This window comes from Streptomyces anthophorae (assembly GCF_049310305.1).
In the GTDB taxonomy this organism is placed as follows: domain Bacteria; phylum Actinomycetota; class Actinomycetes; order Streptomycetales; family Streptomycetaceae; genus Streptomyces.
Genome location: NZ_JBLWQQ010000001.1, coordinates 1,249,593 through 1,362,304, shown reverse-complemented (window position 1 = coordinate 1,362,304; position 112,712 = coordinate 1,249,593). Strand labels below are relative to the sequence as shown.

Here is a 112,712-nt window from a genome sequence, read left to right as displayed (position 1 = left end):
CTGCTCGCAGTCCTGGTCGAGTTCACCGCTCACACGCAGCACCGCGCAGTGCTCGCAGCGCGTCAGTTCGGTGATGGACAGGCGGCTGGTCTGCGTGGACATCGCGGCTCCCTTCGGACGTGAGGTCACGGTGCGTGAGGGGGTGGCCGCACGGCGGCCTCGCACGGCTTCCCTTTCCGGTTGCCCCGGCGGTTTCCTCGTATGCGCGCCGGAGTGCGCCAACGGGCGGAATTCCGCGACAAGTTGGCGGCAGTCGGGGAGTGACGGCTGAGCCTTGCCGATGGGAGCGTCGGCGGGGCCGGGGTGCGATGCATGTTACGGAGCGTCAAGTTTCCGGTGTGCAAGTGAGGATTGCGGGTATGGGTCGTGCACGCCGCACTCCCGACGGGGGAGTGCCTCGGGATTGAGGAGTGACGATGATGCCCCAGGCCATCAGCCATCCGGCACCGCGGTCCGATACACCTGGGCGACATATGACCGGCCCTGGCAGTGCCGCTCCGCCGGCCGGTGTCCCGGGCCCTCCGTCACTCTCCGCCACCGGCGCACTCGCGCCCGCGGACATCCGTGACCTGTCGAAGTCGCTGTTCGCCCGGCTCGATGAGTTCGAGGAGGGCACCCACGAGCACGCCTACGCACGCAACACGCTCGTCGAGCTCAACCTCAACCTCGTGCACTACGCCGCACGGCGCCTGCGCGCTCACGGCGAATCCTACGAAGACGTCGTGCAGGTCGGCACGATCGGTCTGATCAAGGCGATCGACCGCTTCGATCTGCACCGGGGCGCGGAGTTCACGAGCTTCGCCCTGCCCACGGTCATGGGCGAGATCAAGCGCTTCTTCCGCGACACGACGTGGGCCGTCCACGTCCCCCGGCGCCTGAAGGAGCTCAGCCTGCACCTCGACCGGGCGAGCACCCGCCTGGAGCAGGCGTGCGGTCACCCGCCCACCGTCGCCGAACTCGCCGCCCACCTCGGCCTCGACGAGGACGAGGTCGTCGAAGGCCTGAAGGCGACCAACGGCTGCACCGCCGCCTCGCTCGACCGGACGGCCGATCTGGACGAGCCCGACGACACCCTGGCCGCCCACATCGGCTGCCATGACCACGAGTTGGCCAAGGCGGAGAACCTTCAGGCCCTCAAGCCGCTGATCGCCGCCCTCGCGCCCCGGGACCGCAAGCTCCTCGCGCTGCGGTTCGTCGACGAGCTGACGCAGTCCGAGATCGGAGACGTCCTCGGCATCTCGCAGATGCAGGTCTCCCGCCGCCTCGCCCGGGTGCTGGACCGGCTCCGGGCGCAGCTCAGCGCATAGGACGCGGCCCGGCCGGTTATCGGGGTCGGTGGTCCTCGGGAGGACAGGGGCCCGTGGAGGCCCGGGGAGGCGGAGTGACTCCGCCTCCCCGGGCCTCCATGCGGCTACTCGCACACGCGGGCGCTGCCTCGGGGCAAGGTCGCGTGGATCGTCTTGCCGCCTGGACCCGTGCTCACCGTGACCGAACGGGACAGATGGCGGACCATGGGCCAGCCGAAGCCGCCGGTGCCGTTCGTCATGTCGGGGGATCGTTCGCGGGGCGGTCGCCGATCGGCGTCGCTCACCGCGATCACGATGCTGTCAGCCCGGGCCCGCAGCCGCAGCGAGCAGCGGCTGCCGCGCGCGTGGCGGACGGTGTTGGTGACGAGTTCGGAGACGACGAGCTCGACACTGGCGGCGTCCTGCTCGCCCACGGCGGGCCGCAGTCGGTCCAGGAAGCGGCGTGCCGTCAGCCGGGCGTCGGCGACGGCCTCCGGCCGCTTGCGCAGCGCCGTCCGTTCGTGCATGTCGCCGTCCGTGCGTACCTGCTGCGTGCGCACTCTTGGACCCTCCTTGTGTGTGGGGGACGAGGGTTCAGCGGATGAGGGTGGCCTCCCGGGGCCCGGCCATCTGCGCCCCGACGGGTTGCAGGACGTGGTCGCAGGTGTCGAGCAGCGACTGGTGCCGGCGCAGGGCGGTGACCCGCAACCAGGCCAGTGCCTCGCCGACCGGACAGTCCTCGCGCGCGGCGATGCAGCCGGCGGCCCGGTGAACGCGTTCCCAGCGCGCCGCGCGGGTGTCGGTGGCCCACACCGGCTCGGGACCCGTGGCGTCGGCGTGCACGGGCCTCCAGCGCAGGATTTCCTCGCGGGCGAGCGCGGTGGCCTGTTCGGCCTCCTCGATGTGTGCGGGGGCGGGCGGATCGGAGCGGGTGTAGTACAGGCAGAGCACGCCGAGCCGCTGGCGCTGCCGGTGCAGCGGCAGCGCCAGAACGTGCCGGAGCGCGGGGAGTTCGTCGGTCCAGCACCGCAGCCGCGCACGACGGGCCCGACCGTGGACGTCGGGGACGAGGACGGTCCGTGTCCCCAGCGCGGCATCGACCGAGGGCCCTTCCGCATGGGCGAACTGGGCCGCCTCGGCGCGCAGCGCGTATTCGTCACTGGCGTACAGCAACTGCCACTGCTCAAAGCTCGGGAGCAGGGACATGGTCACGTGCTGCGCCCCCAGCGATTCGGCGAACGCCGTGCACAGTCTCCTCGGCAGGGCCCGGCGCCCCACGGCCGCCGCGAGCGACACATCATGAACGATCGACCGGTCTTCCTCCAGCATGGGCCTCACACTTCCTTTCCGGACAGGGTTTCGCCCGTCCAGCGCTTGCGCCTGGGACCCGGCAACGTGTCTGCCGCTCCGCGGGCATGGAAGTCCGTCTACCACCCGCACCCCGGTCTCACGCGTCCCAAAACGTGGCTCGCACTCGCGTACGACGGCACGGTGACGTGCCACTCCATCGGGGGAGTGTCCCGGATGCGAGGACGGGCAACCGAGCGTGATGAGAGTGGTAGACGACGTGGAACGAACGATGGAACGCTGGACGAGTGCCCTGTGGGGGCTGCTCCTGCCACCTCGGCGCAAGCAGGGCGAGGTGGTGTCGATACTGCGCAGGCGGTGCGACGAACAGGCGCTGATCCTGGGCCGGCAACGGGTGCTGGTCCCCAACCGCTTCGTCGTCGAACTGCCTCCACCGGTCCACCGACAACTCACCGAACACGGCGGCGAGTTGGGCCGTCACCTCGCCGTCCAGGTGCGCCGCCACGCCGCGGAGTCGGGCTACACCTTCGCCGGCCCCGTGGCGGTCCACCTGGAGTCCTCCGCGAGCAGCGCCGTCGGCCGCTTCCGCGTCCACGGCCGCATCGCACCTCTCGCCGCGCAACGCCGGGGCGAGTGAGCGGGGCCCGTAGTTGGCCCCCAGGGGGTATTTCCCCCCTCAAGTCCCGAACGTACAACGGAGGTTGGCGTCCGCCGGACGAGATCACGCTCGGCGTTTGTGCATCGGATCGTCGGGAAGGCGAGTCAGCCACACCGTCAATGGGCGCACGCGCCGAAGGAGAACACTGTCTATGCCGCAGCGCGAACCGGTCACCAGGAACCCGGACAAGGGCTATGTAGCGCTTCTTGGCTGGAGCCTCAACGCAGTGGAAGCCCTCGACCGGTTCGATCGCAGATACGTCGTCGTGGCCCCGGAGTGGGCCGAGGAGTACTGCGTCGAGCACGACATCCCCTACGTGCCATGGAACTTCGAACGGCTCAACGACCGCTCGATGGAGATCGCCGAGACGCTTCAGAGCGAGGGCGTCGACGTCGCGATCCCGCTGTACGAGGAAACGGTCGAATGGGCGGGCGCGATCAACTCCGTCCTCCTCGGCAACCCGCGTCTGTACGGTCAGGCCATGCTGCTGCGGGACAAGGCGCTGATGAAGCGCCGCGCGCAGCTCGGCGGCATCCGGGTCGGGATCTTCGAGGAGGCCCACGACAGGGACGACGTGATCCGCTTCCTCAAGCGCGTCAACCAGACCCTGCTCAAGCTGGACGGGGACCCGAACGACCCGATCCACCTCAAGGCGTTCGACAAGGCGGGATGCCTCGGGCACCGCGTCATCCGCACCCCGGACGAGATCGACTCGATCCCGGACGAGGAGTTCCCCGTTCTCATGGAGTCCCACCTCGACGGCTGGGAGTTCGCGGTCGAGGCATGGGTGCACAACGGGAAGATCAAGTTCCTCAACATCTCCGAGTACGTCACGCTGGGGTACTCGGTGTTCGTACCCGCGACCCCGGAACTGGAGCGCTACCGCCCGCAGATCACGGCCCAGATCGAGAAGCTCATCAAGACGTTCGACATCGAGTTCGGCTTCGTGCACCCGGAGTACTTCGTCACCAGTGACGGCGAGATGTACTTCGGTGAGGTCGCCTACCGGCCCCCGGGCTTCAAGGTGTTCGAGCTCCTTGAGCGGGCATACGGCTTCAACGCCTACCAGGCCCTGGTCCTGGCGTTCGACCCGAAGACGACCGAGGAGGAGATCGACGCCTTCTTCCCGCGCGAGGTCGTCGACGCGTCCGGGGTCGCCGGCTGCTTCGGCGTCTATCCGCGCCGCCGTGTCGTCAGCGAACTGGAGATCCCCGAGGAGACCGAGGACGACGACTACTACGAGTCGCACGACCTCTCGACACCGCTCGAGGAGACCGTCACCAAGAGGACCGCGTTCGGCACCCACTGGGGTCTGGTGTACTTCTTCGGTGACGACCCCTACCGAATGCGCGACCTGTTGAAGAAGCAGGAAGAGCTCGACTTCTACGTCTGACGACCACGTGAACGTAGGAGGCCAACCCGAGGGAAACTCTGTGAAACCGACCGTCGACGTCAACGGTGAGGCCACGACGCTGGACAAGCGCGTGACCTCACTCGACGAGGCCATCCAGGCCATGGCCGAAACCCGCGACTTCGGCAAGCACACGAAGCTGCGGCGGCTCCTGGAAGCACTGCGGCGGGTGCTCAAGCAGCCCGGCGGCGCCGCGGCCATCCAGGACAGGGCGCAGGCCATCGAGGACGCCGGGCTCTTCCAGGGGACGGACTGGGCGTCACCGGAGATCCTCATTCCGGCGCTGGCCGGTCCGGGCCTGCACAGCGCGGACCCGGACACCGTCGTCATGGAGGCGACCAGCGAGCTGCGGATGCTCGCGGTCGCCCGCGGCGAATTCGTGCATCCGACGCTGTCGGCCGAGGACGCCCGCCAGTTCCTCTCCCAGGTACTGGCGACCAACCTGGAGCTGCTGTTCAGCGCGCCCAGCGAGGCGGAGCGGGCCCAGCAGGGCCGGACCGCCCAGCTCATCCGGGACCTGTTCCGCCACCTCGCCGAGGAGATCGGCTACGACAGCGTCCTGGACAACCTGGTCGACGAGATCTGGCGGATCCTGCGCCAGCGCCCGATCCAGGTCGAGGCCGTGCAGGCGCTGATCACCAGGATCGCGGTCTACCGCAACGACCCGGACGTCGATCTCGGTGTGTCGTCGGGGCAGGGCATCGACCGCCTCATCACGAGCCTGTTCGGAACCACCGAGGCGTGCCGCGACGACCCGGGCATGGAGGTCTTCCGCTCCCGCCTCGAGGCGATGGACGCGGGCGGCCTCCAGTACGAGGCGTCGGGGTTCGCGCGGGCGATGCACGACACCGGCCTGGTGTCGCCGTACCACGCGGAACTGCTCCGGTTCCTGCTGCGCGAGAGCGACTACCTGCTCGGTGAGGCGCTCGGCCTCTCCGACACCGGCCGCAACTGCCTGCTGCGCTACAGCCAACTGGTGCACCGGCTGATCGAGGTGGCCGTGCACCCGCAGACCGCGCAGAGCATCTACGGTCTCGCGCTGCTGCTCGACCGCGGCATCCTCTACGAGCCGCCGCTGGTGCCCGCGCTGTGGCGCCAGCTGTCGCTCGAACTCGCCCCGGCCGCGCGGGAGCGCCTCACGGCGGTCTTCGGCGAGGAAGTGGAGCCGCGGGCGCGGCTGACCGCCGGGGTGCTCTCGATGCTGGGTCAGCCGCTCGGCGTCGGTCAGGGCGACAACCCCACCTGCCAGTCGGCCCGCGCGCTGTCGATGTGGTCCTACAACGACCCGGACTACCTGCTGCAAATGGTGGTCTGGGCTGCCCGCGACGACGAGGTGCTCATGCACTTCGAGGGTCAGCCGATCTCGTCGAAGGACAGCGGGGCCGGCGTGGCGACCACGCTGCCGATGGACCTGGACCCCGTATCGCTGATCGTGGTGCCGCACCTGGACCGGATCTACGCCGAGATGGGGCGGCACTGCGTCGAACGGCCGGGGGACCCGCACCGGTGGGTCAACCCCGAGTTCCACGGCTGGTGGACGCCCCGCGGGTTCCACATCAACGTCGATGTCGCGACCGGGAACCTGGTCGACCTCGATGAGTTCCTGCGCCAGTTCCACGCCTGCTACCACCCCTCCTACAACGGCGGGCAGCCGCTGATCCACCCGCAGCCGGCCGGTGTCGCCGTCACCGACAGCGCGGCCCGCTACGTCGGCTGGCACGCGATCACGATCCTGCGGGTGGCGCCGGACCCGCAGGACGTCATGCGGGTGTACTTCTTCAACCCGAACAACGACAGCGGCCAGGACTGGGGCGACGGCGTCGTCGTCTCCACCGCGGGCAACGGCGAGCGGTTCGGCGAGGCCTCACTGCCGTTCGACCAGTTCGCCTCGCGGCTCTACATCTTCCACGCGGACCCGCTCGAGCACGGCGAACCGGAGCGGGTGCCCGCCGAGGACGTCGCGGGGATCATCGGTTACATCGAGCGCAGCTGGGGCAACGACAGGCTGCCGGCGGGGATGCTGCAAGCACTGGAAGGACCGGCGAGCCTGGGAACTTAGCGCGTGGCGACGGGCAGAGGCGGCGGGCGCAAGCGCCGACAGGGAGAACGGACTTGAGTCTCCCGTAGGGGGAGGCGCGAAGGTGCAGGCATGGACGGCGACACGCTTTTCACCATCGGGGACCTGGCCCGGCGGACCGGGCTGACGGTCAAGACCATTCGGTTCTACTCCGATGCCGGAATCGTGCCACCGACCGACCGAAGCCCGGCGGGCTACCGGCTCTACGACATCGGCGCACTGGCGCGATTGGATCTGGTACGCACCCTCCGCGACCTGGGGCTCGACCTCGCTGTCATCCGACAGGTGCTGGACCGGGAGGTCTCGGTGCCCGAGGTCGCGGCCGCCCACGCCGACGCCCTGGACGTGCAGATCCGCACGCTGCGACTGCGGCGCGCGGTGCTGCGAGCGGTGGCCAAACGGGGCTCCACCTCCGAGGAAATGGACCTCATGCACAAGCTTGCCAAGCTCTCCGACGCCGAACGCCGGCGCCTCGTCACCGACTTCATCGACGACACCTTCGGCGGGTTCGACGCAAACGCCGAGTTCGTCGACATGATGCGCGCGGCCATGCCCGAACTCCCCGACGACCCCGAACCCGAGCAGGTCGACGCCTGGGTGGAACTCGCCGAACTCACCCGGGACCCCGACTTCCGCTCGGCCGTCCGCCGCATGGCGCGGTACCAGGCGGCCGAACGAGCCCAAGGCGACAACACCGGCCTGCACCACGACCTCACCGAGACCGTCCGCGACGGCGTCGGCCGCGCGCTCGCCGCCGGCATCGCCCCTGCCTCGGCCGAGGCCGCAACAATCGTCGACACCCTGACCGCCCGCTACGCGCAGACCTTCAGCCGCACCGACGACGCCGACCTGCGCCTGTGGCTGCTGACCCGCCTGGAGATCGCAGGCGACGCCCGCGCGGAACGCTACTGGCACCTGCTGGCCGTCATCAACGGGTGGCCCGTCCCGCCCAGCCTGACACCGGTGTTCACGTGGTTCACCGAGGCCCTGCGCGCTCACACCTGAGCAGCTGTCAAGAGTTGCGGCCTGCGTGACGGAGGGGCCGGTCATCCCTCGTCGAAACAGAGGCAGAAGGGGTGGCCGGCTGGGTCGAGGAGCACGCGGACGTTCTCTTGCGGCTGCTCCTCGACCATCGTGGCGCCCAGGGCTACGGCCTCTGCGACCGCTGAGTCGGGGAGGTGGCGACGGTGGCGGTGCCGGGTTCCTCGTGTCCGATGTGCCAGCCGAGGAGTTCGGCGTAGAACTTCGCCAAGCCGCTGGGATCCGGCGCCTCGATCGTCGTTCCCCACCACATACCATCAGGTCGAGATTTCATCCCGGCAGCCTGCCTCACGATCCCGGCCCTGTCGCGCTCGACCAGTTTGAACACCATCGCCAGGGCTGCTGCGGGCATGGTGGATTTCGTGCTGGTTGCAGGTGCGCGGCTCGGGGCGTGGGCGTGGGACGAGGTGGTGCCGTATCTGCGTGTGGCCGGCCACGGCGTCTACCCGTTGACGCTGTCCGGTCTCGCTGACAAGCGGGGTGTGCCGGCGAGGGCCTCACCGATGAGCAGATCGCACGTCTCGTGGGTGGCTCGACGCCGCACCCGGGCGCCACGTTGACCGAGCCCGCCCTGCTCGCGGGGCCGCTGGGTGGGCTTCCGGCGACGTACATTCAATGTCTGTTCGGCGGCGACGAGCTCGACGACGACGTGGCCGAGCTGCTGAACAGCGAGCACTGGCGGTTGGCCACGATGGACACCGGCCACTGGCCGATGTTCTCGCAGCCGCGTGAACTGGCGGAGATCTTGCTTGACGCGGCCCGGGAGTAGCTCTCGGTCCATGGTCGCGCGCGTTGTTCGGGCATGTTTCCCATGCAGTCGCATCCCTCCGCCAGGTGTGAACTACTGCCAGGAGATGCCCCGTTGGCCGTGCGCGCCGCGACCGCCCGGTCTCTAATGGGCAGCACGGCGCAGTCGATTCGGCGAAGGTGTGTTGTGCATGGGGGACAGGGGCATCGAGGAGGTGCTCGACGATCGCTATGAGGTGAAGGCGGTCGCCGGTGAGGGCGGGATGGGGCGCGTGCTGCGCGTTCTGCACCGGCAGTGGGGGATCGACCTGGCGGTCAAGACGCCCAAGCCCGAGGCGTTCGCGACCGATGAGCAGCGCGAGCGGTTCGTCGGCGAGGCGGAGGCATGGGTGGCGCTCGGGCTGCACCCGAACATCTGCGGGTGCCACTACGTGCGCGCCGTCGACGGCGTCCCCTGCATCTTCTCCGAGTACGTGGGTGGCGGCAGCCTGCACGACTGGATCGCCGATCGCCGCCTGTACGAGGGCGGCCCGGCGGCGGCCGTGGTGCGCATCGTGGACCTGGCCGTCCAGATGGCCTGGGGTGTGGGGCATGCGCACGCCGCGGGCCTGGTGCACCGGGACGTCAAGCCCGCCAACGTGCTGATCGACATGCAGGGCGGCGATCTCGTCGCCAAGGTCACCGACTTCGGGCTGGCGCGCGCCCGGCCCATCGTCGTCGAGGACGACGGGCGGCCTTCGCCCGACGGCAGCGTGCCGGTCTCGGCGGGAGGGCGGACACCCGCGTACGCCTCGCCCGAGCAGCTGTCGAACCGGCCCGTCGGGAAGCGTACGGACGTCTTCAGCCTTGGTGTCACGGTCCTCGAGATGTTCACGGGCGGCCCGCGGTGGGGCCGCGGGCCGTTCGCGAACGACACGATCAGGGAGCGGCACGGCATCGAGTCGTACGGGCCCGGCCTGCCGCCCCTGCCGCCGGACCTGGCCGAGTTGCTGGAGCGCTGCCTCGCCCCGGACCCCAAGACGCGGCCGGGCTCGATGGCGGCCGTCGCCGAGGAACTAACCGCGATCCACCGGGAGTTCACCGGGAAGCGGTACCGGCGCCTGGAGCCGAAGGCCGCCGACCTGCGCGCCGACGAGCTCAACAACCGGGCGCTGTCCCTGCTCGACCTCGACCGCGACGAGGAGGTCGCCGCCGCCTTCACCGCGGCGCTCGAGGCCGACCCGCAGCACGCCGAGGCGACCCTGAACTGCGGACTGTGGCGCTGGCGCGGCGGCGAGATCACCGACGAAGAGCTGGTCGCCGACCTCGACGCCGTCCGTGTCGACACCGACGACGCCTGGCCGGCGCGGCACGCGCTCGGCCTCGTCCACCTCGAACGGGGCGATCTAGCCACCGCCGGACCGCTGCTCGAACGCGTCGACCGCGAGCAGCCCGGGATGCGGGACGTGCGCGAGGCGCTGGACGCGCTCGGATCCGGGACCGTGCCGGACTCCGGCTGCGTCGGCAGCACCGAGGTCCGCTGGAACACGCGCTCCGACGACGAGTCCTCTTCGACGCTCGGCATCGATGTGTCCGCGGACGCGAGGACCGCCGTCACCGGTGGCATCGACGAGCATGTCCGTGTGTGGGACGTGCGCACGGGCCGCTGCCTGCGCACGCTGCGCGGCCACACGGCGAAGCTCCGGTCGGTCCGCATCAGCCCCGACGGCAGGTACTGCGCCTCGGTCGAGTACGACGCGGTCCTGCGCATCTGGGACCTGTCCGACGGCAGCTGCCTGCGGACCATCAGGGCGGCGAGGGCCTTCGACTGGGCGGCCGTCAGCCCGCGGGAGGGCCTCGCCGTCGCCACGGAAGCCGTCTGGAAGGACGGTGTCAGCGGCGTCGACCTCGTGGTGTGGGATCTGCGCCGGCGCCAGGTCCGCCGGCGGCTGCACGGCCCGCTGGCACAGTTCTCGAAAGCCGAGCTGAGCCCCGACGGCCGTTGGGTCCTCGTGGCCGGGTACGCGGACTGCGTCGCCCGCCTCTGGGACCTGCGCACCGGGCAGTGCGCGCAGGTCCTGGCCGGGCAAGGCATCAATCAGCACGCCGTGTGCTTCGACACCGGGAACGGCGTCGCGGCGATCGCCAACCACGACCAGTCCATCGACATCTGGGATCTGCGAGCCGGGCGACGGGTTCGGACCGTGCACTCGCCCGGAGGGGCGCTCGCGCTCAGCGCCGACGCCACGAAACTCCTCGTCGGCGGCGCCCGCGACGGCGCGGTCCGGCTGTGGGACCTGGAAACCGGCCGGTGCCTGCGGACGTTCCGCGGCCATCACGGCGCGGTGCGGCACGTCCGCTGGGGAGCGGGCGACCGGTTCGCGCTGTCCGCGTCGCAGGACAACACCGTACGGCTGTGGCGGATGCCCGACTCTCCGGCCGTTCCGCTCCAGGTGAGTTGGCCCCGCCGGCACGGCGTACTCAACCTGCTGGAGGAGAAGGTGAAGGGGCTGCTGGAGACCGCGGCGGCCCGGGAGACGGCAGGCGACCCCGCCTCCGCGCTCGACGCGCTCAGGGAGGCACGCGCGGTGCCCGGGTACGAGCGCGCCTCCGATGTGATGGCCGCCTGGCGAGGACTCAGCCGGTCACTGGACCGCACCGGCATTCGTGCGGTCTGGCTCGCCCGCGGGTTCGCGGCGCACCGCTCGGGCATCGATTCGCTCGACATCAGCGCCAACGGGGAGGTCATGGCCACCAGCGGAGCCACCGAGATCCGGCTCTGGGATCCGGGGACGGGCGCGCTCCTGCGGACCGTTCCCGTCCCCGAGGACAGCGTGCGCCGCGGTCCCGTCGACGGCGTCGACAGGGTGCAACTCAGCCCCGACGGCGGCACCGTGATGGCCTGGGGCCGCAACGGATGGGCCAAGGCCTGGTCGACCGCGACGGGTGCGGTACGCCACTCGATGTCCGACGACCGGCTCATCGGCACCGACATGACCGACTCGCTCCGGTGGATGATCCCCGTTGCCATGAGTCCCGACGCGGCCCGGTTCACCGCCGACGGACGTCGCGTACTCATCGGCGGCGACGGCCACGACCGGCGGCTGCGGCTGTGGGACCTGGAGACCGGCACCCTCCTGCGCGAGCTCGAAGGACACACGGGAATGCCCCGGACGGTGTGGATCGGTCCCGGCGACCGGATCGCCGCCACCGGCGCGAGCGACGGCACGGTCCGCCTGTGGGACCTCGGCACCGGCCGCTGCGATGCCGTGCTGCGCGGCCACACGAGTTGGGTCATGGCCGTGACGATGAGCGCCGACGGACGCCAGGTGGCCTCCGCGGGCGGCTACGACGACCTGTCGATCCGCGTGTGGGACACCGCGACCGGTGCCTGCACCGCGGTACTCGAAGGCCGGAGCGGCAACGCGCTCAGGGTGCGCTTCACCCCGGACGGCCGCTTCCTGCTCTCGAGCCACGAAGGCGAGGAGCTGCGGCTGTGGGACCTGGCGACCGGCACCTGCCTGCGCACCGTGGAGGCACAGCCCGGGCAACTGGGGCAGCTCGCCCTGACGGCCGACGGCGCGTACGCGGTGTCGGGAGGAAGCGACGGTCGCGTACGTTTTTGGACGCTCGACTGGGAGCTGGCGAAGGGGCATGTGCATGCGTGAGTTCTTCATGGTTGACGGTCGGAGACTGTCGTATCTGGACTTCGGCGGTCCCGGTGCTCCGCTTCTGGCCCTGCACGGTCACTACAACGAGGCGTCGGCGTTCGCGTCCTTGGCCGAGGCGTTGACGCCGCAGTGGAGGGTGATCGCGCTCGATCAGCGTGGCCACGGCGAGTCCGACCGTGCTCGCAGCTATGAGCGGGACGACTACGTCGCGGACCTCGCGGCCTTTCACCGACACCTGGACACCGGCCCAGCGGCCGTACTGGGCCACTCGCTGGGCGGGGTGAACGCGTACCAGTACGCGGCCCGGCATGCGGACCGGGTCTCCGCGCTGGTCGTCGAGGACATCGGCGCGGTCGTGGACAGCGACCGGTCGTTCACCACGCGCCTGCCCCGCCACGCACCGTCGCGCCAGGCGCTGATCGCGGCGCTGGGCCCAACGGCCCCCTATCTGGAATGCTCCATGCGCCGTTCGGAAGAGGGCTGGGGCTTCTCGTTCGACATCGAGCACACCGTGGCGTCCCAGAAGGCCCTCAGCGGGGACCACTGGCAGGACTGGACGGCGGTGACCTGCCCCACCCTGTTGATTCGGGGAACGCGCAGCGACGAGCTGACGTTGTCGCACGCGCACGAGATGATCGCCCGCCGGGCCGGCAAGGCCCGTCTGGTCGAGCTGACTGCCGGTCACGTCGTGCATCATGACGCTCCGGGTCAATTCGCCGCCGCGGTAAGGGACTTTCTGTCCGATCCGGGCTGACCCGGCCCCGGCGGTGCCGTGTCCCGCGAAGCGAACAGACCCCGGCGCCGCCTCGTGCCCGACTGCCCGGCCGGCTCAGAGCCCCCAGCGCTCGCGGTACCGGTGCGCGAATTCCTCCGCGTACTGGTGCGGGCGCGCACTCTGGGTGTCCGTGACCTCCAGGACCTCGTCGTCGGCGACGAAGAAGATCCCGCGGCCGATCCTCAACTCGCCCTTGGGGACCGGCGCGAAGACCTGCCAGCCGCAGTCCACGCGTTCGGCCACGAGGTCGGCGATCCGGTAGTCGGGACTGTCCATGTCGTGGGCGCGCATATAGCGGGCCACGGTCGCGATCGCCTGGTGGCGGGGCAACCGCGGCAGATCGGTGCGGCGTGTGACGCCTGCCATCACCAGCTGGTGGTACGCGCCGTCGATGTCGACGCCCTCGCCGGTCCCGAAGACCTCGGCCAGCATGCCGCGCTCGGCGAACCCCCCTTCGGCGGCGGTGACCAGACGCAGCGCGGCCGTCTCGGTGTCCCCCGTCGTGTGCGGGATCAGGTTCGACATGATGCCGGCGACCGTCGTGCCGGTCCAGACACCGGGTATCGCGGTGTCGAACTCGTCGGACGTCGGTGACTCGCCCCGCAGCCAGCGCCCGCTCTCCCACCAATAGCAGAAGGTCAGTTGGCCCACCTCGGCCCGGCGGTCGAGGAGCGGATCGGCCACCCATGCCGGTGCCCCCGCGAACAGCTCGGGGTGCGGTGCGTCGCCGCGACAGGCATCGGCCAGGGTGGACGCGTTCCAGACGCCGCCGGAGAGGACGGCGCGGTCGCCGGAGAGCATCCACAGGGTCGAGCCGCTGCGCGTCGCCCCCTCGAACCGCGCGCGGGACGGCTGCATCCGCGGCCCCCATTCGGACTCCACCGCGACGAACGCCGCCGACAGGAGGGCCCAGCGCGCCCATGTCTCGGAGAGGCCGGGCATGTCGTCCGGCGAGACACCTCGCGCGGACCGGGCCCCGTGTGTGTCGGCCGGTGCCGCGGCCTTGCGCGGGCTGCGCAGCTGTCTGCCGCCGTGGCCGACGTACGCGGACAACCAGGTGGGCAGCTTCTCCGCCGACCAGTCGAAGGCTTCGAGGTCGGCCCGGTAGTCCTCGGGAGCGAACAGGTGCTCGTCGGGGAACGGCTCGTCGCCGTGGTCGAAGTCGACTTCGAGGCCGCCGTCCACGTACACGTCGAGCGTCATGCGCCACCAGGGCCCGCGCGGCAGCCGTGCGGTGGTCCGGCGCAGCTCGCGGGCGAGGCGGAGGGCGTCGGGGCCCGGCACGGCGTCGCCGGCGGCCCCGTCGGTCGAGTGGCGGACGCGCGAGGCCTCGGACCGCAGCGTCAGCGCGAACACCGCGCTGATCCGCTGCCAGCCGGAGGGAGCTTCACCGATGAGACACTCGGCGAGACGCCGGGTCTGGACGTTCGCACGGTCGACGACCTCCGGATCGGCATCGGACCCGGGTACGAGTACGTGGCTCTCGTCGACGTCGCGTTCCGGAAACGCTTCGCCAAAGGCATCCGAGAATGAGGCGTCATCCGTGAACGAGGCGTCGTCCGTCATAGCGGCCAAGCCCTCCGCAGTTTGTCGATCAGTGTGTCGGGGCCGAGGGCCCGCCGGAGCTGGAACAGGTAACCGACGGGCGACTCCTGCGTGAGCTCGCGGCGCTTTCGACGCCACTGGAGCGGTGCGCCGACGACGCAGCCGGCGACCACGGCGGGCACGGTCACGGCCGGGGTGACACCGACCGCCTCCGCCGCGAGGGCGGCCAGCGGTGGCAGGGTCACCGACCTGACATTGGCCAGGGCCCGAGCGGTTTCGAGGCCGGCGCCACGCATGCGCTCGTCCAGGTCGTCGAGCCGCGTGCGGACCTCGCGGTCGACCTCGGTGTGCAGGTACTCCTGGTAGAGCCGCGCGTCCCGTACGTCCTCGATGGCGCCGAGCTCCTGGACCCGCTCGGCCGTGAACTCCCGGAACGCGTCGAGCTCGGAGCCGAATTCGGAGCGGATGTCGAGGATCTTCTCGATCGGTACGTTCCGCAGGTCCGCGGGGATCACCGTCGCGAACGCCAGGAACGCGAACGCCTCCTCGGGCGAGGGTCGCGCCGCGGCATCCTCCGCCGGGAGGTCGTCGAGGAGCGCCGCCGCGAGCCGCTCGACGGTCCAGCCGGACATGACGGCGTGCGGCAGCACCTGATCGGTGATCGGGTGCAGGCAGTTCTCGGCGGCCAGTTGCTCGGCCAGCGCGAGCGAATGGACGGCGGCCAGCTCGGGGTGCATCGCCACCCAGTTCCCGCCCCGGCCGCGACGGACGACCGCGAGCCCCTGGTCGACGGCCGAGTCGATCAGCTGCCCGCTGACGCGGCTGGTGTGGACGTACCCGAATCGCGGGTTGAGCCAGGTCGGGTCGCCCTCGTCGCTCTCCGGGCTGCCTGCCGAGAACATGCCCGCATTGCCGAACGCGGCGTCGGCGGCCGGCATGCCCCAGGTCTCGAGCTGGTCGATCCCGCAGCGGTCCCGGAGGGCGGCGCCGTGTTCGTGGAGCAGTTCCAGGAACGGCTCGGCGACCTCGTCGGCCGCCCAGGCGGGCGGTTCGAGGTCGAACAGCCAGCGCGCGGCGTGGAGTTCCTGCGCGGCGGGGGAGTCCTGGAGCGGGTAGCCGGGCGGCCGGATCCGGGCCATCTTGGGCCAGTACAGGGCGGCATACTTGAGCCAGTCGTCGTCGCGGACGTGGATGTGCGGGTAGTAGAGAGCGAACCGGTCCATTACGCATTCCCTCCGCGCCGCGCCTCGTCCAGATGCCGGAGCGCATGGGCTGCCTGCTCCTCGTTGCCCGCCGAGCGGAAGAGCCGCGCGGCTTCGGTCGCGTACGGGACGGCCCTCCGGTACTGGCGCAGATGGTCGACCAGGATGCAGGAGATGCTCAGCACGGCCAGGGACCTGAACACGGTCTTGTCCGCGCTCCTGGTGGAATTCGACGCGCTCTCCGCGACGGTTTCGAAGACCTGGATCGCACTCTCGAACGCGTTGAGCTGCCACTCGCAGACGCCCATGAGGAAGCGGCACTGCAACTCCGCTTCCTCGTCACCGAGTTCGGCGAACATCGCTGCCGCCCGTCGGTCGACGCGCAGCGCGTCGACGAAGCCATGCCGCTCACCGAGTCCCATACCGAGCCGCAGCAGGGCGGTCGCCGCCGCCCTGCTCTGCGGCGCGGTCGCACCGAGAGCGGCGGCCCTCAGCAACGGTTCGACCGCGTCGTGGAAGCGGCCCCTGTCGGTCATGGAGGCACCCAGGTCGAGCGCCGCTTCGTACTCGGATCCGTTCTGCGCTGCCACGGCCCTCCACGGTGATCGGAACCAGGTTCATGACACTGCCACATATGGGCGGCAGTTGGGGGTCGAACCGTCCTCGGAGGCAACTTTGCGGGGTACGTAAAACAGGCACGAGACGCTTCGCTGATGAGTCGCTGGGGAGTCGTGATCGGCGCGAGCGGCAACGCGTGGTCCCGAATGTCAGAGGGCAGGCATAGGCTTCCAGCCGTGGCATCGACTCCGAACCCGACACATCCGCCGGTGCGGTTCGAGACGGCTGAGCGTGTCTGGCGTCTCGTCGTCGACGAGGCCGACCGCGGGCGCGCCGGGCCGGAGCAGGTGCGGCTGGCGTGTGTTCTCACGCTGGCCCGGGCGACCGGCGGGCGGGCGCGGGTGGGGGAGTTGCAGCAGATCACCGTCGACGACGTCGATCCGGGGGCGGGCACGGTCGGGGTGTGGCACGCTCGGCCGGGGCCTGCGGCCGGCTCCCGCTACCTGCGTACGTACCCGTTGGACGATGCCTCGTTGACGGTGCTCGGCTGGTGGCTTCAGGCCCGGGAGCGGGTGATGCACGGGCCCATCGAGGGCGACCGGGTACGGGCGCTGTTCGTGACGGTGCGGGCCGCGCACAAACCGGACGGCACGCTGTACCACGTCGGGATGCCGATTCACCCGCGCGGCATGCAGCAGTCGTGGGACCGGCTGGTCGGGCGGTTGAACGCCCGTCATGTCGGGGAGGACGGGTTCCCGTTGCCGCGCCGGTTCGAGCAGATGCGGCGGGCGTGGCGGTAGCGGGCCGAACCCTCGGAGCGGCAGCTCACCGCATGTACTGGGTCACGGATGGAGCCGCCACCGGCCTTCGGAGATGACGTCCACCTTGCCGTCCCTGACGCGGACGGCCGTCTCGTCGTCGATGAAGTAGATCGGGAAGTCCGCGCGCGCGGCGATGCGTTCGGCCCAGGCCTCGTCCCGCTCGGGGAAGTCCGGTGAGTTCAGGTGGGGCTTGAGGTACCAGTCGAAGAGGCCGAACGGCGGCTCCAGGGCCGTCGCGCCGAGGGCGTGGAGGTCCGCGGTGTCACCGATGACATCGGCGGACTGGCCGTCGAGGTGGCGGCTGAAGATCATTGATCCGGCGCTGAACCCCACGTAGACCCGGCTCTCCAGCGCCTCCAGGAAGCCGTCGGCCAGGCCGTTGCCGGTGATGCTGCGCGCGAGGTGATAGTGGTTGCCGCCCGCGACGTAGATGACGTCGGCGTGCAGCAGCCGGTCGAGCACCATCCGCTGGGGCAGGCCGTTCAGCTCCAGGAGGTCGAACTCCTGCCAGCCGAGGGCGTGCAGCCGGTTGAGGTCCGCGACGGACCACCCGTGGTCTCCGGACTCGGCGACCGACGCCGTGGGAACGTACACGACGTTCGCCGATCCGAACGGCTTGCCCAGCATGTCCCGCAGTGCTTCCCGCTGCGTCTCGTTGCGCAGGCCGGCCGCCGTCAACAGAAGGTTCATCGGGCGAGCCAAGCACGGCTCACGGGGCCCGCGCAACGAACCCGGGGACCACCGGCACCGTGCGCCCGGAGGTTGCGGAATGGCAGGATGGAATTCCATGAAGATTGCAGCAGGTCAGTTCACCTGTGTTGCGGCCGATGTGGCCGCCAACGTCCGGCAGATGACCGCCCTCGCGGGCCGGGCCCGCGCTCAGGGCGCGGAGCTCGTGGTGTTTCCCGAGCTGGCCTTGACCGGGTACGAGCTCGACACCGTCCTCGCTGACCCCGGTCTGTGGGTGAGGCCGGAAGATCCGCGCCTGGATGCCCTCCGGGGCAGTGGCACTGCCACCGTCGTCAATTGTCTGGCGGCCACCGACGGGGCCCGGCCTGCGATCGAGACGCTGGTCTTCGGGGCCGACGGTGAGCTGCTCACCACGTACCGGAAGCAGCATCTGTTCGAGCATGAGCAGGCGGTCTTCACCGCTGGACAGCGCGATGGTCGATTCGAGTTCGGAGGCATCCGCTTCGCGCTCGCCACGTGCTTCGACAACCATTTTCCCGAGCTGACCGCGCGTGGGGCCGCTGACGGGTGCCAGGTGCACCTGGCCAGCTCGCTCTACGGAACCGGTGGCGGAGTCGAAGAGCTCGCGGCGATCTATCCCGGCATCGCCAAGGACTCCCACATGCATGTCGTGCTGGCGAACCATGTCGGACCGGCCGGGCCGTGGACCGGCTGCGGCCGGTCCTCCGTGTGGGCCCCGGGCGGCGACCTGTTGCCCCAGGCCGACACGCGGACGGCGATGCTCGCCGTGGCCGACGTCGGGTGAGCTTCGAGTGGGGGTCAGCCGGCGCCGGAGTGTCCGGGCTCTGCTCGGTGAGAGCGCGATCGCTCGCGCAGTGGACTCGTTCTTGAGGTGTCCGGCGGTTACTTCGATGACCGGCTGGGCAGCGTGGCCACCACCCACCCGGTCATCGGTTCCCTCGCCGCGGTCGGGTTCGACGCCGACCGGCCGGGTCCAGAGGCTTTGGCAGGGCCAGTGGGCCTCTGGACCACTCCGCGCGCCCAATGGGCCGCTCCGCAGGGGGCGTTGGGCGCGGGGCGCCGGGGGTGGATCAGCCGGTGGTCCAGATGGCGGGCTTGTTGCTGTAGGCGTCGCCCTCGTCGAATTCGGCGCCCGTGACGTCGCCGCTGCGCGACGCGGCGAGCGAGCAGGTCTCGAACGACCCGCCCTTGGCGAACTCGGCGGGCGCGGACTCCTTGTCGCACTTGCCGGGGATGTCGCCGATCAGCGAGACGCCAGTGCCCTGGCCGCTGGCGAGGAGGCCCCGCAGCTGCACGTACGCGCGCGAGAGATCGGTGTCTCCCACGTTCTCCACCTTCATCTTGATGAAGTAGGGCGTCAGGCCCTTCGCCCGCGCGCCGAACTGGGACATGTCGGCCTCGGTGCCCTTGTCGATCGCCGTGACGGTGATGGCGAGGGTGCCCTTCTTCTTGGCGTACTCGAAGGGGAGGACCGCCTTGTCGCCGACCTTGAGCTTGGAGCCCGGCGCGGTGACATCGCCCGCGGGCTGGGCGTCGCCGCCCGCGCTCTCGTCGGCGCTGGGGCTCTGCGTGTCCGGCGCGGGCGCCGCCGCCGTCGGCGACTCCTTCTCCTTCGCTCCGTCGTCGCTGTCGCCGCCGCAGGCCGTGAGCCCGAGGCCGAACGTGGTGACCAGAGCGGCCGTCAGTGCGATACGCGCCTTGCGCATGTGTAAGACCCTCGCTATTTGATGAACTGTCCGCCGATACGGCGATGTCCGGCGCAGTTTGTCAGGCGAGTGTGGGCGTTTGGTGTGCAACAGGTCGCGTAGACATCTCAGTGCGCCCTTCTCGGGGCCCTTGTGGACAGGTGTGCGAACTCCGCTTCCTGTGCGCCGGGTTCGCACTGAGGCGGAGCCGATATTCGGTGTCCTGCCGCCCCATGCGGTCGCAAGATGGGCGCATGACTCTGGCCACGCCCACGCTGCACACCGCTCGCCTGCGACTGCGCCCCTTCACCGGCGCCGACGCGGAGCGCCTTTTCGCGCTGCACAGCAGTGCCCACGTGATGCGTTACTGGGACTCCCCGGCGTGGGACGAACGGGCCCGCGCCGAGCGCTTCATCGCGAAGTGCCGGGAGGTGGCGCAGGAGGGCACCGGGGCGCGGGTGGCCATCGGCCGTGTGTCCGACGGGGCCTTCGTCGGCTGGTGCGGTCTGACCGCATGGAACCCGGTGTACCGCAGCGCGTCCTTGGGCTACTGCCTCGACGCCGCGATGTGGGGGCACGGCTACGCGACCGAGGCCGCGCACGCCCTGCTGCGGTGGGCGTTCGACACGCTGGATCTGAATCGGGTTCAGGCCGAGGCCGATACGCGCAACGCGGGGTCCGCCCGGGTGCTGGAGAAGATCGGGTTCGTGCGTGAAGGGACGCTGCGGGAGGACTGCGTCGTCAACGGTGAGGTCTCCGACTCGTGGGTGTACGGGTTGATCAGGCGGGAGTGGCAGCCGGAGCGGTCGAGCCCTTCGCCCTGACCGGCAGGGCCACGCGGTGCCTCAGGTCGAAGGGCCGCCGCCGCTGGGCGCATGGCTCAGGTCGACCACGCAGAACAGGTTGCCGTCCGGGTCGGCGAGGACGACGAAGTCGGGCTCGGGCGGGTACAGGGGCCAGTCGACCGGCCGCGCCCCGAGTGACACCAGACGCCGGACCTCCGCCTGCTGTTCCTCTCTGGTGTCCGTGAAGAGGTCGAGATGGAGGCGAGGGCGGGGCTCTGCCGGTGTGTCGCTGTGCAGCAGGCCGAGCGCGCGGCCGGAGCCGTCGGCGTGATCGAGCGTGCGCCACGTGTCGCTCCGCCACTCCTCGGTGGCGACGAGGTCCAACGCCTGCGTCCAGAAGGTCACGGCGCGGGGGATGTCCGTGACACCGATGACAGGGATTCCGAGCCTCAACATACGGCTGATCCTAGGGTGTTGGCCCTGTCGCACGAGCTGCGCGCAGGCAGTGGCGCGGCGCCGTCCCGCTCTGCCGGGCGACGGCAGCGTCACTCGTCGCGGGCCTGCTCCTGGGCCTCCTGGTTGGGTGAGAGCGCGTCGCCGCTCTCACCTCGGCGCCGGTCCTTGTCCTTCCTGTGCTGCGGATCCACCTCCGCCTCCTCGAACTCGTCCAGCACGCTCTCCACGGCGGTCTGCGCAGGACGGTCGTGATCGGCCGTCGCGCCCTTGGACGCACGGGTGCCCACGCACCTCACGCGTATCCACGCATGGGCCGTGGAGGTTCGGGTACCGGAATATCCCTGGTGACAGCGCCGGAGAGAGCCGGAGAGAACGAACACGAGGCGATCATGAGCGACGAGAACATGGCGGACGACGCCTACCAGCCCACAGGCAGCAACGAGGAGCAGGAGGACGCCGCACCCCTGGATCTCCAGGACGCGGTGGACGAACGCGACTACGACGAGATGCTCGACGAGGGGTACTCCCCGCCGGAGAAGCCGCTCGGTGTCACCAAGCCCGGCGTCACGGCGGCGGAACAGCACGAGGGCGAGTCCCTGGAGGAGCGGCTGCGCCAGGAAACCCCCGAGGCGGACGAGATGCCGGGCGACCTGCCCGGCGGATCCGGCGAGACCCTCGATCCCGAGACGGGCACGGACCGCGCCGGGCGACTGGTCGCGCCGGACGAGGGCGTCCGTCCGGACACGACGAAGGAGGCGATCGCCTTCGATCAGGGTGTGGACGGCGGTGCGGCCGCTGCCGAGGAGGCCGCCGAGCACGTGGTGCCGCAGGAGCAGCTGCCGCCCGGGGAAGAGGAACAGTGACCGTGGTGCGGGCCGGCCGTGAAGGAGGTCAGCCGATCTGTTCGGACGTGTGAGCCGATGTACGCCACGAACGAAAGGAGCCCGGTATGACGAAGGCGCCTTCGGGTGGCGGCGGTCGGGGTGGCCGGGCGGCGGGCCAGGACGCCGGATACGCACCGGACCCGCAACGGTGGCGGGCCCTGTGGGTCACCTTGGTGGCCGGATTCATGAGCCTGCTCGACGTGACGATCGTGGCGGTGGCACTGCCCACCATCCAGCGTGACCTCGGCGCCTCACCGGCACAGGTGCAGTGGGTGGTCTCCGGCTATGCACTGGCCTTCGCCCTGGCGCTGGTGACCGCCGGCCGCCTCGGCGACGCCCTGGATCGGCGCCGTATTTTCCTGCTCGCGCTCGGGGGCTTCGTGCTGTGCAGCGCCGCCTGCGGGGCCGCACCCACCGTCGGTCTGCTGGTGGCGGCCCGGCTCGCCCAGGGCCTCGCCGCCGGGTTCATGGCCCCGCAGAACTCGGCGTTCATCCAGCAGTTGTTCCGCGGCGCCGAACGCGGACGCGCCTTCGGTCTCTTCGGCGCGACCGTCGGCATCTCCTCGGCCGTCGGCCCCCTCGCCGGCGGCGCGATCCTCGGCCTCGCCTCAGGACCGGACGGCTGGCGCTGGATCTTCTACGTGAATGTGCCCATCGGCCTCGTCGCCGTCCTGCTCGGCCTGCGTCTCCTGCCGCGCGTCCGGCGTTCCGGCCGCGGTCATGTGGACGTCGTCGGCGTCGTGCTCCTCGGGCTCGGCGTCCTCGCGCTGATGTACCCGCTGGTGCAGGCGGACTCGGGCGGCCTCGGCCGGCTGTGGTGGCTGTTCCCGCTCGGTGCCGTGCTGCTGATCGTGTTCACGGCGTGGCAGCGCCGCCTGGTGGCCCGCGGCGTTCAGCCGCTGCTCGATCCACGTCTGTTCACCACCGTGCGCGGCTATGCCGTCGGCGCCGGTGTCGGCACCCTCTACTTCATCGGGTTCAGCGGCGTGTGGCTGGTGTTCGCGCTGTTCTACCAGCACGGGCTCGGCTTCTCTCCGCTGCGCTCCGGTCTCGCCGTGACCCCCTTCGCCCTGGGCTCCGCGAGCGCGGCGGTGGTCGCGGGGCGCCTCGTGGACCGGTTCGGGCGTCTGCTCACGGTATGCGGGCTGACCTGCGTGATCGTCGGCCTCGGCGGCACCGCCCTGCTGCTGCGCCTCGCCCCGCTGGACATCGCGCCCTGGGCGGCCGCGCCGGTCCTCTTCATCGGCGGGGCGGGCAGTGGCTTCGTGGTCTCACCGAACATCACGATGACGCTGCGCGACGTGCCGGTGCGGATGGCGGGCGCGGCGGGCGGAGCCCTTCAGACCGGGCAGCGGCTCGGCGCGGCGGTGGGAACGGCGGCCCTGCCCGGCCTGTTCTACCTGGTGCTCGGTGGGGGAGAGGACTATCGGGGCGCGCTGGCCGTCGCACTGGGGGCCGCCCTGGTCGGCATGACGGCGTCGCTGGTGCTCGCCGCATTCGACTGGCGACGTGACCGGCTCGCCCGCGGCGCCCAGCGCACATGCCCGCAGGAGCTGGAGAACGACCCCGTGCACTCCCGGCAGACCTGACAGGGCCGTCCCGGCCCGCGGGCGGGTGCCGGTGTCTCACACGCCGCTGTGGGTCCTGCGCACACACTCCGCGACCACCTGCCGCAGACTCTCCGTACGCCGGAAGGCCTCGCGTTGCAGGTAGGTGCCGTTGCCGTCGCGCAGCAGCCGGGACACCAGCGCGCGCGCCTCCTCGAAGTCACCGGCATCCTCCAGCGCGGGCCGCACATGTTCGAGGAGCGAGTCCACGGCGGCCCGGGCCGGTACGGGCCGCATCAGCCGGGGGCTCACGAGGTGATCGTCGAGGCCCGAGCGGCTTGCGCGCCAGGCCGCGAGGCGCAGCAGCGCCACGGGGTGGTCGGCGGCGGGCTCGCCGGACCGCCACGCGCGCGCCGCCGTCTCGACCAGACCACGTACCAACATGGCGAGCAGCACGGTCGTGGACGGTTCGAGACACACATCGGCGACGCGCACCTCCACGGTCGGGTGGGCGGCCGACAGCCGGGCGTCGAAGTAGACCATCCCGGCGTCCCGTACGACACCGGTGGCGACCATGGCCTCGACCTGGCGGTGGTACGCGGCGGCGTCCTCGAAGAGCTCCACCGGTCCCGCCGACGGCCACCGCCCCCACACCTGGCTGCGATAGCTGCTGTACCCGGAGTCCTTGCCCTGCCAGAACGGCGAGTTGGCGCTCAGCGCGACGAGCACGGACAGCCAGGGACGGATCCGGTTCAGCACGGCGACGCCCTCTTCGTCCGACTCGACGGACACGTGGACGTGGCAGCCGCAGGTGAGCTGTTCCTGCGTGGTCAGACCGAACTCCTCCGCCAGCCACTGGTGACGTGCGCCGCTACCCACGGTGGGGCTCACCGGGAGCGGGGACGTGGCGAGAGCGGCGGCCGCGCAGCCCAGCCGTTCCGCGTGATCGGCGGCGGCCCTGCGCCACTGGGCGATGTCCTCGGCGAGGTCCGACATCGTCTCGTGCGGACGCGTGGCGAACTCCAGCTGCTCGCGGTGGAGTTCCGCCTCGAAGGCCTCGTCGCCGCTGCGGGCGGCCACCGCCATGACCGCGCTCGACATCGAGCGTGGTTCTCCGCTGTCACGGTCGACGAGCAGCAGTTCCTCTTCCACCCCGACACTGCGCATGGTCACATTCCCTTTCGGTGCACCGGAGCCGCCGCGTACCCACGCTCACCGAAGCGAACCGGCGTGCCGGCCGGCCCGCAGCGACGAGCGAACCGTCAGGCGGCCTGGTGTCCCTCGGTGACACCGTGTGTCGCGCACTCCCTCACCTGCGCGCAGCTGCGGCTGATGAGGCGGGAGACGTGCATCTGGGAGACACCGATCTCCTCGGCGATGTGGGACTGCGTCATGTCCTCGAAGAAGCGCATGTAGAGGATGGAGCGCTCACGTTCCGGGAGGGTCCGCAGGCCTTCCTTGGCGGCTTCCCGGTCGGCGACCAGGTCGTAGTCGGGCTCCTCCTGGCCGAGCGTGTCGGCGAGACTGATTCCGTCCCCTCCGTCCGGGGACGAGCCGAGTTCGGCGTCCAGGGACAGACTGCTGTAGCTCTCCAGCGCCTCCATGCCGTCGCGGACCTCGTCCAGGGTCAGCCCGGCCCGGGCCGCGATGTCCTCCAGGGTGGGTTCGTGGCGGTGGCCGGGCTCGTCGAGCAGTTCGCGGCGCGCGGCACGGACCTTGTTGCGCAGGTCCTGGACGCGCCGCGGGACGCGCACGTCCCAGGTGTGGTCACGGAAGTGGCGGCGCAGTTCGCCGGTGATCGTGGGAACCGCGTACGCCTCGAAGGCCCCGCGTCCAGGTTCGTAGCGTTCGACGGCCTTCACGAGTCCCAGGGCGGCGACCTGGTTCAGGTCGTCGGGGTTCTCGCCCTTGTTGCGGTACCGGCCGGCCAGGCGGTGTGCCATGGGCAGCCAGGCCTCCACCAGCTGCTCGATCAGGGTGTCGCGTTCGCGTCCCTCGGGCGTGTTCGTGAGCCGGAGAAAGTCCTGTTCCGTGTCAGGGGCATCGTCGTGCACGTGACGTGTGGCCATGGTTCGCTCCTCATCGTCGCGGTCAGCAAGATGACCAGGGGCCGATCAACACCCGTTCCGGGTGGCTCGTGCTCCTGGAGCGAGCCTGTTTTCCCAAGCTCATGCTCGTTGTGTCTTCGACTCTACAAAAGACAGGGCGCTGTCGACCACCGGACGGGGAAGCCGCACAGTGTCGGCCGCTCACCTGTCGGCGAGGTGGGAGAGGACGACCAGGGAGTGCGCCTCCAGCCGGATGGTCGCTTCGGCCTTGAATTCGCACTCGTCCGGCACGCCGTCGGCTTCCGCGGTGTCGATGCGTGTCGTCCAGGAGACGCCGTGTGACGGGTCGGGCAACTTGAACTCCATCGCCTCCCAGAAGAAGTTGAACAGGAACAGGAACGAGTCGTCGACGACACGTTCTCCGAGGCTGTCCCGCTCCATCAGGGCGTCGCCGTTGAGGAACACGGCCAGGGCGTGCGCGTCGGGCCGGTTCCAGTCCTCCTCCGTCATCTCCGTCGCGTCGGGGCGGAGCCAGACCAGGTCCGGCAGGCCGTGGTCGTGGCCGGTGGGGGCCTCGCCGCGGAAGAAGCGGCGGCGGCGCAACACCGGGTGTGCGGTGCGCAGTTCGATGAGGTCGCGGGTGAAGGCCAGCAGGGAGGCGCGTTCGTCGTCGAGGTTCCAGTCGACCCAGGTCAGTTCGTTGTCCTGGCAGTAGGCGTTGTTGTTGCCCCGCTGGGTGCGCCCCAGTTCGTCGCCGTGACTCAGCATCGGCACACCCTGGGACAGCACCAGGGTCGCCAGGAGATTGCGTTGTTGCCTGGCACGCAGGGACAGCACGCCGGGGTCGTCGCTCGGCCCCTCCTGCCCGCAGTTCCAGGACCGGTTGTCGCTCTCGCCGTCGTTGTTGTGCTCGCCGTTGGCCTCGTTGTGCTTCTCGTTGTAGGACACGAGATCGCGCAGGGTGAACCCGTCGTGCGCGGTGATGAAGTTGATGCTGGCCCGTGGGCGGCGGCGCTCGTGCTGGTAGAGGTCCGCGGACCCGGTGAGCCGGGAGGCGAACTCCGCGAGGGTACTGTCCCGGGCGCGCCAGGCGTCCCTGACGCAGTCGCGGTACTTGCCGTTCCACTCGGACCACAGCGGCGGGAAGTTGCCCACCTGGTAGCCGCCCTCGCCCAGGTCCCAGGGTTCGGCGATCAGCTTGACGCGGCTGATCACGGGGTCCTGCTGGATGAGGTCGAAGAAGGCCGACAACCGGTCGACCTCATGGAACTGGCGGGCCAGTGTGGCTGCCAGGTCGAAGCGGAAGCCGTCCACGTGGCACTCGGTGACCCAGTACCGCAGCGAATCCATGAGCAATTGCAGCACGTTGGGGTGGCGCATGAGGAGGCTGTTGCCGGTGCCCGTGGTGTCGTAGTACCGGCTGAAGTCGTCGTCGGCGAGGCGGTAGTAGGCCGCGTTGTCGATGCCGCGAAAGGACAGTGTGGGGCCGTTCTCGTTCCCCTCCGCCGTGTGGTTGTAGACCACGTCGAGGATCACCTCGAGGCCGGCCGCGTGGAGCGACTTGACCATGCTCTTGAACTCGGTGACCTGTTCGCCGAGCGTGCCGTGCGCGGCATAGGCATGGTGCGGCGCGAAGAAGCCGATCGTGTTGTAGCCCCAGTAGTTGGACAGTCCGCGGTCACGCAGGAAGCCGTCCTGTACGAACTGGTGGACGGGGAGCAGCTCGACCGCGGTCACTTTCAGACCGGTGAGGTGGTCGAGGACCGCGGGCGTGGCCAGGCCCGCATAGGTGCCCCGCAGATCCTTGGGCACACCGGGATGCCGTGCGGTCAGGCCCCGCACATGTGCTTCGTAGATGACGGAGTCGGCGTAGGCGTGATCCGGCGGGGTGTCTCCCGACCAGTCGAAGGCCGGATCGACGACCACGCCGCACAGGCCCTCCCCGCCGACCCCCGCCGCGTCGGCGCGGGCGTGGACGGCCTTGGCGTAGGGGTCGAGAAGGAACGCCCTGGCGTCGCACCGGTGTCCCGATGCCGGCTCCCACGGGCCGTGGATGCGGTATCCGTACTGCTGGGGAGGCTTGGTGTGGGGCACGTAGCCGTGCCACACGGATCCGTAGACCTCTGGCAGCGGCACCGTGCGTTCGGCGCCGTCGGCGTCCAGCAGCACGAGATCCACCCGGTCGGCCACGGCACTGAACAAGGCGAAGTTCGTGCCGTGGCCGTCGTGGGTCGCTCCGAGTGGATAGGGCCGCCCGCTGCGCACGTGGACCCCGTCCACGGAGTGTGCGGTCACGAAGCGGTGCCGGTGGTGACGGGCGCGGGCCGCGGGGCCGGGTCCGGCGTCGCGGAGCGGGGCAGCTGGAGCGCTTCGCTCGCATCCGGAACCGGCAGCTTGGGGGCCAGAACCTCCCGTACCCCGGTCCTGCTGCGCAGCGAGAACCACACGATGCGCCGAGCCTGCCGCGTGCAGCTGCCCCAACCGTCGCTCAAGGCCGCGATCTGCGCGGAGCAACGCCGGGGGAACTCGCGAGAGGTTCCGGAGGCCGGGTTCTCGTAGGACACGGCGCTGATCAAGTGCTGCCCGGTCCACCACGCCTCGACCTCGATGCGGCCGTCCGGGCGCCCCTCCACCGCCAGTTCCAGCAGGAGGCCGAGACCGCGGGTCGCCGAGGGTGTCAGACGCTCGAGCCCCCAGTAACGGGTGTGCGCGGCCACGATGCGCTGGACCTGGCCGACGCGTTCGGGGGCCGGCTCCACGGCGATGTGGTAGTAGCTGGGCGTTGCCTGGTGCATGGTTCCTGCTCCTCACCGCGTAGCTCACGGCCTTGCCTGGACGGCGGAACGGTGTGTACGGACCGTGAGCAGGAATCGCTTGAGAGTCATCGATCAGCCTGTGCGCTGTACTCCATTCGTGCAACCGGACGTGACCGCGGGGCGACGCTCCGCTCAACAGGACGGATCGCCGACGGCGTCGCAAGATGAGGAAGGAGCAGCGCACGGTAACGGCGTGAACTCTCTCCGCGAACACCCCGAGGGCCCGCCGGGCTCGGCGTCGCGGAGGCCCGGAGGCCAGTCATGGGGACACCGCGTGTCACCGGAGAGGCTGACCGGTGCCTGGCGAGCTACCGCTTCTGGGAACGGCGATTCCTGGCTTCTCCGGACGACTCCGAGGCGCGCGAGAGCTTTGAGCGTGCCGTCGCCGCCTTGTGCCGGGTCACGGGCGAGCGATGCGGCCGGGAGGCCGCCGAAGCGGCGCAGTGCGCGAGCCGCTCGCCTGCAATCGAGAAGGGTGACACCGCATGACGACGCCGTCGAACACCGCTGTGCCCATCCCGATCGAAGACGTGAAGCCGTCCGTCGACGGAGGGCGACGACCGGCCAAGGCCGTCGTGGGGGAGCCCTTCACCGTCACGGCCCTGGTCTTCGTCGAGGGTGACGGGGTCCTCCGCGCCGAAGTGGTCCTGCGGACATCCGACGGGGGCGAGGCGGGCCGGTGGCCGATGACGCCGACGGCCCCGGGAACCGACCGCTGGAGCGCCGAGGTCAGCTCCGACAGGTGCGGGCGACTGAGCTACTGCGTCCGGGCATGGCGCGACCCCGTGGCCACCTGGATCCGGGACGCCACGATCAAGGTACGGGCCGGCGTCGACTGCGAGATCACTCTGGAACAGGGCGCCGTGTACCTGGAAGAAGCCCTGGCCCAAGCCTCGAACAAGGAAACCCGCGAGGTGCTGGGCGCGGCCGTGGACGGGCTGAGCGATGCCGCCCACAGCCCGCTGGACCGGTTGGCCACGGTCTCGGCCCCAGCGGTGCGCGCCGCGCTGAGCAGCGTGCCGCTGCGTGAACGCCTGACCGAGAGCCGCCTTTTCCCGTTGCTGGTGGAGCGGGAGCGGGCTCTGTTCGGGTCCTGGTACGAGTTCTTCCCGCGGTCCGAGGGGGCGGTGGTCGAGCCGGGCAGGCCGCCGGTGAGCGGCACGTTCCGTACGGCGGCGGGGCGGCTGCCGGCGATCGCGGCGATGGGCTTCGACGTGGTGTATCTGCCGCCGGTGCACCCGATCGGCACGACCTTCCGCAAGGGCCCGAACAACTCGCTGTCCCCGGGCCCCTTTGACGTGGGGGTGCCGTGGGCGATCGGTTCGCACGAGGGCGGTCACGACGCGCTCCATCCGGACCTGGGCACCTTCGAGGACTTCGACGCCTTCGTGGGCCGGGCGCGGGAGCTGGGCATGGAGGTGGCCCTCGACTTCGCGCTGCAGTGCTCGCCGGATCATCCGTGGGTGCACAAGCATCCCGACTGGTTCCATCACCGGCCGGACGGCAGCATCGCGTATGCGGAGAACCCGCCGAAGAAGTACCAGGACATCTATCCGATCGCCTTCGACCGGGACATGCCGGGGCTGATCGCGGAGACGACGCGGATCCTGCGGCTGTGGATGGGGCACGGGGTGCGGATCTTCCGGGTCGACAACCCGCACACCAAGCCCGTGGTGTTCTGGGAGAAGGTGATCGCCGACATCAACGGCACCGACCCGGACGTGATCTTCCTGGCGGAGGCGTTCACCCGGCCCGCGATGATGCACGCCCTGGCCGCGGTCGGCTTCCAGCAGTCGTACACGTACTTCACCTGGCGCAATTCGAAGCGCGAACTCACCGAGTACGCCGAGGAGCTGAGCGGCGATGCGGCCGCCTATATGCGGCCGAACTTCTTCGTGAACACCCCCGACATCCTGCACGAGTTCTTGCAGGACGGCGGCCGTGCGGCCTTCGAGCTACGTGCGGTGCTGGCCGCGACGCTCTCGCCCACCTGGGGCGTCTACAGCGGCTACGAACTGTGCGAGAACACCCCGCTGCGCGCGGGAAGCGAGGAGTATCTGAACTCGGAGAAGTACCAACTGAGGCCGCGGGACTGGGAGTCGGCCGAGCGGGACGGCCGCACGATCACCCCGCTGATCACCGCGCTCAACGCGATCCGGCGCCGCAACCCGGCCCTGCGCACGCTGCGGGACGTGCACTTCCACCGGGCCGACAAGGACGCGGTGCTCGTGTACTCCAAAACCACGGCGTCCGCACGGGGATCGAACACGGTATTGGTGGTCGTGAACCTCGACCCGCACCACACCCAGGAAGCCACGGTCCGCCTCGATTGCGAGGCCCTCAAGATTTCGCCGGACGGCACCTTCCGCGTGCGCGACGAGCTGACGGGCCGGACGTACACCTGGGGTGCCACCAACTACGTCCGTCTGACACCGGGCGAGACGCCCGCGCACCTCTTCACCATCGGCTGAGCCAGGAAAGCGCTCTACCGCAATCGGCATGAACGAGCGAGGGAGAGGACCCTCATGACAACCGAAGAATTTATGTTGCCTGAAAGACCGGACACCAAGCCTCGGGACCCGGACTGGTTCAAGCGCGCGGTCTTCTACGAGGTCCTGGTCCGCTCCTTCCAGGACAGCAACGGCGACGGCGTGGGAGACCTCAAGGGCATCACGGCGAGGCTGGACTACCTCCAGTGGCTGGGGGTGGACTGCCTCTGGCTGCCACCGTTCTTCAAGTCACCCTTGCTGGACAACGGTTACGACGTCGCCAACTACATCGTCACCCTGCCCGAGACCGGTGATCTGGCCGATTTCGTGAAGTTCGTGGACGCGGCGCATCAGCGGGGCATGCGCGTGATCATCGACTTCGTGATGAACCACACGAGCGATCAGCACGAGTGGTTCAAGGAGTCCCGCTCGGACCCCGAGGGCCCGTACGGCGACTATTACGTGTGGGCGGACGACGACAAGCAGTACGCGGACGCCCGGATCATCTTCGTGGACACCGAGGCGTCGAACTGGACGTTCGATCCGGTGCGCCAGCAGTACTACTGGCACCGGTTCTTCTCCCACCAGCCGGACCTCAACTACGAGAACCCGGCCGTGCAGGAGGAGATCCTGGCCGCCCTGCGGTTCTGGCTCGACCTGGGCATCGACGGCTTCCGCCTGGACGCGGTCCCCTACCTGTACGCCCAGGAGGGCACCAACTGCGAGAACCTGCCCGCCACCCACGAGATGCTCAAGCGGGTCCGCAAGGAGATCGACGCGCAGTACCCGGACGTGGTGCTGCTGGCGGAGGCCAACCAGTGGCCGGAGGACGTCGTCGACTACTTCGGCGACAGCGCGTCCGGCGGCGACGAGTGCCACATGGCGTTCCACTTCCCGGTGATGCCGAGGATCTTCATGGCGGTGCGCCGCGAGTCGCGCTACCCGGTCTCGGAGATTTTGGCCAAGACCCCGCCGATCCCGGCCGGCTGCCAGTGGGGCATCTTCCTGCGCAACCACGACGAGCTGACCCTGGAGATGGTCACGGACGAAGAGCGCGACTACATGTACGCGGAGTACGCCAAGGATCCGCGGATGCGCGCCAACATCGGCATCCGCCGCCGCCTGGCCCCGCTCCTGGACAACGACCGCAACCAGATCGAGCTGTTCACCGCGCTGCTGCTGTCGCTGCCCGGCACGCCGATCCTCTACTACGGCGACGAGATCGGCATGGGCGACAACATCTGGCTCGGCGACCGCGACGCGGTGCGCACCCCGATGCAGTGGACCCCGGACCGCAACGCCGGCTTCTCCTCCAGTGATCCGGGCCGCCTCTTCCTCCCCACGATCATGGATCCGGTCTACGGGTACCAGGTCACGAACGTGGAGGCGTCGATGTCCTCGCCGTCCTCGCTGCTGCACTGGACCCGCCGGATGATCGAGATCCGCAAGCAGAACCCGGCGTTCGGCCTCGGCTCGTACACCGAACTGCCCTCCTCCAACCCGGCCGTCCTCGCCTTTTTGCGGGAATTCAAGGACGACCTGGTGCTGTGCGTGCACAACTTCTCCCGCTTCGCCCAGCCCACCGAGCTCGACCTCCAGTCGTTCAACGGCCGGCACCCGGTGGAACTGATCGGCGGCGTGCGCTTCCCCGCGATCGGCGAACTCCCCTACCTGCTCACCCTCGCGGGACACAGCTTCTACTGGTTCCGGCTGAGCGAGGACTCAGCGCCGGACGACCGCACCGCGGGGGGCTCCGCAGGATTGGACCGCACGCCATGACCCGCCCCCTGATCGAACTCGGTGACCCGCGTCCCGCGCTTCTCGGCTCCTCGCTCAACGAGCTGCTCGGCCGCTGGCTCCCGAGACAGCGCTGGTATGCGAGCAGCGGCCGCCGGATCACGGAGATCTCGGCAGTGGCCGCGACCGCACTGACACCCGAGTGCTTCCACCTGCTCGTGCGCGTGAAGGAGGCGGGCCAACAGGAGGAAGCGCACTACCAGTTGATCCTGGGCGCGGCCGTCGACCCGCCCCCGCGGCTGTGGCAGCACGCCCTCGGGCAGATGGACGGGCCCGGCGGCGGCACCCTGATGGTCTACGACGCCCTTCACGATCACCGTGTGGCGGTCCTGCTGCTGGACCGTCTGCGCGAGGGCGGAAAGGCCGGGGCGCTCCGCTTCGAATCCTTCCGCCATACGTCGTTGCCGACGGGGCTGGCACCCCGGGTCCTGGACACCGAGCAGTCCAACTCCTCGATCGTCTATGGCGACAGGCTCATCCTCAAGCTGTTCCGCCGCATCCAGCAGGGCATCAACCCCGACCTCGAGGTGACCGCCCGGCTGGGGCGGTGGGGGCACCCCTCGGTACCGGCACCCGAGGCCTGGTTCTTCGTGACCGAACCGTTCTGGGGCACCCTCGGCATGGTCCAGCCCTTCCTGCCCGGGGCCACGGACGGCTGGCGGCTGGCCCTGGACTCGGCCGCCGCGCAAAGCGACTTCGTCAAGCAGGCGTGGGGCCTCGGCCGCACGACGGGCGAGCTGCACGCGGCCCTCGCTCAGGTCTTTCCCACCGCGAAGCCCGAGGAACAGCACCGGTCCCGGCTCGCCGAGGAGATGATGCACCGACTGAAGCACTCGGCCGAGGCGGTTCCGGCCCTGCGCCGTCATGTGCCCGCCGTCCAGCGCATCTTCGCGGACGCGGCGGCGACCCACAGCGAGCCGCCCCTGCAACGGATACACGGCGACCTCCACCTGGGGCAGGTGCTGTGGGCCGACGGGAGTTGGCATGCGGTCGATTTCGAGGGAGAGCCCTCGCGCCCGCTGGCGGAGCGCCGAGCGGACCGTTCGCCGATCCGCGACGTGGTCGGCATGCTCAGGTCCTTCGACTACGCGGCGCACATGAGCCCTGCCCCGTGCCCCCAGTGGGCCGAGCAGTGTCGGACCGCCTTCTGCTCCGGCTACAGCGAAGCCGGGGGCTTCGAGCCGACGGAGGCGCCGGAACTGCTGCGTGCGTACGAGGCCGACCGCGCCGTCTACGAGGTGCTGTACGAGGCGACACACCGTCCCGACTGGATCACCGTCCCCCTGGAGGCCGTGGCCCGTCTCGCCGGTACCCGCTGAAGGTGTCCCCGCGCCGCCCCCACACCTCCCGAAGGAGCCGACCATGACCGTCAACGCCACCGCCGACCCGCTCCAGCACCGACGTGCCGGGCCGGGGCCGGGCGTCGACCCACGCACCCGGACGGCGCTGCTGAGCGGAACCCACCACGACCCGCACGCGGTGCTCGGAGCGCACCCGGCGCCGGGGGGTGTGATCGTACGGTGCCTCCTCCCGTACGCCCTCGATGTGGCGGTGCTGGCAGGTGACACGTCATGGGGGCTGCCGGACACGGGCGACGGTCTCTTCGAGGGCGAACTCCCGAGCGCCACGGTCCACGACTACCGGCTGCGGGTGACCACCGCCGAGAGGGTCTTCGAGGTGGAGGACCCCTATCGATTCCTGCCGACCTTGGGGGAGGTGGACCTGCACCTCATCGGGGAAGGCCGCCACGAGGGACTGTGGACGGCCCTGGGCGCACATGTCATGGAACACCAAGGCGTGCGAGGGACCCGGTTCGCCGTGTGGGCCCCCAACGCACGAGGCGTCCGCATGGTCGGCGACTTCAATTGCTGGAACGGCACATCGACACCCATGCGCTCACTGGGCCGTTCCGGGGTGTGGGAGCTGTTCGTGCCGGACATCGGCGAGGGCGAGCTGTACAAGTTCGAGATCATCGGTCCCGACGGGTCACCCCGACAGCACGCGGACCCCCTGGCACGCCGCAGTGAGAAGCCACCGGCGACCGCGTCCGTCGTCGATGTCACCCACCACGTCTGGGGTGATGAGGACTGGCTGGAGTGGCGGGCCGCGCACCCCGCCCACGCGTCGCCGTTCTCGGTGTACGAGCTGCACCTGCCGTCCTGGCGCCCCGGCCTCACCTACCGCCAGCTCGCCGAGCAACTCCCCGCCTACGTCGCGGATCTGGGGTTCACGCACGTGGAGTTCCTGCCCGTGGCCGAGCACCCCTTCGGCGGCTCCTGGGGCTACCAGGTCACCGGCTTCTACGCGCCCACGGCCCGCCTGGGCAGCCCCGACGACTTCAAGCACCTGATCGACGCCCTGCACCAGGCCGGCATCGGCGTCCTGATGGACTGGGTCCCCGCCCACTTCCCGCGCGACGACTGGGCGCTCGCGGAGTTCGACGGGCGCCCGCTGTACGAGCACGAGGACCCGCTGCGCGCCGCGCACCCCGACTGGGGCACCCTGGAATTCGACTACGGCCGCAAGGAGGTCCGCAACTTCCTGGTGGCCAACGCCCTGTACTGGTGCCAGGAGTTCCACATCGACGGCCTGCGGGTCGACGCGGTCGCCTCGATGCTCTACCTCGACTACTCGCGCGAGGACGGCCAGTGGACCCCGAACCGGTTCGGCGGCCGCGAGAACCTCGACGCCGTCGCCTTCCTCCAAGAGATGAACGCGACCCTGTACCGGCAGGTGCCGGGCGTCGTCACGATCGCCGAGGAGTCGACGGCCTGGGACGGCGTCACCCGCGCCACCCACCACATCGGGCCCGGCGGCTTCGGCGGTCTCGGCTTCGGCCTGAAATGGAACATGGGCTGGATGCACGACTCCCTCGCCTACATGAGCCACGAACCGGTGCACCGAAAGTTCCACCACAACGACATGACGTTCTCGATGGTGTACGCGTACAGCGAGAACTACGTCCTGCCCATCTCCCACGACGAGGTCGTGCACGGCAAACGCTCACTCGTCTCCAAGATGCCCGGCGACTGGTGGCAGCAACGCGCCAACCACCGCGCCTACCTGGGCTTCATGTGGGCCCACCCCGGCAAGCAACTCCTCTTCATGGGCCAGGAGTTCGCCCAGGGCGCCGAATGGTCCGAAGCACACGGCCTGGAGTGGCACCTCATCGAAGAAGGCTCCGCCGGAAGAGAGGATCACCTGGGAGTGCAACGCCTGATCCGGGATCTCAACCGGCGCTACACGGACATCCCCGCGCTGTGGGAGAGGGACTCCGACCCGGCAGGCTTCCGTTGGGTCGTCGCCGACGACGCGGACGACAACGTGCTCGCGTTCCTGCGCCACTCGGCCGACGGCAGCCCTCTGCTGGCCATCTGCAATTTTTCGCCCGTGGTACGGGAGGGCTTCCGGCTCGGTGTCCCACGGACGGCCTCCGGCATGTGGCGGGAAGTCATCAACACCGATGCGAAGCGATACGGCGGCAGCGGGGTCGCCGACGGCGCCCGGCTGACCCAGGAGCCGACTGCCTGCCACGGCCTGCCCGCTTCGCTGGAGGTGTGTCTTCCGCCGCTGTCCACTCTGTGGCTGACGCCGGAGGGCCGCACGGAATGAGTCCGGAGCCGACCACTCGGTGCGCGGATCCGAACAGCAACTCGGTGCTGGGCGCTCCCTGTTGGGTGAGCCTGTCCGCACCCGACCTGAGCGAAGCGGAGGATTTCTACCACGCGGTCCTGGGCTGGGACTGGCGTGTGGGCAGGCTGGGCGAGCAGTACCGGTTCGCGAGCGTGCGTGGGGTGCCGGTGGCAGGGGTCTCCTCCTTGGGGATGGGCCCCATGCCCGGTGTGTGGACGCCCTTCTTCGCCGCGGCAAGCGCCGACGACGTCGTAGCACGCAGCCGTGAACGCGGTGGGACGACCGCGGTGGGACCCCTGGCCTTTCCGCCGGGCAGGGCAGCCGTGCTCGCCGACCGGGACGGGGCCGTCTTCGGCGTGTGGGAGGGCGAGCTGGTGAGCGACTGGGAGACATGGCGCCGTGCGGCACCGGCGTTCGTGGAGTTGCATACGCGCGACGCCTTCGACGCGACGATGTTCTACGCAGAGGTTCTGGGCTGGGCCTCCGAGGAGCCCGAATGCTGTGAAGTCCAGTACGAGGACGAGGAAGTCGTCCTGCGCAGCCACGGTGATGTCGTGGCCCGCATCCACTCGGGCGCGGTGGACTCGGCACCCGACCCCGCGGTCCGCCCGCGGTGGCAGGTCCACTTCTCGGTCGACGACGTGGAGGCCTGCGTGCAGGCGGCACGAGCCCACGGCGGTCAAGCCCTGCGCCTCGGAACGGACTCGGCCGAGGCGGTCCTGACCGACCCGGCCGGAGCCAGATTCGTGGTAGGGGCTTCCCTCCCGTGCCGTCCGTGACGCCGGTGCCGACGGCGACGTACGGATCCGGCCGCGACCGGACTCCGGCTTCGCCGCCCCAAAGGGCGGAGGGCCTCGTCCCTGAGGTGTGGGATCGCATGTCGCAGGACACTCGGTGTTCCGATGAGCAAGCTGGAGAAGGTGGACCTGAAAGGAGCAGCACCCATGGGCGAGACCCCGAAGGACCCGACGACCAAGCACCCGCGTCCGGACTTCGTTCAGCAGGACCAGGAACCGCCGGGCTGGAGCGGGCCCATGGACCCGCCGCCCGACCACGGCGAGGAGTCCTACCGGGGGAGCGGACTGCTGCGGGACCGTGCGGCGGTCGTGACCGGCGGCGACTCCGGCATCGGCCGGGCCGTCGCCGTGGCCTACGCCCGTGAGGGCGCGGACGTGCTGTTCACCTACCTGCCCGAAGAGGCGGAGGACGCCCAGGAGACACTCCGCCTCGTCGAGAAGTCGGGGCGTCGCGGTCTGGCCGTACCGTGCGACATCCGGGAGGAGGAGCAGTGCCGCCGGCTCGTCGAGAGGGCCGTGGCCGAGTTCGGACGCATTGATGTGCTGGTGAACAACGCGGCGTACCAGATGTCGCAGCCCGAGGGCATCGCGGAGATTTCCACGGAGCAGTTCGACCGCGTCGTGCGCACGAACCTGTACGGCATGTTCTGGCTGTGCAAGATGGCCGTCCCGCACATTCCGTCGGGCGGGTCGATCATCAACACCACGTCGGTACAGGCGTACAAGCCGAGCCCTCATCTGCTCGACTACGCGATGACCAAGGGCGCCATCGTCACGTTCACCCAGGGCCTCGCGCAGATGCTGGTCGAGAACGGGATCCGCGTCAATGCCGTCGCACCGGGCCCGGTGTGGACGCCGTTGATCCCGGCCACGCTGCCGGACACGAAGGAGTTCGGGAAGCAGGCGCCGATGGGCCGGCCGGCGCAGCCCGCCGAGATGGCTCCCGCGTACGTGTTCCTGGCTTCGGAGCACGCGAGCTTCATCACCGCGGAGATCATGAACGCCACCGGGGGCACGCCGCTGCCTTGACCCGCGCCCCGCCGATCACGGCGCTGCCGTCTCCGGAAACCTCAGGAAGCCACGGTGCCCTGGTCGGGGCTCGGTTCGGCCCTGCTGATGTCGGCGAGAGTCGAGTCGGGGTCGCGGTGCTCGGTGAGGTCGCCGATGCTGACCATGCCGATCGCCCGGCCGGTGCTGACGACCGGCAGTCGGCGCACCGCGTGCCGGCGCATGAGGGCCGCGGCGTGCTCCGTCCCTTCTTCCGGGCCGATGCATACGGGGTCCGGGGTACACACCGTGCCGACATCGATGATCCGCGGGTCGGCGCCGTCGGCGAGGACGCGCAAAGTGATGTCCCGGTCGGTGACCAGGCCGAGCAGCCGGTCGCCCTCGCAGACCAGCACGTTGCCGATGTCGTGCTCCCGCATCAGTTGCGCGGCCTCCGCCACGGGGGTGTCGGGGGCGACAGCGATCACGCGCGGGGTCATCACGTCATGTACGAGTTGCGGCATGAGGTGTTCTCCATGGTCGGGCTCGACGTCAGTGCGGTGGTTGCGGGGTTCTCACGGTCACAAGTCTTCGCCGGGCTGCCGGGCGCCCCGCCGGCGCTTGAGGTCGGTCTCTTCGACGCGGGTCTGCACGGTGCGGCCGCTTTCCCACGCGTTGGCGCCCGGCGCCACTTCCGGCACGGGGATGTCCGCTCGGTTCCGCCGCTTGCGGGCGGTCGAGACGCCGAGCCGCTCGTCCCTGGCCTGGATCAGCTCCTGCTCGGCCTGCCCGTCCGCGGTGAAGCCCATCATCAGCTGCGGGATCCCGTAGGGGAAGTCGTCGCGATCGTACTGCCACGTGTGGAAGGTCTTCCCGTAAGTGGTCACGAGGTCCTCGAAGTAGGCGTGTTCCGCCATGTCGGGGATCCCGGGGGCGGTGAGGATGCCGGACCGCACCTCGTAGTGGTGGCTGTGCCACAGCCGCTTCTCGTCCTCGGGCAGACCGCGGAAGCGCTCCTCGCTGATGATGTACTCGATGCCGATCAGGCGGGCGTCGGGCGCGTTGCGGTCGAAGATCACGCATTGGTGCAGGTCGTGCTCGAGGTGGATGCAGAAGTGTGTGGCTTCCACCTGCCGGCCCATGTCGTCGGCATACATGTGGAAGCCGTTGAGGTACGTGCTCATCGCGTCGATCGGGTACTTCGGCTGTATCGCCCCGGCGGCCAGGTCCAGCGCGCGGTGCTTGAGCGGGTGCCCCTTGCCGATCTTGCTGATCGTCGCCGCTTTGCGACCGGACAGAAGGCCGAGCGCGGCCGTCGAACCGGCCGCGGCGCCGAGACCGAAGGTCGCGACCGACCCCCGGCTCCGGCGACGCGTCCTGCTTCCCAGAGTGAATGGCATGTGCGGCGAGTGCCCCGCGCCTGGCGGCCCTAACGGGCGGATGATGCGAACCTGCGCGGGAGTCGAGGGACGCGTGAGCCAAGGGAGAAACATGGCGGCCGAATCCTGCTCACCGTGGTCCGCACCCCGCGCTTGCCGGACCTGTCCGGCACCGCGACGCCCAGCCCGGCCGCTGATCCCTCAGATCACGGTTCGCCGCGCCCGCAGACAGCGGCGCATCTCCTCCGCGTACGGCAGGGCCACGCCGGCGCCGATGACCGCGGCCAGGGCGGTGAGGTAACCGGCGGACAGCGGGCGGTCCTTGGGGCGCAGCCGCCAGTCCTCGCGTCCCCGGCCGCCGCGCAGCGTGGTGTGCACCTCGTCGGAGTGCAGGCATGCGGTGAACGCCATCGCCGTCAGCGGGAGCACCTCCAGGAAGCTGTGGATGTGCTGTTCCACGGGGCGGATCTCCCGTTCGCCGGTGGCGAGGGTGACGTCCCACAGGGCGGTCGCCGAGTGGGCGAGCGCCGCGCCGCCCATGACGGTGAGGACCAGTGGGTTGACGCGGGCGAGCAGCCCCATGGTGACGGGGATGCCGGCCTCGGTCATCATCAGGGCGTGCACCGCCGACTCCTTGGCGCCGCTGGTCTCCTCGATCCGCGTCCTGCGGTGCATCGCCCAGTCGGCGACCGCGGGGACCACCCACAGCGGCAGCACGCCGTAGAGCAGGAACCGGCGGTTGGCGTCCTCCGTGTCCGTGGTGCGCAGCGGCACCGGCAGGTCGCGGCCGCGCCGCCAGTGCCGCCACGAGCGGGCGCGGGTGGGGGTGCGCGGTGTCATGTGCTCCTCCGGTCAGACGGTCTGGTGTGCCCGCTCCCGTTGCGGGACCACGGTGTACTTGGGGTCTTCGGCGGATGCGACGCCGGCGGCGAACACCCCGAAGCGGGTGCAGGCCGACCCGCCCAGCAGGGCAAGACCTGAGAGCGTGGCGGCGGCCCGGTGGTGTCCCAGGAGCGCGCCGGTCAGGGCGCCGCAGGCCACCAGGGCGCGCGAGGCGCGCAGCAGGCGTCCCGCCCGGCCGTCGCGCCAGGTCTCCGCGACGATGCCCAGACGCTGTTCCGCCGCCCTCATGAGGTACGCGTCGGCGCCCGCGGCGAGGACGGCCGCGCAGCGCGCCGGGCCGTTCTCGCGCGGCGGCGCGGTCACCAGTGCCATCCCGGCGGCCGCGGCGGTGGCGGACGCCGTGAACAGGTAGGGCAGTTCCCGATGGACGCCGTGCCACGCCGGTACGGCGGTGTCGGCGGCCAGGACGCCGGTGTAGGCGGCGACCGCCGGGCCGAACGCGGCCGCCGTGCAGGTCGCGGCGGTGCCGACGCGGGGAAGCCGGCCGGTGACGGCGCAGGCGGCCGCGACACCCGCGGCCGGACCATAGGCGCTCAGCAGCCACGAACCGACACTCATCGGGGACGTCGGCTTGATCACGCGCAGCATGTTGACGAACCGGGCGGGCCGCCCGAGGTCGTGCACCAGCGCCGCGGCCGACAGAGAGACCGCGGTGAGCGAGGAGACCTTCAACGCGGTCGCCATGCGCCCGCGGCCGGTCACATGGGCGCCGGCCGCGAGCACGGAACCGGCCCCGGCGAGCCCGCCGAGGAAGAAGTATCCGGCGATGTCCCGCGCCGCCCACGACGGGGCCTTGATGACCGGCTTGCCGTAGTAGGAGCTGAACTCCGCCTCGGGGACCATCAGTTGCTCGCCGCGACGCCCGCGCCCGCGCCCGCGGCGGCCCCGGCGTCCGTGCCGCCCGGATTCCGGCTGGTCGGAGCGGTTCGGGTCGGTGTCACTCATGCGCGCCTCCTTCCCGCGGCGGCGAACGAGAGGACGGCGCCGCCGAGCAGCGTCAGCGCGGCGGCTCCCGCGTGCTTCCACATGGCGGGCAGATCGCGGGTGGTGACGACCGGGTCGGGCGGGAGCCCGTAGACCTCGGGGCGGTCGAGCAGCAGGAAGAACGCGCCGTCGCCGCCCACACCGTCGTCCGGGTCATGGCCGTACAACTGGGCCTCGGGCACCCCCGCCTTGTGCAGCTCGTCGACCCGCAGCGCCGCCCGTTCCCGCAGTTCGTCGAGCGGCCCGAACTGGATGGACTCGGTCGGGCAGGCCTTGGCGCACGCGGGCTCCTGACCTGCGCCGAGCCGGTCGTAACAGAGGGTGCACTTGAACACCCGCCCGTCGCTGGGGCGTTGCTCGATCACGCCGTACGGGCAGGCGGGCACGCAGTACCCGCAGCCGTTGCAGATGTCCTCCTGGACGACGACCGTGCCGAACTCGGTCCTGAACAGGGCGCCGGTCGGGCACACATCGAGACATGCGGCGTGGGTGCAGTGCTTGCAGACGTCCGAGGACATGAGCCAGCGCATCTCCGGAGCCCCGTCACTCGCCGGGGCGGCAACCTCGGGGGCGGTGGACTGCCCCTGAGCCAGGGGCAGTTCGGTGCGACCCTCCGGCCGCGGCGGCTCTGCGCCCGGCCGCTGGGCAGGCTCCGGCCTCGGCTGCTCGACGAAGGCGACATGGCGCCACGTCGAGGCGCCCAGGGACTGCGTGTTGTCGTACGACATCCCGGTCAGCGTCAGGCCGTCCTCCGGGATGGCGTTCCACTCCTTGCAGGCCACTTCGCACGCTTTGCAGCCGATGCACACGGATGTGTCGGTGAAGAATCCGACCCGCTCCTCGCTCATGCGCGGTGCTCCGTTCCGGTGGTCTCGGTGATGCCCGCGCGGCGCCGGTACTCGGCGACGAGCCGGGGCAGATCGGCCCCCCGCGGGCGGCGGCCGGGGCGGATGTCGGCGGTGAGCGCCTTGTCCTCCTGGATGTGTGCGTTCGGGTCGAGGGCGATGGCGACGAGTTCGTTGGCGGCGTCCCCGGTGGCCGTCCCGTTCGGGCCCCAGTGGAACGGCAGCCCGATCTGGTGCAGCGTGCGCCCCTGCACGGTCAGGGACCGGATCCGGTCGGTGACCAGGACCCGTGCCTCGATGGCGTTGCGTGCGGTGATGACGGTCGCCCAGCCGCCGTGCTCCAGGCCGCGCTCGGCGGCGAGGCCGGGGGAGACCTCGCAGAACATCTCCGGCTGAAGCTCGGACAGGTAGGAGGACCAGCGGCTCATCCCGCCCGCGGTGAAGTGCTCGGTGAGGCGGTGGGTGGTGACGACGTACGGGTACACGTCCGCGCCCGGTTCGCTGCCGCTGGGGTGGTAGCGGTTGCCCTCGCGCGGCAGCAGCCGGCGTGCGGGCGAGCGCGACGTCGCCGGGTACACGGCGTTGGGGAACGGCGAGTCCTGCGGCTCGTAGTGGGTGGGCAGCGGCCCGTCCTCCAGGCCGGCGGGCGCGTACAGCCAGCCCTTGCCGTCGGCCTGCATGATGAACGGGTCGTCGCCGCGCAGGGCGTCGGGTCCCGTGGCGTCCTCGTCGGGTACGTGTCCTGGGGCGCGGTCCGGGACGAAGTCGGGGTTGTCGTGGCCCGTCCAGCGGCCGGTGTCCTCGTCCCACCACACGTACGCCTTGCGTTCGCTCCAGGGCGTTCCGTCCGGGGCGGCGGAGGCGCGGTTGTAGAGGATGCGCCGGTTGGCGGGCCAGGCCCAGGCCCACTCGGCGGCGACCCAGTCCTGCTCGGACGCGGGCTTCTTGCGGGCGGCCTGGTTGACGCCGTCGGCGTACACGCCGCAGTAGATCCAGCAGCCGCACCGGGTCGAGCCGTCGTCCTTCAGCTCGGTGTACGCGGACAGCGGGGCGCCGTCCGGGCCATGGCCGTTGATCTCCGCGAGGACGGCGTCGGCCACCGGCTCCTGGAGCGGCCCGGCCACCGGGTAGTCCCACGTCAGGTCGAGGATGGCGCGGTCCATCGGATCCGTGGAACCGGCCAGCTTCTCCTTGATGCGACGGCCCAGGTGGTACATGAACCACAGGTCGCTGCGCGCGTCGCCGGACGGCTCGACGGCCGCGTGATGCCACTGCACCCACCGGTTCGTGTTGGTGAACGAGCCCGACTTCTCGGTGTGCGCGGCCGCCGGAAAGAAGAACACCTCCGTGCCGATGTCCTCCGTGCGCAGCTCGCCGCTCTCGATCTCCGGGCCGTCCTGCCACCAGGTCGCGGACTCGATCAGCGAGAAGTCCCGCACGACCAGCCAGTCCAGCTGCGCCATGCCGAGCCGCTGAAGCCGGGTGTTCGCCGAGCCGACGGCGGGGTTCTCGCCCATCAGGAAGTAGCCCTTGCAGGCGCCGTCGAGCTGGGCCAGCACCGTCTCGTACGTGGAGTGGTCGCCGGTCAGGCGCGGGAGGTGGTCGAAACAGAAGTCGTTCTCGGCCGTGGCCGCGTCGCCGTAGTAGGCCTTGAGCAGGCTGACGAAGTAGGACCGCATGTCCGCCCAGAACCCCTTGTCGGTGCGGGAAGCGGTGACGAAGTCGTCGAGGTCCATGTGCTGGTGGGCGTGCGGCATGGGCAGATAGCCGGGCAGCAGGTTGAACAGGGTCGGGATGTCGCTCGACCCCTGGATCGAGGCGTGCCCGCGCAGCGCCTGGATGCCGCCGCCCGGCCGCCCGATGTTGCCGAGCAGCAGCTGGAGGATGCTCGCGCAGCGGATGTACTGCGCGCCCACCGAGTGCTGCGTCCAGCCGACCGCGTACGCGAAGGAACTGGTGCGCTCACGCCCGGAGTTGGAGGTCAGCGCGTCGCAGACCCGGGCGAACGTCGCGGCAGGGACCCCGCACACCTCCTCGACCAGCTCCGGTGTGTAGCGGGCGAAGTGCCGCTTCAGCACCTGGTACACGCACCGGGGGTGGGTCAGCGTCGGATCGGTGGGGGCGTGCGGTGTGCTCTGCGGGCCGCCGGAGCCGTGTGTCTCCGCGCCGCCGGAGGGGTGCACCCGGTCCTCGTACTGCTCGTCGACGTCGCCGATCGGCTGCTGGACCTGCTCGCCCTCGTAGCTCCAACTGTGCTGGTCGTAATGGCCCTTGCTCTCGTCGAGGCCGGAGAAGACGCCGTCGAGGTCCTCCGTGTCGCGGAAGTCCTCGCTCACCAGCGTGGCGGCGTTCGTGTAGTGCAGGACGTACTCGCGGAAGTCCTTCTCCTCGGTCAGGACGTGGTTGATGATGCCGCCGAGGAACGCGATGTCGGTGCCCGCGCGCAGCGGGACGTGCAGGTCGGCGACCGCGCTGGTGCGGGTGAAGCGCGGGTCCACGTGGATGATCGTCGCGCCGCGCGCCTTGGCCTCCATCACCCACTGGAAGCCGACCGGGTGTGCCTCGGCGAAGTTCGAGCCCTGGATGACGATGCAGTCGGAGTGCTGAAGGTCCTGCATGAACGTCGTGGCGCCGCCCCGGCCGAACGAGGTGCCGAGACCGGCCACGGTGGAGCTGTGGCACACCCGGGCCTGGTTCTCCACCTGGACCACGCCGAGGCCGGTCAGCAGCTTCTTGATGAGGTAGTTCTCCTCGTTGTCGAGCGTCGCGCCGCCCAGCGAGGCGATGCCCATGGTGCGTGCGGTGCGCTTGCCGTCCTGCTCCCACTCCCAGGTCTCGCGGCGCGTCGCGATGACCCGCTCCGCGATCGTGTCCATCGCCGTGTCCAGGTCGACGGGCTCCCACTCGGTGGCGTACGGGCGGCGGCGCAGCACCTGGTGGCGGCGGGCGGGACCGGTCGTCAGCTGGAGGGTCGCCGAGCCCTTCGGGCACAGCCGGCCGCGGCTCACCGGGGAGTCGGGGTCGCCCTCGATCTGGACGACCTCGTCGTCCTTCACGTACACCTGCTGACCGCAGCCGACGGCGCAGTAAGGACATACGGACTGTGTCACCCGTTCGGCGGTGTCGGTGCGGGGGCGCAGCTGCCGGGTGCGGCCGGAGGTCACCGCGTCGCCGCGCCCGCTGCGGTCGTGCCCGGCCAGCTGCCGGTACACGGGCCATTTGCGCAGCTCGTCCATCGCGCCCATGAGGGGCTCCTTGAGGTCGATCGTGGCGCCAACCATTCTTGAACGGCCCCCCGCCCGGCGCCAACGCTCCGCCGTCCGAGACGTGAGTACCGCGCCGGGCGCCGGTGAAACGCCCTCAGCCGCCGAGGACGCCGGGCAGCGTCAGCGCGCCCAGGAGCGCCGTGCCCAGGACGAACCAGGCGACGTAGTCCCCGATGTGCCCCGAGTGCAGACGGCGCAGCGGGGCCGTCCAGGCATACGGCTCCGCCGGGGCGCCCCGGCGCAGCGACAGCGCGGCGCACCCGGCCGCGCACACCGTGGACAGCAGCCCGGTCACCACGGAGGCCGCGGTCCAGTGCGGGGCGAGGGCCGCCGGGGCGTCGAACGCCCGGCCGACGGCCGCGGCGAAGGCCGGGACGAGCCCGGCGGCGAGCGCCCCGGCGAGCAGCAGCGCGGGCACGGCCAGCATCGGCAGCGGCACCCGCCGCAGCCGTTCGCGGGTCTCCGGCTCCTCGTCGCCCCCGGTCGTCGTCGCCGCCCCGGCCCGCTCGGGGCGCGGCCCCACGCCCCAGAAGACCCGAGCGGCCACCCGCAGCACGGCGCCGCCGGTGACCGCGGACACGGCGAGGAACAGCGCGGTGCCCGCGGCGCCCGCCGCCTCCTCCGTCGTGCCCTTGCCCAGCGCCGTGCCGAAGGGCGGCAGCCCCGCCAGGACGAGGGCCGCCACGGTGTAGAGCACGGCGACGGGGCGCAGCTCACCGGCGCGGCCGTGCAGCTCGTGCTCGTCGACGCTGCCGTACCGGTCGAGGAGGACACCGGTGCACGCGAACAGCGCCGCCTTGGCCCCGGCATGGCCCAGCACATACAGCGCGACACCCGCCGTCGACTCCGGGCGCAGCAGGCCGATGCCGACGAGGAACAGTCCGGTGTGCGCGATGGTCGAGTAGGCGAGCAGCCGCTTGAGGTGGCGCTGCTGCCAGCACATCAACGCTCCCAGGAGCGCGGTGAGCGCGCCGAGCAGGACGAGGCACCGGGTGAAGTCCTGCGCCGGCAGCCCGCCGGGGCCGCCGAAGACGCGCTCGTGCACGCGCCACACCCCGTACACCCCGAGCTCGACCATGACCCCGGACATCAGCATGCACACCGGCGTCGGCGCGACGGCATGCGCGTCGGGCAGCCAGAAATGGAAGGGGACGGCGGCCGCCTTCACCAACAGGCCCGTCGCGACGAGGACGAAGGCGGCCAGGACCAGGGCGTCGGGCGGCCCGTCGGCATCGAGCGCGGCCCCGATCCGCGCCATGCCCAGCTCCCCGGTCCGCGCGTACAGCAGGGCGATGCCCATCAACGTCGCATACGCGCCAAGGGAGTTGACCAGACCGAAGGTCAGGGCGCCCTGGACGGCCCTGGGTTCCTCGACGCGGTGCCCCGTCAGCGCGTAGGCGGCGACGCTCATCAGCTCGAAGAAGACGAACGCGTTGAACAGGTCCCCGGTCAGCACGAAGCCGCACATGCCCGCCTGGAGCAGCAGCACGAGCGCGGGGAACGAGGCCGCGGTGCCGTGCGGCACCTCGTCGAAGTACCGCCAGGAGTAGGCGAGGACGGCGACGGTCAGCAAGGAGACGAGCGTGGCGAGCCCGGTGCCCGGCGCGTCACCGCTCAGGACGATGCCGACGCCGCGGCCGTGCACCGGCTCCCAGCCGCCCACCCACTCCACGGCGCCCGGCGCCGCGTGCCCCAGCAGGAGGGCTGCCAGCACGGTCGTCGCGACGGCCACGGCGGCGGCGATCGCGTCGGCCGCGACGCGCGGCAGCACCCGGCCCAGCGCGACGAGCAGCGCGGCGCCCAGCAGCGGCAGGACCACGACGAGGGGCAGCAGTCGGCTCATCCGCGCAGCTCGGACAGTTCGTCGGGGTCGGCGGTGCCGTGTCGCTTGGCCACCTGGATCACCAGGGCGAGCAGCAGCGCCGTCACCGTCGCGCCCACCACGACGTCGGTCAGCGCGAGGGCCTGGACCACGGGATCGACCAGCGGGCGGGTGCCCGGCTTCAGGTCGGAGTGCACGGGAGCGGTGCCTCCCGAGCGGTATCCGACGGCGAGCAGCAGCACGTACGTAGCCGACTGACACACCGCCAGGCAGCCGACCGCGTGCACCAGATGCCGGCTGGTGGCAAGCCCGTAACAGCCCACCAGGAAGATCCAGCCGGACACCAGGTACGCGAGGACGCTCATGACCGGGCCCCCTTCGCCCGGCCGCCGCGCGGAGCGTCCGTGATCTCGACGGCCTGGTCCAGGAAGCGGCTCACCAGCACCACGACCGCACAGGCCACCTCGATGCCGACCGCGAAGTTCAGCAGGGGCACGATGCCTCCGGAGGAGAGCGTGTTGAAGGTGCCGTACGGGAGGGTGTTGGCGAGGAACGAGCCGCCGCCGATCAGCCCGGCCACCCCGATGAGCAGATAGGCCGCCTCACCCACCGCGTCCCCGATCTCGTACGGGGTGATGGGCCGGATCCGTTCCAGGGCCCGGTAGTCGGCGCCGATGTAGAGGAGGTGGACCGAGGTGGCCACGACGACGCCGCCCTGGAAGCCGCCGCCGGGGCTCAACTGCCCGCCCGAGACGACGTACAGGCCGACCACCAGTGCGATCGGCAGCAGGACCAGGGCGTACCGCTCGACCCAGGGGTCGACGCGCGCGGGGCGGGGCGGGACGCGGTCCTCGTCGCGGGTCTGCCGGAGCAGGACGACGGTGCCGAGCACCGCGGTGAGCAGGATCGTCTCCTCCCCGAGGGTGTCGAAGGCCCGCTGGTCGAAGTTGACCGCGGCGACGACGTTCGCGGTGTGCCGGGCGAGCGCGGCCTCGGTGGCCCGCTCCCCGTAGGGATGCCACGCGCTCCCGAACTCAGGCAGCGCCAGGAACGCGGCGGTGAGCAGCGCGGCGAGTCCCACGGCGCCGACGCCGAGCACCCACAGGCGCAACCGGACACTCATCGGCCGGCCTCCTTCTCTTCCTCCGCCACCTGTCTGCGGCGCCGGACCTTGCGCACCGACAGCAGGATGAGCAGCGGGGTGAGGACCGAGCCCACGGCGAGCTGGGACAGCGCCACGTCGGGCGCCTGAAGGACCGTGAACAGCGCGGCGAGTGTCAGGCCGAGGACGGCGAGGACCAGGGCCTGCCGGGCTGGGTCGCGCACCAAGACCGCCGCCGTGGCCGCCGCGGCGACCAGCAGCAGCGACACGGCGATCAGCACCTCGTCGTTCAACGACGCCTCACTCCCGACTCGTCCTCGGTGACTCCGGGGTGACTCCGGACTCTCGACTCACTCGTCCGCGTCCGCCTCGTCCACCACCCCCACCGACAGGCTGCGGGACGCGACCACGTTCCCGGCGGCGACCAGCACCCCGATGACGGCCGTCTTGACGGTCGACCGGCCCGGGGTCGCGGCCGCGCACACGGCGACGGTCACGGCGGCGCTCGCGGCCACACACGCGTACGTGACCACGGTGGAACCGCGCGGCGCGCCCGGCTCCAGGTCGTCGGCCAGCAGCCGTACGCACACCAGCGTCCCGGCGGGTCCGAGCAGCGCGAGGACCAGCGCGAGGTCGACGTAGGAGGGGCGGGCGTACCCCTGCGCCATGAGCAGCAGGGCCAGCGCGACCACGGTGCCGCCCGCGTTCTGCGCGAGGATCCTCCGGTCCGTCGAGCCGGCGACCACACCCCACAGGACCAGGGGCGCCCCGATGCCGAGGAGGGCGGCCGCGCACGCGAGCCACCCGTTCACCGGGAGCCCGCCGCACGCCGCGCCGCTGTCGCCGCCCAGGCGCCGGCCGCCGCGCAGCCCACCCCCACGACCGACGTCAGCAGGTCGATGGAGGTGACGAGCACCAGCCACAAGGCGGTGAGCCCGAGCCACCAGGCGGCGAACTCCGCGCCGCGGATCAGGCGCGACACAGGCAGAACGGGTGCCCGGCCGGGTCCGCGTACACCCGGAAACCGCGTCGGCCGTCCTCGTCGTCGAGGTCCAGCGGCATCGCGCCGAGCGCCAGCGCCTCGGACTCCGCCGCGGCCATGTCCGTGACGTCGAAGTCCAGGTGCAGCTGCTGCGAGTTGTCCTCGGCGTGCGGCCAGCGGGGCGGGCGGTGCCCGGGCGCCCGCTGGAAGGCGATGCGGTGGCCGCCGGGGACGTACAGGTCGTACCAGTCCTCGTCGTCGTGCTTGATCTCGCCGCCGAGCAGCGCGGCGTAGAAGCCGGCGAGCGCGGCGGGATCGGGGCAGTCGACGGCGACGAGGCTGTACTCGGCAACGGCCATGGCGTTCTCCTGCTCTCACGGGTCCATGTGGTCGATGGGACGTGCGCAGACGGGTACCTCGGAGCCGGGCGTGCATGCCACGCTCGGCAGCGGGGTGCGAGGGCACCACCGCTGCCCCAATAGACCACTTTCCACCGCTCGAAGCCCGGATCGACATGACCGGCGGGGCGCGGGCGATGGGCACGGCGCCGCGAGCTCGCCTGAATCCACGGACGCGGCGGCCGAAACCGTCCACCGGCAGACGAATGGCTCGGTTTCGCCGACCGCGTTGCTGGTTACGCGGTGCACATCAGTTGATGTCTGCGAGCTGGAGGTCTGTCCGATGGCTGACGCGCAAGGCGTTCCTTCCGCCCGCCCGGACGCGGTCGACGAGCCGGAGCCGCCGTACCGGTTCGAGCGGCAGCCGCGGCCGGGTCTGGAGGCGCGGATGTCGACGCCGCCTCGCTACATGGCTCCGCGCTACCGCGGATCGGACAAGCTGCGCGGCAAGGTTGCGCTGATCACGGGTGGTGACTCGGGCATCGGCAGGGCCGTGGCCGTGCTGTATGCGCGCGAGGGCGCCGATGTGTCGATCGTGTACCTGCCCGAGGAGCAGGAGGACGCCGAGCAGACCCGGAAGGCGGTCGAGGCGGAGGGGCGCCGGTGTCTGCTGATACCGGGTGACCTGTGCGAGCCGGTCTTCTGCCGGAACGCGGTCGACACGACGGTGGACACCCTGGGCGGACTCAACATCCTGGTGAGCAACGCGGCCCGCCTCAACAGCCAGAACTCGCTCGACGACCTGAACTTCGAGGACTTCGATCTGGCTTTCAAGACGAACGTCTACGCGTACTTCCATCTCGTCCAGGCCTCCCTGCCCCATCTGAAGCGCGGTGACGCGATCATCGCGACGGCGTCGGAGGAGGGCCTCAAGGGCAGCGACATGATGATGGACTACGCGGCGTCGAAGGCCGCGCAGATCATGTTCACGAAGTCGATCGCCTCGCATCTGGCCAAGCGGGGAGTGCGGGCCAACGTGGTTGCGCCAGGGCCGACCTGGACGGTCCTCAACCTCGCCGGCCAGCGGTTCCCCGACGACTATCTGAAGGAGAATCTCGCCGCGGCGGACCCGATGGGCCGCGCGGCCCAGCCGGAGGAGCTCGCCCCCGCGTACGTGTACCTCGCGTCGGAACCCGATTCCAGCTACACGATCGGCGAGACGATCGCGGTGACGGGCGGGATGACCGACAGCCGTTGAGACGGTCGTATCGGCCCGCCGTAGACTGCTCGTTCGCGGCTCGGCCCATCCCTCGGGCGGGCGGGATGAGGGAGCGATGAGTGAACGCCGGGCGGGGCACCAGGACGCCGTGGCCGCCATGCTGGAGCAGTGGCAACGTGAGTTCCCCGAGGTGGACGCCACCGCGTTGGGTGTGTTCGGTCGGCTGCACCGCAGCTTCAACCGGTACCAGGCCCAGCTGAACGCGTTCTTCGAGACCTACGACCTCACGGTTCCCGCCTTCGGTGTGCTGGCCGCGCTGCGCCGCGCCGGCGCCCCCTACCGGCGCACCGTCAGCGAACTGGCCGACGCCAACCTGCTGACCAGCGGTGGCATCACACAGCGGGTCGACAAGCTGGAGGCCGCCGGGCTCGCCCTGCGCGTGCGGGACCCGGACGACCGCCGGATCGTGCACATCCAGCTCACCGACCAGGGGCTCGCGCTCGCCGAGGAGATCATCGGCGCCCACTTCGCGCACGAGGCGGACATGCTCGCCGACCTCACGGTCCCGGAACGCGCCCAGCTGGCAGGCCTGTTGGCCCGGTTGGAGCGCTCCCTCGACCGGGCTGCGGCGCGGGGGAGGGGCGAGGCGGGGGCCTGACGGCCCTGACGGCACGACACATGTGAAGCGGTCGCAATCTCTTGGCACGAAGGGGTTGTGGCCGCTTCTTCCGGCCTGCTAGAAACCTTAGCGCTAAATCATTTAGCGCTAAGTCGTATCTGTCAGGGCCGCCAGGCCCCCAGGAGGGCCGAATGAGTACCAGCCTCACGCCCGACGCCGCGCAGCAGGACATCGCGGCGCGCCTCGAACGGCTGCCCATGTCCCGCTGGCAGGTCATGGTGCGCCTCGCCATCGGCGTGGTCACCTTCTTCGAGGCCTTCGACCAGCTGCTGATCGCCTACACGCTGCCCGTCATCACCAAGGAGTGGGACATCTCCGCGGCGGGCACCACGCTCACCCTCACCATCGGCTCCATCGGCATGCTGCTCGGCGCCTACGTATCCGGCTGGGCCGCCGACCGGGTCGGCCGGGTCAAGGTCATCTCGATCTGCGTGGCCCTCACCGCCGCGTGCAGCCTGCTGATGGCCGGCTGCACCTCTCTGCTTCCGTTCCTGGTCCTCCGGTTCGTGCAGGGCTTCGCCATCGGGGGCGAGGTGCCGACCGCCGCCGCGTACATCAGCGAGATCAGCCGGGCGCACCGCCGAGGCCGCTTCGTCCTCTTCTACGAGATCGTCTTCCCGGCCGGACTCGCGGCCGGCGCGCTGCTCGCCGCCTGGGTCATCCCGCACTGGGGCTGGCGCGCGCTCTACCTGTTCGCCGCCGTCCCCGGCCTGGCCGCCGTGCTCCTCCAGCGCCGCATCCCGGAGTCGCCCCGCTGGCTGGCCTCCCGCGGCCGGCACGAGAAGGCGCGGGCGACGATGGACCTCATCGAGGAACGCGTGCGCCGCGCGAGCGGCGCGGAGCTGCCCGAGCCGTCCGCCCCGTTCGTACGGGAAGTCGAACCGGCCGCACCGGCCCCCGCTCCCGCCCGCGGCACGCTGCGGGACCTGTTCACCGGCCGCTACCGCCGCCGCACCCTGGTCATCTGGACGATCTGGTTCGTCGGTTACCTCGCCAACTACGGCATCACGTCCTGGCTGCCCACGATCTACAAGGGCGTCTACGGGATGTCGCTGAGCTCCGCGCTCTGGTACAGCACCATGGCCTCGGTCGCAGGACTCGTGGGCTGCGTCCTCGCCGCGCTGCTGGTGGACCGGGTCGGACGACGCGGCATCGTCGTGGGCGGCCTCGGCGGGACGACCGCGATGCTCGTCGTCCTGGCCGTGCTCGGCGCCGGAGCGCCCTGGCAGCTCGCCGTGTGGTCCTCGCTGGCCGCGATGTTCAACTTCGCGGTCAACATCAGCCTCTACCTCTACACCCCGGAGCTCTACCCGACCCGGGCCCGCGCCCTGGGGTGCAGCATGGGTGGCGTCATGAACCGACTGGGACTGATCGTCGGCCCCCTGCTCGTGGGTCTGGTCTACGGCGGCGGCACCCAGCTGTCTGCGGTCTTCCTCCTGCTCTCCGTCTTCACGCTGGCCGGGGCCGTGGTGGCGGGACTCTTCGCCGAGGAGACCGCCGGCCGCACCCTGGAGGAGGTCTCGCCGTGAACGCTCCGACGCATCGGACGCACAACGAGCGGCCCGCCGCGGACCTGTGCACCTGTGGCGGCGCGGCCCCGCCCACCGAACTCCCGTCCCCCGCCGCCCCGCCCGACGCGGTCCAGGTCACCGGCGACGCGCGGCCGGAGGGCCCGACCGCGCTGAGCGTCGTCCTGCTCGGCACCGGCGCGGGCCCCTACCCGGCGCCCGGCCGGCAGGGCGCCTCCACCGCGGTCGTCGTCGGGGACCGGACATATCTGGTGGACGCCGGTTACGGCGCGCTGCGCAAGTACGCGCAGGCCGGGCTGCGCCTCAGCGACCTGCGCGCGGTCTTCCTCACCCACCTGCACTCCGACCACACCGCCGACCTGTTCAACCTGTTCCTGCTGGGCTGGGGCCCGGCCAACCACGGTGTGAACCAGCCGGTCCACATCGCGGGCCCCGGCCCCGACCGCACCCTGCCCGACCACCCGCAACCCGGCACCGAGGGCCTGCTCACCCATCTCCTCGCCGCGTTCGGCCAGGACGTCGCCGTACGCCTGCGCACCAGCGCCCGCACGCCGCTCGCGGACCTCGTCCGGCCCCACGACCTGGTGTCGCCGCCGGCCGGCCAGGACGTGCTCGTGTACGAGGACGACCGGGTGCGGGTCACCGCCCGCGAGGTCCCGCACCCGCCGCTGCACCAGAGCTTCGGCTACCGCTTCGAGACCGAGGAGGGTGTCGTCGCCTTCTCCGGCGACACCGCGTACAGCGACAGCGTCGGCGAACTCGCCGAGGGCGCCGACCTGTTGGTCCACGAGACCATGGAGCCCGACTTCTACCGCGGCCTCGGCTACTCCGACCGACTCCTCGACTTCCTCACCGCCTCCCACACCGCGCCCGGCGACGTGGGCCGGCTCGCCACGGCGGCGGGGGTGCGCCGCGTCGCCCTCAGCCACATCGGCCCGCCGGACCCGCGCGAGGTCGGTGACGACGACTGGACCCGCAAGGTGGCCGCCACCTACTCCGGCCCGGTCGTCGTCGGCCACGACCTGACCCGACTCGTCCCGGCCCGCTGAACCACCCTTCTGAACCACTCCCTCTGAACCACCCTTCTGAACCACTCCCTCTGAACCACCCCTTCCCTTCCACGAGTTCCACGGAGAACCGCACCATGCACGAGAACAACCAGCAGCACCCCCCGACCCGCGAGTCGCTCACCGTCGGCATCGTGGGCGGCGGCGTCGGCGGGCTCGCGGCCGCGATCGCCCTGCGCCGGGCGGGCCTGGAAGCGGTCGTGTTCGAACAGACGGCACACTTCGGCCGCGTCGGCGCCGACATCAACCTCACGCCCAACGCGGTCAAGGCCCTCGACGGCCTGGGCATCGGCGAGACACTGCGGCGCACGGCCGCCCGCCCCACCCACCGCCTCAGCCGGAACTGGGACACCGGCGAGGAGACCTCCCGCATCGAGATGGGCGACGAGGCCCAGACCCGCTACGGCTTCCCACAACTCACCATGCACCGCGCCGACTTGCTCGCCGCACTGGAGGAGGCGCTGCCGCCCGGCACCGTCCGCTTCGGCAGTCGCCTGACACACACCGCCGAGCACGCCGATGGTGTCACCGCGACGTTCGAGGACGGCACCGAGACGGACGTCGACATCCTGATCGGCGCCGACGGCATCCACTCCGTCGTGCGCACCGACCTGTTCGGCCCGGAGACACCCCGGTTCACCGGTCTCGTCGCCTACCGTGCCGTGGTCCCCGCCGGGCGCCTCGACGTCCCCGGCATGGACGCCTTCACCAAGTGGTGGGGACCCGACCCGGCCACCCAGCTGGTCACCTTCCCCCTCAACCGGGGCCGGGACCTGTTCGTCTTCGCGACCACGGCCCAGGAGAGCTGGCAGCACGAGTCCTGGACCACCCCGGGCGACGCCGCCGAACTCCGCTCCCACTACCGGGACTTCCACCCCGAGGCGCGCGCCGTCCTCGACGCCTGCGACGAGGTCCTCAAGTCCGCCCTGTACGTCCGTGACCCGCTGCCCTCGTGGTCGTCGGCCCGCCGCACCCTGCTCGGCGACGCCTGCCACCCGATGACACCGTTCATGGCCCAGGGTGCCGCCATGGCCATCGAGGACGCCGTCGTCCTCGCCCGCGCCCTGGCCACCGCCGACCCCCGCTGCCCCGAAGCGGCCCTGAAGTCGTACGAGGCCACCCGCCAGGACCGCACCGCCCGCGTCCAGATCGGCTCCCGCGGCAACGACTGGCTGCGCAGCTCGGGCAACGGGGACTGGGTGTACGCGTACGACGCCTGGACGGTGGCCCTGGGCTGAGGACGGTGGTCTGGGCGGGCGGCTCCGGATCAGGCAGGCATAGGCGCAACTCCTCGTGGGCACCCGGTGCCGGGTCGTGAATCCCACCGCCCCGAAGGAGTACTTGTGAGCGAGGACATCTTCGTCATCGGTATGGACGAGGCGAACCTGCCGACCCTGCGCGCGGCCGGCGCGGGCCGCGACTGCCGGTTCCACGGCCTCCTGACCATCGAGGAGTTGCAGGGCGGGGAGGTCTCGGTGCCGGATCTGCTCGACCGGGCCCGCCGCGTGCTCGACGCCTTCGACGGCACGATCGACGCGATCACGGGCTACTGGGACTTCCCGGTCTCCACCATGGTGTCGATCCTCGCCCGCGAGTACGGCACCCGCGCCACCGACCTCGCCTCCGTCGTCAAATGCGAGCACAAGTACTGGAGCCGCCTGGAGCAGCGGGCGGCCGCCCCGGAGGCGGTGCCCGCGTTCGGCCGGGTGGATCTCGACGCGGACGAGCCCGAACTCCCCGACGGACTCTCCTACCCGGTGTGGCTCAAGCCCGCGCTCTCGTACTCCTCCGAACTGGCCTTCGGCGTCAAGCACCGGGACGAGTTCCGCGCCGCCGTGCAGGAGATCCGTGCGGGCATCGGACGCATCGGCCGCCCCTTCGAGTCCGTCATGGAACAGGAGGAACTGTCGCCCGAGATGGCCGAGGTCGGAGGCCTCGTCTGCCTCGCCGAGGAGCGCCTCACCGGGATCCAGGTGGCGGTGGAGGGCTATGTGCACCAGGGCGAGGTGACCGTCTACGGAGTCCTCGACTCCATCAACTACCCGGACAGCTCCTCGTTCCTGCGCCACCAGTACCCCTCGATGCTCCCGCAGCCGGTGATCGACCGTCTGCACGACGTCTCGGCGAAGGTGATGCGCCGCATCGGCATGGAAGGAGCGACCTTCTCGATCGAGTACTTCTACGACCCGGGCACGCAGGACGTCCGCATCCTGGAGATCAACCCGCGCCACTCCCAGTCGCACGCCGAACTGTTCCACTTCGTCGACGGGCTGCCCAACCACCACTGCATGCTCGCCCTGGCCCGCGGCGAGGACCCGCGCATGCCGCACGGCGAGGGCCGCTACGCGATGGCCGCCAAGTGGTACCACCGCTGGTTCACCGACGGCGTGGTGAGCGACGTGCCCAGCCGCGAGCGGCTGGACCGGATCGAACGCGACATACCCGGTGTCCGCGTCGACGTGGCGCCACGCCAGTGTCAGCGCCTGTCGGACCTGTCACAACAGGACAGCTACAGCTACGAGTTGGCGCACATCTTCACCGGGGGCGACAGCGAGGACGAACTGCGCGAGAAGTACGACCGCTGCGTGGCCGCCCTCGACCTCTCGTTCGAGGACACCGCGCCTGCCCCCGACCGACAGCCCGACCCGGCCTGAGCACCCGCACCCCTGCCCCCACGCGAGGAAGGAGGCCAGACCTCCTCTATGCGCACCGTGACCGACCTCCCGCACAAGCTCCGCGAGGAAGCCCACGTCCGCATTCCGATGTCCGACGGCGTGCACCTTTCCGCCCACATCTGGCGCCCCGCCTCGAGCGACGGCGAACCCGTCCCGGCGATCCTGGAGTACATCCCCTACCGCAAACGCGATCTGTCCTCGGTACGCGACTCGATCCACCACCCCTACCTCGCCGGACACGGATACGCGTGCGTCCGCGTCGACCTGCGCGGCACCGGCGACTCCGAGGGCGTCCTGACCGACGAATACCTGGAACGCGAGCAGCGGGACGCCGAAGAGGTCCTCGCCTGGCTCGCCCAGCGCCCCTGGTGCGACGGTGGCACCGGCATGATGGGCATCTCCTGGGGTGCGTTCGCCGCGCTCCAGGTCGCCGCCCGCCGCCCGCCGTCCCTCAAGGCGATCGCCATCGCCTCCTTCACCGACGACCGCTACGCCGACGACATGCACTACATGGGCGGGGCGCTGCTGTCCGACAGCCTGGCCGAGGCCGGCACCATGTTCGCCTACGCGACCTGCCCGCCCGACCCCGAGGTGGTCGGCGGCCGGTGGCGCGACATGTGGCACGAACGCCTGGAGAGCGCGCGGCCCTGGGTGCTGGAGTGGCTGCGCCACCAGCGCCGTGACGACTACTGGCGGCACGCCTCGGTCTGCGAGGACTACGCGGCCGTCCGGTGCCCGGTCCTGGCCTCCAGCGGATGGGCCGACGGCTACTCGAACGCGGTCACCCGCCTCCTCGCCCATCTCGACGTCCCCCGCAAGGGGCTGATCGGCCCGTGGTCGCACAAGTTCCCGCACCTGGGCGAACCCGGGCCCGCCATCGGGTACTTGCAGGAACTCGTGCGCTGGTGGGACCACTGGCTCAAGGGCGCGGACAACGGGGTGATGGACGGGCCCATGCTGCACACCTGGATGCAGGAGAGCGTGCCCCCGTCCACCTCCTACGACGAGCGGCCGGGACGCTGGGTCGCCGAGCCGTCGTGGCCCTCGCCCCACGTACGAGAACGCGTCCACCCGCTCACCCGGCACCGCATAGGCGCACCGGAGACCGACGACGGCGCCCCGCGCGGCGTCCTGACGATCCAATCACCCCTGTCCGTCGGGCAGTTCGCCGGAAAGTGGGCCTCCTACAACGCCCCGCCCGACCTGCCCTACGACCAGCGCGAGGAGGACGGCGGCTCCCTCGTCTTCGAGACGGAACCACTGCCCGAGACACTGGAGATCCTCGGCTCGCCCCGGGTCGACCTGGACGTGTCGGCCGACGAACCCGTCACCATGCTCGCGGCCCGCCTCTCCGACGTGGCCCCCGACGGACGCGCGACCCGCGTCACGTACGGCCTGCTCAACCTGACCCGGCGCAACGGCGGCGACGAACCCGAGCCACTGGAGCCCGGCCGCCCCTACCGCGCCAGTGTGCACCTCAACAGCGTCGCCCAGGCGTTCCCCGCGGGTCACCGCATCCGCCTGTCCCTGTCCACCTCGTACTGGCCGCTCGCCTGGCCGCCGCCCCGGCCGGCACTGCTCGGCGTCCACGAGGGCACGAGCACCCTCGCCCTGCCGGTGCGCCCGCCCCGGCCCCTCGACGACAGGCGCTCCGCGGCGGAACCCTTCGGCCCTCCCGAGGGGACTCCGGCGCTCTCCACCACTCAGCTCGCACCGCCGGAGCAGCGGTGGGAGGTGCGCCGCGAACTGGTCACGTACGGGTGGGCCCTGGAGATCGTCAAGGACACCGGCACGGTCCGCTTCGACGACATCGACCTGGACGTGGGACGCCGTGCGGTCGAGCGCTACGGCGCCGTGGCCGACGACTTCACGTCGGCGACCGGCGAGTCCACCTGGACGATGAACTTCCGCCGGGGCGACTGGGACGCGGAGATCGTCACCCACACGCAACTCACCTGCGACGCGCGGGAGTTCCACATGTCGGCGACGCTCGACGCCTTCGAGGGGCGGCGGCGCGTCTTCTCCCGGACGTGGAACGAGTCCGTCCCGCGCGACCACCTCTGAGCGGGCACCGGGTGTGAGCGGACCCCGCTGTTCCGGTGCCCGGGGCCTCAGTCGCGTCCGAGCGCGCTGCCGTCGAGGTTCCGCAGGAGGTCGGCCGTGTCGGCGTACACCTCCGCGGCCCCCGCGTCCTCCAGTTCGGCGCGGCACACCCCGCCGCTGAGGACGGCGATCGGGAGGACGCCCGCGCGTCGCGCCGCCCGCATGTCCCAGACCGAGTCACCGACGAAGACGCTGCCCCGGGCAGAGGCTCCCACCAACTCCAGGGCATGGTGCACCGGGTCGGGTGCGGGCTTGCCCGCGTCCACGTCGTCGGCGCTCGCGGTGGCGGTGATGGCCTCGTCCGCGTCGATCGCCGCCCTGAGGGCCGTGAGCTCGGGGCCGCTCGCCGAGGTGGCGAGCACGACGGGCCGGCCGTCCGCATGCAGGCGCCGCAGCAGATCGCGGGCCCCGTCGAAGGGGGCGAGGCGCTCGTGCCAGGTGCCGTACAGGGCCTTGTGGCCGGCGCTGATCGCGGAGTCCTCGTCCCGGTCCCGGTCCGCTCCCAGCAGATGCTCCAACAGGTCGGAGGAGCCGAGCCCGATGGCGCCGTGCACGGATGTCATGGGAACGCGGTGACCTGCCTGCCGCAGCGCCTCCCACCAGCACACGGCGTGCAGGTGGTTGGTGTCCACGAGGGTGCCGTCCACGTCGAAGACGGCAGCGTGCGCACTCACGGGGTACCTCCTTGCGGCGGGGTGTCGTCCGGGTCCGGCAGGGGGCGCAACAGCGCGCTCCCGCCCTGCCGCCATCGTGCCAACAGGTGTTCGCCGAGGCGGTCTTCGAGGAATCCGGTGGCGCTCACGCCGAAGGCGACGTCCTCGTCGAGGGAGGGCTCGACGTCCAGCAGGCCTTCGACGACCTCGTGGCGGACCACCTGTTCGTGCACCGCGTCGGCCTCCACGTGCTCGTCGTAGAACCGCTGGGCGGCCGGGCCCGCGTCCAGTCGCCGCAGGGCGTTGGCCAGCCGCCGCGAGCCGGGCGACGACGTGATCTCGACCGTCGCGAAGTGGCCCACCAGGGCGCCGCGCAGGCTTCGGTGCAGGCCGAACAGGGACATGACGTTGACCGTGGCGAGGGCGGACGCGGGGGCGGCATCGAGGTAGTGGCCGTAGGCGGTCTCCAGGCCGAGGTCCTTCATCAGGGCGGCGAACAGGCCGGCGTGAACGTCCTCGGCCCGGCCGGCCCCGAACTCGTCGTACTCGATGGCGGCCATCCCGGCCTTGGCCCGTCCGGTCAGGCGGGGGATGACCCAGGCGTGGGGGTCGGCCTCCTTGAGGTGGTAGAGCGAGCGCAGGGCGGCGTACTCCCTGAACTGCCTGGTGTTTCCGTCGCGTTCGAGATGGTGGCTCACGCTGTCGTCCTGGTGCCCTGCGGGCTCGACCTGTAGCTCGGCCAGTGCCCGGGCGGCGTCCGTCCGGGGCGCCGCGTCGGTGCGCAGCGCGGCGAGGAACCGTTGCTCCAGCAGACGCCGCAGAGCCAGCAGGTCCGGATCCCACTCCAGTTCGGGATCGACCCCGTGAAACCCCTGGTAGTGGAGCTCGTAGAGCACGTACAGGGCGAGTTGGAGATCGTCGCCGTACGGTTCGGCGCCGGCGACTGCGTGTGGCTGCCCCAGGGCGCCGGCGGGGGCGCCGTCGCGCAGCGCGGCGATCACCTGACGGGACAAGTCGCCGCGTGGAGACGGGAGTTCGGGTGATCGGGTACGCGATTCCGGAGGGCGTTGCGGGGGTGTCAGGAGCGTGGGGGTCATGTCTCCTCTCCTTCGCCTTCGGCGCGGTCGCCCCGTCGGGGCGGGGTGGATCCCTGCGTGGCCTTGCGGCGGTGGCTGGTGTCGCACCAGGGAAAGGTGCGGCTGCGGCGGCAGGTGCAGATCGCGACCTGGAAGCGGTGGGACGCGTGCACGGTGCCGTCGCCGTCGGTGACCTCGACGGGCCCCTCCACGAGGAGGGGGCCCTCGCGGTCGACCCTGATGCGGCGCGGACGCTCGGAGGAGTACGGATGCTCCGAGGAGTGCGGCGGCTCAGAGGAGTTCGGCACGGATGACCACCAGTTCTTCCTTCGTCGCTTCTCTGTCGAGCAGACCTTGGGCGCAGAGCCAGCTGTGGTGTGCGCGCACCACCGGGCCGAAGGGCACGAAAGCCCGGTCGATCACCGCCGCTTTCATGCCGAGCCCGTCGAGGCGCTCCAGGCTTTCGTCCTCGCCGCACAGTGTGGAGTGGACCATCAGCAGCGTGCCGCCGGGGCGCAGGGCCCGTGCCGCTGCGACGCAGACGCGGTCGACGACCGTACGGCCGCGGAGCCCGCCGTCCCAGGCCCGCGCGGCACCCCGCGGCGGCAGCGGCCCGGGGGAGGGCACGTAGGGCGGATTGCTCAGCGCCAGATCGAAAGCGCCCGGGTCCGGTACCGCTCCGAGGTCGCCGTGCCGGACAGTGACGGGGGCGTGGCTGAGCAGAGCGTTCAGGCGCGTCGTCCACACCGCCCGCCACGAGATGTCGACCGCCGTCACCCGCGCCCCGTGGCGCGCGGCGGCGAGGGCCAGCGCACCCGATCCGGTGCCGAGGTCCAGCACGGCGGTGCGCGGGGCGACGGCTTCGTGGCCGAGGGCCCGCAGCAGGAGCGCGGTGTCGGCGTCGGGCTTGTACACGCCTCGCGGGGCCAGCAGACGGCGCCGGCGAGGCAGCGGTGCCGCGTCTCCCGCCGTGGGATGTGTCGTCATGCGGTGCTCACCACACTGGCCATCACGGAAATCAGAACCGGACCGTCCTTCCACCTTGCGGCGTCGCGCCACGATCGGCCACTCGAAGCGAGTCGTGACGCTCCGTGCATGCGAGGCGCGGAAACGCGCCGATGAGTAGGAGTGCCCAAGACGGCAGAGCTGAATCGCGGCGAGCGGAGCGCAGGGGACCACTCCAGTCACGGCTCTTACCGAAAACGTGTTACTGCGTCATGATCCACAGAAGCGCAGCGAAGAGAAATCCGAGCAAATGTGCCTGTAGGAGTGATTGATGACGTCTCGTCGCCAGATCCTCGGTGTCCTGGGAGCCGCTCCCGCGATCGCCGCCCTCGGCAGCACCGGCGCGTACGCCGCCGCGGCCGCGCCGGCGGGAGGCTCGACCGGGAGCGGGGGCCGTGTCCGACCCGCCTCGATCATTCCGGTCAGCGGGGACGACACCCCCGAGCAGATCGTCGCCAAGGCCGCCGACGTCGTGCCCAGGAAAGGCCAGTTGGCGTGGCAGCGGCGGGAGATCACGGCGTTCACGCACTTCGGGATGAACACCTTCACCGACCGCGAGTGGGGGTCGGGCGCCGAGGACCCGGCGGCGTTCGCGCCGACCGCCGTCGATGCCGACCAATGGATCCGCACGTACCAGGCCATGGGCGCCGAGCTCGCGATGATCACCGCCAAGCATCACGACGGGTTCACGCTGTTCCCCAGCCGGTACACACCTCATTCGATCCTCGGGAGTCCCGGAAAGCCGAATGTGGTCCGCACGTACGTGGAGGCGGCGCGCGCTCGGGGGATGCGCGTGGGGATCTATCTGTCGCCCTCCGACGGCGGCGAGCTGCCGCACGCATGGCACGCCACCTGGATCGATTCGCTGCGGAAGAAGCAGGCCGAGGGCGGGAAGCTGACCTCGGTGGAGCAGACCGCCGTCGACGACGGCGACCGGGCGCCCGGCGGACTCGGACGGTTCGGCAACGGCAGCGCAGTCAAGGAGCACACCATTCCCACCCTCGTGGAAGGTGACGACCGGGCCGACGCCGTGCGGTCGGGGAAGCTGCCCACGTTCACCGTGCACGTCAACGACTACGACGCGTACTACCTGAACCTGGTCTACGAACTGTTCACCGAGTACGGGCCGTTGGACGAATTCTGGCTGGACGGCGCCAATCCGTGGGCCGACGCCGGGATCACCCAGGAGTACCGCTTCGCGGAGTGGTTCCGGGTGATCGACGCGCTCTCGCCCGACACCGTGGTCTTCGGCGGCCCGGCGGGCGTGCGCTGGGTCGGCAACGAGAGCGGGGTCGCCCGCGAGACCGAGTGGAGCGTGGTGCCGACGACCGCCGACCCGTGGACGTACCACGGCGAATGGCTGCTGCCGCACGGCGCGAGCGTCGACGACATCGGCTCCCGGGCCCGGCTCACCGAGCCCGGGGTGACCCATCTGTCCTGGTTCCCCGCCGAGGCCGATGTCTCCAACCGGCCGGGCTGGTTCCACCACGCGGACCAGAAACCGAAGACGGCGGCGCAGCTCTTCGACCTGTACGAGAAGAGCGTCGGGCGCAACGCGACCCTGCTGCTCAACGTGCCGCCCTCGAAGGCCGGGACCATCGATGCCGCGGATGTCGCCGAGCTGACGGCATTCGGGCAACGCGTCCGGAAGGTGTACGGCGGGCCGGTGGCCGCGAACGCCGACGGGACGACCACCTTCGACCGGGTCGCCGTCCGCGAGGACATCGAGCACGGCCAACGGGTGGAGAGATTCGCCGTCGAGGCCGAGATCGGCGGGACCTGGCGGCAGATCACCACCGGCACCACCATCGGCCATCAGCGGATCCTGCCGCTGGACGCACCCGTCACCGCGCGTCGCGTACGCATCAAGGTGCTCGCCTCCCGCGCGGAGCCCCGCCTCGGCCGGACGACGCTCCACCGGGCGGCCGACTGACCCACGGCCCGCGTCGGTGAGTTCGCCCCGGCCGCGGGTCAGCCCTGCCGGAACGCGTCCAGGATGCGCTCGGCGGCCAGGGTCGCGGTGAGGGTGCCGGCGCGGACCCGGGCCTCGAGGTCCGGAGCCAGGGAACGCACCGCGGGGTCCGCGTGCAGCCGGCGCAGCAGGTCGTCGCGGATCATCGTCCAGGTCCAGTCGACCTGCTGGTCGCGGCGTCGCTCGGCGAGGCGGCCCGATGCGTCGAGGAGCGTGCGGTGCTGCTCCAGGCGGTCCCACACGGTGTCCAGGCCCGTGGACTTCCGGGCGCTGCAACTGAGCACCGGCGGCGTCCAGAAGGCGTCCTTGCCGTGCATCAGCCGCAGCGCGCCCGCCAGTTCGCGCGCGGCGGTCTGCGCGTCGCGGGCGTGCGGGCCGTCGGCCTTGTTGACGCTGATCACGTCGGCCAGTTCCAGGACGCCCTTCTTGATGCCCTGCAACTGGTCGCCGGTGCGGGCCAGGGTCAGCAGGAGGAAGGTGTCGACCATGTTGGCGACGGCGGTCTCCGACTGGCCCACCCCGACGGTCTCCACGAGCACCACGTCGTAGCCCGCCGCCTCCATGACGACGATCGACTCGCGGGTCGCCTGTGCGACCCCGCCGAGCGTCCCGGCCGTGGGGGAGGGGCGCACGAACGCCGCCGGGTCGACGGCCAGGCGCTCCATGCGTGTCTTGTCGCCCAGGATCGAGCCGCCCGTGCGGCTGGAGGACGGATCGACGGCGAGCACCGCCACCCTGTGCCCGAGTCCGGTGAGCATGGTGCCGAACGCGTCGATGAACGTCGACTTGCCGACGCCCGGCACCCCGCTGATCCCGATGCGCCGGGACCGGCCGCTGTGCGGCAGCAGCCGCGTGAGCAACTGCTGTGCCAGTTCCCGGTGTTGGGGCCGGGTCGACTCGACGAGCGTGATCGCGCGGGCGACGGTCGCGCGCTTCCCGTCGAGGACACCCTTGACGTACGTGTCGAGGTCGATGGCCATGGCCCGTGTCACCGGCTCACAGGTCGTCGTGCCCGAGCGTGCCCGCGAGGCGTGCCACGAGGTCGTACGCCGCGTCCGGGATGACGGTGCCGGGCGGGAACACCGCGGCCGCGCCCATCTCCTTGAGCGTCGGGACGTCGGCCGGCGGGATCACGCCGCCCACCACGACCATGATGTCCTCGCGGCCCTCCTCGGCGAGCGCCTCGCGCAGCGCCGGTACGAGGGTGAGATGCCCTGCGGCCAGCGACGACACCCCGACGATGTGCACGTCGGCCTCGACGGCCTGGCGCGCCACTTCCGCGGGGGTCTGGAACAGCGGGCCGACGTCGACGTCGAAACCGAGGTCGGCGAAGGCGGTCGCGATCACCTTCTGGCCCCGGTCGTGACCGTCCTGGCCCATCTTGGCGACGAGGATGCGCGGCCTGCGCCCCTCGGCCTCGGCGAACTCGTCCACCCGGCCGCGGGTGCGGTCCACGTTCGGGGACTCGCCTGCTTCGTTGCGGTACACGCCGGAGATCGTACGGATCTGCCCGGCGTGCCGGCCGTACACCTTCTCCAGCGCGTCGGAGATCTCGCCGACCGTCGCCTTCGCGCGCGCCGCGTTCACGGCGAGTTCGAGGAGATTGCCCTCGCCGCCGGCCGCGCGGGTCAGCGCCGCGAGCGCGTCCTGGCAGGCCGTGTCGTCGCGCTCCTCGCGCAGCCGGCGCAGCTTGTCGATCTGCTGGGCCCGCACCGCGGAGTTGTCGACCTTGAGGACGTCGATCTCCTCGTCGGTGTCCACCCGGTACTTGTTCACCCCGATCACCGGCTGCCGCCCGGAGTCGATACGGGCCTGCGTGCGGGCCGCCGCCTCCTCCACGCGCAGCTTCGGGATGCCGGCGTCGATGGCCTTCGCCATGCCGCCCGCCTCCTCGACCTCCTGGATGTGCTGCCAGGCCCGCCGCGCCAGGTCGTACGTCAGCTTCTCGACGTACGCGCTGCCGCCCCACGGGTCGATGGACCGGGTCGTCCCGGACTCCTGCTGGAGCAGCAGCTGGGTGTTGCGGGCGATGCGTGCCGAGAAGTCGGTGGGCAGCGCGAGCGCCTCGTCGAGGGCGTTGGTGTGCAGCGACTGGGTGTGTCCCTGCGTCGCCGCCATCGCCTCCACACACGTACGTGTCACGTTGTTGAACACGTCCTGCGCGGTCAGCGACCAGCCCGAGGTCTGCGAATGGGTGCGCAGGGACAGGGACTTGGCGTTCTTCGGGTCGAACTGCTTGACCAGCTTCGCCCACAGCAGGCGCGCTGCGCGCAGCTTGGCGACCTCCATGAAGAAGTTCATGCCGATCGCCCAGAAGAAGCTCAGGCGCGGCGCGAACGCGTCGACGTCCAGGCCCGCCTCCCGGCCCGCCCGGAGGTACTCCACGCCGTCGGCGAGGGTGTACGCCAGCTCCAAGTCGGCCGTCGCGCCCGCCTCTTGGATGTGGTACCCGGAGATGGAGATCGAGTTGTAGCGCGGCATCCGCTGCGAGGTGTACGCGAAGATGTCGGAGATGATCCGCATCGACGGCTTCGGCGGATAGATGTAGGTGTTGCGGACCATGAACTCCTTGAGGATGTCGTTCTGGATGGTCCCGGCCAGCTTCTCGGGCGGTACGCCCTGTTCCTCGGCGGCCACGATGTACAGCGCGAGCACCGGGAGCACGGCGCCGTTCATCGTCATCGAGACGCTCATCCGGTCCAGCGGGATGCCGTCGAAGAGCTGGCGCATGTCGTAGATCGAGTCGATGGCGACGCCCGCCATGCCGACGTCACCGGTCACCCGCGGATGGTCGCTGTCGTAGCCGCGGTGCGTGGGCAGGTCGAAGGCGACGGACAGGCCCTTCTGCCCGGCCGCGAGATTGCGCCGGTAGAAGGCGTTGGACTCCTCGGCGGTGGAGAAGCCCGCGTACTGGCGGATCGTCCACGGCTGGTTCACGTACATCGTCGGGTACGGGCCGCGCAGATACGGGGCGACGCCCGGGTAGGTGTCCAGGAAGTCCAGGCCCTCCAGGTCCTGGCCCGTGTACAGCGGCTGCACCGTGATGCCCTCGGGTGTCTCCCACCGCAGGTCGTCGCCGCCCGCCGCCTTCTTCAGCGCCGTACGCCACTCCTCGGCGCTGCCACCGGCCGCGGCCGGGGTCCCCAGGTCGATCGCCGAGAAGTCGGGGATGTTCGGGCTGGGCATCAGGACACTCCCATGCGGTCGAGCGTGGCGGTGAGGACGGCCACGGCGTCGCAGCCGGCGAAGACGTAGGTGTCGACCCCGGCGTACGTACCGGGGCGGCCCGCGAGGAAGACATGGCCTGCGCCCGCCTCGCGCAGCTCGCGCGCGGCGGCCTCGGCCTGCTCCTCGTACACCTGGTCGCTGGAGCACAGGCAGGCCTCGCGCGCCCCGCTCTCCTCGAACGTGCCGTCCGTGACCGCCTCGATGCCGCCCGCCTGGAACAGGTTCGCGGCGAAGGTGAGGCGGGCGGTGTGCGCGGCGACCGGGCCGAGCCCGGCCAGGTGGACGCGGGGGCGGGACCCGGTCGCGGCGAGGTGCGCGTCCGAGCGGGCCCGCAGTGCCTCGAAGGCCTCGTCGCGGCGTACGCGCGGCAGGCCGCCGGACGGCCGCGCCGGAGCGGGCCCCCGGACGACGGCCTTCTCGGCCAGGTCCGGGAACTCGCTGACACCGGTGACCGGTTCACGGCGTGTGGCCAGCTTCTTGCTGCGTGCGGCCCAGGTGGCGGCGAGCCGCTCGCCGAGCAGCCCGGAGCGCAGCGCCGCCGCCTGCCCGCCGGCCGCCTCGATCTCCTGGAAGAACTCCCAGCCCGCGCGGGCGAGTTCGTCGGTCAGACGCTCCACGTACCAGGAGCCGCCGGCCGGGTCGATCACCCGCGCCAGGTGCGACTCCTCGATGAGGATCGTCGAGGTGTTGCGGGCGACGCGCCGGGCGAACGCGTCCGGCAGGCCCAGCGCCTCGTCGAACGGGAGGACCGTCACCGCGTCGGCCCCGCCGACGCCCGCGGCGAAGGCGGCGATCGTGGTCCGCAGCATGTTCACCCACGGGTCCCGGCGCGTCGTCATCACCGACGAGGTCACCGCGTGCTGCCGCTGCGCGCCCTGCTCGGGCGCCCCGCAGACCTCGGCGACCCGCGCCCACAGCCGTCGTGCCGCCCGGAACTTGGCCACCGTCAGGAACTGGTCCGCGGTCGCCGCGTACCGGAACTCGAGCTGCGACAGGGCCTGTTGGGCCGTCAGTCCCGCCGCCGTCAGCGCGCGCAGGTACGCGACGCCGGTCGCCATCGACGCGCCCAGCTCCTGCGCCGCCGAGCCGCCGGCCTCGTGGTGGGGGAGCGCGTCCACGGTCAGCGCGCGGACGCCGGGGTAGTCGGCGAGACACCGCCGGGCCAGCTCCGCCGCCGTCCCGACGTCGTACGAGGTGCCCGTACGGGCCTCGTGTCCCAGGGGGTCGGCGCCGAGGTTGCCCCGTGCGGCGTCGGCGGCGACGCCCGCGCGCTCGTAGGCGAGGAACAGTTGGGCCGCGGCGGCCCCGGTCTCGGCGCCGGCGTCGAGGACGACCGGCGCGAGATCGAGGTAGACGCCGTCGAGCGCGGCGGGCAGCGCGGAGACGGGGAAACCGGCGGTCTCCCCCATGGCCAGCCACAGGGACGTGACGCCGTTCTCCAGGTCGGCGAGCACCGCGGCCGGATCCGCGGCATCGTGGCGCTGGCGCACGTCCCAGCCGCCGGCCACGTTGCCCTCGGCGCGGGCGCCGCGCACGAAGGGGGCGAAGCCCGGCAGCCCGGCCGGGGGAGCCGTGTCGCGGGCGGTGTACAGCGGGCGGGCGCGCAGCCCGTCCTCGAGCGTGGTGGACAGAGCACCTTCCGCTTCGGCTGCCGAGACTTCCTTGCCCGACTTGCGCAGGACACCCGAGACCAGGTGTTGCCATTGCTCGTGTGTCGCGTCAGGGAACTCGGCCGCCAAGGAGAGCCCGTCGTCTGGCAGGACCGTCATGCTCGGATGCTAGGCCAGAGTTAACGCTCGTTGGCAGCTCGCGCCCGTGTGACCTTGTTCTCCTTGCTGTACCGGCCTGTTTCGCCTAGGAGGCGGGGTCCCGGTGGATCAGGCCGGGCCGAGCTCCCCGCGCACGGTCCTTGCCGCGGCCACCAGGTTCTCCAGGGCGGCGCGTGTCTCCGGCCAGCCGCGGGTCTTCAGACCGCAGTCCGGGTTGACCCACAGCCGCTCGGCCGGGATGGCCTCAAGTCCCGTACGCAGCAGGGCGGCGGCCTCCTCCCGGCTCGGGATCCGGGGGGAGTGGATGTCGTAGACACCAGGGCCCGCCTCGCGCGGGTAGCCGTGCCCGGCCAGCTCGCGGGCGATCTGCATGTGCGAGCGGGCGGCCTCCAGGCTGATGACATCGGCGTCGAGGTCGTCGATGGCCTGGACGATGTCACCGAACTCGGCGTAGCACATGTGCGTGTGGATCTGGGTGTCCGGACGTACGCCCGCCGTCGACAGGCGGAACGCCTCGGTCGCCCACCGCAGGTACGCGGCGTGGTCCGCGGCGCGCAACGGCAGGGTCTCGCGCAGTGCCGGCTCGTCGACCTGGATGATCGAAGTGCCGTTCGCCTCCAGGTCGTTGACCTCGTCGCGCAGGGCGAGCGCGACCTGGCGCGCCGTGTCGCCGAGCGGCTGGTCGTCGCGGACGAAGGACCAGGCGAGCATGGTGACCGGGCCGGTCAGCATGCCCTTGACCGGGCGGGCGGACAGCGACTGCGCGTACGACGTCCAGCGCACCGTCATCGGCGTGGGACGGGAGATGTCCCCGGCGAGCACCGGCGGGCGCACGTAGCGGGTGCCGTAGGACTGGACCCAGCCGTGCTGCGTGGCGAGGTATCCGGTGAGCTGCTCGGCGAAGTACTGCACCATGTCGTTGCGTTCGGGCTCGCCGTGCACGAGCACGTCGATGCCGGTCTTCTCCTGGAAGGCGACGACGTCCCGGATCTCGCTCCTGATCCGCTCCTCGTAGCCCTCGGTGTCGATGCGCCCGGCCCTCAAGTCGGCGCGGGCCGTGCGCAGTTCGGCCGTCTGTGGGAACGAGCCGATCGTGGTCGTCGGCAGCAGCGGCAGGCCCAGGTGGGCGCGCTGGGCGGCGGACCGCTCGGCGTAGGACTGGTTGCGCCGGGTGTCCGCGTCGGTGACGGCGGCGGTGCGGGCCCGCACGGCAGGGTCGCGGGTGATGGGGGAGGCGGCGCGCGAGGAGAGGGCGGCGCGGTTCACCGAGAGCTCGGCGGTGATCGCGTCCGTGCCGCGGCTCAGACTCTTGGCCAGGGTGGCGATCTCGGCGGTCTTCTGGCGGGCGAAGGAGAGCCAGCGCCGGATCTGCGGGTCGATGTCGCGCTCCAGGGCGGCGTCCAGCGGGACGTGCAGCAGGGAGCAGGAGGCGGCCACGTCGACGCGGTCGGCGAGGCCGAGGAGGGTGCCGAGTGCGGCGAGGGACTTCTCCAGGTCGTTGACCCAGACGTTGCGGCCATTGACGACACCGGCGACGAGACGCTTGCCGGGCAGGCCGCCGACCGACGCGAGCGCGTCGACGTTGGCGGCCGCCGCCTCGGTGAAGTCGAGGGCGAGGCCGTCGACCGGCGCCTTCGCGAGGACCGGCAGGGCGTCCCCGAGCCGGTCGAAGTAGGACGCGACGAGCAGCTTGGGCCGGTCGCCTGCCGTGCCGAGAGCGCGATAGGCCCGCTCGGCGGCTTCGAGGTCGGCCGCGGTGCGGTCCTGGACCAGGGCGGGCTCGTCCAGCTGCACCCACTCGGCGCCGGCCGCCCGCAGGTCCGCGAGCACCTCCGCGTACACCGGCAGCAGCCGCTCAAGGAGCGTCAGCGGGTCGAAGCCGGCGGGGACGCCCGGTGCGGGCTTCGACAGCAGCAGGTACGTGACCGGGCCCACCAGGACCGGGCGGGCGGCGAGCCCCTCGTCGCGGGCCTCCTTGAACTCGGCGACCTGCTTGGCGGAGTCGGCGGCGAACACCGTGTCGGGGCCCAACTCCGGCACCAGGTAGTGGTAGTTGGTGTCGAACCACTTGGTCATCTCCAGCGGCGCCACGTCCTGGGTGCCGCGGGCCATCGCGAAGTACCCGTCCAGGGCGTCGGCCGCGACGGCCGCACGGTGGCGCTCGGGGATCGCGCCCACCATGACCGTGGTGTCCAGGACGTGGTCGTAGTACGAGAAGTCACCGGTGGGGACCTCGTCGATGCCGGCCGCGACGAGTTCCCGGCGGTTGGTGCGGCGCAGTTCGCAGGCGGTGGCACGCAGCGCGTCGGCGGTGACGCGGCCCTTCCAGTACCCCTCGACGGCCTTCTTGAGCTCCCGGCCGAGGCCCTGGCGCGGGTAGCCGTACACGGTGGCCCGTGCTGTCGCGGCTGCGGTCTTGGTGGTCACGGAGTTCTCCTTCGAGAGACGTATCCCATGGATCCCGAGGACCGGAACGCGTGAAGGAGCGACAGAACCGGCGGTGCGACCTCGCGCGGGCGAGGCGCGGTGGTCCGCCGGATGTGTGCGCCGACCCGCCCTCGAGGTCACCGGGATGTCCGCGCACGCGTCGTACGAGCACGGGCAGATGGCAGGTCTTCGGACTCGCGGGCACGTCCTTCGAACGAACGAGGACACCTACTGGCCGTCGCTTCCCAGGTCCCGTCTGTCGGACCCAGTGCGTGTGACGGCGGTCGTTCCCACTCACCGCTGCGGGGCAGTCCCGGATTCCCACCGGGTTCCCTCTTGCGACGCATCCCGCCTGGCTGACGGGGCGAACCAGCTGCACCGCCCACCCTACGGGCCGGTGCCGGAGGGTGGCCAGGAGACACGGAACCCGGTCGGTGACATGGAACACGGCGTTGCACAATGCAGGGATGGATCACACGGTCATGAAGGTCGTCGCGGCGGCCGTCGTCGAGAACGGACGGCTGCTCGTCGTCAGCAAACAGGCGGCACCGGACGTCTACTTCGTTCCCGGCGGCAAGCCCGAGCCGGGCGAGGAACCGGAGGAGACACTGGTACGGGAGCTGCGCGAGGAACTCGGTGTCGAGCCGGGCCGGCTCGAACCGCTCGCCGTGGTGGAGGAGCGGGCTGCCCTGGAGGGCGTTCCGATGCACCTGACGGTCTTCGCCACGACACTGATCGGCGATCCGGTACCCGCGGCCGAGCTGTCCGCCCTGCGCTGGACCGACGGACGGGATCCGGACCTCAGGCTCGCCCCCGCCGTCGAACACCATCTGCTGCCGCTGCTGCGGGAGTTGGGAAGGATGGAACCGGCCGTCCCGGGCCATGCATGACACGTCGTACGTAGTTCGCCGCCGCGGCCGGTTCAGCTGAGCGGGGTGGAGCGGCGCGGCGGTGGGATCCTCGGGAGCAGCTCCCACAAGGGGCGCGAGCCGGCCGCCCAGGTCGCCAGCGTCGAGCGGTCCGCCAGGTGCATGTGCAGCCGGCGGGCCAGCGGCGCGCAGCGCGTGGAGAAGCGTCCGTTCGTGACGACCAGGACCACGTCCGCGCCGTACAGCTGACGGGCCGTCCCGTTGACCCGTTGCAGATCCGGCGTGCCCACCGCGGAGCCCCGCTCCCCGTTCCGGCGGTGCTTGCACTGGATCACCCACGTGCGGCCCAGCGGGTCGGTGGCGAGGACGTCCGCGCCGTTGTCCCCGGCGCCACCGATCTGTTGCGCGTCCGCGCAGCCGTCCCTGCGCATCAGGTCCCGTACCGCGTACTCGAAGTCGCGGTGGTGCAGCGCGTCCAACTGGGGCAGCCCGTAACGCAGTCCCTGTCGACGGGTCCGCTCCCACAGGGCCCGCTGTCGACGCCGGTACAGCAGGCCCGCGCCCGCGAGCACGGCCACCACGGTGAGCACGACCAGCAGCCACCAGTGCACGAGCAGCCAGTTGACGGCCGCGACGAAGAGCGTCACCGACACGGCCGCACCCGCGAGCAACGCCGTGAGCCGCGCCTGTTGCCGCTGCTGCCGCTTGGTGGGACGCCGCCTCCGCCTCGGCCGCCGGGCCGGCGGGCGCCGCGTCACCGCTCATCCTTGCGTGCGTACGCACTGAACCATGGCATCGCGGCCTCCCCCTGAAGCAGCTCCCCGCCGAACTGCCCATGCTCGCAGCCACCACCGACAAACACTCAGGAAACCCGGCGTGCGGTGATCACGTAAGCGGGGATCAGGCCAGACCGGGTCCTCCCGGGGACGGCCGGGCGGCTTGTCACCCGGCGATGGCACTGAGTGCCTCGCGGTACCCGGTAACATCACCGCCTCTGCAACAGCGTACGGAAAAGTGCTACATGGGGGACAAGATGGTCGTTACCGGGCCCGTATCGGGACGGGAATCCGGTGGGGCGGTCGCCACGGGGGTGACGGGGCTCGCCCTCCTGCTGCGGAGCTGGCGGGTCCGGGCCGGGCAGCGGCGCGGCCTCGGCGGCCCGTTGTCCCAGGTGGAGGTGGCCACCGAGATCGGCATGAGCGAGCGCTGGTACCGGGACCTGGAGCGCGGCACCATCCCGCGCCTGGACGCAGGCGTGCTGTCCCGGCTGGCGGACACCCTCAGCCTCGACGCGGACGAACGCGCGGCGCTGCACTTCCACGCCTTCGGCGGCACCCCGTACGCGAACCGCTCGCACGCCCCGGCGGACCTGACCGCTCTCCAGCAGCTGGTCGACCAGCAGATGCCGCGCCCCACCTACGTGACCGACGCCCGCTGGGACGTCGTCGGATACAACGGCGCCATGGCCGAGTGGTTCCCGTGGGTGCTCGACAGGCCCGCCAACCTCATCCGGTGGGGGCTGACCACGCAGGAGGCCCGCGAGCAGCTGGTCGACTGGCAGCAGCACGCGTACATGTATCTGGCCATGCTCCGCTACTCCATGGCCGAGCGCCCGGACGAGCCGGGGCTCGCGGAGCTGCTCCACGAGGTCCTCCAGGACCCCGTCTGCGGGCGGATGTGGACCGAGCGCACCTGCATCGTCGGCAACCGGGACGGCCACCGCTTCCGGCTGCGCCTTCCGCACATCGCGCCCGCGGAGTTCGAGGTGGAGGCGCAGGTGCTGCTGCCCGCCCGCCACCCGGGACTGCGCTTCGTCGCCCTCGCCGACGTCGCGCCGACCCGGGCCGACGAGAACTGATTACACGTCGCCAAAAGCTCGAAATCAATAGCCGTCGACCGGCAAAGATTTGCCGGTCGGCCCAGATTCGCACCGGCAGATCTTTGCCGGTCGGCAGGCATTGACGGGCGAAGTTGCCTGCCGGTTTTCTTGAGAGGCCGGGGCGGTTCGAGCCATCCGGTTTCAAGAGAATCCGGAGAGCAGTAGTGCGGGCGTTCGCAGAATTCGAGAAGTCATTCCTGGGGCACGGTGTCTGGGACATCGCCCCGCCCCAGGGGCCCGTCGGCAACGCGGCCGAGGAAGCCGATGAAGCCGAGAAGGCGACACGCGCGGTGCGCCCCGCTCTCTCCGGCCACCCCGTCGGCGTGGTCGGTTCGGGCACCATGGGCGGCGGCATCGTCGAGCTCTGTGCCCTGCGCGGTCTGGACGTCCGGCTCGCCGTGTCCCGGGAGTCCTCGCTGGCCTCCGCGCCCCGGCGGCTCGCGAAGTCCCTCGACCGCGCGGTCGCCAAGGGCCGGCTCTCCGGGGCGGAGCGCGACGCCGCGCTGTCCCGGGTCCGCGTCACCACCGACCTGGCGGACCTGGCCGACTGCCGGCTCGTGATCGAGGCCGTTCCGGAGGACGAGGCCCTCAAGCTCGACCTGTTCACCACGCTCGACAAGGTCGTGGAGCCGGACGCGATCCTGGCCTCGACGACCTCGGCGATCACCATCACCCGGCTGGCCCGGGCCACGGCGCACCCCGGCCGCGTGATCGGGATGCACTTCTTCAACCCCGTCGTGTCGATGCCGCTCGTCGAGCTGATCCCGACGCTGCTCACCGCCCCGGGCGTCATCGAGAGCGCGGAGGGCTTCGTCGCCCGGACGCTGGAGAAGGACCCGATCACCGCCGGGGACCGCAGCGGCTTCGTGGTCAACGCGCTGCTCGTCCCGTACCTGCTCGCGGCCGTCCGGATGGTCGAGTCCGGCTTCGCGTCGGCCGAGCACGTCGACCGCGGAATGGAAGGCGGCTGCGCGCACCCCATGGGGCCCCTGCGGCTGTGCGACCTCATCGGCCTCGATGTCGTCGCGGCCACCGCCACCGCCCTGTACGAGGAATTCAAGGAGCCCCTTTACGCTCCGCCGTCACTCCTCTCGCGCATGGTGGAATCCGGCCTCCTCGGCAGGAAATCCGGCCGCGGCTTCTACGCGTACGCGTGACTTCGTGACGTCCCGGGACGCCACTCAATTCATTCCAAGGATTTCAGGAGACTGCGCATGCACGCGTATATGAACATGAAGAAATCGGCGAAGATAAGCCACGACTTCTGGGAGACCACCACCCAGGCCGGCATGTTCGACATCGTCGCGGCCGGCCTCGGCGACGGACACCACCGCTCGCTCGCCGACGGCCACGAGTTCGTCAACATGTCCTCGTACTCCTACCTCGGCCTCGACACCCACCCCAAGCTCGTCCAGGGTGCGATCGACGCCGTACGGGCCGAAGGCGCCCTCAACACCTCGACGTCGCGCATGCGCATCCGTTTCGGCGCGCTGCGGGACGCCGAGGACGCGATGTCGGAACTGTTCGACGTGGAGGCCGTGACCGTGGCCTCCTGCGCCGCGGCGGCCTGGGCGAGCCTGCCCCTGCTCGCCTCCGGCCTCCTCACCGGCGGCGAGCCGCCGCTGATGGTCTTCGACAAGAACGCGCACTTCTGCCTCAACGCCATGAAGCCGAACGTCGCGGACGAGGCCCCGCTCACCACGATCCGGCACAACGACATCGAGGCCCTCGAGGACCTCTGCAAGCAGCATCCCCAGGTCGCCTACATCGCCGACGGCGTGTACAGCACCGGCGGGATGGCGCCCGTCCAGGAACTCCTGCGGTTGCAGGAGAAGTACGGCCTGTTCCTGTTCTTCGACGAGGCCCACGGGGTCTCCACGGTCGGCGAGCGGGGACGCGGAGCCGTCCTGGAGGCCATGGGGCAGATCAACGACCGGACGCTGATCATCACGTCGCTCAACAAGGGCTTCGGCGCCTCGGGCGGCGCGATCTTCCTCGGCCCCAGGGGCTCGCGGGAGCGGCGCGACATCGCCCTGCGCAACGGCGGCCCGCTGATGTGGTCGCAGCGCATCAACACCGCCGGACTCGGCTCCGTCCTCGCCTCGGTCGAGCTGCACCGCTCCGACGAACTCCCCGCGCTCCAGCGCCGCCTCCAGCGGAACGTCGACCTCTTCGACAGCCTCGTCCCGACCGCGCTGAGCGGTGACGGACTGCCGATCCGGTTCGTGGACATCGGCTCCGAGGACACGACCGTCCGCCTCGCGCAGGCCCTGCTCCAGCGCGGCTACTACGCCTCCCCGATCTTCTTCCCCGTCATCGCCCGCGGCAAGGCCGGTCTGCGGCTGATGATCCGCGCGAACATGAGCGCCGCCGAGATCGAGGACTTCTCCCGGCAGCTCAAGGAACTGCGAGACCTGCATGTCTGAGGACCTGAACACTCGCATGTCCCGCCCGACTTCGGCCGGGACACCGCCGAACACACCCGCCTCCGAGCCGGTGCAGAACGGGCCGGTGCATGCCGAGCCGGTGCAGCCCAAGCCGGCGCAGCCCAGGCCCGAGCGGCGCACGATGCTGGTCGGCTGCCTGCTCGTCTTCATGGCGCAGATGGCCACGACCATCTACCTGCCCTCCCTGCCCGCGGTCCAGCACGACCTGGGCGTCTCCCGCAGCTTCGCCGCACTGTCCGTGTCCCTCTTCGTCATCGGCGCGGCCGCGCCCGTGGTGCTGTGGGGACGTGCGGCCGCCCGGTACGGGCGGCGGCCCGCGGTGCTCGCCGCGCTCGCGCTGTTCGTCGCCGCCAGCGCCCTGCTGGCGGTCAACTCCTCCGCCGAGGCGCTGCTGGTGCTGCGCTGCGTGCAGGGCATCGGCGCGGGCGGGGCGGCCATCATCGCCCGTATCTTCGTACGCGACCTCGGCGGCGGCGACGCCCTCGCCCGCCGGCTCTCGGTGCTGTCGATCGCCTTTGTCACCGCCCTCGGCGGCGGCCAGTTCCTCGGCGGTCTGATCGGCACCTACGCCGACTGGCGCGCCGGGTTCGTCGTCCTGGCCGTGCTCGGGGCCCTCGGTGCGCTCGGCGCGGCGACGCTGCCGCTGGAGCCCGGGCAGGGCCGCGCCGAGCCGACCAACATGGTCCGGATCTACTGGGACATCCTGAAGGTCCCGGCCTTCCTGCTGCCCACCGTCGCCGGCGGACTCGGCTTCGCCACGATCGTGCTCCTCCAGGAAGTCGCGCCCTTCGTCTTCCAGGACCACTTCGGCCTGGGCGTGGACGCGTACGGAAACATGGGGCTGCTGTTCGGGCTCGCGTACTTCGCCGGCGCGATGATGGTCAACCGGCTTGTCGCGTCCGCCGGTTCGAGCCGCCTGATGCGCATCGGCGCCGTCATCATGACGGCCTCCGGTGTCCTCATGGTCGGCCTGTGGCTGCTGCCTTCCGTCCCGACGGCCGCCGCGCTCGTGGTGTTCACCGCCCTGTACTGCGCCACCACCTTCGGGCAGTCGGCCCTGTTCCCCAGCAGCATGGCCGTCTCGGTCAGCGCCGTGAAGGACCACGGCGCCTACGCCGTCGCGCTGTGCGGGTTCCTCGCCCAGTCGATCGCCGGTGTGGTGGCGACCTTCGCCACCCTGCTGCACGCCAACCTCGCCTGGGCGGGCGTCGCCGCCGCGCTCAGCGCCCTGGCCTATGTCCTCGTACGCCGTGACAACCTGAACAGAAGCCGATGACGACTCTTCGCTCCCGTATCGACACCTCGTCAGAGGTGTTCCACCGCAACACCCGTGCCTTCGAGGGCAAGCGGCAGATCATCGCCGAGGCGCGGGCCGCCGCCGTCGCCGGCGGGGACGCCCGCGCCCACCGCAGGCACGCCGAACGCGGCAAGCTCACCGCCCGCCGACGCGTCTTCCAACTCCTCGACCCCGGCACCCCGTTCATGGAGATCGGGCAGCTGGTCGCGCACGACGTCTACGACGAGCCGGTGCCCTCGGCCGCGCTGATCACCGGCATCGGTGTGGTCGGCGGCCGACCCTCCATGATCTTCGCCAACGACGCGACGGTGAAGGGCGGCACGTACTTCCCGCTCACCGTGCAAAAGCACCTGCGCGCCCAGAAGATCGCCAAGGAGAACGGCCTGGCCTGCATCTACCTGGTCGACTCCGGCGGCATCTACCTTCCGCTGCAAGAAGACCTGTTCCCCGACGAGTACCACCTGGGGCGCATCTTCCGGAACATCGCCGAACTGTCGGCGCTCGGACTGCCCCAGATCGCCGCCGTCATGGGCTCGTGCACCGCAGGCGGCGCGTACATCCCCGCGATGTGCGACGAGGCCGTCATCGTCCGGGGCAACGGCACCATCTTCCTCGGCGGTCCCCAACTGGTCCGCGCGGCCACCGGCGAGATCGTCGACGCGGAGACCCTCGGCGGAGCGGATCTGCACACCCGTGTCACCGGCGTCGCCGACCACCTGGCCGAGAACGACGAGCACGCCCTTGAGCTGGTCCGGGACATCGTGCAGCGCACCGGCCCCGGCCCCGTGTCTCCGCCGCCACGGGCGCCCCGGCCGCCGCTGTACGACCCGGCAGAGCTGCCCGGCATCCTCAGCGCCGACCTGCGCGAACCGATCCCGGCCCGCGAGATCCTCGCCCGGCTGCTGGACGGCAGCGAGTTCGCCGAGTACCGCGCCCGCTACGGCCCCACCCTCGTGTGCGGCACAGGACACATCGGCGGCTACCCCGTCGGCGTCGTGATCAACGACGGCGTGCTGTTCCCGGAGAGCGCGCAGAAGGGCGCCAACTTCATCGAGTTGTGCGCCCAGCGGAACATCCCGCTGCTCTTCCTGCACAACATCAACGGCTTCATGGTCGGCGCCGCCTACGAGGCCGACGGCATCGCCAAGCACGGTGCGAAGCTCGTCAACGCCGTCTCGTGCGCCAAGGTGCCCAAGTTCAGCCTGGTCGTCGGTGGCAGCTTCGGGGCGGGCAACTTCGCCATGTGCGGCAGGTCCATGGGACCGCGCCTGATGGCCATGTGGCCGAACGCCAAGTCCACCGCCGTCGGCGCCGAGCAGACCGCCACGGTGATGGCGCTGATCCGCAGCGACCAGCTCGCCAAGGAAGGAAAGACCCTCTCCGCCGAGGAGGAGGAGTCCATCAAGCGGCCCATCATCGAGACCTACGAGAAGCAGTCCCACCCGCTGTACTACGCGGCGCGGTTGTGGGTGGACGCCGTGGTGGACCCCGCCGACACCCGTGAGTGGCTGACGCTGTGCCTGGCGACCGCCGCGGACGCACCCGAGCAGGAGACACGTTTCGGCGTGTTCAGGATGTGACGAGGAAATGCTGAAACGTCTCTTGATCGCGAACCGCGGCGAAATCGCCCGGCGCATCGCCCGTACCTGCCGCCGCCTCGACATCGAGTACGTCACCGTGTACTCGGACGCCGACGCCTCGGCGCCGCACCTGGAGGGTGCCGTCGAGTCCGTGCGGATCGGCCCGGCGGCCGCCGCCGACAGCTATCTGCACATCGAGTCGATCGTCGACGCCGCGCTCCGCACCGGCTGTGACGCCGTGCACCCCGGTTACGGATTCCTTTCCGAGAGCCACTTGTTCGCCTCGGCGGTCGCCGACGCCGGTCTGGTCTTCGTCGGCCCGGACGCCGCGACGATCGCGGCCATGGGCGACAAGGCGACCGCGCGCTCCCTCATGGCCGAGGCGGGCGTTCCCGTACTCCCCGGCTCCAGGGAAGCCACCGAATCGGCCGACCTGCTCGTCGAGGACGCCCGCCGCATCGGCTACCCGGTGATCCTCAAGCCCGTCGCGGGCGGCGGCGGCAAGGGCATGCGCGTCGTCGAGGAGGAGGCCGACATGGCCGACGCCGTGGCCGAGGCGGTCCGCCTGGGCCGGGGCAACTTCGGCGACGGCCGGCTCCTCGCCGAGCGCTATGTGCCCCGCCCCCGACACATCGAGGTCCAGGTCTTCGGCGACAGCCACGGCGGCACGGTCCACCTCTTCGAGCGGGAGTGCTCGCTCCAGCGCCGCCACCAGAAGATCATCGAGGAGGCGCCGGCGGCCGGAATCACCCCCGAGGTCCGAACGGCCCTGCTGGAAGCGGCGGTTCGGGGCGCCGAAGCCCTGGGGTACGTGAACGCCGGGACCTTCGAGTTCATCCTCGACGCAAACGGCCGGTTCTCCTTCCTCGAGGTCAACACCCGCCTCCAGGTCGAGCATCCGGTCACCGAGGAGATCACCGGCATCGACCTCGTCGAGTGGCAGCTGCGTGTGGCCTCGGGGGAGCGGCTGCCGCTCGCCCAGCACGAGATCACCGCCACCGGGCACGCGGTGGAGTGCCGCGTGTACGCCGAGGACCCGGACGCGGGGTTCCGGCCGGCCCCCGGGCGGGCGCACGTGGTGCAGTGGCCCGTCGGCGTACCCGACGTACGGGTGGAGGCGGCCTTCGACACGTCCGCCGAGGTCCCCGCCTTCTACGACCCCATGATCGCCAAGCTGATCGCCCGCGGTCCCGACCGGGTCTCGGCGCTGCGGCGGCTGGCCGACGCGACCCGCACCGCGCTGATCGTCGGACTGACCACCAACCTCGGTTTCCTGACCGACCTGTTGGAGGACACGCGCGTGGTCACGGGGCGTGTCGACACCCACCTGGTCGACGCGTTCGTCGCGGACACCCCGCGGCGGGGCGGGGCATCGGCCGTGGCCGCGGCGTGCGCGGCGGCGATGCACGTACCGCCGCTGCCCAGCGGAGCCGCCCCCGCATCGCCGTGGACCGGCACGGTCGGTCCCCTCGACCGCCGGTCCCTGGACGCCGACGCCCCGATGGGCCGCATCGCCCTGTCCGACGAAGGCCAGGACGTGGAGGCCCGGCTGACGGGCGTCCACGGCGGAACGGCGGACGTCACGGTCCACGACAGGCCCTTCCGCGTCTTTGTGGCACACGGCGCGGGCCTGTTCCGGGGAACGGTGGGCGACCGGCGGTGGGCCGGCCTGCGCACCGCGGACCGCTTCGAGCTGGTCATCGACGGCCGCCGCACGGTCCTGACCGCGAGGACCCGGGCCGAGGCCGGCTCCGAGGCCGTCGACAACACCCTGCGCTCACCGATGCCGGGCATGGTCGTCGCGCTGTCCTGCGCGGTCGGCGACCGGGTCGAGGAGGGAGCCGTACTCATGGTCGTAGAAGCCATGAAGATGGAGAACCGCATCCTGGCCCCGCTCGCGGGCGTGGTCGAGGAGATCAGGTGCACCCTGCACGGCTCGGTCTCGACGGACCAGGTCCTCGCGGTCATCACACCCCAGGAACAGCAGGACACCGACTCCTGACGAGCTCGCTCGCCGGGGCTCCGGATCCACCGGAGCCCCGGCGCCGGGCCGGCCGACATCCCCCCCCCAGCTGTCGCGGGCGCCGACACGCGCACGACAGCCCCGCCGAACACCCAGAAACGGACACCTTTCACGTGAGTACGACCTCCGCCGTCCCGCTGCGGACACCGCGGCCGACAGGACGGGTTCTCGCCGACCTGCTGCCCGCCGAGAGCGCGGCACGGGCCCGGCTGCGCGACACCGCGCTGGTCCTCGGCGGCGCCGCCCTGACAGGAATCGCCGCGCAGTTGGCCGTGCCGGTGCCCGGGTCACCGGTCCCGGTGACGGGACAGACCTTCGCCGCCCTGACGGTCGGCATCGCGCTCGGAGCACGGCGCGGGGCGCTCGCGCTGTCCCTCTACGCCGTCGCGGGCGTCTGCGGCATGCCCTGGTTCGCCGAAGGCCTGTCCGGCGCGGCCACGCCGACCCTGGGCTATGTCGTCGGCCTGGTGGTCGCCGCCGCGGTGGTCGGCGGCCTGGCCCGCCGCGGCGGCGACCGCAGCCCGCTCGCGACGGCCGGTGTCATGGCCCTGGGCAGCGTCTGCGTATACGCCGTCGGGGTCCCGTACCTCGCGCTGTCCCTGCACCTCTCCCTGGGCCGTGCACTGGCCCTCGGCGCCGCTCCCTATCTGGTGGGCGACGCCCTGAAGGCGGCCCTGGCGATGGGGGTGCTCCCCGCGGTGTGGCGCAGGGTGGGCAACGCCGGTACCGACGAGCGTCGTTGACGGGCATGTGCGCACTGGAGGAGGCACAGTCGCGCCGCCAGGAGGTACAGGAAATCTACAGCGGTCGCAGTAGACATTGCTGTCTGGGCGCGTTAGTGTCCTCTGTGTAGCCCAGAAGCCGACAGGGCGCGGCAGCGCCGTTTCCTGTCAGTACAAGTGATTGATCGAAAGAGGTAAGGAGCACAGCGCCATCAGGATCGCCCGGGCACGGACTGAGTCCACCCGGGTACCGCAGGCCCCGGATTGGAAGGTGGTCCCCGGTCACGCAGTCGCGATCCCCGCAGTCCCGCCCCCGGGTGGTTCTGTGGAAGAAAAAAGGCCGGTGAAGTTAGCCGGTAGATGGTGTTAAAAGCTCGGGGCCCGGGCGCCATGTGGCGCCCGGGCCCCTCGACGCGTCCCCGAAAGAAGAGGTCTATGCCCGCTCGCAGTACCAGCCCCGCCGACAAGTTCGATGACGACGACTACCCCGCCTACACCATGGGCAGGGCCGCGGAGATGCTCGGGGCCACTCCCGCTTTCCTGCGTGCGCTGGGCGAGCACCGCCTGATCACGCCGTTGCGTTCCGAGGGCGGCCATCGCCGCTACTCCCGCTACCAGCTGCGCATCGCCGGCCGCGCCCGTGAACTCGTCGATGCCGGCACGCCCATCGAGGCCGCCTGCCGCATCATCATTCTCGAGGACCAGCTCGAGGAAGCCCAGCGCATGAACGAAGAGCTCCGCGAGCAAGGCCGGCAGAAGCCTCCGGTCTGAAAAGGACAGCACAAGAACCCGGCCGCACCCGGGAGTACGCTGAAGGTGTAGAGGGCTTCGTCCGCCCGCCCGCCACGGCGCCGCGTTTCGGCGAGTGGGAGACGCGGGCGGCGCGAGCGCCCGGATTGCCGGTCGAGACCATGGACGCCATCGCCACACCCGTCGGCGGAACCCCGCGTGAAGGACACACCTACCGGATGCCGGTGCCCCGGCTGCGGCTGACGCCGGACACCAGCCACGGCCCGCTCGACGGGGCCTGGTGGCCGCGCTGCTCCTCGCTGGAACTGGAACTGCCCGCGCTGCTCGGTTCATTGGAGCCGTCGGACGGCGCCGTCACACATGTCACCGTGGACCCCGACGGCTGGCGCACCGCCCCGCGGAGGGTGATGGCTCCCGGCCACGACCACGTGATCGAGGTGGCCACCGCGCGCCTGCCGGGCAAGGCGCACGTGATCAGCGTGGAGTGCGGCGTGGTGGGGCGCTGGGAGCTCCTGGTCATTCCGCCCGACGAGCCGGCCGAGGCGGCCGACGAACTGCTGGCCGCTGCCGCCGACCCCGAGAACATGCTGAGCGCTCCGCGGATGCTGGCACGGATCGAGGAGTACCTCGCCGAAGAAGCCACATGGGAATCGCAGGGCGGATACACGCCTCGGTTGTGACCTCGCACCATTGCGGGGTGGAGTTGGCCGCCTACGAGATGTCTTGACGGTCGCGTCCGCCGACCGGCCGAAGGCCGCTTGCGCCCCGGGCGCACGGGGTACCAGAGGCGCATGATCAGCAACGCCCCCCAAGCCTCCGACGGCTACGTACCGCCCTCCGTCGACGTACCGGCCCTGACCGCGCTGCTCGACGGCGAGTACGCCGAGATCCGTGATCTGGTGCGGACGAATCTGTCGGCGCACGCCTCCGTCCTCGAAGAGGCCGAAGGGCTCGGCGTCGACGCGTTCCGCGAGCGGGTGCGCGCGCTCGCGGTCGAACTCGCGGCCACGGGCCAGACGGGGATGGGGTTCCCGAAGGAGTACGGCGGGGGCGGTGACATCGGCGCGTCGATCGCCGCGTTCGAGACACTCGCCTACGGCGACCTGTCGCTCCTGGTGAAGGTGGGCGTGCAGTTCGGCCTCTTCGGCGGAGCGATCCTGCACCTCGGCACCGAGCGCCACCACCGGGCCCATCTGCCGGACCTGATCACCGGGAAGCTGATGGGCTGCTTCGCGATGACCGAGACCGGGCACGGCTCCAACGTCCAGGCGCTCGGCACCGTCGCGACGTACGACACCGCGAGCCAGGAGTTCGTGATCACCACGCACGGCGACGCCGCGCGCAAGGACTACATCGGCAACGCCGCCCGCCATGCCGAACTGGCCGTCGTCTTCGCCCAGTTGGAGGTGGACGGCAGGCGGGAAGGGGTGCACGCGTTCGTCGTGCCGATCCGTGTCGACGGCGCGCCCGCACCGGGCGTACGGATCGAGGACGCAGGCCGGAAGATGGGGCTCAACGGAGTCGACAACGGCCGCCTGTGGTTCGACGGCGTGCGAGTGCCGCGCGAGGCGCTGCTCAACCGGTTCGCCGATGTCACGCCCGACGGTGTGTACGAGAGCCCGATCGAGAACCCCGGCCGCCGCTTCTTCACCATGCTCGGAACCCTGGTCCAGGGACGGGTCAGCGTCGGCGGCGGCGCCATCAACGCGGCCAAGGTCGCCTTGGCCGTCGCCACGAAGTACGCCGTGCGCCGCCGCCAGTTCGAGGCGGCGGCGTCGGAGGGCGGCGAGGAACAGTTGCTGCTCGACTACGGGATGCACCAGCGGCGCCTGCTGCCGCTGCTCGCCCGCACGTACGCCCTGCACTTCGCCCAGGACGTGGTGCGCACCCGGTTGCACGAGGTCTTCTCCGCACCCCGGTCGGGTGACCGGGGCGACGACGGGCAGGCCCGGCGGGAGCTGGAGTCACGGGCCGCCGGCACGAAGGCGCTGGGCACCTGGCACGCGACGCGGACCATTCAGGAGTGCCGCGAGGCGTGCGGCGGCGCCGGATACCTCGCCGTCAACCGGTTCGCCGCGCTCAAGGCCGACAGCGACGTCTTCACCACGTTCGAGGGCGACAACCACGTCCTGCTGCAACTCGTGGCCAAGGGGCTCCTCACCAACTACGCGCACGAGTTCGAGGACCTCGACCAGCTCGGCATGGTCCGGTTCGTGACCGGCCAGGCCGTGGAGACGGTCATCGAGAAGACGTCCGTGCACAAGCTGCTGGAACGCGTGCGCGACCTGCTGCCCGGTGGCGACGAGTGGGACCAGGAGGCCGGGCTGCTCGACCCGGACTACCAGCTCGCCATGGTCCGGTTCCGTGAGGAGCACATGCTCGCCTCCCTGGCCCGGCGGCTCAAGCGTGGGGTGGACGAGGGGCGCGATCCGGGTGCCGTCTTCTCGCACGTACAGGATCACGTGATCTCGGTGGCGCGTGCGCACGTCGAGCGGCTGGTGCTCGAGGCGTTCGTGGACAAGCTGCGTTCGCTGCCCGACGACGAGGATGCCGGCAACAAGGCTGCCCTGGGGCTGGTCTGCGACCTGTTCGCCCTGTCCACGATCGAGTCCGACCGGGCGTGGTTCATGGAGCACGGCCGGCTGACCGTGCAGCGCTCCAAGACGATCAGCCGTGAGATCAACAACCTGTGCCGGAAGATCAGGCCGCTCGCGGTCGACCTCGTCGACGCGTGGGGCATTCCGCCGGAGATGCTGCGCTCCCCGGACCTGGTGGGCTGACCCGCGGCCCCCGCGGGCCGTGACGCACCTCACAGGCCTCAACTGTCCCGCGCGTACAACTATTTCGCCGCATCGCCGATCAAGACTGTGCGGCCGCCGCGGCCGTGCGTGATGTGGGTCCGCCCGTTCATGACCCGCGCCCGCCCGTCGACAGTCGATATCGGAGCCTCCTCATGTCCCAGCACTCCCGCAAGAAGTTGACGACCGGCAAGAAGGTGACCCTGGGCGTCGGCGCACTGGCCGCCTCCGGGCTCGCCGTCGGCCTGCTCGTCACGCCGTCCGCGACGGCGGGCGGGACCGGTGCGGCCGAGGCGCTGGAGCAGAGCAAGGCCGCGGCCGCCGACGCGTCGGCGGCGAAGGACGCCGCGCCCAAGGCGAGAACCCTGGCCGCGAGCGCCGCCGACGCCACCGTCGTCTCCGGCATCACCGTCGACGGCGGCAACAGCGCCCGCGTCGGAACGACGAACACGCAGACGATCACCGTGAAGTGGACGATCGACGGCGGGTCGACGCTCTACGGCAGCAACGCGTCGATCTGGCGCGGCACCGACCGCGAAGACGGACTGAAGCAGTTCATCAACTCCGAGGAGTTCTCCGCGGACACCGACCCCTGCGTTCAGTCCGGCGACACCACGTACAGCTGCAAGGCCACCTTCAAGATCGACCCCCAGGGCGACCTGAAGAACGAGGACGCCGGAGCCTGGAAGATCGACCTCTGGGCGGTCACCGACGCGATCACCGACGTGGACACCGACAACGCCAAGACCTGGTACCTCAAGCGCTGGTCCCGGCTGAGCAACAACGCGGCCCCCGAGCCCGTCGCCAAGGGCAAGACGATCACGATCACCGGCAAGCTGGAGCGCGCCAACTGGGACACCCACAAGTACGCGGGCTACACCCAGCAGACCGTCCGCCTCCAGGAGCGTTCGCTGACCGGTTCGTACGCCACCACCAGCAGCCACAGCACCGGCACCGGCAGCCTGGCGGGCGTCGAGAAGCAGACGCGCACCGCCACCACCGACCGCTGCTACCGCTACAAGTTCGAGGGCACCACCACCACCCCGCCGGTCACCGCCACCGGTGACTGCGTGGACGTGCGCTGACCCCGCCGATCCGGCCGACCGCACCGGGCGAGCGTGGCGAAGGACCCACGCTCGTCCGGTGCCTGCCGGTGTACCGGAGGGAGAACGGTGGACCAGCGCGCACTGCCTGAACAGGACTTCTCGGTGTTCGCCGATGCCGTGCCGTTCTCCGGACCGGCGCGGCTGCGGGTGACGGAGGCGATGACGCGCCTGGAGGCCGAACGGCTGCGGGTGGTCCGGGCGATGGAGCGCGGGCAGCCGGTCGCCGCACGTCTCCTCGGGCGAGGCGGGCAGGAGATCAACCGGAATCTCGCCCGCGAACTCCCGGCCTGGCGCACCCTCGACTCAGTCAAGCCGGGCGGTTCCGTGGAGCGACTCGCCGTGAGCCTCCCGAACAACGCGTTCGCGATGAACGCCGGCCTCCGGATGGTCAGCGTGTGGCACCGCGACGCGCTGGGCCCGGACGTGCGGCTCGTGCTGTCCGGCGAGGACCCGGAGGTGTACTTCTTCGGCTACGGGCCACTGGAGATGAAGATCGTCGACGGGGTCGAGGTGCTCCTCGAGGGGCCCACCGTCCGCAACCTGACGACCGTCATCGGCGTCCGGGACGCCGCGTGCATGGCTGCCGCGCGCCACTACTGGGACGCCGTGCGTGCGACGACGTACCCGTGTGCCGCCGAGGAGCCACCCGCCGACGGCCTCACCGAACGCCAGCGCCGCGTCGTCGCGCTCCTGCTCATCTGCTCGTCGGACGAGCAGATCGCCCGCCGGCTCGAACTGAGCGTGCGCACGGTCCGCACGGAGGTCGCCGTGATCCTCGACCTCCTCGACGCCCCGACCCGCTTCGTGGCGGGGTTCCGGCTCAGCGAGCGCCTGAGCCGACTCGCTTCCGGACCGCAACCGTCTTCGGCTGCAGGATGCTGCAATCTTCCGCCGACGGCGCCCGACAGTCTCCTGCCATGCGAAGACACGGAAAACTCATGAGCGGCCTGACGGCCGTCGTCGGCACCGCGTTCGGGACGACCCTGCTGACCGCCGCACCGGCGTCCGCCGCGCAGATCAGGAACAACTGCGAGGGCTCGGCGGTCGTCCGCTGCGCCAACGTCGAGATGCCGTCCACCGGCGTCTTCAACGCGCACGGCCGGGTGACCGACACCGCCGGAGGCACCAACTACGACGTCCAGGTCATCGATGTGCGGCTCGAGTACAACCTGAACGGCAACTGGACACTCCTGCGTGACGAGATGCCGGCCGACGCCTGGGAGCCCGACCAGGACGTCGCGCGCACCGCCACGTACTCGTGCGGCTCGTCGGCACGTAAGAGCGTCCGCGCGAAGGTCTACGTGCAGTGGCGCAACAGCGGCACCGTGACCGGTGACTGGGTCACGACACCCACGGAACCGCCGACGTACATCTGCCCCCGCTGATCGTATGACCGGGCCCCGCATCCGATCGCCGCGGCGACCGCGCTCAGCGGCGGCGCAGCCGGGCGAGCCACGCGCGGGCCTGGGCCTGCTTGCGGGGGTCCGATGCCGTCCTGCGCGCGGTCGCGATCGCCCTCCTGCCCTGCGGGCTGCGGCTGTACCGCTTGATCCGGTCGAGAATGCCGGCCATGACGCCTCCGTGGTGTCCGTCGTTCGACAAGGCTCGCGACTCTGCGTCCTCGCTCTCGCTACAGCTACCCGGGAAGCGGTCCGGAACACGAAGGCGGTGCGGTCGAACGCCGCGTCGACGCGGAAGCCGGGAGCGTACGGATGCCGGGAGGAAGATTCTTCCGCCGCCTCGGCAACCTGATCCGGGTTCGCGCGTCGTGTGGGGGTGAAGGGTGCCGTCCGGCATCCTTCACCCCGACCGTGGAGTGCTCCCGTGAACCACCTTGTTCCCGCTGTACGCAGTGCCGTCGTGGCCACCGGCCTGTTGGCCGCCCTGTCCGCGATCCCCGTCGCCCACGCCACGCCGGTGCCCGCGGCCGCCACCACCGAGAAGCCGAGCCCGGCGCCCTCGGCGTCCGCCAGCAGCGTCCCGACGCCGGCCACGAGCGAGCCCCCATCGGCCGCGCCCGCCGCCCCGGGCGGCGAAGGTGACGCAGCCTCCTCAGCGGTGCCGAGTGCCGCCCCCACTCGGACCGACACACCCTCGCCCGTCCCCACCAAGCCGGGAACCCCCGCGCCCGCCCCCGCCGATGACGAGCTCGCACATACTGGGTCCTCGGACACGGCCACCACCGTCCTGGGCGCCGGGGCCGCCGTGCTCGTCGCAGCCGGCGCGGGCACCCTCTTCGCCGTACGCCGCCGCTCGCACCGCTGACGCAGCAGACCCGAGGAACCCTGTGCACACCCCCGCAGTCACCGAACCCGCCCCGCCACCACGGCCGTTCACCCTCCCTTACGGCCGCGTCCGTCCGGGCTGGCGGGATGTGCTGCGTGGGCTGCTGCGACGCGACCGGTCCACTCTCGAAGGGGCACCCGGCCCGGCCACCGACGCGCCGGGCCGGGCCGCGGCCTCGTTCCCACCCCCGCATCTCGACCGGCCACCCACCGTCGGCGAGCTCTACCACGCGCACCGGCTGCGCATGGTGCGCCTCGCGGTGCTGCTCGTGGACGACCTGGCCACCGCCGAGGACGTCGTGCAGGACGCGTTCACCGCCCTCTACCGCCGCCACGGCGAACACATCACGGAGGTGGACAACGCCCTCGGCTACCTGCGCACTTCGGTCGTCAACACCGCACGGTCCGTGCTGCGTCGCCGCCGTACGGCCCGGGCGTGGACCCCGCCACCGGCCGGTGAAGCCCCGTCGGCGGAGGACTCCGTCGTCCTCGACGAGGCACACCGCGAGGTCCTCGCCGCGCTGACCCGGCTCACGCCGCGCCGCCGCGAAGTCCTCGTCCTGCGCTACTGGGCCGACCTCAGCGAGGCCGAGATAGCCGCCACCCTCGGCATCAGCAAAGGCGCCGTGAAGTCGAACGCCAGCCGCGCCCTGGACGCACTGGAAAAGCTCCTGGAGGGCCGGACATGACTCCCCGCACGCCACCCGCCCGCCCGGTGGACCATGCCGAACGCCCGGTGGAGCAACGGCTGCGCGAGGCACTCGCCGTCCGCGCCGACAGCATCACCGTACGAGCCCTGCGCCCGGCCGGGCCGCCCGGCCCGCACCTGCGCCGACTGCCTCGACTCCGCGGCCTCGGCCGGCGCTTCGCCCTCCCGGCCGCCGGACTCGCCACCGCCGCGGCCCTGGCCGTCGGTTACGTCGCGCTGGCCCCGGACCCGGCCCCGAACCGCACCCCGGTGCCGCCCGCCGCGCCCTCGTCCCCGACCGCCCCCAACCACCGCCCGACGCCCAGCCCTTCGCCGTCGGCACCGTCCAGCTCGGCGGTCCCGACTCCGGCGGCGCCGTCCACCGCGATTCCGTCCGCCTCCACTCCATCCGCCTCGTCCCCGCCCACGTCGTCCCCGTCCACCGAGTCCCCGGCCGCGACGGGCGGCGAGCGTCCCACGGCCCGCCCGAGCACGCCGGAGTGAGAAATTCGGCCACTATGTAAGTGTCGACTGTGCGATGGGTTCCTTACTTGGCACGGGTGCGTAAGAATCCACTCGGCCCAGTGAGTATGACGAGAGCCGTCGATGCGGACCCCACGACAGGAGGGCACATGCTTTCGGACACGGTCAGGACATGGGTGGCCGGCTGGGCGGTGTCACGGCGGACACCGGCACCGGTCGAGCACCCCTGGGGGTACTACATCGAGGTGGCCGACAACCCGGCCGAAGTGGGGCGTCACGTCCTTCCGGAGGCGGAGGAAGCGATGGTGCGCAGCGCCGCCGCCTCGGTGGCCGTCCCGCGGACGTGGATGAAGATGCCCGCCGAGCCCGAGGACGTCGAACCCTGGCTCACTCCCGGGTGGGTGGTGGCCTGGGAGGAGACCGGTCACCTGATGGCGATCGACCTCATGGCCACCGGGCCGCGGCCACCGGAGGGTTACACCGTGTCCGTGGACCACGTCGACGGTGTGCTCTGCGCGCGTGTGGTGGACGCGGCGGGCATGACGGCAGCCCAAGGACAGGCGGCCGTCATCGGAGAGGCCGCGGTGATGGACCGGATCGTGACCAGCGAGTCCCACCGGCGCCGTGGGCTCGCCAGCTTCGTCATGCGCACACTCGCGGATCAGGCGCTGGCCCGGGGAGCGGGCACGGGCGTTCTCGGTGCGACGGACCCCGGACGCGCGCTGTACGAGACGCTCGGTTGGAAGAAGCACTCCACGTTGGCGGAGTGCATCTATCGGCCCTGACGCGCTTGTCGCGGGGCAGGCTGGGCCGCGGCCCTCAGCAGCGGATACCGTGCGGCGAAGTGGTTCGGCCTGCTGGAGGAGCAGAGAAGTGAAGGCGCTGCGTTACCACCGCTTCGGCGGCCCCGTCGCCGTCGAGACGGTTCCCGACCCGCGGGTTCCGGACGACGGCGCCGTCGTGCGCGTCGCGGCCTCCGGCTTGTGCCGCAGCGACTGGCACGCCTGGGCGGGCCACGACGACACGGTGACGCTGCCTCAGATCCCCGGACACGAGTTCGTCGGCCGGATCGAGGCCGTGGGGGCGGACGTACGGGACTGGTCCGTGGGCGACCGGGTGACCGCCCCCTTCGTCAACGGGTGCGGAACCTGCGAGTGGTGCAAGGACGGGAACGCGCAGGTCTGCCCCGACCAGACGCAACCCGGCTTCACCCACCAGGGTTCGCACGCCGAGCTGGTCGCCGTGCGGGCCGCCGACACGAACCTGGTTGCCGTACCGCCGTCCGTCTCGGACGCCGCGGCCGCCAGTCTCGGTTGCCGGTTCGCCACCGCCTATCGGGCCGTGTCCGCGCGCGGTCGGGTGCGGGCCGGGGAGTGGGTGGCCGTCTTCGGGGCCGGGGGAGTCGGGCTCAGCGCCATCATGATCGCCGTCGCGCTCGGCGCGCGGCCGATCGCGATCGACCGTTCCGCCGAGGCACTGGAGCTCGCGGCCAAGGCCGGAGCCGAACACGTACTGAACGTCTCGGACAGCACGGTCGCGGAGATCGTGGAGCTCACCGGAGGCGGAGCCCATGTCGCCGTGGACGCGGTGGGGGCGTCCGAGGTGATCGACATGAGCATCCGGTCGCTGCGCCGGCGGGGACGCCATGTGCAGATCGGTCTCCTGGCGGGGCCGCCCCCTGCGGTTCCGCTGGACCGCGTGCTGGCCTGGGAACTCGATGTCCTGGGCAGCCACGGCATGGCGGCGAGCCACTACCCGGAACTGCTCGACCTGGTCGAGCGTGCGGTGCTGCGGCCTGCCGATCTCGTGACGCGCGCGGTCGGCATGGACGAGGCCGCACGGCTGCTGTTCGCCGAGGACGCCGCCGCCCGAGGCTCGGGAATCACCGTGCTGTGCCCGCAGGGTGAGCATGATGGGTCGCAGCCAACCAGCTGACACACCACGTCTGATGCGGCAGCACCGGGGTGGGCGGCAGCTGTGCTCAGTCGACCGGGTGGCCCGGCGTGATGTCCTCGGCGTCGGAGAGCCTGAACGGCTGCCGGCCGGGCGCGTTGCCGGTGTCCGCGGCCTCCGGGGCGAGGACGAAGCCCACGTGGTCGCCCCCGTCGAGGTGATCCACCACGCGGCCCACGAGCCAGGCCCGGGCCGCCCCGAGCACCACGGTTCCGTGCGGCCCTCGGCTCCAGTCGACGGTCGCGAACTTGTCCACCTGGTCGCCGCTCTCGCCGCCGAACAGCCGCGCCAGTGCGTACTGTTCGTGTCCCAGCAGGTGTACGGCGAGGTGGTCGGCGCGGCGGGCGATCCCGTACGTCCGGTTGGCCTTCGACAGCCACACCACGTAGCGGACGGGGCGGATCGAGCACTGGGAGGCGAAGCCGACCAGGCAGCCCGCCCGCTCGCCGTCCGCCTCGGCGGTGACGACGCACAGTTCCGGGTCCAGATGATCCACGAAGGCATCCGCGACAGGCGGCATGGCGGCAACATCTCCCTCGGGTCGGCAAGCACACCGGTCAATCTTCCGCCGGACTCGACGTGTTCGCCTCCCGGCACCGGGCGAGGAGGTCCTGGGCGGTACGTGTCCAGGGATGGTCCGGGCCGAGCACCCGGAGGCGGCCGGCCACGAGGACCTCGCCCTGCTCGATCGCTTCGGAATGCCGACCCAGGGCTGTCAGGATCCTGCCGAGCGCATGGCGCGAGTTCAGCACCAGGGGGTAGTCCGGGTCGAAGATCCGCTCGTATCCGGCCAGTGCCTTGAGCGCGTGGGGCAGAGCCTCGGTGTGTTGGCTCGCGCAGAAGAGACTTGCGGCGAAATTGAGCTCAGCGGTGAGAGTCAGCGGGTGGTGCTCCCCGAGGGTGCGGTAACAGTCCGCAAGGAGTTCGGGTCCGATGGCGATCATGTCGGCCTGTTCCGGATGGCCGACCATGCCGGGGTTTGCCGCGATCTCCATGTAGGCGGACCGCGCCATCAACGTGAGCGGGTGTTGTCTCCCGAGCGTTTCCTCACGGACCCGGACGACCCGTCGCTGAAGCGGTGGCACCTCCTGGATCCGGCCGAGATTGGCGAGCGGGCCGGCCACCTGGGAGGATGCGTCCAAGGTCTCGGGAGCATCGGGCCCCAGCGCCCTCTCGCACTGCGAACGCAGTTCCTGGTACAGGGCCTCCGACTCCTCGAAGCGGCCGAGGCGGAACAGCGCACGGCCCACGCGCAGGCGGAGCCGGAGCACACTCGCGTCGTCGGCGGGCAGGACCTCGGTGGCGAGGGCGACGGCGTCGGTCGCCAACGTGAGCGCCGACGCGTAGTCGCCCGACCTGTGCACCGCGACGACCAGCCGGTGGGCACAGTCGGCCGCGCTCTCGACCGTGGACGAGCTGGTGCCCCAGCGCGTCACACGCCGCAGCAGCGCCATGACATGGGGAGCGAGCAGGAGCACCGCGGGATCCTGCGCCCCGCGCTCCGGCACCTCCGGAAGCATGGCGAGCAGCAGGCGGGCGGCCGTCGCGGCGAGCTGCTCCCGCTCGTCGTCGGGGGTCGCGTGCGCGACGCTGTCCAGCAGGATTCCGTGTACGCGCAGGCAGCGCACCTGCCCCGGCACGAGCTCGGTGAGCGAGTGGTCGAGGAGCCCGCGCAGGGCGGACTCGACGCGGGAACCGTGCAGTTGGGTGCCGAGTTCGGCGCGGGCGAGGAGCTTGAGCGGGAGGGGATCGCCCGCCCAGCAGGAGAGCAGCCGCAGCAGCGGTGTCGCCTCCGGAAGCCCCTGGGCGGTGAGGGAGTCGAGGGAGAGCTGCCAGGTGCTGTTGAGCAGATACCGGGGGTCGAAGTGGGTCTCGTCGACCGCGCCGAACGAAGCGGCGGGGCCGGTGTCGGGATCCGTATCGCCGTCGAGCCGTCGACGGTAGTCGGCGAGGCTCCAGGGGTCGATGACCTGGTGGGCGAGGAAGCCGCCGGCGAGGGTGAGTGCCAGGGGGAGGTGTCCGAGACGGTCGGCGACCTCCGCGGCGTCGTCGAGCGTACCGGCGTGGGGAGCGATGTCCTGGAGGACGAGGGCGGCGTCCTGGCGCGGCAGAACGCCGAACTGGAGCAGTTCAGCACCCGGCCACCAGTGGGTCGCGGCCTGGCGGGTGGTGACGACGACGATGCCCGCGGGGCTCGTTCGCAGCCACCCTCCGGCGCGCAGGATCGCCGGGGTGTCGGCGTTGTCGAGGACGAGCAGCCAGGGCTCGCTCGAGCGGTCGAGATAGTGCCAGACGAGGTCGGCCGCGGGGCGCAGGCCACCGCGCGCGCCGGTGAGTTCGGCGTCGGTCGCGCCCCGGTCGGCGGCGACGGCGAGCATGCCGGAGCGCAGTGAGGCCGGGTCGGAGGCGTTGACCCAGAGCCCGATGCGGCCGGCCTGCTCGGTGGCGTACCGGAAGAGCGTGTACGCCACGGCGGTCTTGCCGCAGCCGCCCAGGCCGTGCAGGACGTAGACGCCGTTGCCGACGCCCGGCTCGACCGCGGCGCGCAGCCGGTCCATCTCGCCCACGCGGTCCCGGAGTGTGACGGGTGCGCGCCCGACGGCCGGGTGGCGCACGGAGTCGGGACCGGACCACTCGGGGGCGTGATGATGGTGCTCGACGATGTGCTGGTCACCGGAGGCCTGGTAGACGCGGCCGTATCCGTCGGCCCGTGCGTCGTTGGCGCTGCTCATCGGCCGTCGAAGTGCTGGTCGCGGCCCGCCTGGTAGACGCGGGCGTGCCCGGAGGCGGTGGCGTGCTGGGTGACCGACGGGGTGTCAGGTGCGAGGGGGCTCAGCTCCTCGACGAGTGCGCGCAGGGCGTGGGCCTCCTCGGGATGTGCCGCGAGCAGTCGCCGGATCCGCCCCTGCCACTCGGTGCCCAACTCGTCGCGGGACTCGGCGTCGCCGTCGTTCCGCGCGGCCAGCAGGTCCTCCCTGGTCACCTCCAGCTCGGCGGAGATCGCGTCGGCGCGCGCGGGTTCGGCCCGACGCCATAACGCGGTGACACCGTCCCTGGCCCGCTGCCAGGCCTCGGTCGTCAGCAGCCCGACCAGGGTCGTGCCTGCCGTCCCTGCAAGCGCGACTATCTCCGGATCCATGAACTCTCCCCCTGGGAACGAACGTTACTGGTGATCCAGGGTATCCAGAAGTGCCCGCCGGGCCGGGCGGGTGCAGGGCACTGCCTATGTTCCACGCTTCAGGTCGAGAATGCCGCCTGCTGCGGAGTGTGCCGTGGCTAGTCTTGGCCAACTCGACGAGTACGGAGGGGACATGGCCGAGGTGAGCGGCAGACTCGACGGCATGCGCGCGCTGATTCTGGGAGGTGGCGGTGCGGGGATCGGTCGCGCGATCGTCCGCGCCTACGCGGCTGCCGGGGCGCACGTGGTCGTGGCCGACGTGGACGCCGAGCGGGCGGCCGAGGCCGCGGAGGAGGCACGGAAGACCGGGCTCCCGGCCCACGCGATCAGCGGGGACGTCCGCTCGCGTGAGCAGCTCGACGACATGGTCATCGGCGCCGCCGAGCGGCTCGGCGGGCTCGACACCCTGGTCACGGTGGTCGGCGGGCAGGTCGCGTTCGTACCCGCGGTCAAACTCCACGAGATGAGCGACGAGGACTGGGACACCGTCTACGAGGTGAACCTGCGTTACGTGGTGCGGGCCGTGCGGCGCGTGCTCCGCGTGTTCCTGGAGCAGGGCACGGGTGGGAACATCGTCAGCATCGGTTCGGTCGCCGGCTTCATGGCGGCGCCCAAGCAGGCCGGATACGGCGCCGCGAAGGCCGGTCTGCACAGCCTGGCACGCACCGTCGCCGCCGAGTACGCGGCCGACGGCATCCGGATGAACGTCGTCGCCGGCGGAGCCATCAACACCGCGGTCAACCATGCGGAGTCCGCGGGTGACTGGGTCCCGGAGATTCCGGCCGGGCGCTACGGGACCTCGGAGGAGATGGCCGCGTCCGCCGTCTACCTGGCCTCGGACGCGGCACGCTACGTCACCGGGCAACAGCTCGTCCTTGACGGAGGAGTGTCCGTGCGTGGCCCGTTCCCCGAATAGCGCGGTGTTGCCGTGCCGTATCCGCCGATGCCGCACCACCTGGAAACCGCTCGACTGATGTTGCGGCCGTGGACCGAGTCCGATGTCGATGCCCATCGTGCGCTCGTCGCCGAGAGGGGCGACGGCATGCCATCGGTCGAACACAACCGGCGGGTGATCGAGGATCAGCGCACCGCGTCGGCGCTGACAGGGATTGCTCTGTTGGCCGTCGTCCGCCGCGATGTGGGCGACTTCATCGGGTATTGCGGGCTGACCGTCGGTCGGGCTTCCACAGAGGAGCCCGAGATCGCGTACGAGTTGTTCCGGCGCGTGCACGGGCAGGGCTATGCGACCGAGGCGGCCTCCGCCGTGCTCGAGGCCGCGATCGGGACCGGGCGCAGGCGGCTCTGGGCGACGGTGCGTCCTCCACCGACCCGCTGTCCCGTCGCAGTCGACGTCCCGTTACGGCAGGGAACGAAGTACGTTCCCCGACCTGGTGGGTCCCCGCCCGCCGCGGATCATGCGGGGACGGGCTCTTGGGCCCGGGCGTCCGACCTGTCGTCGGTGGCCCTGCCCGTGCGCACGAACAGGTCCTCCTCGCGGAGCCGCGACGTCGCCCAGACGCTGCCCGCCGCCGACAGGACGAGATACCCGCATGCCAGCCACGGGCTGCCGGAGCCGAGCGTGAGGAAGGCGGTGACCAGCAGCGGGGTGATGCCGGACGCGAAGATGCCGGACACCTGGTAGACCGCTGACATCCCCGTGTAGCGCACGTGCACCGGGAACAGCGCCGCGAACAGCGTGCCCTGCGCCCCGTAGAAGCAGGCGTGCACGATGCCCAGCGCGAGCACGAGCGCCACCGCGAAGCCCAGCACGCCGCCCGTTCGGAACAGCAGGAAGGCAGGGAAGACCGACACACCGAACGCGGCCATGCCCGTCAGGTAGACGCGTCGCGCGCCGAACCGGTCCACGAGCCGTCCCGACACCGGGACCAGCGCCGCCATCACCAGCGACGCGCCGGTCACCGTCAACAGCACCGAGGTGCGCGGCAGTTGGAGCGTCCCGGTCGCGTACGTCAGGGCGAAGACGCCCCACGTGTTGAAGGCCACGCCCTCGCCCCAGCGGGCCACCATGCCCAGGAGCAGGTGGCGGCGCGTCAGGCGGTCGCGCGCCACCTCCACCAGGGGTACGGCCCGGGGCTCCGTCGTCCCGTCGAGCACGGCGCGGAAGGCAGGCGTCTCGTCGATCTTCAGGCGGACGGTCAGGCCGACCGCCACCAGGACCAGGCTGGCCAGGAAGGCGACCCGCCACCCGTAGCCGAGGAACGCCTCGTCGCTCAGTACGTTGCTCAGGAGCGCGAACACGCCTGTTCCCAGGGCGAGTCCGAGCGCCAGGCCGATCTGCGGGTAACTGCCGAACCGGCCCTTGCGCCCCTCGGGCCCGTGCTCCACGGCCAGCAGGACGGCCCCGGCCCACTCGCCGCCGAGCGCCACACCCTGCGCGACCCGCAGGACGAGCAGCAGGACGGGGGCGAGCGCGCCCACCTGTGCGTAGGTGGGCAGGAGGCCGATCAGCGCGGTCGAGACACCCATCAGGCCCATGGTGAACGCGAGGGTGCGCTTGCGGCCCACGCGGTCGCCGATGTGCCCGAAGAGCAGGCCGCCGAGGGGGCGCGCGACGAAGCCCACCGCGAACGTGGCGAACGCGAGCATGGTGCCCACCGTGCCGTTGGTCGCCGGGAAGAACAGCTTCCCGAAGACGAGGCTCGCCGCCGTGCTGTAGAGGAAGAAGTCGTACCACTCGACGGTGGTGCCCAGGAGGCTGGAGAGGACGACGGTGCGGAGCTTGCGCCCGCCGGTCGCGTCGCCCGCTGCACGTGTGTCCGTGTCCGCGTTCGGGGTCTCCGCCGGTGGTGTGTCGGGGTCGGTGTCGGTGTCCGTGTCGGTGTTCATGGCCGTGCTCACACCCCCGCGAACGCTACGGTGCCGGGCTCGGCGAGGGCCGGTGCGGCCGGGTGGTGCCACAGTCCGCGGCGCTCCAGCAGCGGCAGGACGCCCTCGCCGAACCAGTACGCCTCCTCCAGATGCGGCACGCCCGAGAGGACGAACTCGTCGATGCCCAGGCGGTGGTACTCCTCGATGCGGTCGGCGACCTCCGTGTGGCTGCCCACCAGCGCGGTGCCGGCGCCGCCGCGCACCAGGCCGACGCCGGCCCACAGGTTGGGGTAGATCTCCAGGTCGGAGCTGGTGCTGGTGCCGCTCGAGTGCAGGGCGCGCATCCGCTTCTGGCCCTCGGACTCGGAGGTCGCGAGGCCGCGCTGGACGGCGGCGATGCGCTCCGGGTCCATGCCTTCCAGCAGCCGCTCGGCCTCCGCCCATGCCTGGGCGGCGGTGTCGCGGGCGATGACATGCAGCCGGATGCCGAACCGTACGGTGCGGCCCAGGAGTTCGGCCCGCTTGCGGACCTCGGCGATCTTCTCGGCGACGGCCTGCGGCGGCTCGCCCCAGGTCAGGTACGTGTCCGTGTGCCGGGCGGCGACGTCAAGGGCCGCGGGGGAGGAGCCGCCGAAGTAGACGCTGGGCACGGGGTCCGGCAGCCGGTTCAGGCGGGCGCCCTCGACGCGGAGGTGTTCGCCGTGGTGGTCGACGGTCTGCCCGTCCCACAGGCGGCGCACGATGTCGAGGAACTCGCCCGTCCGCGCGTACCGCTGGTCCTTGTCGAGGAAGTCACCGTAGGCGCGCTGCTCGGCGCTCTCGCCACCGGTCACCACGTTCAGCAACAGGCGTCCGTGGGACTGCCGTTGATAGGTGGCGGCCATCTGGGCGGAGAGCGTGGGGGAGATCTGGCCGGGCCGGAAGGCGACGAGGAACTTCAGCCGCTCGGTGACCTGCGTCAGCATCGCCGTGGTCAGCCACGCGTCCTCGCACCAGGCGCCGGTGGGGGTCAACGCTCCCTCGAAGCCCAGCTGTTCGGCGGTGCGGGCGATCTGGCCCAGATACTCCACGGACGCCGGGCGGTCGCCTCCGGCGGTGCCGGGGGTCGAGCCGTGGCCACCGCCGACGACGTGGCGGCTGTCGCCGGTGGTGGGCAGGAACCAGTGGAAGGTGAGTGCGGACATGACGGGGCGAGGACCTCACAGTGAGCGGAGCGGGGTGGGGGTGCGCCGTGGATGTGGCGCGCGGGGGCGGCGTCAGCCCCGACAGCAGGCACTCTTGTGCCGGCAGAGGTCGATGTGCCGACGGGAGACGAGCGGATGCACGGGCCCCTCCCTCACTGCTGCTCGTTGCCTACAATTCCTACTGGATTACTAGGGAAATGTTCCGCATCGACGCCCGTCGGTCAAGTTCCGTCTCAGTGGCCGGACGTTCAGGCTGAGGCCGCCCTGACCGCTGCCGCCACGAATGTCCGTACGAGGGGTTGGTCGGCCTGGGCCGGCCAGGCGAGCACCAGGCGGCTTTCGGGGGCGTCCGTGACGGGCACGCACACCACGCCCGGCGGGGTGGGGTGGACGAGCGAGCGCGGCAGGACGGCCACGGCCCTGCCGACCGCCACCAGGGGGATCAGCTGGCTCACGTCCTGCACCTCGGGGCCGTCGTCGCTCACGTCTTCGACGCCGGGGACGCCTCGCCAGCGCGGCATCGGCTCGCCCTTCAGATCCGCGAGCCGGACTGCTTCGCGGGTGGCCAGCCGGTGATGGGCGGCGAGGAGGGCGACACGCCCCTCGACCCGGAGCGTCTCGTGGGCCAGGCCTTCCAGGTCGTCGAACGGCAGGTACAGCAGGCCCACATCCGCGCGACCGTCCCGCAGCTGCTCCGCGCGGTCGGTGGGCCCGCTGAACACGATCTCGACCCGGCGCGCGTCGGACTCCTCGGCGTACGCGGCGAGCATCGCGGACAGCAGGTCGGCGTCGCCGCCGGGTTTGAGTACGAGCCGCAGTCCCGCCCCGGCGTCCGCGGCCCGGCGGGCCCGCTCCGCCGCCGCGTCGACCGCGTCCAGCGCGTACCGCCCGTACCGCAGCAGCGCCTCGCCCGCCGGGGTCGTCGTGACCTGGCGGCTGGAGCGGACGAAGAGGTCCACGCCGAGCCGGCGTTCGACGCGGCGGATCGCCTTGGAGAGGGCGGGCTGCGCGATCGCCAGGCGTTGGGCGGCGCGGCCGAAGTGCAGCTCCTCGGCCACCGCGACGACGTACTCGATCTCCCGTGTCTCCAGCTCAGCCATGCCTCCAGGTTATCGTTCGAGGCTCAGAGGGTCTTGGACGCGGCGGCCCCCGGCTTGTTTCGATGGACGCATGATTCAACACACGATGCTCGTTTCCTTCGAAGGTGCCATTCCGGACGCCGACCTCGACCAATTCCTCCAGGACATCGAAAAGGTCATGGTCGACTCCGGCCACGTCCTGACGACCTCCGCCCGGCGGCACATCCCCGTCCCCGGCGAGGAGGCCATCCCCGCGCTGATCGCCACTGCGGTGATCCAGTTCGGGGTGGCCGACCTGAAGGCCCTCGGCGCCGCGTTCGAGGCACCCGGCGTGGAGGAGATCATTCACCGGTGGCAGGGCCGGTACCCGTACAAGGTCGCCTACGTGAATCACGAGCCGCTGGACTGACCGGGTCCTGTCGAACGGGGGCGGTCGGGGTGACAGGCCGGAGGCCAGGGTCCTGGCCTCCGGCACCGGCTGGACCATGGAGCAGACGCTATGGGTCGCCCACCAGCACGGTTACGAACTCACTCGCGTCGAGGGCTACCGCGCGCAGCCCAGGTATCTGGTGCTGCGCTGCACGCGGCCGTTCACCCCCTTCCCCTCCCCTCCGCCACCTTGGGGCGTGCCCGAACCGCGGCCCGCATCCCAGGAGATGAGGAAGGCGGGCAACCCGGGCGCAGTCGTTTCCCTGGCTGCCCTCCTCGGTCTGCTGGGCGTGGGAGTGGCGGTGAGGACCGTCATCGCCGCCCGGCACGGTGACCCCTTCGCCGTGCGGACCGCGATCGGTGTCGTACTGCTGGCCGGAGCGGCAGCCCTCTTCGTGGTGGCCCGCCGCCTAGCCCGAATCAGCCCCGAGTCAAGGTGATACGTGCGGCGTGCAGTTTCTCGTCGCCGCTGTTGAAGTACACGTGATCACCGGAAACCGTGAAGGCCGTCGCGCCGGAGGAAAGAGATGCCCTGCCCAAGGGGTTTCCGGTTCCGGCGTCGAAAGCCCGCAGGGTGCCGCCTTCGCTGAGGTACAGGGCACCGTCCGTCAGCACCGGTGGTGAGACGGGACCGTCGGTGGTGTGTTCCCACTTGCGTTTGCCGGAGTGGGCGTCGAAGGCGTACACGGCACCCGCTCCCTTGGCGTCGCCGTAGGTTTTGTCCGAGGCCGTCACGTACACGACGCCGTCGGCGACGACGGGCGCGGACAGCTCCGGGTTCTCCAGGTACGAACGGACCGTCCAGCGCACCTTGCCGCTCGCGGTGTCCGCGGCGTACACCTTGTCGCCGTAGTGCAGGCCGAAGTACACGGTGTCCCCGTGTGCCACGGCGAAGGCGATGTTGCCATGGGGCTTGCCGGCCTTGATGCGCCAGCGCTGCTTGCCTGTGTCGGCCGAGAGCGCGTAGAGGTACGGCTGGTAGCGCTCGGATGCGCCCACGTAGAGCACTCCGTCAGCAATGGTCAGGGCCTTGGACAGCCCGCTGCCGAAGGCGCGATGCCAGCGCTCGCGCCCGGTGCGGGCGTCCAGTGCGTGGAGCACCGTGTTGCTTTCGAGGTAGTAACTCGCCACGTAGATGGTATCTCCCGCCCACGCGACCGGTGAGAAGCTGCCGGGGTCGCCGCTGTCCTTCCTGCGGGCTTCGAACGCCCATCGTTTTGTCCCGGTGTCCGGGTTCACGGAGTGCAGTGTTCCTGAGTCGAGATCGGAGACGTACAGCGCCCCGCCCAGCGTGCCCGGAAACCGTGCGTCGTCCAGGCCCTTGTAGGACCAGACCTGCTGTCCGCTCTTGGCGTCCACGGCTCGCAAGGCGCCACCGCGGTCGGTGACGTAGACCTTGCCGTCCGCGACCACAGGTGAGTCGATGACGGATCCGTCGTATGTCCACTCCTCGTCGAGGGACATCCGACCTGGCGTGGACTGCTTGCCCGTATCGGCGTCTGCGCCGTCATCGCCCCGGTTGAGCAGGACGACACTCAGGGTGATCAGCAGTGTCAGGGCCACGGTGGAGGCGAGCCCGATCAGGGTTGCGCGACGCACGGCCCGCCTCGGGCGCTTGTCGGGCTTCTGGGCAGACGCAAGTGCCTTGGTTGCGAGGGATGTTCGGGAGAGGGTGGGGGAGCGGTCCGTGCCGTCATCTCCCGGCGGAGGCGTTCCGTCGGGGTCGGGTTTGATGGACAGGGCCCCGAAGCCCCGATTGGCAAACGACGTGTTCTGCCCGCGGGAGATCTCCGCGGTGACCGCCTCGGGCAGCCAACCGGGGATGATGTGTCCACCCTGACGCGCGGCTGCTGACTCTTCGAGTTCCTGGACCAGTTGTGCCGCTGTAGGCCGCCGGTCCGGATCCTTGTCGAGGCAGCGCGCCGCGAGCCGCGCGACGTGGTCCGGTGCACCCGCGAGGTCGGGTGGCTCGTGGACGACACGGTAGTTGGTGAAGTGTGCATTGCCACCCGAGAAGGGCCCCTTGCCCGTCGCCGCGTACACGAGGACCGCGCCCAGGGCGAATACGTCACCGGCGGGGCCGGTGGGCCGGCCCAGGAGGACCTCGGGCGGCATGTAGCCGGGGGTGCCGACCGCGGCGTCGGTCAGGGTGAGTCGGGTGTCGTCCACGGCCCGTGAGATGCCGAAGTCGATGATGCGGGGGCCGTCGTCGGCGAGCAGCACGTTCGCAGGCTTGAGGTCGCGATGCTCCAGGCCCTGCGCGCGGATGCTCTCGAGAGCCTCGGCCAGCGCGGCTCCCAGGGCCAGGACGGGGCCCTCCGGCCAGGCGCCGTGGTCGGCAACCGCGTCGCGCAGGGACGGGCCGGGCACGTACGCGGTGGCGAGCCACGGCGGGTCAGCGTCCGGGGCGGCGTCCACGACCGCGGCGGTGAAGTAGCCGGTGACGCGCCGTGCGGCTGCGACCTCGCGGGTGAAGCGCTGCCGGAACGCCGCGTCGTCGGAAAGTTCCTCGCGGACCACCTTCACGGCGACGTTACGGCCGCCCGGCGACCGGCCCAGGTACACCCGGCCCATGCCGCCCGCGCCGAGTCTGCCCAGCATCCGGTACGGGCCGATCTGCTCCGGGTCTCCCGGCTCCAGCGGTGCGTGCCCCGCCACCTGGTTCTCCCTTCGGTGCACCGGTACCGGCGCCGTGTCGATGACCGCTCGGTGCGGTTCAGTCCGCCGCCGTCACGGCGCGCAACCGCCTCCCGTCCTGGAAGTAGACGGCTCCGTCGGCGAACTTCGGACTCCAGCGGAAGTCCGCTGACTTCGTCAGGCGCTGCTTCCACCGGCGGCGGCCGGTGCCGGAGTCGAGGGCGGTGAGCGTCCCGTCCGGTTCCGCGAGGAGAACGGAACCAGCGGCCACGCCCAGGAGCCGGAGGTCGTCGGCCGACGACCTGTGCTGCCACACCTGGTCGCCGCTCCCGGTGCGGAAGGCAGTGACGTAGGCGGTGTTCTCGAAGTACACGGTGCCCCCGGACACCACGGGGGCACCGGCCCCGCCCGCGATCCGCGAGTCCCACAGTTTGCCGTCGAACTTGCGGCGCCACTTCTCCTTGCCGGTCGAGGAGTCCACGGCGTACAACGAGCCGTCCAGCCCAGCGCAGTAGGCGGTTCCGGCGGCGACGACCGGTACCGTGACCAGCTTGCTGTCCGCGTCGAACGTCCAGGCCCGCTCATGCGCCGCGGTGCTCACGGCGTGCAATGTCCGATCGCCGCACAAATACACCGTGCCGTCGGCGGCCACGAGTTCCTCGGTGCGCCCTTTGACGAACCGGTACGACCACTGCAGTTTGCCGGTGGCGGCATTGACGACGAAGAGACCCTGCGGGAAGTACAGACACGTGCTGCCACCCGCGGTGATCGGAACGAACCGCAGCAGCCCCGTCTTCAGCTTCCAGCGGGTCTCACCGCTGGCCGCGTCGGCCGCGTACAGGTAATTGCCGGCGCCGTAGTACACGGTGCCTTCGGACACCGAGGTGATGACGGCGCCCTCACCCAGCCCCTTGCGCTGCCAGTGCAGGCCGCCGGTGCCGGCGTCCAGGACACGCGCGGTGTTCGTCGTCGAGCCCAGCTTGTCGACGCCGAGACCAACCAGGCCGTCCGCGACCACCGAGAGCTTCAGCCCGCCGGCCAACGAGGCGGACCACAACTGCCGTACATGGGAGGGTGCGGGAGTCGGCTTCTTGTCGCCCGGCGCCCAGAAACCGTTCACGGCCACAACCGTCCCGCCGACCCCCGCAACGGCGAGCCCGGCGAGGAGCCGACGCCGGGTCAGGGGCCCCGGACGCGCGGAAGCGTCGTGGGCAGGGTCCGCGGGGTCTGCAGGGACGGAAGCGCGCGAGATGTCCGGACCGGTGTCGATCGACACAACAGCCGGATACTCAGTCGGCGTTGACGCCTCCTTGGGGCGGGTGCCCGTCTGCGTCGGGATGTCCGGAAGCGGCGCTCTGCGGATACGGTCGATCTCCGTGGCCACAGGCCCGGGCAGCCAACTTGCCTCTTCGGCGGCGCCGGGTGCAGGTGTCGCGTCACCCCACTCGTCCACCAACTCCGCTACGCCGGGCCGCTTGCCGGGATCCTTGGACAGGCAGCGGCCCACCAACCGGCGCAGCCCGTCGGGCAGCCCGCTCAGGTCCGGCTCCTGGTGCAGAACACGGAAGTGCACGGCGTGAGCCGCGCCGGGCCCGAAGGGGCCAGCGCCCGTCGCCGCGTAGGCCAGCACCGCGCCGAGGGCGAATACGTCCCCGGCTGGGCCTGCCCTTTCGCCGCGCAACTGCTCCGGTGGCACGAAACCGGGAGTGCCGACCACCATGCCGGTCTCCGTGAGGGCGGTGTCCTCAGGGGTGATCGAGATGCCGAAGTCGATGACACACGGGCCGTTCGCGGCGAGGAGGACGTTCGACGGTTTCAGGTCGCGATGGGCCACTTCGGCGTCGTGAATGGTCTGCAGTGCCTCGGCGAGCGCGGCCCCGAGGCACCGCACCGCCTGCTCCGGCCAGGGGCCGTACGTCGCGACGGCGTCATGAACGGACAGTCCTGGAACGAATTCGGTGGCCAGCCAGGCCGGGGTGCCGTCAGTATCGGCGTCGACCACGGCAGCGGTATGGATGCCCTTGATACGGCGGGCCGCCGCCACCTCGCGGACGAACCGCTGCCGGAAGCCGGGGGAGTCGACCACGGTGGACCGGATGACCTTCACCGCGATCACGCGGCCACTGGGCGATCGGGCCAGGTAGACGCGGCCCATGCCGCCCTGGCCGAGCCGCGCCACCAGCCGGTGACGCCCAACCCGCTCAGGGTCCGCCGGCGTCAACGGCGCGTACACCATCACGCTCCCCCTCCGGTCCCACGTCCCGCCCGCCCCGTCGGCGCCGCCTTCATCCTGCCCGCTCCTGCGGCTCATCTACCGCACACAGTAAAGGACTTGAACACGGCGAGCACGGTTCCCTTGCGTGCGCAGCGCGACCAGGCGCCTACCACCTGCGGCAGGAAGAGGGCCACCCGCGCCGCGCAGCATGCTGCGGACCGAAGCGACGGTGCAGACGGCCACGAACTCGGGATCCATCTGGACGCGGCGGCGCGCAGTGGTGGGGCCTGCGCCAGTTACCGCTGCCCGGTCGCGCAGTGACATGCGGCCGTGCGCGCTGAGGAGTTCGAGCAGCCGCGCGTCCAGGGCATCCCAGGGAGCTTCCGGGGCCGGCGGCCGCGGCCACGGGAGGGGCGCGGCGGCCTCGATGCGGGCCGCCTGATCGGCGTCCAGGCTGCGCAGCCGCCACCTGCTGCCCTCGATGGGCGTGCCCGTGGACACACGCGTCCGGGTGGCTCGTACGCCGGTCGTCGCGCGGAACAACTCGGCGGTCAGGTGGGTGAGTTCGTGCAGGTCGGCCGTGTGCACCGTCACCACGAGGTCACGCCCGCCCGCCGTGTGCTTGATGTTCGTTGGGAGTCGCCGAGAAGGTGGGCCTGCTGGAGACCGCGATGCGGGCCACCCTCGCCCGCGCCCCGCGCGCCCTGCTGCCGTACGTGGTGGCGCTCGTCGCTTCCCAGGCGCACATGATGAGCGATGTGGCGGCGATCGTGCTGCCGCCGCTCGCCGGTGTCGCCTTCAAGAGCGCGGGCCGCCACCCGGTGGCCGGTCTGATCGGCGGCTTCGCGTGTGTCACCGCCGGATACGCGGCCGGGTTCACCATCGGCTCGCTCGACGCGCTGTACGTGGGCATCACCCAGCGGGCCATCGAGGTACTGCCAGGCACTCACCACGTCGACGTGAACATCCTCGCCAACTACTTCTTCACCGCTTCCAGCAGCCTCGTCCTCGGCCTGATCGGCGGCTTCCTGATCAGCCGGGTGCTCGAACCCAGGCTGCCCGCATGGGAGTCGGGTGCCGAGGAGACGGCGGAGTCCGTGGCCCTCACTCCGGTCCAGCGCCGCGGCCTGCTGCTCACGGCCCTGGCCGTCCTCGTGTACGCGGCCGCCGTCCTGCTCCTGTGGCTGCCCGAAGGGGCGCCGCTGCGCGGCGACGGCGGGGCACTGGTGCCCTCCGCGCTGCTCGACGGCATCGTCCCGGTCCGGTTCGGCGCGTTCCTGCTCGCCGGTGTGGTGTACGGGGTCACTGTGAAGACGCTCACCGGCTCGGGGAGCGTCGTCGAGGCGATGACCGAATCGGTGCGGGGCATGGCCGGATACGTGATCATGACGTTCGTCGCGGCCCAGGTCATCGCCGTCCTCAACTGGTCCAACGTGGGCGTTCTGATGGCTGTGAAGGCGGCCGCGCTGTGGTCCTTGATCGGGCCGGTGTTCGTCCCGGCGTTCATGCTGCTCGGCATGAACCCGGCCCTGCCCCAGGCGGCGTTCCGCCCTGGCGGTCTTCTACGGATTCGATCTGCCGCTCGGGCCGGGGGCGGAGATCGGCCTCAAGTAACTGAGACACATCCGGGGCCCGCCCCCGGCCCTCCGTTCAGCGCCGCAGTGTCAGCAGCCCCGGGCGATACGGCAGGAGGCCGTAGTCGCCGCTCGAGTTGGGGCTGCGGCCCTGGTAGAGCAGTTGGAGGTTGCAGGGGTCGACGGTCATGGTCTGGTCGGGGCCGGTGCGGAGCAGTTCGCCGTGGCTGATGTCGTTGGTCCAGGTGGCGCCGCTGTTGGCCTTGCCGGCGAAGGGGTTGCTCTCGGTCGCGGCCTGGGGCGTCCACGAACCGTTCAGGCTGGTGGCCGTGAACGAGCGGAAGTAGCGGCCCTGGGAGCCGATCGCCTCGACCATCATGAGGTAGCGGTTCTGGCCCTGGAGCTTGTAGACCTGCGGGGCCTCGAACAGGTTGTTCGTCGTGTCGCTCATGATCGTCGTGTACGAGGAGCCGAAGCTGCCCGGGAAGTTCCCGATCGGCATGCTCGCCCGGTAGATCTTGCCGTTGTCACCGGCGAAGAACAGGTACATGTTCGTCCCGTCACCGATGAGCGTCTGGTCGATGGGGCCCGTTCCGGAGCCGGAGATGCTTCCGGAGAAGAGCACCTGCGGGGACGACCAGCCGTTCGGGTTGGTGGGGTCGCTCGACGTCCGGTAGGAGAAGGCGGACCCGCCCCACTGGTAGGTGAGCACCCAGATGTTCTTCGGTGCGAAGTGGAAGAGCGTCGGCGCGACGGTGGCGGAGGACATCGTGTTCTGGCTCGCCGAGGCCATGTCCGACCAGTTGCTGAACAGGCCGAAGTTCATCGAGCCCCAGCTCGTCCCCGTGTCGTGCGTCGTCGCGTAGACGAGCTGCTTGCCGTTGTACGGGACGACGGTGAAGTCCTTGAGTGACACCCACCCCGACTTGGGCTGTGCCAGCGCGCCCGTCGATGTCCAGCTGTAGGACGACGGGAGATCGCACGAGCCGGAGCCGGAGCCGTCGCCGACCTTGACCAGTTTCCACTGCTGGTTGGCGCCGCCCCAGTCGTCGTACTGCACGATGTTCGCGCCGTCGGCGGTGGAGCCGCCCTGTACTTCCAGGGCCTTGCCGCTGTGGCGCGCGATGAGCCGCACGTAGCCGTCCGCGCTGTCGGCGAGGCGCCACTGCTGGTTGGTGGCGTTCTGGTCGGTCCACTGGACGATCGCGGCGCCGTTGGCGGTGGACTTGCTCTGGACGTCGAGGACCTTGCCCGAGAGGCGGGACTTGACGCGGTAGTAGCCGTCGCCGGAATCGACGAACTGCCACTGCTGCTGGGCCTGGTCGTTCCGGGGCCACTGGGTGATGCGGGCGCCGTCACTGGTCGCCAGGTTGTAGACGTCGAGGGCTTTGCCGCTGTTGCGGTTGACCAGTACGTACGAGGCGTTGGGGTCGACGGTCGCCGCGGCGGCAGGCTGGGCGCCGAGGAAGCCGGCCACGAGCAGGAGGGGCGCGAGGAGCGCGAGTAAGTGTCTGAGGCGGACCGGGAGAGATGGGCGGAACCACATCGGAAGGACTCCTTGGCGGGTGGGGGCAGAGGACGGGGACCCCTCCGAAAGCTTTTCGAAGAATTCCCGGAATCTGTGACGCCACAAGCTAGGAATGCGGGGCCCTCCGGTCAAGGCATGTTGCCGAACTGGCCTCAAACAGTGGGTTATTGGCGCTCCGGAAGCTTTCGGGTATGGTCCGGAAATTTCTTCTGCGGGATCTATTGACGATGCACCGCCAATGCCTCAATCATCCGTGTCTGCAACTCCGATCACTGTTCGAGACTGCGAACCACGACCCGCACGTTCCGTGATTTCCCCCCTTGGAGGCACAGCCATGGGCTCGTACGCCCTCTCCAGACCCGCTGTCCGTCGAAGGCTCCGCAGCCTGCTGTTAGCGCTGTTCGTCGGCGTTCTCGGCGTGGCCGCCGGACTCGTCTCGCCGCCGGGCGCGCACGCCGCCGAGAGCACGCTCGGCGCCGCGGCCGCGCAGAGCGGCCGCTACTTCGGCACCGCCATCGCCTCCGGCAAGCTGGGCGAATCGGCGTACACGTCGATCGCGAACCGCGAGTTCAACATGGTCACGCCCGAGAACGAGATGAAGCCCGACGCCACCGAACCGCAGCGGAGCCAGTTCAACTTCACCGCCGGCGACCGCGTCTACAACTGGGCGGTGCAGAACGGCAAGAAGGTGCGCGGACACACCCTCGCCTGGCACTCCCAGCAGCCCGGCTGGATGCAGAGCCTCAGCGGCAGCGACCTGCGCCAGGCGATGATCAACCACATCAACGGCGTGATGGGCCACTACAAGGGCAAGATCGCCCAGTGGGACGTCGTGAACGAGGCCTTCGCGGACGGCAGTTCGGGCGCCCGGCGCGACTCCAACCTCCAGCGCACCGGCAACGACTGGATCGAGGTCGCCTTCCGCACCGCGCGCGCCGCCGACCCGGCCGCCAAGCTCTGCTACAACGACTACAACGTCGAGAACTGGACGTGGGCCAAGACCCAGGCCATGTACAACATGGTCAAGGACTTCAAGCAGCGCGGCGTACCCATCGACTGCGTCGGCTTCCAGGCGCACTTCAACAGCGGCAGCCCGTACAACAGCAACTTCCGCACCACGTTGCAGAACTTCGCCGCGCTCGGCGTCGACGTCGCCGTCACCGAACTCGACATCCAGGGCGCTTCGGCCTCGACGTACGCCAGTGTCACCAACGACTGCCTGGCCGTGTCGCGCTGCCTCGGCATCACCGTCTGGGGTGTGCGCGACACCGACTCCTGGCGCTCGAGCGACACACCGCTGCTGTTCAACGGTGACGGCAGCAAGAAGGCCGCCTACACCTCCGTCCTCAACGCGCTCAACGGCGGCTCGTCCACGACTCCTCCCGCGGACGCCGGGCAGATCAAGGGCGTCGCCTCGGGCCGCTGCCTGGACGTACCGGGCTCCAGCACCACCGACGGCACCCAGGTTCAGCTCTGGGACTGTTCGGGCGGCACCAATCAGCAGTGGTCCCTCACGTCCGCCGGTGAACTCAAGGTCTACGGCAACAAGTGCCTGGACGCCGGTGGCACCGGCAACGGCGCCAAGGTCCAGATCTACAGCTGCTGGGGCGCCGACAACCAGAAGTGGCGCCTGAACTCCGACGGTTCCATCGTCGGCGTCCAGTCCGGCCTCTGCCTCGACGCCGCCGCGAGCGGTACCGCCAACGGCACGCAGATCCAGCTCTACTCATGTTCGGGTGGCAGCAACCAGCGCTGGACCCGCACCTGATGACCCGGAGGGGGTGCCGCCACCGCGGCGCCCCCGTCCGGCCGGTTCACGCGCTTCCGGCCCATTCGACGACGGTGTCGGCGAACTCCTGAGGCACCTGCTCCGGCGCCGCGACGTGACCGGCGGACAGCACCCTGGTCGGGCAGCCGAGCGCCGCCGCGAACTTCGCCAACGACGGCCGGGAGAACGAGTCATCGGGCGCGCACACCGCGAGCGTGCGCGCGGTGATCTTCGACAGGCGGGGTTCCATGGCGTAGCCGCGCACCGCCGCGTGGCCCTCCTCGACACGGTCGAGCACGGTCAGCGCGTCGATGACGTACCGGCCGAGTGCCGCCTCCTCGCCCGGCTGATAGAAGCGGCGTCGCTTGTCCCACAGCTCACGCAGGTGCGCGCCGTCGGGCGCGGGGTCGACGTGGTCGACGGTGCCGTGGCCGCTGCCCCGCTTCTCGTCGTCGACGAACGAGGTGCCCGACAGCAGGAGACTGGCCACCCGGTCCTGGAAGCGGGCCGCCACCTCGACGGCGACCACCCCGCCGGTGTGGTGCCCGACCAGGTGGAAGCGGTCCAACCCGAGCGCCTCGATCAAGTCGCCCGCGGCGTCCGCGAACCGCTCGATGGTGTGCGGCTCGGCGGGCTTCGCGGAGGCTCCGTAGCCCAGGGTGTCCATCGCGATCGCCCGGTACCGGGTCCCGACCAGGGGGAGCACGTCGAGGTACTCGGTCCAGGAGCGGGGTGTCTGGTGGAGCAGCAGCACGGGCTCGCCGTCGCCGCACTCCACGTAGTGCAACTGGCCGAAGCGGCTGGGAGCGTAGCCCTTCCGCAGCGTGGTCGTGTCCGTGTACGTCGTGTCCGTCATGGGTGACTCGCCTTCGTCACAGGGCCGGCGGCATCGAGGCGCCGACGGGTTCGATGAGGTCGGTGAGCGGGTCACCGGGCGTTCACCAGTGGTGTGTCGATGCCCACCGGGCCGAGCGGCGTCGCGCCGCCGGGGGAGCCGAGCGCGCTGTCGCGGCCCGGGAGGATCTCCACGAAGAAGGCCTTGTTGTCCTCGCGGAAGTCCGGGTCGGCCTTGCGGTCGACGGTGATCGCCTGCTCAGGGCAGGCGACCTCGCAGGCCCCGCAGTCGATGCACTCCATGGGGTTGATGTAGAGCTTGCGTTCGCCCTCGTAGATGCAGTCGACCGGGCACTCCTCCATGCAGGACCGGTCCATGATGTCGACGCAGGACGAGCCGATGACGTACGCCATGGTGTGTTCAGTGCTCCTTCTCGGTGGAGTGGCCGGGGAACAGGGCCGCTTCCGGGTCGATGACGGTGGCCGCGTTGTTGACGGCGGTGGCGGCCTCGCCGAAGCCGACCGAGATCAGACGGACCTTGCCGGGGTAGTCGGTGATGTCGCCCGCCGCGAACACCCGGGGCAGGTTGGTCGCCATGTGGGTGTCGACGGTGATCTTCCGGGCGTTGAGGTCCAGGCCCCAGTCCTTGAGCGGGCCGAGGTCGGCGAGGAAGCCGAGCGCGGCGACGACGGTTCCGGCCGGGACGAGACGGGTCTCCTTGGTGGTGCGGTGCCTGATCTCGGCCTGCTCCACGCGGTCGGCGCCGATGAGCCGGCCGACCTCGCTGTCGGTGACGATGTCGACGCCGAGGTCGCGGACCTTCTCCACGGACGCCGCGTGGGCGCGGAAGCGGGCGGTGCGGTGCACGAGGGTGACCGAGCGGGCGATCGGGGCGAGCAGCGCCGCCCAGTCGAAGGCGCTGTCACCGCCGCCGACGACCAGCACGTCCCGGTCCGCGTGCACGGGCGGGTCCGGCACGAAGTACTCGAGCCCGCGCCCGAGGAACTCCTCACCGGCGGGCAGCGGGCGGGGCGTGAACGTCCCCACGCCGCCCGTGACGACGACCGCCTTGGCGTGCACCGTCGCCCCCTGGTCGCTGCGGACGACCGGCAGCCCGTCGGCGTCGTGCGTCAGCTCGGCGGCCCGATGGCCCAAGAGATAGTGCGGGGAGTACGGCTCGGCCTGCGCGACGAGACCGTCCACCAGGTCGCGGCCGCGCACGGACAGGAAACCGGCGATGTCGAAGATCGGCTTCTCGGGGTACATCGCGCTGATCTGCCCGCCGAGCTGCGGAAGGACGTCCATCACGGTGACGCTCAGGCCGCGGAACCCGGCGTAGTACGCGCCGTACAGGCCCGCGGGTCCTGCGCCGATGATCAGGACGTCGGTGGTCAGGACGCCGGTGTCGTCGGTGAGTTGGCTCATGGCGTGAGCGTAGGAACGAGGGGGTGGTTCCCCCTACGGAGTCGTTCCGGTGAGCAGGACGGTCCCGGCGGACAGGTCCCACGGCACGGCGATGGGGCCCGCCGTCCGGCGGGCCCCATCGCGTGCGTACGAGGCGGCGCGGCTATGCGAGTGACCGGCCGATGCCCAGCGCGGCGGTCCGCAGCGCCGTCGCGTACCCCGCCGCGTCCATCCGGTAGGTGGGCGCCGTGATGGACATCGCGCCCACCAGGGTGGTGCCTCCGGCGAACACCGGAACGGCCAGGCTCGCGTAGCCGAGTCTGATCTCCTCGGACTCCAGGACGATGCCCTCCTCCCGGATCCGGTCGAGCTGGGCGCGCAGGCGGCCCGGCGAGATCACCGTGTGCCGGGTGATCGGCCTGAGGCCGCCCCGGA

The 112,712-nt window shown here is 71.0% G+C and carries 103 protein-coding genes, 3 pseudogenes and 1 riboswitch (2 of these 107 cut by a window edge); of the genes and pseudogenes, 53 read left to right on the top strand and 53 right to left on the bottom strand.

From position 1 onward, the window contains the following. Positions 1-102: the beginning of an STAS domain-containing protein gene (locus ACNYS0_RS06035; protein WP_422471618.1), read on the bottom strand. The gene continues 351 nt to the left of window position 1, outside the view; the window shows 102 of its 453 coding nt (coding positions 1-102); the start codon lies at positions 100-102; the stop codon falls past the left edge of the window. 371 nt (positions 103-473) lie between these two features. Here ACNYS0_RS06035 and ACNYS0_RS06030 point away from each other — a divergent pair, with 371 nt between their 5' ends. Further along, positions 474-1,307 (top strand): SigB/SigF/SigG family RNA polymerase sigma factor, encoded by an 834-nt coding sequence (locus tag ACNYS0_RS06030; RefSeq protein ID WP_422471617.1) that lies wholly within the window; start codon positions 474-476, stop codon positions 1,305-1,307. 104 nt (positions 1,308-1,411) lie between these two features. On the opposite strand, the gene ACNYS0_RS06025 is transcribed toward ACNYS0_RS06030, so the two are convergent. Continuing rightward, positions 1,412-1,846 (bottom strand): ATP-binding protein, encoded by a 435-nt coding sequence (locus tag ACNYS0_RS06025; protein WP_422471616.1) that lies wholly within the window; start codon positions 1,844-1,846, stop codon positions 1,412-1,414. Between the two features lie 34 nt (positions 1,847-1,880). Beyond that, positions 1,881-2,615 (bottom strand): GAF domain-containing protein, encoded by a 735-nt coding sequence (locus ACNYS0_RS06020; protein ID WP_422471615.1) that lies wholly within the window; start codon positions 2,613-2,615, stop codon positions 1,881-1,883. 220 nt (positions 2,616-2,835) lie between these two features. Here ACNYS0_RS06020 and ACNYS0_RS06015 point away from each other — a divergent pair, with 220 nt between their 5' ends. The 4 genes from ACNYS0_RS06015 to ACNYS0_RS06000 all read left to right on the top strand — a co-directional run bounded on the left by ACNYS0_RS06015 (position 2,836) and on the right by ACNYS0_RS06000 (position 7,745). Continuing rightward, positions 2,836-3,231 carry an FhaA domain-containing protein gene (locus ACNYS0_RS06015; RefSeq protein ID WP_422482476.1) on the top strand — a complete coding sequence of 132 codons (396 nt, stop codon included), beginning with the start codon at positions 2,836-2,838 and terminating at the stop codon, positions 3,229-3,231. A 172-nt stretch (positions 3,232-3,403) separates the two neighbouring features. Then, complete coding sequence (locus ACNYS0_RS06010) at positions 3,404-4,645, top strand: ATP-grasp domain-containing protein (RefSeq protein ID WP_422413833.1); 1,242 nt, start codon at positions 3,404-3,406, stop codon at positions 4,643-4,645. 40 nt (positions 4,646-4,685) lie between these two features. Continuing rightward, the gene (locus ACNYS0_RS06005; RefSeq protein WP_422471614.1) at positions 4,686-6,722 is read left to right on the top strand and encodes a hypothetical protein; all 2,037 of its coding nucleotides are present in this window, start codon (positions 4,686-4,688) and stop codon (positions 6,720-6,722) included. A 90-nt stretch (positions 6,723-6,812) separates the two neighbouring features. Further along, positions 6,813-7,745 (top strand): MerR family transcriptional regulator, encoded by a 933-nt coding sequence (locus ACNYS0_RS06000; protein WP_422471613.1) that lies wholly within the window; start codon positions 6,813-6,815, stop codon positions 7,743-7,745. A 41-nt stretch (positions 7,746-7,786) separates the two neighbouring features. On the opposite strand, the gene ACNYS0_RS05995 is transcribed toward ACNYS0_RS06000, so the two are convergent. Together ACNYS0_RS05995 and ACNYS0_RS05990 are read right to left on the bottom strand one after the other, a co-directional pair. Then, on the bottom strand, positions 7,787-7,873 hold the full coding sequence (locus tag ACNYS0_RS05995; protein WP_422482474.1) for a hypothetical protein: 87 nt from the start codon (positions 7,871-7,873) through the stop codon (positions 7,787-7,789). Positions 7,874-7,887: 14 nt separating this feature from the next. Continuing rightward, on the bottom strand, positions 7,888-8,133 hold the full coding sequence (locus tag ACNYS0_RS05990) for a VOC family protein (protein ID WP_422482918.1): 246 nt from the start codon (positions 8,131-8,133) through the stop codon (positions 7,888-7,890). Between ACNYS0_RS05990 and ACNYS0_RS05985 the strand changes: the two are divergent. The 3 genes and pseudogenes from ACNYS0_RS05985 (at position 8,132) to ACNYS0_RS05975 (ending at position 12,932) form a co-directional block, all read left to right on the top strand. Next, a pseudogene (locus ACNYS0_RS05985) lies at positions 8,132-8,550 on the top strand (hypothetical protein). The gene ACNYS0_RS05990 and the pseudogene ACNYS0_RS05985 overlap by 2 nt on opposite strands. A gap of 169 nt (positions 8,551-8,719) precedes the next feature. Continuing rightward, positions 8,720-12,175: a WD40 repeat domain-containing serine/threonine protein kinase gene (locus tag ACNYS0_RS05980; protein WP_422471612.1), complete on the top strand. Its 3,456-nt coding sequence runs from the start codon at positions 8,720-8,722 to the stop codon at positions 12,173-12,175. Then, a complete protein-coding gene (locus tag ACNYS0_RS05975) occupies positions 12,168-12,932 on the top strand; it encodes an alpha/beta fold hydrolase (RefSeq protein ID WP_422471611.1) in 765 nt (254 codons plus the stop codon). Before ACNYS0_RS05980 ends, ACNYS0_RS05975 begins: the two co-directional genes overlap by 8 nt. Positions 12,933-13,007: 75 nt before the next feature. On the opposite strand, the gene ACNYS0_RS05970 is transcribed toward ACNYS0_RS05975, so the two are convergent. From ACNYS0_RS05970 to ACNYS0_RS05960, 3 genes are read right to left on the bottom strand one after another with little or no spacing between them, the layout of a single operon-like run. Further along, complete coding sequence (locus ACNYS0_RS05970) at positions 13,008-14,519, bottom strand: hypothetical protein (RefSeq protein WP_422471610.1); 1,512 nt, start codon at positions 14,517-14,519, stop codon at positions 13,008-13,010. Then, positions 14,516-15,721 carry a DUF6236 family protein gene (locus ACNYS0_RS05965; RefSeq protein WP_422471609.1) on the bottom strand — a complete coding sequence of 402 codons (1,206 nt, stop codon included), beginning with the start codon at positions 15,719-15,721 and terminating at the stop codon, positions 14,516-14,518. Before ACNYS0_RS05965 ends, ACNYS0_RS05970 begins: the two co-directional genes overlap by 4 nt. Continuing rightward, positions 15,721-16,290, bottom strand: coding sequence for a hypothetical protein (locus ACNYS0_RS05960; protein WP_422471608.1), 570 nt, complete (start codon positions 16,288-16,290; stop codon positions 15,721-15,723). The genes ACNYS0_RS05965 and ACNYS0_RS05960 overlap by 1 nt, the downstream gene beginning before the upstream one ends. A gap of 204 nt (positions 16,291-16,494) precedes the next feature. On the opposite strand from ACNYS0_RS05960, the gene ACNYS0_RS05955 reads away from it, so the two are divergent. Then, positions 16,495-17,058 carry a hypothetical protein gene (locus tag ACNYS0_RS05955; protein WP_422471607.1) on the top strand — a complete coding sequence of 188 codons (564 nt, stop codon included), beginning with the start codon at positions 16,495-16,497 and terminating at the stop codon, positions 17,056-17,058. 42 nt (positions 17,059-17,100) lie between these two features. Here the strand turns inward: ACNYS0_RS05955 and ACNYS0_RS05950 are convergent, their stop codons facing one another. Next, positions 17,101-17,769: a Type 1 glutamine amidotransferase-like domain-containing protein gene (locus ACNYS0_RS05950; protein ID WP_422471606.1), complete on the bottom strand. Its 669-nt coding sequence runs from the start codon at positions 17,767-17,769 to the stop codon at positions 17,101-17,103. 97 nt (positions 17,770-17,866) lie between these two features. Between ACNYS0_RS05950 and ACNYS0_RS05945 the strand changes: the two genes are divergently transcribed. Continuing rightward, entirely contained in the window at positions 17,867-18,574 is a 708-nt protein-coding gene (locus ACNYS0_RS05945; RefSeq protein ID WP_422471605.1) for a carbon-nitrogen hydrolase family protein, read from the top strand. Positions 18,575-18,860: 286 nt separating this feature from the next. On the opposite strand, the gene ACNYS0_RS05940 is transcribed toward ACNYS0_RS05945, so the two are convergent. After that, entirely contained in the window at positions 18,861-19,496 is a 636-nt protein-coding gene (locus ACNYS0_RS05940; RefSeq protein ID WP_422471604.1) for a hypothetical protein, read from the bottom strand. Positions 19,497-19,729: 233 nt separating this feature from the next. On the opposite strand from ACNYS0_RS05940, the gene ACNYS0_RS05935 reads away from it, so the two are divergent. Continuing rightward, positions 19,730-20,299, top strand: a complete 570-nt coding sequence (locus tag ACNYS0_RS05935) for a GNAT family N-acetyltransferase (protein WP_422471603.1) — start codon at positions 19,730-19,732, stop codon at positions 20,297-20,299. A 21-nt stretch (positions 20,300-20,320) separates the two neighbouring features. On the opposite strand, the gene ACNYS0_RS05930 is transcribed toward ACNYS0_RS05935, so the two are convergent. Further along, complete coding sequence (locus ACNYS0_RS05930; protein WP_422471602.1) at positions 20,321-20,716, bottom strand: VOC family protein; 396 nt, start codon at positions 20,714-20,716, stop codon at positions 20,321-20,323. Positions 20,717-20,805: 89 nt separating this feature from the next. Next, the gene (locus ACNYS0_RS05925) at positions 20,806-21,003 is read right to left on the bottom strand and encodes a hypothetical protein (protein WP_422471601.1); all 198 of its coding nucleotides are present in this window, start codon (positions 21,001-21,003) and stop codon (positions 20,806-20,808) included. A gap of 102 nt (positions 21,004-21,105) precedes the next feature. On the opposite strand from ACNYS0_RS05925, the gene ACNYS0_RS05920 reads away from it, so the two are divergent. Together ACNYS0_RS05920 and ACNYS0_RS05915 are read left to right on the top strand one after the other, a co-directional pair. Continuing rightward, positions 21,106-21,579 carry a DUF5709 domain-containing protein gene (locus ACNYS0_RS05920; protein ID WP_422471600.1) on the top strand — a complete coding sequence of 158 codons (474 nt, stop codon included), beginning with the start codon at positions 21,106-21,108 and terminating at the stop codon, positions 21,577-21,579. An 86-nt stretch (positions 21,580-21,665) separates the two neighbouring features. Next, positions 21,666-23,189: an MFS transporter gene (locus ACNYS0_RS05915; protein ID WP_422471599.1), complete on the top strand. Its 1,524-nt coding sequence runs from the start codon at positions 21,666-21,668 to the stop codon at positions 23,187-23,189. A 36-nt stretch (positions 23,190-23,225) separates the two neighbouring features. On the opposite strand, the gene ACNYS0_RS05910 is transcribed toward ACNYS0_RS05915, so the two are convergent. The 4 genes from ACNYS0_RS05910 to ACNYS0_RS05895 form a co-directional block, all read right to left on the bottom strand. Further along, a complete protein-coding gene (locus tag ACNYS0_RS05910; RefSeq protein WP_422471598.1) occupies positions 23,226-24,314 on the bottom strand; it encodes a glutamate--cysteine ligase 2 in 1,089 nt (362 codons plus the stop codon). 95 nt (positions 24,315-24,409) lie between these two features. Further along, complete coding sequence (locus ACNYS0_RS05905; protein WP_422471597.1) at positions 24,410-25,216, bottom strand: SigB/SigF/SigG family RNA polymerase sigma factor; 807 nt, start codon at positions 25,214-25,216, stop codon at positions 24,410-24,412. Between the two features lie 180 nt (positions 25,217-25,396). After that, positions 25,397-27,490 (bottom strand): glycogen debranching protein GlgX, encoded by a 2,094-nt coding sequence (gene glgX / locus ACNYS0_RS05900; RefSeq protein ID WP_422471596.1) that lies wholly within the window; start codon positions 27,488-27,490, stop codon positions 25,397-25,399. Further along, on the bottom strand, positions 27,487-27,990 hold the full coding sequence (locus ACNYS0_RS05895; protein ID WP_422471595.1) for a pep a2: 504 nt from the start codon (positions 27,988-27,990) through the stop codon (positions 27,487-27,489). Before ACNYS0_RS05895 ends, glgX begins: the two co-directional genes overlap by 4 nt. Before the next feature lie 282 nt (positions 27,991-28,272). On the opposite strand from ACNYS0_RS05895, the gene ACNYS0_RS05890 reads away from it, so the two are divergent. The 7 genes from ACNYS0_RS05890 to ACNYS0_RS05860 all read left to right on the top strand — a co-directional run bounded on the left by ACNYS0_RS05890 (position 28,273) and on the right by ACNYS0_RS05860 (position 37,756). Continuing rightward, positions 28,273-28,500, top strand: a complete 228-nt coding sequence (locus ACNYS0_RS05890) for a DUF5133 domain-containing protein (RefSeq protein ID WP_422471594.1) — start codon at positions 28,273-28,275, stop codon at positions 28,498-28,500. Then, on the top strand, positions 28,497-30,482 hold the full coding sequence (locus ACNYS0_RS05885; RefSeq protein ID WP_422471593.1) for an alpha-1,4-glucan--maltose-1-phosphate maltosyltransferase: 1,986 nt from the start codon (positions 28,497-28,499) through the stop codon (positions 30,480-30,482). The genes ACNYS0_RS05890 and ACNYS0_RS05885 overlap by 4 nt, the downstream gene beginning before the upstream one ends. Before the next feature lie 75 nt (positions 30,483-30,557). Beyond that, positions 30,558-32,279, top strand: a complete 1,722-nt coding sequence (gene treS, locus ACNYS0_RS05880; RefSeq protein WP_422471592.1) for a maltose alpha-D-glucosyltransferase — start codon at positions 30,558-30,560, stop codon at positions 32,277-32,279. Then, complete coding sequence (locus ACNYS0_RS05875) at positions 32,276-33,616, top strand: maltokinase N-terminal cap-like domain-containing protein (RefSeq protein ID WP_422471591.1); 1,341 nt, start codon at positions 32,276-32,278, stop codon at positions 33,614-33,616. The genes treS and ACNYS0_RS05875 overlap by 4 nt, the downstream gene beginning before the upstream one ends. Before the next feature lie 43 nt (positions 33,617-33,659). Next, positions 33,660-35,909 (top strand): 1,4-alpha-glucan branching enzyme, encoded by a 2,250-nt coding sequence (gene glgB / locus ACNYS0_RS05870; RefSeq protein WP_422471590.1) that lies wholly within the window; start codon positions 33,660-33,662, stop codon positions 35,907-35,909. Then, entirely contained in the window at positions 35,906-36,709 is an 804-nt protein-coding gene (locus tag ACNYS0_RS05865) for a VOC family protein (protein WP_422471589.1), read from the top strand. Before glgB ends, ACNYS0_RS05865 begins: the two co-directional genes overlap by 4 nt. 165 nt (positions 36,710-36,874) lie before the next feature. Continuing rightward, positions 36,875-37,756: an SDR family oxidoreductase gene (locus ACNYS0_RS05860; protein WP_422482472.1), complete on the top strand. Its 882-nt coding sequence runs from the start codon at positions 36,875-36,877 to the stop codon at positions 37,754-37,756. A 41-nt stretch (positions 37,757-37,797) separates the two neighbouring features. Here ACNYS0_RS05860 and ACNYS0_RS05855 read toward each other — a convergent pair whose 3' ends face one another. The 13 genes from ACNYS0_RS05855 to ACNYS0_RS05795 form a co-directional block, all read right to left on the bottom strand. Beyond that, entirely contained in the window at positions 37,798-38,238 is a 441-nt protein-coding gene (locus tag ACNYS0_RS05855; protein WP_422471588.1) for a CBS domain-containing protein, read from the bottom strand. Positions 38,239-38,295: 57 nt separating this feature from the next. Next, positions 38,296-39,114 (bottom strand): OBAP family protein, encoded by an 819-nt coding sequence (locus ACNYS0_RS05850; protein WP_422471587.1) that lies wholly within the window; start codon positions 39,112-39,114, stop codon positions 38,296-38,298. 180 nt (positions 39,115-39,294) lie between these two features. Then, positions 39,295-39,933, bottom strand: coding sequence for a diguanylate cyclase (locus ACNYS0_RS05845; RefSeq protein ID WP_422471586.1), 639 nt, complete (start codon positions 39,931-39,933; stop codon positions 39,295-39,297). A 12-nt stretch (positions 39,934-39,945) separates the two neighbouring features. Then, entirely contained in the window at positions 39,946-40,941 is a 996-nt protein-coding gene (gene nrfD, locus ACNYS0_RS05840) for an NrfD/PsrC family molybdoenzyme membrane anchor subunit (protein ID WP_422471585.1), read from the bottom strand. Further along, positions 40,938-41,828, bottom strand: a complete 891-nt coding sequence (locus ACNYS0_RS05835) for a 4Fe-4S dicluster domain-containing protein (protein WP_422471584.1) — start codon at positions 41,826-41,828, stop codon at positions 40,938-40,940. Before ACNYS0_RS05835 ends, nrfD begins: the two co-directional genes overlap by 4 nt. Beyond that, a complete protein-coding gene (gene fdh / locus ACNYS0_RS05830) occupies positions 41,825-45,070 on the bottom strand; it encodes a formate dehydrogenase (RefSeq protein WP_422482470.1) in 3,246 nt (1,081 codons plus the stop codon). Before fdh ends, ACNYS0_RS05835 begins: the two co-directional genes overlap by 4 nt. Positions 45,071-45,185: 115 nt before the next feature. After that, complete coding sequence (locus tag ACNYS0_RS05825) at positions 45,186-46,934, bottom strand: complex I subunit 5 family protein (protein WP_422471583.1); 1,749 nt, start codon at positions 46,932-46,934, stop codon at positions 45,186-45,188. Next, positions 46,931-47,278, bottom strand: coding sequence for a sodium:proton antiporter (locus ACNYS0_RS05820; RefSeq protein WP_422471582.1), 348 nt, complete (start codon positions 47,276-47,278; stop codon positions 46,931-46,933). Before ACNYS0_RS05820 ends, ACNYS0_RS05825 begins: the two co-directional genes overlap by 4 nt. Then, a complete protein-coding gene (locus ACNYS0_RS05815; protein ID WP_422471581.1) occupies positions 47,275-48,036 on the bottom strand; it encodes an MnhB domain-containing protein in 762 nt (253 codons plus the stop codon). Before ACNYS0_RS05815 ends, ACNYS0_RS05820 begins: the two co-directional genes overlap by 4 nt. Further along, a complete protein-coding gene (locus tag ACNYS0_RS05810) occupies positions 48,033-48,308 on the bottom strand; it encodes a DUF4040 domain-containing protein (protein WP_422471580.1) in 276 nt (91 codons plus the stop codon). The genes ACNYS0_RS05815 and ACNYS0_RS05810 overlap by 4 nt, the downstream gene beginning before the upstream one ends. Positions 48,309-48,365: 57 nt before the next feature. Beyond that, a complete protein-coding gene (locus tag ACNYS0_RS05805) occupies positions 48,366-48,827 on the bottom strand; it encodes a monovalent cation/H+ antiporter complex subunit F (protein WP_422471579.1) in 462 nt (153 codons plus the stop codon). Continuing rightward, positions 48,824-48,997 (bottom strand): hypothetical protein, encoded by a 174-nt coding sequence (locus tag ACNYS0_RS05800; RefSeq protein ID WP_422471578.1) that lies wholly within the window; start codon positions 48,995-48,997, stop codon positions 48,824-48,826. Before ACNYS0_RS05800 ends, ACNYS0_RS05805 begins: the two co-directional genes overlap by 4 nt. Continuing rightward, positions 48,985-49,356 carry a VOC family protein gene (locus ACNYS0_RS05795; protein WP_422471577.1) on the bottom strand — a complete coding sequence of 124 codons (372 nt, stop codon included), beginning with the start codon at positions 49,354-49,356 and terminating at the stop codon, positions 48,985-48,987. The genes ACNYS0_RS05800 and ACNYS0_RS05795 overlap by 13 nt, the downstream gene beginning before the upstream one ends. Positions 49,357-49,678: 322 nt before the next feature. Between ACNYS0_RS05795 and ACNYS0_RS05790 the strand changes: the two genes are divergently transcribed. The 7 genes from ACNYS0_RS05790 to ACNYS0_RS05760 all read left to right on the top strand — a co-directional run bounded on the left by ACNYS0_RS05790 (position 49,679) and on the right by ACNYS0_RS05760 (position 58,568). After that, entirely contained in the window at positions 49,679-50,593 is a 915-nt protein-coding gene (locus tag ACNYS0_RS05790) for an SDR family oxidoreductase (RefSeq protein ID WP_422471576.1), read from the top strand. A 76-nt stretch (positions 50,594-50,669) separates the two neighbouring features. Further along, on the top strand, positions 50,670-51,212 hold the full coding sequence (locus tag ACNYS0_RS05785; protein ID WP_422471575.1) for a MarR family winged helix-turn-helix transcriptional regulator: 543 nt from the start codon (positions 50,670-50,672) through the stop codon (positions 51,210-51,212). A 152-nt stretch (positions 51,213-51,364) separates the two neighbouring features. Then, positions 51,365-52,762 (top strand): MFS transporter, encoded by a 1,398-nt coding sequence (locus ACNYS0_RS05780; protein WP_422471574.1) that lies wholly within the window; start codon positions 51,365-51,367, stop codon positions 52,760-52,762. Then, positions 52,759-53,811 (top strand): MBL fold metallo-hydrolase, encoded by a 1,053-nt coding sequence (locus ACNYS0_RS05775; RefSeq protein ID WP_422471573.1) that lies wholly within the window; start codon positions 52,759-52,761, stop codon positions 53,809-53,811. Before ACNYS0_RS05780 ends, ACNYS0_RS05775 begins: the two co-directional genes overlap by 4 nt. Before the next feature lie 95 nt (positions 53,812-53,906). Beyond that, complete coding sequence (locus tag ACNYS0_RS05770) at positions 53,907-55,067, top strand: FAD-dependent monooxygenase (protein WP_422471572.1); 1,161 nt, start codon at positions 53,907-53,909, stop codon at positions 55,065-55,067. 132 nt (positions 55,068-55,199) lie between these two features. Then, the gene (locus ACNYS0_RS05765) at positions 55,200-56,483 is read left to right on the top strand and encodes an ATP-grasp domain-containing protein (protein ID WP_422482468.1); all 1,284 of its coding nucleotides are present in this window, start codon (positions 55,200-55,202) and stop codon (positions 56,481-56,483) included. 48 nt (positions 56,484-56,531) lie between these two features. Continuing rightward, positions 56,532-58,568 (top strand): CocE/NonD family hydrolase, encoded by a 2,037-nt coding sequence (locus ACNYS0_RS05760; RefSeq protein ID WP_422471571.1) that lies wholly within the window; start codon positions 56,532-56,534, stop codon positions 58,566-58,568. Positions 58,569-58,615: 47 nt separating this feature from the next. Here ACNYS0_RS05760 and ACNYS0_RS05755 read toward each other — a convergent pair whose 3' ends face one another. Genes ACNYS0_RS05755 through ACNYS0_RS05740 form a run of 4 tightly spaced genes read right to left on the bottom strand, consistent with a single transcriptional unit; the run spans position 58,616 to position 61,323 of the window. Beyond that, positions 58,616-59,281 carry an HAD family hydrolase gene (locus ACNYS0_RS05755; RefSeq protein WP_422471570.1) on the bottom strand — a complete coding sequence of 222 codons (666 nt, stop codon included), beginning with the start codon at positions 59,279-59,281 and terminating at the stop codon, positions 58,616-58,618. Next, the gene (locus ACNYS0_RS05750) at positions 59,278-60,357 is read right to left on the bottom strand and encodes an iron-containing redox enzyme family protein (protein ID WP_422471569.1); all 1,080 of its coding nucleotides are present in this window, start codon (positions 60,355-60,357) and stop codon (positions 59,278-59,280) included. Before ACNYS0_RS05750 ends, ACNYS0_RS05755 begins: the two co-directional genes overlap by 4 nt. Then, entirely contained in the window at positions 60,354-60,644 is a 291-nt protein-coding gene (locus ACNYS0_RS05745; RefSeq protein WP_422471568.1) for a CDGSH iron-sulfur domain-containing protein, read from the bottom strand. The genes ACNYS0_RS05750 and ACNYS0_RS05745 overlap by 4 nt, the downstream gene beginning before the upstream one ends. After that, positions 60,628-61,323 (bottom strand): HemK2/MTQ2 family protein methyltransferase, encoded by a 696-nt coding sequence (locus ACNYS0_RS05740; protein ID WP_422471567.1) that lies wholly within the window; start codon positions 61,321-61,323, stop codon positions 60,628-60,630. The genes ACNYS0_RS05745 and ACNYS0_RS05740 overlap by 17 nt, the downstream gene beginning before the upstream one ends. 289 nt (positions 61,324-61,612) lie before the next feature. Here ACNYS0_RS05740 and ACNYS0_RS05735 point away from each other — a divergent pair, with 289 nt between their 5' ends. Then, complete coding sequence (locus ACNYS0_RS05735; protein WP_422471566.1) at positions 61,613-63,274, top strand: alpha-L-fucosidase; 1,662 nt, start codon at positions 61,613-61,615, stop codon at positions 63,272-63,274. 38 nt (positions 63,275-63,312) lie between these two features. Here ACNYS0_RS05735 and meaB read toward each other — a convergent pair whose 3' ends face one another. The 4 genes from meaB to metE all read right to left on the bottom strand — a co-directional run bounded on the left by meaB (position 63,313) and on the right by metE (position 70,737). Continuing rightward, positions 63,313-64,293, bottom strand: coding sequence for a methylmalonyl Co-A mutase-associated GTPase MeaB (meaB, locus tag ACNYS0_RS05730; RefSeq protein ID WP_422471565.1), 981 nt, complete (start codon positions 64,291-64,293; stop codon positions 63,313-63,315). Positions 64,294-64,309: 16 nt separating this feature from the next. Next, positions 64,310-66,499, bottom strand: a complete 2,190-nt coding sequence (gene scpA, locus ACNYS0_RS05725) for a methylmalonyl-CoA mutase (RefSeq protein WP_422471564.1) — start codon at positions 66,497-66,499, stop codon at positions 64,310-64,312. Beyond that, positions 66,499-68,310 (bottom strand): methylmalonyl-CoA mutase family protein, encoded by a 1,812-nt coding sequence (locus ACNYS0_RS05720; RefSeq protein WP_422471563.1) that lies wholly within the window; start codon positions 68,308-68,310, stop codon positions 66,499-66,501. The genes scpA and ACNYS0_RS05720 overlap by 1 nt, the downstream gene beginning before the upstream one ends. Before the next feature lie 108 nt (positions 68,311-68,418). Then, on the bottom strand, positions 68,419-70,737 hold the full coding sequence (metE, locus tag ACNYS0_RS05715; RefSeq protein WP_422471562.1) for a 5-methyltetrahydropteroyltriglutamate--homocysteine S-methyltransferase: 2,319 nt from the start codon (positions 70,735-70,737) through the stop codon (positions 68,419-68,421). Positions 70,738-70,900: 163 nt separating this feature from the next. After that, a riboswitch (cobalamin riboswitch) is annotated at positions 70,901-71,126 on the bottom strand. 78 nt (positions 71,127-71,204) lie between these two features. On the opposite strand from metE, the gene ACNYS0_RS05710 reads away from it, so the two are divergent. Continuing rightward, positions 71,205-71,627 carry an NUDIX domain-containing protein gene (locus ACNYS0_RS05710; protein ID WP_422471561.1) on the top strand — a complete coding sequence of 141 codons (423 nt, stop codon included), beginning with the start codon at positions 71,205-71,207 and terminating at the stop codon, positions 71,625-71,627. 32 nt (positions 71,628-71,659) lie between these two features. On the opposite strand, the gene ACNYS0_RS05705 is transcribed toward ACNYS0_RS05710, so the two are convergent. Beyond that, the gene (locus ACNYS0_RS05705) at positions 71,660-72,364 is read right to left on the bottom strand and encodes a restriction endonuclease (RefSeq protein WP_422471560.1); all 705 of its coding nucleotides are present in this window, start codon (positions 72,362-72,364) and stop codon (positions 71,660-71,662) included. Positions 72,365-72,627: 263 nt separating this feature from the next. Here ACNYS0_RS05705 and ACNYS0_RS05700 point away from each other — a divergent pair, with 263 nt between their 5' ends. The 13 genes from ACNYS0_RS05700 (at position 72,628) to ACNYS0_RS05640 (ending at position 87,593) form a co-directional block, all read left to right on the top strand. After that, positions 72,628-73,464: a helix-turn-helix transcriptional regulator gene (locus ACNYS0_RS05700; protein WP_422471559.1), complete on the top strand. Its 837-nt coding sequence runs from the start codon at positions 72,628-72,630 to the stop codon at positions 73,462-73,464. Positions 73,465-73,826: 362 nt separating this feature from the next. Continuing rightward, positions 73,827-74,642: a 3-hydroxybutyryl-CoA dehydrogenase gene (locus tag ACNYS0_RS05695; protein WP_422482465.1), complete on the top strand. Its 816-nt coding sequence runs from the start codon at positions 73,827-73,829 to the stop codon at positions 74,640-74,642. A gap of 57 nt (positions 74,643-74,699) precedes the next feature. Continuing rightward, positions 74,700-75,911, top strand: coding sequence for an 8-amino-7-oxononanoate synthase family protein (locus tag ACNYS0_RS05690; protein WP_422471558.1), 1,212 nt, complete (start codon positions 74,700-74,702; stop codon positions 75,909-75,911). A 16-nt stretch (positions 75,912-75,927) separates the two neighbouring features. Then, entirely contained in the window at positions 75,928-77,208 is a 1,281-nt protein-coding gene (locus ACNYS0_RS05685; protein ID WP_422471557.1) for an MFS transporter, read from the top strand. Further along, positions 77,205-78,809 (top strand): carboxyl transferase domain-containing protein, encoded by a 1,605-nt coding sequence (locus tag ACNYS0_RS05680; RefSeq protein WP_422471556.1) that lies wholly within the window; start codon positions 77,205-77,207, stop codon positions 78,807-78,809. The genes ACNYS0_RS05685 and ACNYS0_RS05680 overlap by 4 nt, the downstream gene beginning before the upstream one ends. A gap of 7 nt (positions 78,810-78,816) precedes the next feature. Beyond that, entirely contained in the window at positions 78,817-80,811 is a 1,995-nt protein-coding gene (locus ACNYS0_RS05675) for an acetyl/propionyl/methylcrotonyl-CoA carboxylase subunit alpha (protein ID WP_422471555.1), read from the top strand. A 134-nt stretch (positions 80,812-80,945) separates the two neighbouring features. Next, positions 80,946-81,575, top strand: a complete 630-nt coding sequence (locus ACNYS0_RS05670; protein WP_422471554.1) for a biotin transporter BioY — start codon at positions 80,946-80,948, stop codon at positions 81,573-81,575. A 414-nt stretch (positions 81,576-81,989) separates the two neighbouring features. Continuing rightward, on the top strand, positions 81,990-82,325 hold the full coding sequence (locus ACNYS0_RS05665) for a MerR family transcriptional regulator (protein WP_422471553.1): 336 nt from the start codon (positions 81,990-81,992) through the stop codon (positions 82,323-82,325). Positions 82,326-82,465: 140 nt separating this feature from the next. Then, a complete protein-coding gene (locus ACNYS0_RS05660; RefSeq protein WP_422471552.1) occupies positions 82,466-82,984 on the top strand; it encodes a DUF5994 family protein in 519 nt (172 codons plus the stop codon). A 111-nt stretch (positions 82,985-83,095) separates the two neighbouring features. After that, entirely contained in the window at positions 83,096-85,084 is a 1,989-nt protein-coding gene (locus ACNYS0_RS05655; protein ID WP_422471551.1) for an acyl-CoA dehydrogenase family protein, read from the top strand. A 173-nt stretch (positions 85,085-85,257) separates the two neighbouring features. Continuing rightward, the gene (locus ACNYS0_RS05650; protein ID WP_422471550.1) at positions 85,258-86,187 is read left to right on the top strand and encodes a calcium-binding protein; all 930 of its coding nucleotides are present in this window, start codon (positions 85,258-85,260) and stop codon (positions 86,185-86,187) included. 87 nt (positions 86,188-86,274) lie between these two features. Next, the gene (locus ACNYS0_RS05645; protein ID WP_422471549.1) at positions 86,275-87,150 is read left to right on the top strand and encodes a helix-turn-helix transcriptional regulator; all 876 of its coding nucleotides are present in this window, start codon (positions 86,275-86,277) and stop codon (positions 87,148-87,150) included. Next, entirely contained in the window at positions 87,147-87,593 is a 447-nt protein-coding gene (locus ACNYS0_RS05640) for a hypothetical protein (protein WP_422471548.1), read from the top strand. Before ACNYS0_RS05645 ends, ACNYS0_RS05640 begins: the two co-directional genes overlap by 4 nt. A 43-nt stretch (positions 87,594-87,636) precedes the next feature. On the opposite strand, the gene ACNYS0_RS05635 is transcribed toward ACNYS0_RS05640, so the two are convergent. After that, positions 87,637-87,780: a hypothetical protein gene (locus ACNYS0_RS05635; RefSeq protein ID WP_422413703.1), complete on the bottom strand. Its 144-nt coding sequence runs from the start codon at positions 87,778-87,780 to the stop codon at positions 87,637-87,639. Between the two features lie 252 nt (positions 87,781-88,032). Here ACNYS0_RS05635 and ACNYS0_RS05630 point away from each other — a divergent pair, with 252 nt between their 5' ends. The 5 genes from ACNYS0_RS05630 to ACNYS0_RS05610 all read left to right on the top strand — a co-directional run bounded on the left by ACNYS0_RS05630 (position 88,033) and on the right by ACNYS0_RS05610 (position 91,599). Next, positions 88,033-88,473, top strand: a complete 441-nt coding sequence (locus tag ACNYS0_RS05630) for an LAETG motif-containing sortase-dependent surface protein (protein WP_422471547.1) — start codon at positions 88,033-88,035, stop codon at positions 88,471-88,473. Between the two features lie 22 nt (positions 88,474-88,495). Then, positions 88,496-89,182: an RNA polymerase sigma factor gene (locus ACNYS0_RS05625; RefSeq protein WP_422471546.1), complete on the top strand. Its 687-nt coding sequence runs from the start codon at positions 88,496-88,498 to the stop codon at positions 89,180-89,182. Further along, a complete protein-coding gene (locus tag ACNYS0_RS05620) occupies positions 89,179-89,685 on the top strand; it encodes a hypothetical protein (protein WP_422471545.1) in 507 nt (168 codons plus the stop codon). The genes ACNYS0_RS05625 and ACNYS0_RS05620 overlap by 4 nt, the downstream gene beginning before the upstream one ends. A 128-nt stretch (positions 89,686-89,813) precedes the next feature. Beyond that, positions 89,814-90,449, top strand: coding sequence for a GNAT family N-acetyltransferase (locus ACNYS0_RS05615; RefSeq protein ID WP_422471544.1), 636 nt, complete (start codon positions 89,814-89,816; stop codon positions 90,447-90,449). Between the two features lie 88 nt (positions 90,450-90,537). Beyond that, on the top strand, positions 90,538-91,599 hold the full coding sequence (locus ACNYS0_RS05610) for a zinc-binding dehydrogenase (RefSeq protein ID WP_422471543.1): 1,062 nt from the start codon (positions 90,538-90,540) through the stop codon (positions 91,597-91,599). 46 nt (positions 91,600-91,645) lie between these two features. Here the strand turns inward: ACNYS0_RS05610 and ACNYS0_RS05605 are convergent, their stop codons facing one another. The 3 genes from ACNYS0_RS05605 to ACNYS0_RS05595 are packed head-to-tail and all read right to left on the bottom strand — an operon-like array spanning position 91,646 to position 94,756. Continuing rightward, positions 91,646-92,137 (bottom strand): flavin reductase family protein, encoded by a 492-nt coding sequence (locus tag ACNYS0_RS05605; protein WP_422471542.1) that lies wholly within the window; start codon positions 92,135-92,137, stop codon positions 91,646-91,648. Between the two features lie 37 nt (positions 92,138-92,174). Further along, a complete protein-coding gene (locus ACNYS0_RS05600; protein ID WP_422471541.1) occupies positions 92,175-94,349 on the bottom strand; it encodes a tetratricopeptide repeat protein in 2,175 nt (724 codons plus the stop codon). Next, positions 94,346-94,756 carry a hypothetical protein gene (locus tag ACNYS0_RS05595; RefSeq protein WP_422471540.1) on the bottom strand — a complete coding sequence of 137 codons (411 nt, stop codon included), beginning with the start codon at positions 94,754-94,756 and terminating at the stop codon, positions 94,346-94,348. The genes ACNYS0_RS05600 and ACNYS0_RS05595 overlap by 4 nt, the downstream gene beginning before the upstream one ends. Before the next feature lie 133 nt (positions 94,757-94,889). On the opposite strand from ACNYS0_RS05595, the gene ACNYS0_RS05590 reads away from it, so the two are divergent. Beyond that, positions 94,890-95,711 (top strand): SDR family NAD(P)-dependent oxidoreductase, encoded by an 822-nt coding sequence (locus ACNYS0_RS05590; protein ID WP_422471539.1) that lies wholly within the window; start codon positions 94,890-94,892, stop codon positions 95,709-95,711. Positions 95,712-95,738: 27 nt separating this feature from the next. After that, positions 95,739-96,110: pseudogene (locus ACNYS0_RS05585) on the top strand (GNAT family N-acetyltransferase); the annotation flags it as partial. A 98-nt stretch (positions 96,111-96,208) separates the two neighbouring features. Here the strand turns inward: ACNYS0_RS05585 and ACNYS0_RS05580 are convergent. From ACNYS0_RS05580 to ACNYS0_RS05570, 3 genes are all read right to left on the bottom strand, one after another. Beyond that, complete coding sequence (locus ACNYS0_RS05580; RefSeq protein ID WP_422471538.1) at positions 96,209-97,642, bottom strand: MFS transporter; 1,434 nt, start codon at positions 97,640-97,642, stop codon at positions 96,209-96,211. An 8-nt stretch (positions 97,643-97,650) separates the two neighbouring features. Next, the gene (locus ACNYS0_RS05575; protein ID WP_422471537.1) at positions 97,651-98,808 is read right to left on the bottom strand and encodes an LLM class flavin-dependent oxidoreductase; all 1,158 of its coding nucleotides are present in this window, start codon (positions 98,806-98,808) and stop codon (positions 97,651-97,653) included. Positions 98,809-99,056: 248 nt separating this feature from the next. After that, positions 99,057-99,908 (bottom strand): LysR family transcriptional regulator, encoded by an 852-nt coding sequence (locus ACNYS0_RS05570; RefSeq protein WP_422471536.1) that lies wholly within the window; start codon positions 99,906-99,908, stop codon positions 99,057-99,059. 70 nt (positions 99,909-99,978) lie between these two features. On the opposite strand from ACNYS0_RS05570, the gene ACNYS0_RS05565 reads away from it, so the two are divergent. After that, positions 99,979-100,296 carry a hypothetical protein gene (locus tag ACNYS0_RS05565; RefSeq protein ID WP_422471535.1) on the top strand — a complete coding sequence of 106 codons (318 nt, stop codon included), beginning with the start codon at positions 99,979-99,981 and terminating at the stop codon, positions 100,294-100,296. A gap of 76 nt (positions 100,297-100,372) precedes the next feature. Then, entirely contained in the window at positions 100,373-100,756 is a 384-nt protein-coding gene (locus ACNYS0_RS05560; protein WP_422471534.1) for a hypothetical protein, read from the top strand. On the opposite strand, the gene ACNYS0_RS05555 is transcribed toward ACNYS0_RS05560, so the two are convergent. The 3 genes from ACNYS0_RS05555 to ACNYS0_RS05545 are packed head-to-tail and all read right to left on the bottom strand — an operon-like array spanning position 100,737 to position 105,765. After that, on the bottom strand, positions 100,737-102,974 hold the full coding sequence (locus ACNYS0_RS05555; protein ID WP_422471533.1) for an outer membrane protein assembly factor BamB family protein: 2,238 nt from the start codon (positions 102,972-102,974) through the stop codon (positions 100,737-100,739). The two genes, ACNYS0_RS05560 and ACNYS0_RS05555, sit on opposite strands and share 20 nt — an antisense overlap. A 58-nt stretch (positions 102,975-103,032) precedes the next feature. After that, positions 103,033-105,264, bottom strand: a complete 2,232-nt coding sequence (locus ACNYS0_RS05550) for a protein kinase domain-containing protein (protein WP_422471532.1) — start codon at positions 105,262-105,264, stop codon at positions 103,033-103,035. Further along, on the bottom strand, positions 105,265-105,765 hold the full coding sequence (locus ACNYS0_RS05545; RefSeq protein WP_422471531.1) for an AsnC family protein: 501 nt from the start codon (positions 105,763-105,765) through the stop codon (positions 105,265-105,267). It lies immediately after the preceding gene. A 74-nt stretch (positions 105,766-105,839) separates the two neighbouring features. On the opposite strand from ACNYS0_RS05545, the pseudogene ACNYS0_RS05540 reads away from it, so the two are divergent. Then, positions 105,840-106,664: pseudogene (locus ACNYS0_RS05540) on the top strand (AbgT family transporter); the annotation flags it as partial. 154 nt (positions 106,665-106,818) lie between these two features. Here the strand turns inward: ACNYS0_RS05540 and ACNYS0_RS05535 are convergent. Continuing rightward, positions 106,819-108,288 (bottom strand): non-reducing end alpha-L-arabinofuranosidase family hydrolase, encoded by a 1,470-nt coding sequence (locus tag ACNYS0_RS05535; RefSeq protein ID WP_422471530.1) that lies wholly within the window; start codon positions 108,286-108,288, stop codon positions 106,819-106,821. A 316-nt stretch (positions 108,289-108,604) separates the two neighbouring features. Here ACNYS0_RS05535 and ACNYS0_RS05530 point away from each other — a divergent pair, with 316 nt between their 5' ends. After that, the gene (locus ACNYS0_RS05530) at positions 108,605-110,038 is read left to right on the top strand and encodes an endo-1,4-beta-xylanase (protein ID WP_422471529.1); all 1,434 of its coding nucleotides are present in this window, start codon (positions 108,605-108,607) and stop codon (positions 110,036-110,038) included. Positions 110,039-110,084: 46 nt separating this feature from the next. Here ACNYS0_RS05530 and ACNYS0_RS05525 read toward each other — a convergent pair whose 3' ends face one another. From ACNYS0_RS05525 to ACNYS0_RS05510, 4 genes are all read right to left on the bottom strand, one after another. Beyond that, positions 110,085-110,894, bottom strand: a complete 810-nt coding sequence (locus ACNYS0_RS05525) for an alpha/beta fold hydrolase (protein ID WP_422471528.1) — start codon at positions 110,892-110,894, stop codon at positions 110,085-110,087. A 71-nt stretch (positions 110,895-110,965) separates the two neighbouring features. Continuing rightward, entirely contained in the window at positions 110,966-111,286 is a 321-nt protein-coding gene (fdxA, locus tag ACNYS0_RS05520; protein WP_422471527.1) for a ferredoxin, read from the bottom strand. Positions 111,287-111,293: 7 nt separating this feature from the next. Beyond that, positions 111,294-112,298, bottom strand: coding sequence for an NAD(P)/FAD-dependent oxidoreductase (locus tag ACNYS0_RS05515; RefSeq protein WP_422471526.1), 1,005 nt, complete (start codon positions 112,296-112,298; stop codon positions 111,294-111,296). A 142-nt stretch (positions 112,299-112,440) separates the two neighbouring features. Further along, on the bottom strand, positions 112,441-112,712 hold the 3' portion of the coding sequence (locus ACNYS0_RS05510) for an IclR family transcriptional regulator (protein ID WP_422471525.1). Its footprint extends 454 nt past the window's final position; only the last 272 of its 726 coding nucleotides appear in the window; the start codon falls outside the window, past its right edge — the gene reads right to left on this strand; it ends in the stop codon at positions 112,441-112,443.

Coding starts and splice junctions, on each gene's coding strand:
- ACNYS0_RS06030 (WP_422471617.1), top strand. CDS start 474: ATGACCGGCCCTGGCAGTGCCGCTCCGCCGGCCGGTGTCCCGGGCCCT.
- ACNYS0_RS06020 (WP_422471615.1), bottom strand. CDS start 2,615: ATGCTGGAGGAAGACCGGTCGATCGTTCATGATGTGTCGCTCGCGGCG.
- ACNYS0_RS06015 (WP_422482476.1), top strand. CDS start 2,836: ATGAGAGTGGTAGACGACGTGGAACGAACGATGGAACGCTGGACGAGT.
- ACNYS0_RS06010 (WP_422413833.1), top strand. CDS start 3,404: ATGCCGCAGCGCGAACCGGTCACCAGGAACCCGGACAAGGGCTATGTA.
- ACNYS0_RS06000 (WP_422471613.1), top strand. CDS start 6,813: ATGGACGGCGACACGCTTTTCACCATCGGGGACCTGGCCCGGCGGACC.
- ACNYS0_RS05995 (WP_422482474.1), bottom strand. CDS start 7,873: ATGGTCGAGGAGCAGCCGCAAGAGAACGTCCGCGTGCTCCTCGACCCA.
- ACNYS0_RS05990 (WP_422482918.1), bottom strand. CDS start 8,133: ATGCCCGCAGCAGCCCTGGCGATGGTGTTCAAACTGGTCGAGCGCGAC.
- ACNYS0_RS05980 (WP_422471612.1), top strand. CDS start 8,720: ATGGGGGACAGGGGCATCGAGGAGGTGCTCGACGATCGCTATGAGGTG.
- ACNYS0_RS05975 (WP_422471611.1), top strand. CDS start 12,168: ATGCGTGAGTTCTTCATGGTTGACGGTCGGAGACTGTCGTATCTGGAC.
- ACNYS0_RS05970 (WP_422471610.1), bottom strand. CDS start 14,519: ATGACGGACGACGCCTCGTTCACGGATGACGCCTCATTCTCGGATGCC.
- ACNYS0_RS05965 (WP_422471609.1), bottom strand. CDS start 15,721: ATGGACCGGTTCGCTCTCTACTACCCGCACATCCACGTCCGCGACGAC.
- ACNYS0_RS05950 (WP_422471606.1), bottom strand. CDS start 17,769: ATGAACCTTCTGTTGACGGCGGCCGGCCTGCGCAACGAGACGCAGCGG.
- ACNYS0_RS05945 (WP_422471605.1), top strand. CDS start 17,867: ATGAAGATTGCAGCAGGTCAGTTCACCTGTGTTGCGGCCGATGTGGCC.
- ACNYS0_RS05940 (WP_422471604.1), bottom strand. CDS start 19,496: ATGCGCAAGGCGCGTATCGCACTGACGGCCGCTCTGGTCACCACGTTC.
- ACNYS0_RS05935 (WP_422471603.1), top strand. CDS start 19,730: ATGACTCTGGCCACGCCCACGCTGCACACCGCTCGCCTGCGACTGCGC.
- ACNYS0_RS05930 (WP_422471602.1), bottom strand. CDS start 20,716: ATGTTGAGGCTCGGAATCCCTGTCATCGGTGTCACGGACATCCCCCGC.
- ACNYS0_RS05920 (WP_422471600.1), top strand. CDS start 21,106: ATGAGCGACGAGAACATGGCGGACGACGCCTACCAGCCCACAGGCAGC.
- ACNYS0_RS05915 (WP_422471599.1), top strand. CDS start 21,666: ATGACGAAGGCGCCTTCGGGTGGCGGCGGTCGGGGTGGCCGGGCGGCG.
- ACNYS0_RS05910 (WP_422471598.1), bottom strand. CDS start 24,314: ATGCGCAGTGTCGGGGTGGAAGAGGAACTGCTGCTCGTCGACCGTGAC.
- ACNYS0_RS05905 (WP_422471597.1), bottom strand. CDS start 25,216: ATGGCCACACGTCACGTGCACGACGATGCCCCTGACACGGAACAGGAC.
- ACNYS0_RS05895 (WP_422471595.1), bottom strand. CDS start 27,990: ATGCACCAGGCAACGCCCAGCTACTACCACATCGCCGTGGAGCCGGCC.
- ACNYS0_RS05890 (WP_422471594.1), top strand. CDS start 28,273: ATGGGGACACCGCGTGTCACCGGAGAGGCTGACCGGTGCCTGGCGAGC.
- ACNYS0_RS05885 (WP_422471593.1), top strand. CDS start 28,497: ATGACGACGCCGTCGAACACCGCTGTGCCCATCCCGATCGAAGACGTG.
- ACNYS0_RS05875 (WP_422471591.1), top strand. CDS start 32,276: ATGACCCGCCCCCTGATCGAACTCGGTGACCCGCGTCCCGCGCTTCTC.
- glgB (WP_422471590.1), top strand. CDS start 33,660: ATGACCGTCAACGCCACCGCCGACCCGCTCCAGCACCGACGTGCCGGG.
- ACNYS0_RS05865 (WP_422471589.1), top strand. CDS start 35,906: ATGAGTCCGGAGCCGACCACTCGGTGCGCGGATCCGAACAGCAACTCG.
- ACNYS0_RS05860 (WP_422482472.1), top strand. CDS start 36,875: ATGGGCGAGACCCCGAAGGACCCGACGACCAAGCACCCGCGTCCGGAC.
- ACNYS0_RS05855 (WP_422471588.1), bottom strand. CDS start 38,238: ATGCCGCAACTCGTACATGACGTGATGACCCCGCGCGTGATCGCTGTC.
- ACNYS0_RS05850 (WP_422471587.1), bottom strand. CDS start 39,114: ATGCCATTCACTCTGGGAAGCAGGACGCGTCGCCGGAGCCGGGGGTCG.
- ACNYS0_RS05845 (WP_422471586.1), bottom strand. CDS start 39,933: ATGACACCGCGCACCCCCACCCGCGCCCGCTCGTGGCGGCACTGGCGG.
- nrfD (WP_422471585.1), bottom strand. CDS start 40,941: ATGAGTGACACCGACCCGAACCGCTCCGACCAGCCGGAATCCGGGCGG.
- ACNYS0_RS05835 (WP_422471584.1), bottom strand. CDS start 41,828: ATGAGCGAGGAGCGGGTCGGATTCTTCACCGACACATCCGTGTGCATC.
- fdh (WP_422482470.1), bottom strand. CDS start 45,070: ATGGGCGCGATGGACGAGCTGCGCAAATGGCCCGTGTACCGGCAGCTG.
- ACNYS0_RS05825 (WP_422471583.1), bottom strand. CDS start 46,934: ATGAGCCGACTGCTGCCCCTCGTCGTGGTCCTGCCGCTGCTGGGCGCC.
- ACNYS0_RS05820 (WP_422471582.1), bottom strand. CDS start 47,278: ATGAGCGTCCTCGCGTACCTGGTGTCCGGCTGGATCTTCCTGGTGGGC.
- ACNYS0_RS05815 (WP_422471581.1), bottom strand. CDS start 48,036: ATGAGTGTCCGGTTGCGCCTGTGGGTGCTCGGCGTCGGCGCCGTGGGA.
- ACNYS0_RS05795 (WP_422471577.1), bottom strand. CDS start 49,356: ATGGCCGTTGCCGAGTACAGCCTCGTCGCCGTCGACTGCCCCGATCCC.
- ACNYS0_RS05790 (WP_422471576.1), top strand. CDS start 49,679: ATGGCTGACGCGCAAGGCGTTCCTTCCGCCCGCCCGGACGCGGTCGAC.
- ACNYS0_RS05785 (WP_422471575.1), top strand. CDS start 50,670: ATGAGTGAACGCCGGGCGGGGCACCAGGACGCCGTGGCCGCCATGCTG.
- ACNYS0_RS05780 (WP_422471574.1), top strand. CDS start 51,365: ATGAGTACCAGCCTCACGCCCGACGCCGCGCAGCAGGACATCGCGGCG.
- ACNYS0_RS05770 (WP_422471572.1), top strand. CDS start 53,907: ATGCACGAGAACAACCAGCAGCACCCCCCGACCCGCGAGTCGCTCACC.
- ACNYS0_RS05765 (WP_422482468.1), top strand. CDS start 55,200: ATGGACGAGGCGAACCTGCCGACCCTGCGCGCGGCCGGCGCGGGCCGC.
- ACNYS0_RS05760 (WP_422471571.1), top strand. CDS start 56,532: ATGCGCACCGTGACCGACCTCCCGCACAAGCTCCGCGAGGAAGCCCAC.
- ACNYS0_RS05750 (WP_422471569.1), bottom strand. CDS start 60,357: ATGACCCCCACGCTCCTGACACCCCCGCAACGCCCTCCGGAATCGCGT.
- ACNYS0_RS05740 (WP_422471567.1), bottom strand. CDS start 61,323: ATGACGACACATCCCACGGCGGGAGACGCGGCACCGCTGCCTCGCCGG.
- ACNYS0_RS05735 (WP_422471566.1), top strand. CDS start 61,613: ATGACGTCTCGTCGCCAGATCCTCGGTGTCCTGGGAGCCGCTCCCGCG.
- meaB (WP_422471565.1), bottom strand. CDS start 64,293: ATGGCCATCGACCTCGACACGTACGTCAAGGGTGTCCTCGACGGGAAG.
- scpA (WP_422471564.1), bottom strand. CDS start 66,499: ATGCCCAGCCCGAACATCCCCGACTTCTCGGCGATCGACCTGGGGACC.
- ACNYS0_RS05720 (WP_422471563.1), bottom strand. CDS start 68,310: ATGACGGTCCTGCCAGACGACGGGCTCTCCTTGGCGGCCGAGTTCCCT.
- ACNYS0_RS05710 (WP_422471561.1), top strand. CDS start 71,205: ATGGATCACACGGTCATGAAGGTCGTCGCGGCGGCCGTCGTCGAGAAC.
- ACNYS0_RS05700 (WP_422471559.1), top strand. CDS start 72,628: ATGGGGGACAAGATGGTCGTTACCGGGCCCGTATCGGGACGGGAATCC.
- ACNYS0_RS05695 (WP_422482465.1), top strand. CDS start 73,827: ATGGGCGGCGGCATCGTCGAGCTCTGTGCCCTGCGCGGTCTGGACGTC.
- ACNYS0_RS05690 (WP_422471558.1), top strand. CDS start 74,700: ATGCACGCGTATATGAACATGAAGAAATCGGCGAAGATAAGCCACGAC.
- ACNYS0_RS05685 (WP_422471557.1), top strand. CDS start 75,928: ATGTCCCGCCCGACTTCGGCCGGGACACCGCCGAACACACCCGCCTCC.
- ACNYS0_RS05680 (WP_422471556.1), top strand. CDS start 77,205: ATGACGACTCTTCGCTCCCGTATCGACACCTCGTCAGAGGTGTTCCAC.
- ACNYS0_RS05675 (WP_422471555.1), top strand. CDS start 78,817: ATGCTGAAACGTCTCTTGATCGCGAACCGCGGCGAAATCGCCCGGCGC.
- ACNYS0_RS05665 (WP_422471553.1), top strand. CDS start 81,990: ATGCCCGCTCGCAGTACCAGCCCCGCCGACAAGTTCGATGACGACGAC.
- ACNYS0_RS05660 (WP_422471552.1), top strand. CDS start 82,466: ATGGACGCCATCGCCACACCCGTCGGCGGAACCCCGCGTGAAGGACAC.
- ACNYS0_RS05655 (WP_422471551.1), top strand. CDS start 83,096: ATGATCAGCAACGCCCCCCAAGCCTCCGACGGCTACGTACCGCCCTCC.
- ACNYS0_RS05650 (WP_422471550.1), top strand. CDS start 85,258: ATGTCCCAGCACTCCCGCAAGAAGTTGACGACCGGCAAGAAGGTGACC.
- ACNYS0_RS05640 (WP_422471548.1), top strand. CDS start 87,147: ATGAGCGGCCTGACGGCCGTCGTCGGCACCGCGTTCGGGACGACCCTG.
- ACNYS0_RS05635 (WP_422413703.1), bottom strand. CDS start 87,780: ATGGCCGGCATTCTCGACCGGATCAAGCGGTACAGCCGCAGCCCGCAG.
- ACNYS0_RS05620 (WP_422471545.1), top strand. CDS start 89,179: ATGACTCCCCGCACGCCACCCGCCCGCCCGGTGGACCATGCCGAACGC.
- ACNYS0_RS05615 (WP_422471544.1), top strand. CDS start 89,814: ATGCTTTCGGACACGGTCAGGACATGGGTGGCCGGCTGGGCGGTGTCA.
- ACNYS0_RS05605 (WP_422471542.1), bottom strand. CDS start 92,137: ATGCCGCCTGTCGCGGATGCCTTCGTGGATCATCTGGACCCGGAACTG.
- ACNYS0_RS05600 (WP_422471541.1), bottom strand. CDS start 94,349: ATGAGCAGCGCCAACGACGCACGGGCCGACGGATACGGCCGCGTCTAC.
- ACNYS0_RS05595 (WP_422471540.1), bottom strand. CDS start 94,756: ATGGATCCGGAGATAGTCGCGCTTGCAGGGACGGCAGGCACGACCCTG.
- ACNYS0_RS05580 (WP_422471538.1), bottom strand. CDS start 97,642: ATGAACACCGACACGGACACCGACACCGACCCCGACACACCACCGGCG.
- ACNYS0_RS05575 (WP_422471537.1), bottom strand. CDS start 98,808: ATGTCCGCACTCACCTTCCACTGGTTCCTGCCCACCACCGGCGACAGC.
- ACNYS0_RS05570 (WP_422471536.1), bottom strand. CDS start 99,908: ATGGCTGAGCTGGAGACACGGGAGATCGAGTACGTCGTCGCGGTGGCC.
- ACNYS0_RS05565 (WP_422471535.1), top strand. CDS start 99,979: ATGATTCAACACACGATGCTCGTTTCCTTCGAAGGTGCCATTCCGGAC.
- ACNYS0_RS05560 (WP_422471534.1), top strand. CDS start 100,373: ATGGAGCAGACGCTATGGGTCGCCCACCAGCACGGTTACGAACTCACT.
- ACNYS0_RS05550 (WP_422471532.1), bottom strand. CDS start 105,264: ATGAGCCGCAGGAGCGGGCAGGATGAAGGCGGCGCCGACGGGGCGGGC.
- ACNYS0_RS05535 (WP_422471530.1), bottom strand. CDS start 108,288: ATGTGGTTCCGCCCATCTCTCCCGGTCCGCCTCAGACACTTACTCGCG.
- ACNYS0_RS05530 (WP_422471529.1), top strand. CDS start 108,605: ATGGGCTCGTACGCCCTCTCCAGACCCGCTGTCCGTCGAAGGCTCCGC.
- ACNYS0_RS05525 (WP_422471528.1), bottom strand. CDS start 110,894: ATGACGGACACGACGTACACGGACACGACCACGCTGCGGAAGGGCTAC.
- fdxA (WP_422471527.1), bottom strand. CDS start 111,286: ATGGCGTACGTCATCGGCTCGTCCTGCGTCGACATCATGGACCGGTCC.
- ACNYS0_RS05515 (WP_422471526.1), bottom strand. CDS start 112,298: ATGAGCCAACTCACCGACGACACCGGCGTCCTGACCACCGACGTCCTG.